Source organism: Alishewanella longhuensis (genome assembly GCF_014653435.1).
Classification (GTDB): Bacteria; Pseudomonadota; Gammaproteobacteria; order Enterobacterales; family Alteromonadaceae; genus Alishewanella; species Alishewanella longhuensis.
The window spans coordinates 46,629-161,971 of record NZ_BNAO01000003.1 but is presented as its reverse complement, the minus strand read 5'-3'; the positions used below and the strand labels follow the sequence as shown (position 1 = coordinate 161,971).

The following is a 115,343-nucleotide window of genomic DNA, read 5'->3' as shown; positions in this document are numbered from 1 at the left end:
GCGGTATTAACGGCGATAATGGCAAGCTATGGCCCTGAGGCCGTCGCAGCCTTTGGGGTTGGCGCGCGTATTGAAAGTATTGCCTGTTTAGTGGTGTTGGCGTTATCTATGACCTTACCCCCAGTGATCAGCCAGAATTTTGGGGCAGCGCAATTTAGCCGGGTAAAGCAAGCTTATGAACTATGTTGCCGCTTTGTTTTAGGGTGGCAAGCGGTAATTTATTTAATACTAGCGCTGCTTGCTTATCCTATTTCTGCTTTATTTACCGACCATCCACAAGTAGCCGAGTATTTACGTTGGTTTATTTGGATTATGCCCGTGGCCTATGGCCTGCAAGGGATTATTATCCTAACAAACTCATCTTTTAACGCCTTACATTTACCGGCTAAAGCGGTGGTGTTAAGCGTATTTAGATTGTTTATTTGCTATGTGCCATTAGCCTGGGTGGGTGGTGTGCTTTTTGGTGTGGTCGGTGTGTTTATCGGTTGTATTATCGCTAACCTGATTACCGCCTCGGTTGCCTATTATTGGTATCACCGGGTATTGCAACGTTTTGCGTAAGGAGTTTTTATGTCACGCGCCTTTGAACTGGTATCCGATTATCAACCCGCTGGCGATCAGCCCGAAGCGATAAAAAAGCTGGTAGAGGGCTTAAGCAATGGCCTGGCGCACCAAACCTTGCTCGGGGTAACCGGCTCAGGTAAAACCTTTACTATGGCCAATGTGATAGCACAGGTCGAGCGACCAACTCTGATTATGGCGCACAATAAAACGCTGGCTGCCCAGCTGTATGGCGAGATGAAAGCGTTTTTTCCTAATAATGCTGTAGAGTATTTTGTTTCCTACTACGATTATTATCAGCCAGAAGCCTATGTGCCCTCAACCGATACCTTTATTGAAAAAGATGCCTCTATTAATGAGCATATTGAGCAAATGCGCTTATCTGCCACCAAAGCACTGATGGAGCGGCGTGATGTGGTGATTATCGCTTCGGTGTCGGCTATCTATGGTCTGGGCGATCCCCAATCCTATATGCAGATGCTGCTGCATCTAAAACAAGGCGATATTGTGGATCAGCGTTTTATTTTAAGACGCTTGGCCGAGCTGCAATATACCCGCAACGATTTGGCCTTTGAGCGGGCGACCTATCGGGTGCGTGGTGAAGTGATCGATATTTTCCCGGCGGAGTCAGACGATATTGCAGTGCGGGTTGAGCTATTTGATGAAGAAATAGAGCGCATTAGTTTATTTGATCCGCTGACCGGCGCGGTGGAGAAAATCGTTACCCGCTATACTATCTATCCGAAAACGCACTATGTCACACCACGCGAGACGATTTTAGCGGCAGTAGAGCAAATTAAAGTCGATCTGGCTGAGCGCCGTGCCGCGCTTCTGGCAGCGAATAAATTGGTAGAAGAGCAGCGATTAGCGCAGCGTACCCAGTTTGATATTGAAATGATGATAGAGCTGGGTTATTGCTCGGGTATTGAAAACTATTCCCGTTATTTATCGGGTCGTGATCCCGGCTCGCCTCCACCCACCTTGCTGGAATATTTCCCAGATGATGGCCTGATGTTTATTGATGAGTCGCATGTCACCATCTCGCAAATTGGTGCCATGTACAAAGGCGATCGCTCACGCAAAGAAAACTTAGTTAACTACGGTTTTCGTTTACCCTCAGCGCTGGATAACCGGCCACTTAAATTTGACGAATTCGAGATTATTGCACCGCAGCGCATCTATGTGTCAGCCACACCCGCTGCCTACGAGCTGGAACATTCTGCCGGTGAAGTCATAGAGCAAGTAGTGCGGCCAACCGGCTTGGTTGATCCAGAAATAGAAATTAGGCCGGTTGCTACCCAAGTCGATGATTTAATGTCTGAAGCCATGCTGCGAGCGCAGCGTGGTGAGCGGGTATTAGTGACCACCCTAACTAAAAAAATGGCGGAAGATTTAACCGAGTACCTAAATGAGCATCAGATCCGGGTACGCTATTTACACTCGGATATCGATACGGTGGAACGGATGGAGATTATCCGGGATCTGCGGTTAGGGGTATTTGATGTGCTGGTGGGCATTAACCTGTTACGGGAAGGCTTAGATATTCCGGAAGTGTCGCTGGTGGCGATCCTGGATGCGGATAAAGAAGGCTTCTTGCGTTCTGAACGCTCGTTAATTCAAACCATCGGCCGTGCAGCACGTAACTTAGAGGGGCGGGCGATTTTATACGCCGATCGCATAACAAACTCGATGCGCCGTGCTATTGATGAAACCGATCGGCGGCGGGCGAAACAACAGGCTTTTAACCAATTGCATGGTATAGCACCAAAAGCCATTTCGAAAAAGGTGGCTGATGTGATGGATTTAGGGCAGTCACCACAACAAAATCCGGCAATAGCACGGCAAGTTGCAGAGCAGCAGCGCTTAGTTAAAGGTCGTACGCCTTATCAGCTGCAGGCAGAGATAAAACAGCTGGAGCAAAAAATGTTGCAACATGCCCGCGATCTGGAATTTGAACAAGCGGCGGCACTGCGCGATCAAGTGCAAAGCTTGAAAAAACTCTTGTTAGAGCTAAGTTAACTAGTTGCTGGTTTTTTGACCTTAAAGCGTATTTTCATTCAGTTATCGTTAAGTCGTTGCCGCTAAGATGGCGCCAGTTACTTAAACGGACTAATTACCAACGACGTGAGGTCAATATGAAACGTACATTAATTGCAATAGCGTTAACGCTAAGCTCAGCCAGTGTTTTTGCCAATAGCTTTCAGCACGAGACCAACCTGAATTATGGCTGGGGGAAAATCTTAGATGCGGATATCGATGCTTACAATTTATCGCATCAGTTTTACTTAAGCCCGGTACGTACCAACAATAATATGCCGTTGGCAGAAGCTGGCTTTTTAAGTCGCAGCAGCAGCCTGTTATTTGCGTATGACTATGCGAAATTTGATTTTGGCAATTTGGGTAAAGTAAGCGGTAGTAACTGGTCAGTTGGTGGTGAATACCGTGATACCAGCCATAATTTTTATGCCAGCTTGTTATGGACGGAGTTTAATAACAGCAGCGACCGCATGGTTGAATCAAGCTTAGGTTATTATCTGGATCCAAGCTGGTTAGTTAAGTTAGATATTGAACATTTGCGTCCGGACGGTGACGGCAGCGTGACGCAATATGGCGTAAGCACCAAAAAGTTAATGACGCTAGGCAATGGCGATTTTATGAGTGTGGACGCTAGCTATATGGATGTTGCTAAGTCATCTTTTGGCCGCTTTGGGGTAGGTGCTGACTATTATTTTGGTCGCAATGTGTCGCTGGGCCTGGCGTATGACTGGGTAACCAAAGGTGTTTTTGATGCTGATGCCGATGCTTTTACTGTAAGGGGTAGCTGGTATGTCATGCCTAATTTAGCCTTAAAAGCGGGCGTGACCTTTGATAGCCTGGATACCGGTGATGATCTTTATCAAATCGGTGCGAGCTTCCGCTTCTAATCCGCTAAGCTAGTTTAAGTTGTGTCTAGTGTTTAGTTCCTGATATGTTCTTGCTGATTTGGGCCGCTGTTGCGGCCCTTTTTTATTCGCTGCTGCAGTTTCAGTGAACTGAATTAGACTGCTGCCAGTTACACTGTTATGCCCCAATCTTGCCAGGCTTGTTGGCACAAGCTTTCCTGAAATGCCGGTGCCGCTATGGCAATCAGCGCCTTGGCGCGTTCAGCCATGCTTTTCCCTCTAAGCTGCGCAATACCGTACTCGGTGACAATATAATTAACGTGCGCCCGGGTAGTCACTACGCCTGCACCTGGGGCTAGCAAGCTACTAATACGGGATACCCTGCCACCCGCTGCTGTCGCCGGTAGGGCAATAATAGCCCGGCCACCTTCAGATAAACTGGCGCCGCGTACAAAGTCCATCTGACCGCCAACACCAGAATAGATTTTCGTCCCCAGTGAATCGGCACACACCTGACCGCTTAGATCAACCTGCAAGGCGCTATTAATGGCCACGACTTGCGGATTCTGCCGAATGACCGCGGTATCATTGGTGTACTCTACATCTAAAAACACCACTTCCGGATTATCATCCACAAAATCATAGAGTGCCTGCGAGCCCATTGCAAAGGTAGTAACAATTTTACCGCGATGCTTACGTTTATTCTGATTGGTGATAACGCCTTTGGCTAAAAGCGGTAACACTCCATCGGAGAACATTTCCGTATGAATACCTAAATGCTGTCGATCGCCTAAACAAGCCAGTGTTGCATCAGGAATAGCGCCTATCCCCATTTGCAGGCAGTCGCCATCGCCGATCAAGCTGGCAACATGCTGGCCAATTTGGCGGGTGGTTGCATCCAGCTCTGCCGGTAAATGTAGTGGGATAGGCGCGCTATGCTCGACATAGCGGTCAAAACGGCTGAGATGAATAAACGAATCGCCATGGGTTCTTGGCATCTGTGGATTGACCCAGGCAATCACCCTTTTGGCAACTTGTAAGGCTGCCCGGGTGGCTTCCACCGAAATACCTAAACTGCAATAACCATGTTTATCCGGTGGCGATACCTGGATTAAGGCCACATCTAAAGCTTGTTCGCCGCGTCGGAATAGCTTGGGAATTTCTGATAAAAAAATGGGCACATAATCTGCCTGGCCATTCTGTATTGCCTGACGCGTGCTGCTGCCTACAAAAAAGCAGCGCTGACGCAGATGGCCTGCCAGCGCGGGATCACACAGCAGCTCACTGTGCTCGGTATGTAATTGCAATAAGGTCAGATGTCGCTTTTGTAGCGCAACTTTCGCCAGGGCCTGTAATAAAAAATAGGGGGTAGCAGCCATAGACTGGCACCAGATGTTATCGTGATCTTGTAAAATACTCAGTGCCTGTTCGGCGGTTGCAACGCGCATTGTTATCTCCTGTTCTATGTGCGCGCATTCTAGCGTTTTTCGTGTTGCGGACACTGATGCGGATCAATAAGCCATTAATCACCTTATGGCGCCTTTACCTGCGCCTTTTAGGCACTTTGCACAACATCTACCGCCACTTTTAGCTGATGGTTGCCACTGCCTTGCACTACGCCTTTTAACGGTACCACATCGGCATAATCGCGGCCAAAGGCTACGGTTAAATGTTGTTGGCAGGGCAATAGATTATTCGTGGGATCAAAATCTACCCAACCAAGCTCTGGGTCAAACACCGAAAACCAGGCGTGAGAGGCATCAGCGCCTTGTAAGCGCGGTTGGCCTGGTAATGGCTGTGTTTCCAAATAGCCGCTGACATAGCGTGCCGGTATCCCATTGGCCCTTAAGCAACTTATAGCCAGTAAGGCAAAGTCCTGACAGACGCCACGTCGATATTTAATAACATCGGACAAGGGCGTAACCACGGTGGTAAAGCCAGGGGTATAAATAAAGTTAGCATAAATATACTGGTTTAATTGTTCGGCCAGTTCTAACACCGTTTGGTTTTGCCGCCGTAACGGCGCGAGTAACGCACCTGCTTCAGCGCTGATGGGTGCCATACTGCTGGGCTGACAGAGCATTTTGGCATAAACCGCAGCAGCCGTTTTGCTATGTTGTAAATAGGACTGCAATTGCGTTGCGCTGCAGCCACTTTGCAAACGCTCGTTATTGCGGCGTGGCAATACCTCCAGCGAAGCATGACTTACTACGCTTAGCTGCTGGTGTGGTGCTTGCAGGTGAATAAAATGTCGGATATTACCAAAGTAATCCTGATATTGGCTAACTTCAGCGCCCGTGGGGTAAATGTGCAATGCCGTGGTTTTGACCTCTTGGTAGCTTAGATCTCTGGGGGTTAAGCATGCCAGGTTATAGCTGTTTGCTACGGGATGCTGGTACAGATACTCAGTCAGGTGTTGTAATTGATATTTCATGTTGTGGCCCAGGGGCGACTTAGATGCGCATGGGTAAAATAACTGAGCGACATTTCGTCAGATAGTCGCCGCAATAACTGTTGAATATGCTGCAAATGCTCTCCCAGCTGCAGTGAGGGCTGATGTTGCACAACAAGCTGCTGAGCCTCAAGCTCTGCGATTAACGCCGCGAGGGCGTCTGCCAGCGCGGGTAAGCGTTGACGATCTGCTGTCGTCAGCTCTGGCAGTGCTGCGGTTTGCCGCTGCAGCCGATGGATTTGATAGCCTACTGAGCGTGGGGTGCTGGTATCCAGTAGCAATAAATCAATAATGGCCACAGGATTTAGCTCTGAGCGGTAGCGGCGGCGATAGGTCATCAAGGTATCTGCCATACGCAATAGCGCTTCCAGCATACTGGCATCGGGCGTGCTGTTGACAAAAACGCGCTCTAGTAAAGAACTGGTTTGCCAGGCGCGCTCTAAATGTTGTCCAATATCCATAAAACGTAAGGCCTGGGTGCGGCTCATGGTTTCATTATTCATCCCATAAAGCGCAGTTTGCAGGATCACAATATCATCAAGTAAGCGGATAATCTCCATCGGTTGCTGCAAATCAGGCTCGGCCGGCCAATGATAAATAGCCTCTTGTAGTTTATCTAACAAGTACCAGGTGTCGTCACTAAAGTATTCACGCACCGATTGCGCGTTATAGACGACGTTTTTTAGTAACGCGAATACACTAAGCTGATGCTCTGGGGCAAACAATTGGCGTAGCGCGGTATTTACTGTTTGCTGCTCGCTGATGGGGTGTCCGCCATTAGCCGCCAAGCAAAAATCGACAAAACAATGTAATTGTTGCTGCTGTTGTGGCTGCAATGGCAGGGGCAAACTGAGCAGCGGTAGCGCAACTCTTAGTGCCCGTGTTAGTAAATTCAGCCGCTCATTATAGCGGCCTAGCCAAAATAAGTGGTTAGCTACGCGACTGGGCAGTAAACCGGATTCCCGGGACAAGGTAACGGGTGCTGAGCTGCTTTGTAATAGCGACTCTAGCGGTTTATCATCGCCTAACACCCAGACATCTTTACTTAGCTCTGCCGGATTATCTTGTGCGGTTAAGGGTAATTGAATACTACTTTGTTCTCCCAGGCGACTAAAGGCGCCCGGCAGCAATATGGGGGCGGCACCGGCTTGATATAAACTAAAGGTTCTGAAAATACCACTTAAAAGCGTCTGGCCTTGTGCAGGGTGATAGCAGGGCTGTGTTTGTAGTGATAATCGCTGGCGAACAATAAAAGCCGCAGGTTGTTTTAATACCCGGTCAAGATCAACTGCGCTTTGTTGGCCATGCTGTAAGTTATGCATGATAAAGGCATCAGGAGCTGCCTTTACTTTGCTTAACAACGCAGAGTCTTGCCCCCAAAAGGCTGGTACTGAGGGCAAAGCAAGCGGCTCTTTTAGTAAAAAGGTGGCGGCATCTTCCAGATAAGGGAGCAAAATTCCGCAATTCAGTAAGGCGGCACCGGGTGGGTTAGCACAGAATACCTGTTGCTGGCGAATACTATGAATTAAACCCGCTACCCCAGCGGGATGATGCTCCAGTGCCAGCGGATCGGTTTGCAGATCCTCCAGATAGCGCAATAGGGCAGCCACTGGCTTTAACCCACTAAGTGTTTTCAGCCAGATCTTACCCTCGCGATACATCAGATCAGCGCCATGCACCAATGCAACATCCAGATAGTTGGCGAGGTAAGCATGTTCAAAATAAGCGGTATCGCGATTGCCGTGGGTGAGAATCGCCGTCAGGCCATCCCCCCGGTTTTGTAAATAATGCCTTAGCTGCCGGAAAAAATCGGCCAGTTGTCGTTTCGGTAATAACTGTGCTAACTCTGGCATATGTTGCTTTAGAGCAAGTCGATGCTCTAAGGCGAAGCCAAGTCCTGCTGGTGTTTGGCAGCTATCGGCAAAGGCGCAAAAGCGACCATCAGTGAGCGGCGCAATATCGGTCGCCAGCATGGGTAACCATTGTGCCGGGCTGGGTACGATATTATGACATTCCGGCAGGTAGTAAGGGCAGTTAAATAACACCTCTGCTGGCATAATGCCTGCAACCAATAGCTGTTGCGGACCATAAAGATCGGCCAACATCATCGCCAACAAGCGATGGCGCTGCTTAATACCGCGACTAATAACTTGCCATTGCTCCGCAGTAAACAGCCAGGGTGAGAGATCGAGCTGCCTGCTGGGCCTGTGCCAGCGCTCGAAGCTAGCGCCATTTTCACGTAACTGGTGCTGTAGATCAGTATGCCAACGAGCCAAAAGTGCTGGAGGTTGACGCTCAAACCAATCAGTCAGATAGGTTGTTGCTGGCGCACTTGTAGGGCTAGCCCCTAAGTTGATTGACACTGCTACTCCTGCCTACACTGCGTTGCTAGGCGGTTAATTGTTGTGGTTCAGTGACATTCGCGCCAAGCAGAACTTGATGCAAATTGATAATGCCCGCCTGGATTTGATCAATTAACTCATGTAATTGTACTGTGCTTAAATCTGTTAGTGGCTGTCGGCTTAGTAGATGTTGCAGTTGATGCACATGCTGCAAGATAACCGGGCTATCCGGTAGCCCTTTGGCAGAAGCCGCCACCCGGTTGAAACAATAACTGACTGAGCGCGGAAAGTCTGCATAGCTTAGCAGATAATCAATGGCATCGGCATCTGCCCCGGTAGCGTTATTGGCCAAATAATAGTGATAAGATTCAACACCCCCTAGCGCGTTTAAAATTGAGATCCAGCGAAAGCGTGGCCGTTTTAGCTGAGTGGGTTGTAAAGTTTGCAATACCATCACGTCCATAATGCGGGTAACCATGTCGGCACGCTCCAAATGACGGCCTAAGGTAAATAAGTCAAACGCATCACCGCGAAGCATCACGCTATCAACAGTGCCTATTACCATCTGACAACGGCGGCTGATTTCGGTCATTAACTGATAACGCTGCTGACGGCTGGCTGGTTTTAAGCAATGTTGCTGGACAAAGCTATCCAGTTTATTGAGTTCTTCCCACATATCTCGTGGCAATAATTGCCGGATGGTCCGCGCATTATATTTTAGTTGGCTGCAGGCGGTACGGATTGACACCGGGCTGTCGCTACTGCTGGTAAGATAACTCATTACCGCTTGTTCTATCTGTGCCAACTGCGCAGGGTTTTGTGGTTGCAGGCCATAGCCTGCTAATACTTGTGCACTGTCCAGCCCCATGACATCCAGCAGCACCGGCCAACCGAATTCGGTGTCTTTATGACTGTCAATTAACAAGTGACTGGTGGCGTTAACCAGGCGCGCTGTATCATCAAGTCGTTCCAGGTAACGACCTAACCAGAAAATATTTTCTACCGATCTTGCCAGCATGATTTAGCCCTCATCGTTAATGATCCAGGTGTCTTTACTGCCACCACCCTGTGAAGAGTTGACTACCAGGGAGCCTTTGGTTAACGCCACACGGCTTAAGCCCCCTGTTGAGCAGTAGAGTTCAGCGCCCTGTAAAATAAAAGGCCGCAGATCTAAATGCCGTGGCTCCAATGTGCCGTCACAAAGGGTAGGTGCAGTAGAGAGGTTTAAAGTCGGTTGGGCAATAAAGTTTCGGGGATTGTCCTTGATGGCGTTTGCCATCTGCGTGCGCTCGGCCTGAGTAGAACGCGGACCGATTAAAATGCCATAACCACCTGATTCATTTGCCGGTTTAACCACCAGTTTATCTAAATTCGCCAATACATAGCTGCGTTCCAGCGGATCCTGACATAAAAAGGTTTCGACATTCTGAATCAACGGTCGCTCACTTAAGTAGTACTCGATAATTTTCGGGACAAAGGCATAGATAACTTTATCATCCGCTACCCCTGAGCCGGGCGCATTGGCTATGGCAACATTGCCTTTGCGCCAGACCGCGATTAAACCGGGTATGCCAAGTACCGAGTCGGCGCGAAAAGCCAGTGGATCGATAAATATATCGTCGATACGCCGGTAAATCACATCTACCTGGCGTTTACCTCGCAGAGACTTTAACCAGACCTTGTCATCCTCAACCAGCAAATCATGATTTTCAGCCAGCTCCACGCCCATTTGTTGGGCCAAATAGCTATGCTCAAAATAGGCCGAGTTATAGATGCCAGGTGTTAACACGACGATACAAGGGGGGACATGCTCACCACGCGGAGATAAGGATGCCAGCATTTGCCAGAGCTGCGCCGGATAATCATCCACCGGTACTATAGTCGAATCGGCAAAAAGCTCTGGAAAAACCCGTTTCATTACAGTGCGGTTTTCTAACATATAAGAAACCCCGGATGGGACTCGCAGGTTATCTTCTAATACCAGAAAAGTACCCTGTTCATCGCGCACCAGATCGGTACCACAGATATTGGCCCACACCCCATAACGGGGCGACATGCCCTGACATGGTGCAAGATAATTTTTCGAATCTAATACCAGTTCGGCCGGTACTACGCCGTCTTTAAGTATTCTCTGGCCGTTGTAAAGATCGTCAATAAACAGGTTTAACGCCGTTAACCGTTGTTTTAGTCCGGCACTGGTACGTTGCCATTCTGAACTTGGTATAGTTCGTGGGATCACATCTAGCGGCCAGGCTCTGTCAATATTACTGCCTTCTGCATAGAGGGTGAAGCATACTCCCATGTCGCTAATCGTTTGATTTAGTTGCAGTTGCCGGGTACAGAGTTCAGCGGCACCATGCTTATCAATAAAACGTGCTATTGCGGTTGCCGGGGCTCTGGCGTTACCATCGGCCGCCACCAGCTCATCAAAGCAGTTAGCATGCAGTGGGTATCGGCCGCCGGTAAAATTTTCCAAACTCATAGACAACTCCTTGCGCAACCTTAAAAACAGCAACGAGCTCTTGGCGTTGCATCTGTTTTAGTTCAGCAAAGGTTGTGCCATTACATTAAGTGAGCAAGGGCTATAAAAAAAGCCCCGGTAGATCACTCTACCGGGGCTTATGCGAAGCAATTACAGCTTAGTTTTTAGCTGCAGCAGCTTTCTTTTCTTTCTCTTTCGCGATTACTGCATCTGCTACGTTAGTCGGGCACGGTGAGTAGTGCGAGAACTCCATAGAGAACTGACCACGGCCTGATGTCATAGTACGCAGGGTAGAGATGTAACCGAACATCTCAGATAACGGTACGTCAGCTTTGATACGAACGCCAGTTACGCCAGCTTCCTGACCAGAGATCATGCCGCGACGACGGTTTAAGTCACCGATAACATCACCTACGTGATCTTCTGGGGTGAACACATCAACTTTCATGATTGGCTCAAGCAGTTGTGCGCCAGCTTTTGGCATTGACTGACGGAAAGCGCCTTTGGCAGCGATTTCGAACGCGATTGCTGATGAGTCAACGGCGTGGAAGCCACCGTCGAATACTTCAACTTCAACGTCTAATACCGGGAAGCCAGCCAAAGTACCGGTTGACATCATTGACTCGAAGCCTTTCTCGATAGCAGGCATAAACTCTTTTGGTACGCTACCGCCCACGACAGTGGATTTGAACGTGAAGCCTGAGTTTTGCTCGCCTGGACGGATGCGGTAGTCGATTTTACCGTACTGACCTGAACCACCAGATTGCTTCTTGTGCGTGTAGCTGTCTTCGATTTCACGAGTAATGGTTTCGCGGTAAGCAACCTGTGGCTGACCTACAACTAATTCAACACCGTAAGTACGTTTTAAGATATCTACTTTGATATCTAAGTGTAATTCACCCATACCTTTAAGGATGGTTTCACCTGAATCGATATCAGTTTCAACACGGAACGTTGGATCTTCAGCAACCATCTTACCGATAGCGATACCCATTTTCTCAACAGAGCCTTTATCTTTTGGTGTAACAGAGATAGAGATTACTGGCTCTGGGAATACCATTGGTTCCAGAGTACAAACATGCTTAGGATCACACAGGGTATGACCAGTCTGGGTGTTGTTCTTCATGCCTACTAAAGCGATGATGTCACCAGCCTGCGCAGTGGTCAGGTCAGTACGGTCGTTCGCTTGCATCTCAACCATACGGCCGATACGCTCTGTTTTGCCAGTGAAAGAGTTAAGGATGGTATCACCCTTGTTCAGTACACCAGAGTAGATACGCACGAAAGTCAGGGCGCCAAAACGGTCATCCATGATTTTGAACGCTAAAGCACGGAAAGGCTCGTCGGCAGAAACGATGGCGAATTGACCTGTCTCGTTACCTTCTTCATCCGTTAATGGCTGTGGGTTAACTTCAGTAGGAGACGGTAAGTAATCAACAACAGCGTCTAATACTAACTGCATACCTTTGTTTTTAAAGGCTGAACCACAGTAAGTTGGGAAGAATGCCAGATCACGGGTACCTTTACGGATACAACGCTTGATGTCTTCAATAGACGGCTCTTCGCCTTCCATATAAGCCATCAATAATTCGTCATCCTGTTCTACCGCGGTTTCAATCATCTGTTGACGGTACATTTCAACGTCATCAGCCATGTCAGCAGGTACGTCAGTTATTGTGTAGTTTTCTGGCTGGCCAGACTCATCCCAGATGTAGGCTTTTTGCGTTAACAGATCAACCACACCTTTGAAGGTATCTTCACGGCCAATGGGTAATACCATGATCAGTGGGTTTGCACCTAAAACTTTCTTAACCTGTTCAGTTACGCGGATAAAATCAGCACCGATACGGTCTAACTTGTTTACGAAGATTAAACGCGATACTTCTGCATCGTTAGCATAACGCCAGTTGGTTTCTGATTGTGGTTCAACACCACCAGAACCACAGAATACACCGATACCACCGTCTAATACTTTTAATGAACGGTATACTTCAACGGTAAAGTCAACGTGACCCGGGGTATCGATGACGTTGAAACGGTGGCCTTTCCAGAAACAGCTTACCGCTGCTGACTGGATAGTAATACCGCGCTCGGCTTCTTGTTCCATGAAGTCAGTCGTTGATTCACCTTCGTGAACTTCACCTAACCTATGGATTTTACCGGTCAGTTTCAGGATACGCTCGGTAGTGGTGGTTTTGCCGGCATCAACGTGCGCGAAGATACCAATGTTTCTATATAAGGATAAATCTGCTGACATAGTAGTCTCTATAAGCTAGGGTTTGAAAATAGTGCGACAATATACAGGATTTTAAATCGATTTGCCCGAAAAAAAAAACGGTAGTTAGCGAATTTTTTGTTGCTGCTGTCAAAGCGGGCTGACAATGTTTATCATAGTTATTATTCAGCCTGACTTAGCGCAACGCAGGGGCGAGTTTGACACAGGTTAGCTTTTTATGCGCACTAATATAAATTGTGCTAATGGCGCTATTGGTGTTTTTGATTCAGGAATTGGCGGTTTGTCGGTGGCATTGGCGATACGCCAGTATTTACCGGCAGAATCTCTTATCTATGTGGCAGATACTGGCCATGCGCCCTATGGTGAAAAAAGTGACAACTATATTTATCAGCGAATGCACTATATTACCCGGCATCTGGTCAATGTTGGGGCCAAAGCCATTGTGGTGGCATGTAATACCGCTACGACAGCGGCTATTGCCAGGCTCAGGGCTGATTATCCATTGCCTATTGTCGGGGTGGAGCCTGGCATAAAACCTGCGGTACTTGCCAGCCGGAGTAGGGTAGTCGGCGTCTTAGCTACGCCACGCACCTTATTAACCCCGGCATTTGCCACCTTAGCAGAACGTTTTGCAGCCCAAGCCAAAGTGTTATTGCAACCCTGTCCTGAGCTGGTGCCATTAATAGAAAATTTGGCTTTTAATAGCGATAAGATGAAGTTACAGCTTAAACGCTATATTCAACCTTTGCTGGATCAGGGCGCAGATGCCTTGGTATTAGGCTGTACGCACTATAATTTTGTGGCAGAGCTTATCGCTGAGATTGTTGGACCAGATGTCACACTTATTCGCACCGAAATCGCGGTTGCCAAACAGTTAAAGCAACGTTTATTGCAAACACAGCTGCTGGCTGATGCGAGCAGTGTGGCGACAGACACCTTTTACACCAGTGGTGATGTAGCATTATTTTACCGGCAATTGCAGCAACTATGGCCAAGTGTACAGCAGATATTACCGATTTAACGTTTTAAAACTCTGCGGCTGCAAAAGACTGAGTGTTATCAGAATTAAGGCTCTGGCACTATTCTCATAATTACTGGCGGATGGTCGCCAGGATATCCCTGGTTAGTCGTACTTTATCTGTAATAAAAGCCGTTTTAGTGAATGGCAGCGAGTAAGCACTAGCAAGAAGTCGAAGGAAAGAATCGCTTATCTATCAGTTCGCTATCTATAAGGCTGCTGCGCTTGCATGCAAAGCACTCTGCTTGCTAAAAATCTGAGCATAAGACTATACTAAGGAAGTTGACAAATCCTATCTGCTCTAGGCTTCGCCAATTACTCAACTAAGGCTGTGTTCAAAAGTATAGCGTTAGTCATGACCGGCGCATCATGCGCACAACGAGGCCTCACCATGAAAAATCCCCCCCTTAATTTGGTTGGTACAAGTAAAATGTCAGCTTCTGTTAGTCAACAGAAAGCCTGTAGTGCATTTCCTGTTCCCAAAATCACTCTGCTTAGCGCAGCGCTTTTTAGTTTTACTGTGGCTTCCGGTGCCCAGGCTGCTGACTGTGCAGCGGCATTAAATGATGTTAATAGCCATATTCCGAAGCTGCAATCATCGGTATCGAATGAAGCAAAAGGAGGGCAGCAGGATTTTTCTGCCACGACCTCTAGTAATTATTCAAAAAAAATCTACGATGCTTTTGAAGCGCTAAACAAGAATGCCAGTCAGGCTTCAGCGTTAACTAATCAGGCCTACGATCTGTCAAAGAACAGCGGCGTGATGAGCGAGGGGCAAGTGCAGACCAAGATGCCGCCTCAAGTAACCATTAGCATGGCTAATGCTGTACAGTTAGCAGAGGCTGCTGCTAAAGAAAGCAACACTAAATTAGATTTAGCCCAGCTACGGTGTGATCAGAATACGGAAGATGCTGCGTTAGGCGCTTATTTAAATCAAGCAAGCAGCGCTACCCAAACAACCTATCGTGACACTAAGCGTGAAGCCTGTAAGGTTGTGCACGTGTTGGCAGAACTGCAAGATGCCAGGCAGAAACTTAATGATATTCGCCAAAATGGCTATCCTATTTTTCATCTACATGTACAGGATAAAAAGACTTTTGCTAACCAGTATAAACGTACCGTGCAAATGAAAGTAGATTTGCGGATGTACCCAACTTATCCAAGTACAGTGGATGTTAAAGGATCAGATCAAACCATTCTATTAGGTCAGGTTAATGGCATTAACCTCTCTTATAACAGCTATTTTAAATGGTCGGATGATAATTGGACCAAGCTCAATTTGTTTCAAAAGATAATGGGAGATACCAAACGGGATGATTATCAATGTTTACCTCCAGCAATCAGTTTGGGCAGCGCCAGCGTAGAGCTTTGTATCAAGTTAGATAATTTTACTGATAACAGTTTGACGGTTCACGCCCAAGGTAAATTTCGTTACCACAGTGATACCCACTCTATTGCATTGGGCTCCAAAGATGTTCCTGCACCCTTTGGCTATCTTGCCAAGGTATCAGATATGAAAGAAAAGAAAATGCAAGATTTGCAGTCAAAACTGGCTAAACGGCTGCTAAGTTTGCTTGGTGTTCATTCTGAATTACTTGATAAAGCATCGCATTGGAAGAATAGTTGTTCATGATTATAAAAGCCTCTTTTCGGCGGCGCTTTGCGCCGCTTTTCTCGTTATTTACAACTGAATCTGCATCTTCTAGTCGCTTGTTTTTAGCGCTTTGTACTAGCTTTATACTGGCAGGTTGCGGTGGCACACCGGCACGAGATCAAGCAGTGTCGCTGCAGCAGAATTTAGGGCACGATTGGCGTAAGCATTATTATTATGGCATGCAGTTTTTGCAGGAGAGTACGCTGGCAGCTAATAGCGATACTTTCGCCAGAGCGGCCTTTTCCAGCGCGGCTCGCTTTTCACGTGACTATGCGCCGGCTTTTATTGGGCTTGGCGTTGCATCTATGCGCCTTGGAAATTTCCCCGATGCGCAGGTCGCTTTTCTTAACGCGGCGTTGATTGATGATCGAAGTCGCTATTGGGCTTATAGTGCTATCGCTGCGCTGCAACATGGCGATGAGAGGGTTGCGCGAGCGCTGCACGATGCCATGCAAGCAGCCTTAATTCAAGACGATGACGAGGCTTCTCGCTTTGTTAGGCAACTTTATAATGTGCAGGATTATAACGGACCAATGGAGCGTATTGCTAATTATACGGCGGACGCCGGGGTTTCTTCCTCGTTACTGTGCCAAGGTAATAGTAGTGACAGCGGTAATAATACAGATAGTAATGAATCTGCATCCTCGCTCTCTGATCTAGCAACACAGCAAGAAATTTGCCGCAATCTAAATATTGTTACTAACGTTTATTTTGTAAGGCGTTTTAGTACCGATGATACTAGTCGCGGTACCGACTTTTTTGAAAACCTTACGTTTCAACTTAGTGCTGGCACCAATAAAGAGTTTCGCCGCGACAATGGTGATAGATCTGACAGTTTGTTAAACCAAGTTGAACTGTCGATACCCGCTATCCAGTATGCCCTGCGCGTAACCCCCCAACTTACTAAAAGTAGCATACAGGTGAGTGCAGCCCCCTCTATTATGACGTCGATTGGTAATGAGTCACAAATTACTGAAGGGGCCAATTTGACAATTCTTTATAACGCGACGGGTTATGCCCAGCAGTTTACCGCTGAAACAGGCACTACTTTAAATTTAATACCAGAGCTGGCTACACCTAATTACGTTAAGTTGGCACTAAAATTCGAGTACAGTAATGTTAGAGGGTTGTCTCCTTCGGGCAATGCGCAGGTACTTGATGTTGCAAAAGATACTTATGCTATCACCGGTACCTTTCCGTATGGTCAACCGGTGGTACTTGGCACTATTGCTTCAGGCACCCATAGCTTTAGTGAAAGTGGCCAGAGTGGACTGCGCAGAACGCCGCTGTTAGGAGGCGCTTTTGGGCGCTCGGATAACAATCAGATTATGTCTGAAACCATTATTCTCGGTGTATTATCTGAGCCTGAAGTTTTTCGACGCAATAGAGAAGAACGCATTATATCTGTGATGCAAGATAAAGGCGTTTCAGTAACGTTAAACGAGGCATTTCAGCGACGCAAAGCCATTCACTCTGCGCCTGATATTGCGGTTGATGCCATTAGCTTCTTAAAGCGCTTATCACCCTAAGCGCTTATTACCGCCCATAAGTCATATTCATCGGCTTCCTCGATCACCGCGTTGATAATATCACCAGGCTTAACATCGGTTAAGCCGTTTAAGTAGACAGCGCCATCAATTTCCGGTGCATCGGCAAAGCTGCGGCCAATAGCGCCTTCGTCGTCTACTTCGTCAATTAGCACTTTGATGGTTTTGCCAATTTTTGCCTGCAACCGCGCGGTACTGATGGCTTGCTGGGTTTGCATAAAGCGATGATAGCGCTCTTCCATAACCTCTGCAGGTACTGGATCCGCTAATTCATTGGCTTTAGCGCCTTCCACCGGGCTGTATTTAAAGCAACCAACGCGATCAAGCTGGGCTTCTTGTAGCCAATCCAATAACATTTGGAAATCTTCTTCGGTTTCACCGGGGAAGCCAACAATAAAGGTTGAGCGAATGGTTAATTCTGGGCAAATCTCCCGCCATTTTTTAATCCGCTCTAGCACGCGATCGGCCTGACCTGGCCGTTTCATCAGCTTTAAAATACGTGGGCTGGCATGTTGAAAGGGGATATCTAAATACGGCAGTATCTTACCTTCAGCCATCAAGGGAATAATGTCATCGACGTGCGGGTAGGGGTACACGTAATGCAGTCTTACCCAAATGCCCATTTCCCCTAAGGCTTCACATAACGACTGCATCGAGGTTTTCACAGGCTGACCATTCCAAAAGCCGGTGCGGTGTTTTACATCTACACCATAGGCGCTAGTGTCTTGAGAAATAATCAATAGCTCTTTCACGCCAGCATTTTTTAAGCGCTGAGCTTCGTCAAGGACCTCACCTACTGGACGGCTGACTAAATCGCCACGCATCGACGGGATAATACAGAAGGTGCAGCGGTGATTGCAGCCTTCGGAGATTTTCAAATAGGCATAATGTTTTGGTGTTAACTTCACACCATGATCGGGCACCAGCATGGTGAAGGGATCGTACTTAGGTTTTGGCACAAACTCATGCACTTGCTTCAGCACATTCTCGTAGCTATGTGGGCCGGTGATGCCCAGCACATTCGGATGTACTTCACGAATTTCATCTTCGCGGGCACCTAAGCAACCAGTGACAATGACCTTGCCATTTTCAGCCAGGGCTTCGCCAATAGTCTCCAGCGATTCTTGCACCGCCGAATCGATAAAGCCACAGGTATTGACAATGACCAGCTCGGCATCATCGTAGCTTGGTACGATATTATAACCTTCGGCTTTAAGCTGCGTTAGGATCCGCTCAGAGTCTACCAGGTTTTTCGGGCAGCCCAAGGACACAAAGCCGATAGTATTGCCTTTGCTGGCAACAGTGGCTCGCTCAGCTAGTGTTTTAGCGGCGGTATCCAGAGTCGTAGTCTGGCTTGGATCAAAGGTTTGTGCAGTCATAGTGTCTCTTAAAATGGGTGCAGCCTGAAAAAAGTCGGCGGATTATACCTGAAAGCGCCGGAAGAAACAGGTGTTGTTGGTCGAAAAACAAGCAATGACAAATATTTCACTACACACTGACGGATCTGGTCAATACTGTTAGTGGTATAGCGTATACAAATACAAAACAACAGGAGTGACTATGATAAAGGCTTATGCTGCCATGGACGCCGGGGGCAAACTGGTCCCCTGGCAATATGACGCAGGGGCACTTGGCCCTGATGAAGTTGAGATAGCAGTGGATTATTGTGGTATTTGCCACTCAGATGTGTCGATGTTGGATAACGAATGGGGTATGTCGGCCTATCCGCTGGTGGCTGGTCATGAAGTGGTGGGACGGATTGCAGCTGTGGGTTCGGCCGTCAGCCATCTTAAAACCGGGCAGGTGGTGGGGCTGGGCTGGCATTCAGGCTATTGTCAGGTGTGTAGTACCTGTGGCAGTGGCGATCAAAATTTATGCGCCAGTGCCCAGGGTACCATAGTCGGGCATCATGGTGGTTTTGCCGACAAAGTGCGGGCCAACGCCAGTGCCGTTGTGCCGCTGCCAGAGGGTATGGATGCAAAAACCGCCGGGCCACTGTTTTGTGGTGGTATTACCGTATTTAACCCTATGGTGCAATTTGATGTTAAACCGACCGATAAAGTGGCAGTGATTGGCATTGGTGGTTTGGGACATCTGGGTTTACAGTTTTTACGGGCCTGGGGCTGTGAGGTGACGGCCTTTACCTCCAGCGACAGTAAAGCCGCCGAAGCTAAAGCGCTGGGTGCGCATCATTGTATCAATTCCCGCAATGCGGCACAGATTGAGCAGGCCGTTGGCCGTTTTGATTTTATTATCTCTACCGTTAATGTGACGCTCGATTGGAATTTATATCTGTCGACCCTAAAGCCGAAGGGTAGGCTGCATTTTGTCGGTGCCACTTTGGAGCCATTAAATATTGGTGTGTTTGGCCTGATTATGGCGCAGCGCAGTGTGTCGGGCTCGCCGGTGGGTAGCCCGGCGACGATAGCAAAAATGCTGGAATTTGCGTTACAGCATAATATTAAGCCGGTGGTCGAAACCTTTAAGTTTTCCCAGATCAATGAAGCCTTGGCGCATTTAAAAAGCGGCAAAGCCCGTTATCGGATTGTATTGGAGCACTAAGCCGCAGCAATACAAAATGCCGGGCAATGCCCGGCGTTTTGCTTTGGCGGTCAGACTTTGTAAGGCATGGCACCTAAGTAATCTTTTTTACCGACATCGACGCCGTTGTGGCGCAAAATGGCGTAGCTTGTGGTGATGTGGAAATAAAGATTCGGTAAAACGTGCTGAATTAAAAACTCTTCACCGGTTAAATACTTACCGTCCCAGCGTGGCTGGCTGACTTTCTGGCTGGCGGCGTTGGCAAAATCCGCTTCGCTAAAACTGGCTAGGTAAGCCAAGGTGTCGTTAATGCGCTGGGTTAACTGCTCTAGCGTGGTTTCATCATCAGCATGCTTAGGGGCACTGTCCGTTTTGCCCGTTAGGCGGGCCACGCCCAATTTTGCCGTGTCGCAGGCAATTTGTACCTGACGGATCAGCGGAAATTGATCGGGGGCTAAACGGGCGTTGAGTAACACCGCAACATCAATTTTTTTACTCTCAGCAAAGGTGGCACCTTTATTCAGGATGGCACTGAGATTTTGTAGCATTTTGCTAAATTGCACTACGGTAAGATCGTAAAACATGGAGTAACCCTCTAGGTTAGTTAATGACTTATTGCAACATAGTTGGGGCAGCCACGCTGGTTTCACAATAGCAGTACTAAAATATAACTGCCGTAACCAGCTTACGCTGCATCTAACTTAGCGGTACTTTCTTTGAGCTTTGCGCTTACGTTCCAGTTCTCGTGCTGCTTTATCTGCCGATTTTGCGGCTTCTTCCGCTTTGGCATCAATCAGCTCCTGACTGACCATTTCGGGGGTTTCCAGAGTAATAGGGCCTAAATTGCCAGCGCGTAACTCAGTAATCAAGATAGTACCGGCTTTTTCTAAGTCAACTACGCCACCTTTCCGCATACAACCGCGCCTTACCCCAATGGCATCCAACAAGGCGACGTCGTTTTCGGGGAGTTCTTCCAGATTAAAACGTGTTTGCAGGGCGTGCGGGTATGCTTGCAGTAAATAGTCGGCGGCAAACATCGCAATATCTGCATATTCAAACACGGTATCTTTAATCGCGCCGGTAACGGCTAATCGGTAAGCACAGGACGCAGGGCTTAGCTTGGGCCATAAGAACCCGGGGGTGTCAGTTAAAATAACATTGTTATCCAGTTTAATCCGCTGCTGCGCTTTAGTCACGCCGGCTTCGTTTCCTGTTTTAGCGATAGTACGTCCCGCTAAGGTATTAATTAGCGTAGATTTGCCAACGTTCGGGATCCCCATAATCATGGCACGCGCTGCGCGGATCTCTAAATTGCGCTCTGGTAGCATCTCATTACACAGTTGCAATAACGCACGGATTTGTTCTGGATTTTGCTGGCTAATCGGGATAGCTTTTACCCCAGCTTGTTGTTCAAAATGTGCCACCCAGCGTGCTGTTAGCTCGGGATCAGCTAAGTCGGCTTTATTTAGTACCTTAATGCAAGGGGTATCTTTGCGCAGTTGCGGTACCAGTGGGTTTTCACTGGAAAAGGGGATGCGGGCATCCAGCATTTCGATAATAATATCAACCTGCGGCATGACTTCGGCGATTTCTTTGCGGGCTTTGTGCATATGGCCCGGAAACCAGTTAATTGACATGGATTTTCCTTGGAAATAAATAGGCTTTAAAAGCGCGCCAATAAGTCGCGCTCATAGTCTGTCGCGTCTAGGGTTAACCCGGCAGCTGCAATCTGTTGTTGTAATTTATTGTCAGCAATCGTCAGTTCTGACATCATCAAAGTGTTATCGTCTAACTGCCACACCAGCTTAGAGGCTTTAAAACTGAATGCCTGAATGATTAGCGCGTTAATATCATTTTGTGCTGCTGCAGCATCAATGGCTTTTCGCTTACGTTGAATTAAATTTAATTCATGCTTTAGATCCCAAATATAGGCCACCTCACTAAAGTAGGGATGCTGTTTTAAGCGCTTTAGCGTATAGCCTACGATCAAACAACCCATAGCCACACCGCTAAAATTTAGCCAAAAATTTGAGCCAGTACCATCAGACAGCAGCGCTATCAGCAGGGTTGAGCTGCTGAGGCTTACAATAATTAGGGCGAGTATACTGGCCACAGTGATGCGATTTAGCCGTTGCCGGTAAAGAGTTTTGTCTATCATTTTTAGTTGCATACTGCGTTATTAAATCCGGTTTAAAAGTATTTATCGCTACAAAGTTCAGGTAGTTATTCAGCCGTGTCAGTTATAGGCTCTGCTGTTGGGCTAAAACGACGAATTTGCAGCACTATGCCAAGCTTAGGATGGTCCAAATAGTGCACTTCACCGCTGATCACTCGGCGGCTTTGTTTAACATTAATACTCTGTAATTTATCACCGACTAACCGGCGTAAGTTAAAATCAGTATTCACAAACAGATAGTGATCCAGATGTAGTTTAAACAAGCCATCAAGTTGCCACACTTCGGTGGGCAAATTTGCCTGATTCTGGCTGAGACTGTTTTCATTAGCCGCGGTACTGGGCTGATCCAGCGTAACACCTGCAGCCAGTTGTTGACGGCGACTCTCTATTTGCTCCAGTAAATCCGTTATGCTTTCGGTTGGTAAAGCAGCACTGCTAAGCGCCAAAGGTGCTGGCGTTACTGTTGCCGCAAGCTTAGGCTGACCCCAATAGTCAAAGCGTTGGCTAAAATTTTCACCAGCAAACCAGCGACTTGGAATCGCTCTGCGCTCGGTTACCGGTGCCTGGCGCCAAACGGTATGTAACAAGATCTGATTTTGTCGTTGCCGTCGCAGTCGATCCGCCACCTCACTAAGCATAAAGGCTTCATTTTCGGCTAAATAAGGCCCGGCCTGATAGACACCGCTGCCGTTTAAACGGGCAGCGATTCGGGTTGGCCAAGGTCCTTGCGTATTCAACAAAAACTCCGGGAACAGGTTTTGTCTTTGCCAGGCCAACGGCTGTGTTTCCTGATGACAAAGCAGCTGTGTCGGCGCGCGCCAATTTTCGATAAAGGAGCTGGTTGCTGCGGTGTTAACCGCTGGCGGATGGCAGCTATCCAAACTCAGTACCAATGGTGAGATGGTTGGGTTAATCCGAGGTGTCACTAAATCGATATTTCTACCTAGTCGAATAGGGGTGACTTGCTCTGGAAACTGCTCTTGCAATTGGCCCTCTGGAGTGCGTTCAAAAATAATCATTTCAATTTCAAACCAGCGTTCGTTGGCTTGTAACAGCAAAGAATTAAATAACAGGCAGCCGGTGAGCAAGAGCCGAGCTTTCATCAATTTCCTACCTTATGTTTGGCAAAGTCGGCCAGCATCTGCGTAATCAAGCTTAGCCGCTCTTTGTGATCGACCGCTGCGATGGTAAAACGCAGTTTTTGGCCGCCTTCAAGTTTAAATACCCGAGATTGCGTTTGGATCAGCGTAATAATATAGCTTGGGTTAACTTTTGTTCTTTCGGCAAATTCTACCACACCACCTTTGCTATTGGCTTCTATCCGTTTAATACCCAGTTGCTGCGCGTGCAATTTTAACTGTGCCACAGCCACCAAATTTTTCGCTGCATCGGGTAATAATCCGAAACGATCAATTAACTCGACCTGAACTTCATCCAGCTCCAGTTCGTTTTTAGCACTGGCCAGTTTCTTATAAAAAGATAGCCGCAAATTAACATCAGGAATATAGGTATCCGGAAATAGTGCCGGTAGTTTTAAATCCACTTCGGTTTGCTGGCTTAGCATAGCATCCAAGCTTGGCTCCCGCCCGGCTTTTAAGGCCTGTACCGCTTCTTCCAGCATCTCCATATAGAGGCTAAAACCTACCGATTCAATCTGACCGCTTTGCTCATCGCCCAATAGCTCGCCGGCACCACGAATTTCCAAATCGTGCGTGGCTAGGGCAAAACCGGCGCCTAAATCTTCTAAGCTGGCGATGGCTTCCAGTCGTTTTTCTGCATCTTTCGTCAGGCGTTTCGGCGGCGGCGTCAGTAAATAGGCATAGGCCTGATGATGTGAGCGACCCACCCGGCCTCGTAACTGGTGTAGCTGGGCTAAACCAAATTTGTCGGCGCGGTTAATAATAATGGTATTGGCGGTAGGGACATCGATACCCGTTTCAATAATGGTGGAACAAAGCAGCAGGTTATACCGCTGGTGATAAAACTCAGCCATAATTTGTTCCAGCTCACGCTCGCGCAGCTGGCCATGCGCAATCGCAATATTAGCTTCCGGGATAAGCTCTAGCAAGTCAGCGGCCATTTTCTCAATACTGGCAACATCATTGTGTAAAAAGTAGACCTGACCACCGCGCAAAATTTCCCGCATTATGGCTTCGCGTAACAAGCCATTTTCATATTCGCGCACAAAGGTTTTTACCGCCAGACGGCGCGCTGGAGGCGTGGCAATGATAGAGAGATCGCGCATGCCCGACATAGACATATTCAAGGTGCGGGGGATCGGGGTAGCTGTAAGGGTCAGAATATCAATATTGGCGCGCAGCGCTTTGATCTTTTCTTTTTGCCGCACGCCAAAGCGGTGTTCTTCATCGACAATAAGTAAGCCTAAATCATGCAGCTTAATATCGTCTTGTAACAGTTTATGGGTGCCAATCAGAATATCGACTTTACCATTGGTCACATCTTCTAAAATGGCTTTTTGCTCTTTGGCATTCACAAAACGCGATAGCACTTCAACCCGCACCGGCCAGTTGGCAAAGCGATCTTTAAAGTTCTCAAAATGTTGTTGCGCCAACAGCGTAGTAGGGACCAGCAGCGCCACTTGTTTACCATCATTCACCGCAACAAAGGCGGCCCGCATCGCCACTTCGGTTTTACCAAATCCTACATCACCACAAACCAAACGATCCATCGGTTGAGGCTGCTGCATATCATTTAATACCGCATTAATGGCGTCGAGCTGATCCGGGGTTTCTTCAAACGGAAAGCTATCGGCAAAGGCGGCATATTGTTCTGGGTCGAGCTTAAAAGCATAGCCCTGATGGGCGGCGCGCTGGGCGTAGACATCCAGCAATTCTGCTGCCACATCCCGCACTTTTTCGGCGGCTTTGCGCCTGGCTTTTTCCCAGGTATCATTACCGAGTTTATGCAGTGGTGCATGATCGGCATCACTGCCAGAATAGCGGCTTAACAGGTGTAACGAGGATACCGGCACATAAAGCTTACTGCTACCGGCGTATTCTATGGTAACAAACTCTGCGCTGATGCCTGCAGCATCCAGCACCTGTAAGCCTTGATAGCGGCCTATACCATGTTGTAAATGCACCACTGGCTGGCCAATACTGAGCTCAGCCAGATTACGGATTATGGTATCTGAGGAGATTTGCTGGCTTTGCTTGCGCCGGCGGCGCTGGCTGATCTTTTGGCCAAATAACTCGTTTTCGCTGATTAAGGCCAGCGGGCTGGTGCCGCTGATCAGGGTGCCTTGATCTAAGGCTCCCACCATTACCGCTAAATCTTCGCTACCCGCCAGGAACTGTTGCAGGCTGCCGGTTTGTGGCAGGTGCACCGCAGATTTATGTAATAGCTGCAGTAAACTCTCGCGGCGGCCTTCACTTTCGACAAAAAATAACGCGCGGCCCCGCTGCTTTTTTAGCGAAGTAATAAAATTAAGCAAGGACTCCAGCGGGTTTTTCAGCTGATGATTAATGTTTAAATCGGGCAGATCGCTAACGGGGGCATTCTGCTGGCCGGCTTTTTCCGGCAAGCTGGCGCGGCTTAGTTTTAGTCTGGGGTAGGCTTTTAGCTCTGAGAATAATTCATCGGTGGCTAAATAGAGTTCTTGTGGCGCTAAGATGGGCCGCAGTAAATCAATAGCGCGGTCTTGGTAGCGGCGGCGTAGCTCCAACCAGAATTGGTTAGCACTGTGCTCAATATCGCCACAAATTAATAATTGGCTATCGGCCGGTAAATAGTGGAAAAAACTACTGGTGCTTTGCGCAAACAGCGGCAAATAATACTCAATACCCGCAGGTAAAATACCCTGAGTTACTTGCTGGTATAGCGATTCTTTTTCATTACGGGCAGCAAAGCGCTCACGATAACGCAGCCGAAAGCGTTCTATAGCGTCTTTATCGGTAGGGAATTCATGCGCCGGTAGCAAGGCTATCTGCGGTACTTTTTCCAGACTGCGCTGAGTGTCTGGGTCAAAGGTGCGAATAGCATCAACTTCATCATCAAAAAAATCAATACGATAGGGTTGCTGAGCGCCCATCGGATAAAGATCCAATAAGGAGCCGCGAACCGAAAACTCGCCATGCTCCATTACCTGTTCCACATGGCGATAGCCAACCGCCGTTAGCTGTTGCTTTAGGGCGGTTAAGTCGGTTTTTTGTTGTTGTTCGATAAGAAAGCTATGCTGCTCTAAATGTTCCCGCCCGGCAATTTTTAACAGCAGGGTACTTACAGGCACTATCACCAGCGCTTTTTGTAAGCGGGGTAGTTGATAAAGCGTGGTTAGACGCTGGGAAATAATATCCTGATGGGGCGAAAACACATCGTAGGGTAGGGTCTCCCAATCGGGCAAGGTCAGTAATGGGCAGCTTTTGGTATCCAGAAATACGGCCAGCTCTTGCTCCAAGCGCATGGCGGCTGGCGTATCTTGCACTATTAATACCGCTACGCCTTGATGCTGTGCGACAAAGCTGGCGATAGCCAGAGGCAGGGCGGCGCCGCTTAATTGCCCCCAGGCTTGTTGATCACTAGTACGAGTTAATTGCGGTATTGTTGGGAAAACGCTCATCAAAATGTTTAAACCTGTATCCAAAAGAGCCTGTTACAGCCAAGCATTATTTATGGTTCAGCGCTGTTCGGCTTTTAATTTTAACTGCCGGGCTTGCTGCTGCAAACTGGCGCGTACCAATAATTCGCGATCTTCTTCTCTGATTTGCTGAAATACCACATTAACCAAGTAACCATTGTCGGCGGGCTCACAGCTTAAGATCTGACCATAGCAGTATACGGCGCCGGCATTTTCGGCTAAAAAAAGTTTTACTTCAACTACTTGTAAAGGTGTAAAGGGGCTTTCGCTTGCAAAGCTTAAACCTGCGCCACCATAGCTTTTGGTAAAAAAGCGGTGTGCTACGGTATCTTGCTGCTGCAACACATAATGTAAGAGCAAATCGAGCTTCTTAGCCTGTTGTTGTAAATAATTGGCCAACTCTTCTGCTAATTCGCCCAAACGTTGCAGTGAACGCAAGGCATTTAAATTAAGCTGGCCAATATTACCGGCCAGCAAAAATGGCTCGGGGATAGCAGCCAGAAACGTGGCTTCATCAGGCAAAGGGCCGTCTTTGGGCACGATATTAATGACAATAGCGTGTTCAACTTTAAAATACTGCTGAAAGTCTGTTGTTAATTGGTCCAGTTCAGAGTGCATGGGCGATCTCCCCGGCTGCCGCTTGTTATTGTGCCGAATAATCACTATTATCGGCACCACTTTGACGCTAATTTATCATCTAACCTGGGTAAAGTCCTGAAAATTAACATGCACCTGCCAGTCAGTCTATTCATTGGCTTACGATATAGCCAAAGCCGCAAAGGCAATGCCTTTATCTCTTTTATGACGCTCTTTTCAGTAGCGGGTATCTTATTGGGGGTAATGGCTTTAACCATTGTTAGCTCGGTAATGAATGGCTTTGAGGCTGAATTGAAAAAACGCATACTAGGGGTGATCCCCCATTTAGTGGTGCACACCGAAACCGAAAATGCCGATTGGCAAGCGCAGTTACGCAAACAGGCGGGGGTGCAAGACATCACCCCATTTTTGCAAACCGAGGCATTGGTGCAATCATCGCGGCAACTTACCGCCGTGATGTTACAGGGGTTAGAGCCTGAGCATTTACCGCAATTTTTACAGCAGTCTTTAGTCTTGGGGAACTGGCAAACGCTTAGTGAACAGCGTTATAGCGTCATGTTAGGCCGGGGCTTAGCGCAGCAGCTGGAAGTCTATGTTGGACAACAGATCCGAGTGATGCTAGCACAAGGTGGCAGTTATAGCCCGCTGGGTTGGATGCCACGGCAACGGCTCTTTACCGTGGCCGGTATTATTGATACCGGTTCCGAGGTTGATGAATTAATTGTGGTCACTGCACAACAGGATCTCGCTCGTTTATTACCCGAGCGTGAGCGTAAAACCGCCTGGCGAGTCAGTTTGCAGGAGCCTTTTCAGGCGCCGTTATTGGGTACGCAGGTTGCAAGCATGCCCAATATTAGCCAGGTGCAGGATTGGCGACAAAGCCATGGTAAGCTGTTTGCTGCGGTGGCGATGGAAAAAGCCATGATGTGGTTAATGCTGCTGCTTATTGTCGCTGTTGCGGCCTTTAATATTGTTTCGGCCTTGGTGATGATGGTTACCGAAAAACAAGCGGAAGTCGCGATTTTAAAAACGCAGGGGATGACAGACCGGGCGCTATTTTTGGTGTTTGCTATTCAAGGGTTATTGAATGGTGTCATCGGTGCAGTGTTTGGTGTGATTGCCGGAATATTGGGCAGTTGGCAGCTGAATAATCTATTAGCATTGACCGGTATGCAGGTAGCCGGCGGTATCGAGCTGCCGGTACTGATGAACTTGCCACAAATTTTTAGTATTTTTGTAAGCGCCATAGGTCTTACCTTATTGGCCGTTGTTTATCCGGCGTGGCGAGCCGTTAAAATCAATCCTGCGGAAGTGTTGCGTGATGAATAATGTGTTGGAAGCCCGTCAAATTTGTAAAAGCTATCGAGATGGTCAGCAGGTCACTCAGGTATTGCAAGATGTCAATTTGCAGGTCGCTGCCGGCCAAATGGTAGCGATAGTAGGGAGTTCAGGCTCAGGTAAAAGTACGTTGCTGCATATTTTAGGTACTTTAGATGCACCTGACAGTGGTGAGGTGTTTATCGCCGGTCAGCAGATCGCGCGTTTAACGAATAATGCCAAGGCAGCGCTGAGAAACCGGAAACTGGGATTTATTTATCAGTTTCACCACCTGTTAATGGATTTCACCGCCAGCGAGAACGTTGCCATGCCGTTGTTAATTCAAGGTATTAGTTCGAAGGCTGCCAATCAGCAAGCTGCTGATTTATTAACACGTGTTGGGCTTGCACATCGGCTTAGCCATAAACCCTCTGAGCTAAGTGGTGGTGAGAGGCAACGCGTTGCTATTGCCAGAGCATTGGTGACTAAACCTGCTTTGGTGTTGGCTGATGAGCCCACGGGTAATTTGGATCAGCATACGGCGGAGTCAATATACCAGTTATTGCGCGAACTTAATCGTGAGCTTGCCACTAGCTTTGTGGTGGTGACCCATGATCGGACACTGGCCGCGCGTCTGGATAAGCAGTATGCCATGACAGACGGCCGCTTGGAGCCTACTCTATGAAAGGACTGGCGTGGCAGCTGGCCCGGCGTTATCGTTCAGCCCGGCATACCAGCGGTTTTATTCGCTTTATTTCAGCGTCTTCCACCTTGGGAATTGGTTTAGGGGTGGCTATTTTGATTTTAGCCTTATCCGTGATGAATGGGTTTGAACTAGCATTAAAACAGCGGTTGTTGTCGGTGATCCCGCATGTGGAGTTGGATGCCGTTGAGAACAAACTCGCAGATTGGCAATCCAAAATAACGACCTTGACCAGCGTAGAGGGCGTTACCGCTGGTGCCCCCTATATCAAAGCCAATGGTATGCTGCGCCGCGGCAGTAATGTCAAAGCGATCCAACTACGTGGCATTGCGCTGGATTATGAACGCCAGATCAGTGATTTTGAACGCTATCTGCAAAGCGGCAGCGTGACAAAACTGGCAGCCGATCAGCTGGTATTGGGGAGTGGCGTCGCCACCGCGTTAGCGTTAGAGGTGGGTGATAGCGTGCAGTTAATGTTGCCACGTTTTACTGACGATGGCCGCTTAGCCAGTTATTCTAATCGGGTGCTTACTGTGACCGGTATTGTTAATCTAGGGGGACAATTAGACTACAGTCAGGCCTGGATGGATATTGATGCGCTGGCAAGCTATCTGGATATGTCACCAGGTACGGTGCAGGGGTTAGCCTTTCGGCTGGACGATATTTTTGCGGCACCAGCTATGGCCAGAATCCTTGGCCCCTTGTTGGATGATTATGTCTATATGCGCGATTGGTTTGGCAGCCAGGGCCATGTTTATCAAGATATCCAAATGGTACGAGCCATTTTATATCTGGTCTTGGCGCTGGTTATAGCGGTAGCCTGTTTTAATATTGTCGCAACCTTAGTGATGGCGGTGCGCGAGAAAGAGTCAGACATCGCGATTTTGTTAACCATGGGTATGCAGCCTGCCGCGCTGGTTAAAACCTTTATGCTGCTGGGTTGGTTAAATGGTTTAGTTGGAACTGTGGTTGGCGCTACTGTTGGTGTGCTGCTGGCAACCTTTATCGAACCGATTTTTGCATTTTCGACCAGGCTGTTGGGTAAGTCTTTGCTTGATCCCAGCATTTATTTTATTGACTTCTTACCGTCTTTATTAGTGTGGCAGGATGTTATCGTTACTGTAGCGTTAGCGCTTAGTCTGAGTTTGGTATCAACTCTGTATCCAGCATTGCGGGCCAGCAGAGTCGATCCCGCGCGGGTATTGGGTCAGCGCTGATCGTCGCGGCGCTGTTTATACTTCAGAAAGCGCGCCAGCTTTTCTTTTCTGACGGAAAAACGCCAGAGCCAATCTATGGCAAAATAACCAATAATGCTGGCAGTAATTCCCATCAATAAACAACCGGTAATAAGGGGTTTACCGATGGTTTGCATGCTGTGGATCAACCAGGCAAAGCTTGCTTCAAATGCAAATGGTTCTGGTGGCGCTTTTAGCACCACGGTGCCAATTAAATAGCTTAAGTACAACATAACGGGCATGGTTAACGGGTTAGAGATCCAGACCAGTGCGACCGACAACGGTAAATTTACTCTTAATGGGATGGCCATCACCGCAGAAAATACCATCTGAAAAGGTAAAGGCATCCAAGCCCAAAAAAGTCCGACAGCAAAGGCGCCGCGTGCAGAGCGGCGATTTAAGTGCCATAAATTACCATCGTGTAGCATAGTGCCAAACAGATTGAGTATACGCATCTGCTTGATTTTTTCTGGAGATGGTAAATATTTCTTAATAGTCTTCTTTGGCATTACAACCTATTAACGAAATAGTAATATGCAAAGGTTTTGCACAGGTGTCTTAGCTGGTTGCCTATTGTCTTTATTTTTGCCGGCGCTGCCAGTCTTTTTTAAAATTATTTTTCTAAGTGCTTTTTTGCTTAGCTTGCTTTGTCGTCAGTCTTTGCTGGCGGGCGTCTTCGCCTTGCTTTGCTGCTGGCACTGGCAATTACAAGCTTACCTTATAGCACAGAGCAGTGTGCTGGGGCTTAATCCAAATCCAAGCTTGCTCGCTAGCCCAAATACTCTGCCTGACGCGATGCAAGTAAGGATAGCCAACTGGCGTGCACTGGAAGCCGGTGACATTGAAGTTACTGCCATCATACAGCAAGGTGTCGCCAAGGGCTATCAACTCAAGCTACGTTGGCGTAATGCACCTGAGATTGCCGTGGGACAGCAATGGCGTCTGTATATTCAGTTACGGCCGATCAGAAGCCACAGTAACCCCGGAGGCAGACAACAAGACATTCAGGCGTTACTGCAATCGATTATCGCCGAGGGTTATGTTAGACCACAGCAGCCGGCTATTTTGCTTAAAGCAGCACCATCAACAAGGCATCAGCTGATTGCGCGATTAACGCTGTGGACTGCTGAGCTGCAAACAGCGCCTTTGTTATTAGCGTTAACGGTTGGAGAGCGACAGTTTAGCAGCGATCTTTGGCGCGGTGTGCAATACAGTGGGCTTGGGCATATTCTAACCATCTCAGGTTTACACATCGGTTTGGTGTTTGGCTGGGGATATTTTTTAGCGGGCTTAGGGTTAAAAAGTCGTTTTTTTAAGTCGCCGCAAAATCTAACAGGTTCAGCAGCGCAACTATTAATCGCTTTGAGCGCCGCGATTTGTTATGCCTGGCTGGCTGGGTTTGCTATTCCAACACTTAGAGCTGCCGCGGCTTTATTGCTGGTAGTTGCTAGTCGTCTTTTGTTAAAACCCCTGAGCGGACGTTATGCGTGGCAATTGTTAGTTGCATCGCTTTTATTGTTAAACCCCTTTTGGATGCTGAGTTTTAGCTTTTGGCTATCGGTATTAGCCGTGGCCGTCATTTTCTTTTTAGTGTGGTGGTTGCCCGCCGTTGCCAAAGAAGGTAGTGCCAAGTTGGTTTATTTTGTCGTCTTTCATTGTATCCTGACGATGGTTATGTCGCTAATTGGTTTGGCATTTTTTGGTGGCATCAGTGCTCTGGCTGTACTGTCTAATCTGCTTTTTGTTAGCTGGTGTAGTTTGTTGGCGATACCGCTGTTACTTTTTACACTATGTTGGAGTTTACTCGCCTTGCCTTACGCGCAACTGTTATGGCAGTTGACTGATTGGGCATTTTTACCACTTTGGTACTGGTTAGAGTGGTGTGCTGAACAAGCTGTTTGGTGGAGTGTGCCAAGCTTAGGCAGCGCTGCGGCTTTGTTACTTGCTGGCGCTTTACTTATATTTTTGGTACTGCGTTTACCTTGGTCGCCGAAAATTTTGCTGTTGGCTACGATAGTGCTGGCATTAATGGCGCCACGACCCACTTCACCACAACTTATCTTATTAGACACAGGGCAAAGTACGGTATTGCTGGCGCGGCATAATCAGCTTAATTGGTTATACTTAGACGCCGCAACCTCACAAATGGAAGGTGTTATTCAGCATCGGGTATTACCACAATTACGTTATCAACGTTGGCGACATTTAGATCTGGTGCTGCTCCCTCATTTAGAGCGGGAGATGCAACCTGCGCTAGCGTTGTTGCAGCAGCATTATCCAGAGGTACGCTTTTACAGTGCCACACCAATATTATCAGGGAGTTACCCTTGCCATAAACTCGTTACCGATTATGCGAATGCTGGGTTACAGCACTGGGCACTAACTGTTGCCGATCCTTGTGTAGTCAGTGCAGAGTTTGCAGGATGGCGTTTACTGTTACCCGGACGGCTCACAATCTGGCAAGAGCAGCGATTAATACAGCGATATCCCAGCTTGCAAAGCGATCTTTACCTATTGGCGGATTATGGTCGTCCCAGTGCAAATTCACTGGCCTGGCTACAACAACTATCACCGGGGCTGTTATTACTTTCGGCTAGTGAGCAAGGTGCTTATCGCTACCCTTTAGCTGCGGTGCAACAACGTATCACACTGTTAGGCATACCACTTTACCATTCGGGCAAAAATGGCGCATTAACCCTGCATTTTAGCGAAGATAAGCTGCAAATTATCGCACAAAGGCAACAATGGCGGTTACGCTGGTTAGAAAAGCCAGCAGAATAGCTGAAACCTTGACAACAACACGTTAGAATAGGGCGCATAATTACTAAAAAGGTTGATATTTTGCAGACAGATAACAACACTTCAGTGGCAGTTTACCGCCGCTTACTCTCTTATTTAAAACCTTATCGCTTAGGTTTTGTTGCTGCTATTTTAGGCATGGTGGGCTATTCAGCGATAGATGCTGGTTTTATTGCTTCGGTACAACCTTTTATTGACCGGGGTATTCAGGAAAAAGATACCGACTTTTTGAAACTGGCGCCACTTATCGTCATTATCATGTTCGTTATGCGGGGTATTTTTCATTTTACCGCGACATATTGTATTAGTTGGGTTGGAAATCAGATCGTTAAAGATATGCGTCAGCAGTTATTTGGCCATATGATGCGCTTGCCGGTGAGCTTTCACGATAAACACTCTACTGGCGAACTCATCTCAAAAATTACTTATGATGCCGAGCAAATTAAGCAATCACTGACTAAAGCCTTAATCGTCTTAGTACGTGATGGTGCTTTGGTTGTTGGTCTTATTGTTGTGATGTTTTGGTATAGCTGGCAGCTATCATTAATTTTCTTTTTGATAGCGCCTATTATCGCGCTGATTGTGAGCTTTGTATCGAAACGTTTTCGGCAACTCAGTCATAAAATTCAACACGCGATGGGAGGCGTAACCACCGCTTCGGAACAAATGCTGAACGGGCATAAAGTTATTTTGTCTTTTGGTGGGCAAAAAATTGAAGATGAGCGTTTTGCTGAGGTCAATAATCAAACCCGTTTACAAGGCGTGAAAATGGACTCTACCTCAGCTATCAGCTCTGGTGTAATCCAGTTAATCGCGTCTTTTGCCTTGGCTTTTGTAGTGTATATGGCAAGCCAGCCAGAAATGCTGGATACGTTAACCGCAGGGATCTTTTCTGCCATAGTAACCTCTATGGTAATGCTACTTAAACCGTTAAAGCAGCTAACTACCGTCAACAGTGAGTTTCAGCGTGGTTTAGCGGCGGCCGCTAGTATTTTTAAAGTGTTGGATGAAGCTGCAGAGCAAGAGACAGGTAGGTTGGAGCTTAAAACCGCTAAAGGTAATATCAGCTTTGAACATGTGAGCTTTCACTATCCGGGGCATAGCCAGCGCGTACTGAGTGATATTAGCTTTACGGTGCCAGCAGGCCAAACGGTGGCTTTAGTTGGTCGCTCAGGTAGCGGTAAAACGACGATTTCCAGTTTGTTACCGCGTTTTTACGAGGTTGAGCAGGGGCAAATTTTACTGGATGGCCAAAATATTCAAAGTTATACCCGGTCATCATTACGGCAGCAAATTGCTGTGGTCTCGCAGCATGTGATGTTGTTTAACGATACCATTGCCAATAATATTTGTTACGGTATGGCCGAAAAGGTAAGCCGGGAGCTATTGCTTGACGTAGCGGAGAAAGCGCATGTTATGGAGTTCGCCAATAAAATGCCCGAGGGGCTAGACACGCAAATTGGTGAAAATGGCGTGAGTTTATCTGGTGGGCAGCGACAACGCATTGCCATTGCCCGAGCATTGTTGCGCCAGGCGCCGGTATTAATTTTGGATGAGGCAACATCGGCGCTTGATACCGAGTCTGAGCGTAAAATTCAGGCTGCTTTAGATGTGCTGTTGAAAGGTCGTACTAGTATTGTTATTGCCCATCGGTTATCGACGATTGAAAATGCCGACAGCATTATTGTCATGGATCAGGGTAAGATCTTAGAGCAGGGCACCCATGCTGAGTTACTCGCGCGTGATGGCGCTTACGCTTCGTTACATAAATTACAATTTGGCAGTGACAAATGACCGTGTTGGAACGCGGCTGGTATGAAAAACGCTGGTGGTGTTACTTGTTAGCACCATTTAGCGTGTTGTTTTGGCTGCTTGCTACTGTACGTCTAAGCTTGTTTCGTTTTAAGTTAAAAGCCTCTTATCGTTTACCGGTACCGGTAGTGGTGGTCGGTAACATTAGTGTTGGCGGCACCGGCAAAACACCCTTTACCCTATGGTTTTGTCAATTTTTACGTCAGCAGGGTTTTACCCCGGGGATCATTAGTCGCGGTTATGGCGTTAAGATCGCTGCTCCGGTGCTGGTTAGTGCGCAGCATAGTGCGCTAGAGGTTGGGGATGAGCCTTTGCTTTTAGCCGAGCGCTCTGGCTGTCCGGTGGTGGTGAGTCCAAACCGGGTAGAGGCAGCCCGATATTTGCTACAGCAGTGCCCACAGGTAAATTTGATTATCTCTGATGATGGTTTACAGCATTACGCTTTGCAGCGTGATATAGAAATTGTGTTAATTGATGGCCAGCGTGGTCTGGGGAATGGTTGGTTATTGCCCACAGGGCCTTTACGTGAGCTACCTGCGCGCTTAAAGCACGTGGACTTGGTCATCGCCAATAGTGGTCAGCATGAACTTGCTGATGGCGTTATGACAGTGCAGGCAGAACGACTAGTGCCTTTGACATTGCCCGAGCAACGGCTCCCCGAGGGGGCGACAGTTGACATTATTGCCGGTATTGGCAATCCACAACGTTTTGAACGCTCAGTGCTGGCAGCGGGTTACCAAATTAAGCAACGCCGTTTTTTAGCGGATCATCACCCCTTTAGCCAAGCTGATTTTAACGGTTTAACAACGCCGCTATTAATGACTGAGAAAGATGCGGTAAAATGCCGTAGTTTCGCGCAAGCTGGCTGGTACTATCTGGCGGTACAAGCGCAACCAGAGTCAGCACTAATTAGTAAACTAACCGAAAAACTGAATTTATTACGGAGTCAATATGGCTATTAACGCGGCGCTGACGGATATCTTGGCCTGCCCGGTTTGTAAGGGTAAGTTAAAGTATGACAAACAAGGCGACAGACTGATCTGTACTTTTGATAAGTTTGCCTACCGTTTAAGCAACAATATTCCGGTGTTATTAGCTGATGAGGCGACGCCATTAACGTCTGAAGAGTGTGAGCAATGGCGTTCATAGTTGTTATTCCCGCACGCTATGCCAGTAGCCGCTTACCAGGTAAACCGCTGGCGGATATTGCCGGTTTAACCATGATTGAAAGGGTCTACCGTCAAGCTAGTCAAAGTGGTGCTGCGCGGGTATTAGTGGCTACCGATGATGAAAGAGTTGCTGCAGAGGTTAACCGTTTTGGTGGTGAAGTTTGTATGACCGCTGCGAGCCATAATTCGGGTACCGAACGCTTGGCTGAAGTGGTCACCAAACTTGGGTTAACACCAGAGACAATAGTGGTGAATGTGCAAGGTGATGAGCCCTTTATCCCCCCGGCGATTATAGGGCAGGTAGCAGCAAATTTGGCCGCTCAGCAAAAAGCACGAATGGCTACACTGGCCGTGCCACTTACTGAACTGGCTGAAGTGAATAATCCCAATGTCGTGAAGGTGGTTACCGACAAGCATGGTTATGCCCTGTATTTCAGCCGCTCAGCCATTCCTTTTGACCGCGACAGCAATTTTAGCGGTAATATCGCTGAGCATTATCGGCGGCACATTGGTTTATATGCTTATCGCGCTGGTTTTATTTTGGATTATGTGCGTTGGCCTACGTCAATGCTGGAGCAAATAGAGGCATTGGAGCAGCTACGGGTCTTATGGCAGGGTGAAGCTATTCATGTTGCTACGGCGTTGCAAATCCCGGCAGTGGGCGTTGACACACCTGCAGATCTTGTTAAAGCCATTGCCTTTGCCAAACACTATGTTTAAGCCTCTGCAATTAGTTGCGCAAACACCTGATTTTATAGTGCTTAATAAACCGGCTGGCCTAAGTTTTCACTCTGAAGATGGCCCAGGCTTAGTGGTACTTGCTGAGCAGCAATTTGGTGAAAAGCTTTATGCAGTGCATCGTTTGGATAAAGTCACCTCTGGCTTAATTATGCTGGCGCGCAGCAGTAATGCGGCGGCTGAATTAACTCGGCAATTTAGTCAAAGGCAGATTGAAAAGTTTTATTTGGCGTTAAGCGAACAAAAACCACTGAAAAAGCAGGGCTGGGTAAAAGGTGACATGCAACCCGCCCGGCGGGGTGCCTGGCGCTTGACTACGTTACTACAGCAGCCTGCTATTACTTATTTTGTTAGCCAAGGTTATCAGGATTTGCCTTTTAGAGCTTTTTTGTTGCGACCTTATACGGGCAAAACTCACCAATTGCGGGTGGCATTAAAAAGCCAGGGGGCGTCTATTGCAGGGGATGTGCTGTATGGTGCAACTAGCAGTGATCGCGTTTATTTACATGCCTACGCCTTAGCGCTGGAATACGGCGGCGTACGTTATCAGTTTAGTGTATTACCGGATAGCGGTATTGCGTTCGCGAGTTTAATCGAACATGGTCTACCCGACTCCTGGTTAGCGCCCTGGCAGTACCCTTGGCCAAAACCGCCGTTATTCACCTTATAATAGTATCGCATGCTGTTTAATGTTTATCTTTAGCTTAAAAGTAGTAAGCAGGATTTTTATGTCAGATTATTACACCCGTTTTGCCGGAATTAGCCGTCTTTATGGTGCGGTTGCACTTGAAAAATTTCGGCAATCGCATGTTGTTGTTATTGGTATTGGTGGTGTCGGTAGTTGGGCTGCTGAGGCTTTAGCGCGCTCAGGTATCGGTGAACTCACCTTAATTGATCTGGATGATGTGTGCGTTAGCAATATCAACCGTCAGTTACATGCGTTAACCAATACAGTAGGCGAAGATAAAGTGGCGGTAATGGCAGAGCGTATCCTGCAAATTAATCCAGAATGTAAGATTAATCAGATCGCCGATTTTATTGCGCCTGATAATCTTGTTGAGCTATTAAGCGGTAAAGTAGATTATGTGCTGGATGCGATTGATTCTGTTAAAGCAAAAGTTGCACTGATTGCCTGGTGTAAGAGGAATAAAATTCCGATAATTACTACCGGAGGCGCTGGTGGTCAGCTTGATCCTACCCAAATTCAATTGGCTGATTTAACGCTGGCGTTTAATGATCCTTTATTGGCAAAAGTGCGCAATATGCTGCGGCGGGATCATAATTTCAGCCGTAATCCGAAGCGTCGTTTTGGTATTGATTGTGTCTTTTCGACCGAACAATTGCGTTACCCGCAAGCAGACGGTTCAGTGTGTCAGCAAAAACCCGCAAAAACCGATGAAAACACTGGGGCTATGCGGTTAGATTGCAGTGGTGGCTTCGGTGCAACAACGGTGGTTACGGCCAGCTTTGGGCTGGCAGCCGTATCACGTTTGTTAGTCAAACTGGTCAGCAAGGGCATAAGCCAGGGCCGCGCTGATCAGTAACCATGGTAGCTTGCTGCGCTTGCTACGGCTTTGATATTGTCTTAGTTGCCGCAGCGCCATGACAGCTTGCTTGCCATCTTTTCCCAATAGGTTATGGCTCAGCTCTAATACAGGGTAAATGAGCCACATCTGCTCGACGGTTTTTATGCCCTCGCGCCAGACGCGTTCTGGTGCGAGTCGACGATACTCGTTAATGACTTCCACAATTAATGGATCAGTTGTCGGCAAATAGCGGTATAACCCATGCACAAAAATTAATAAGTCTCGTACCATACATTGGTCGATACTGAGCATTTGATGCGGATCTTCTTCAAAATCAATAAAGCCAATTTGCTTGCCATCCCAGCACAGATCACGCAGAGCAGGGCGACCATGCCAATAGCGATTTTGATGCAATTGGGCAAGTGCCGCAGCAGCCTCTAATAGTATATGGCGCCGTTCATTAACAGAAATAGTCGATTTGGTTAACCAGTATTTTAACGATGGGCCAACATCAGACAATACCAAATAATTTGGTGTAGCTAACAACACTTCTGGCACCCGGAAGCCTTTAACATGCATTAACTTTAAACGCACAGCTTCACGCTCTAGCGGTGCGCCAGACTCTGCACTTGGAAAATACAAAGGGTTGCTACTCAAGGCTGCAATAGCATGGCTGGCTAGTTGCAACCATTTTGGCGCTGCGTGTTCTTGCTGCTTTACCCAAACCTTATTATCCTGCCATAGAATAGAAAAGGAGCGTTCTTGTCGAATGCTCCTAAGGCTATCGATATAGTTTGCTAAAGTCTGATCCGTCATTTTGGCAACCTGTTTGCTCAAGCTCGGGCGAGGACTGAGGAGGTTTGCCATCAGTTCGTGATCTTGAATAAAATATTTTTCGTAAGTATACCAAATTGATAGCTGAATAATGGCTGAATTCGCTTGTTAGCGGGGGCTCGGCTTATTCATTCAGACAGTGGCGGATGTGGTTAAGCATGGCATTTAAACCATTGCTGCGCGATTGACTCAAATAAGGCTTCAGATTTAAGGCGTCAAAGGCGCGCTGTAAGTCCAGCTGTTTGAGTTCTTGTTGACTTAAGCCATTAACAAAAGACAACATGATCGCCAATAAACCCTTGACTATACGTGCCTCACTATCTAAGACAAAATAGTGCTTGCCTACGGTATTATCGTGATAGTGCAATAACCAAGCGCGGCTTTCACAACCTCTGACGAGCCATTCATTCTGCCGCATTTTTTCCGGGATAGCAGGCAGCTTTTTACCTAATTGCATTAACAAACGGTACTTGCTTTGCCAATCGAGTGGTTGTTGTAGTTGTGGCAAATCCTGTTGCCGGATAGCCGCAAGGGCTGTCGCTGTGTCCGATAAGAGTTGTTCCATGGTCATGACGCCAGGATCTCCGCTGCCTGAGTCAACGCCTTGAGGCATTGCTCCACTTCTGAAATTTGATTATAAGGTGCAAAAGCGAATCTGACTGCACCTGCTGTAGCCATTAAGTCAAATAATGGCATTGCGCAATGTCTGCCTGCCCGTACTGCAATACGCTGTTCGTTTAACAGTGTTGCGACATCTGCTGAATGCTCACCTTGCAGATTTAAGGTTACAATGCCGGCATTATCTTGCCATGGCGATAATACTACTATACCGGGAATATGCTGCAGACCATCATGAAAAGTCTTTAATAACAGTCTTTTATAACTCTTTATTTGCGAAACGTCAAATTGGCTAATAAAGCGGATTGCGGCAGCCAAGCCAAGGGCCCCGGCAATATGAGGTGTACCGGCTTCTAAGCGAGCGGGTAAGTGATTAAAGCTGCTATGGCTAAAACTGACTTGTTCAATCATTTCGCCACCGCCTAATAGTGGAGTAAGTCGCTCTAATAAAGCGCGCTTGCCATAAAGCACGCCAATACCGGTGGGGCCATACAGTTTGTGCCCGGAAAAGCAGTAAAAGTCTGCAGCCAGCTGTTGTAGGTCAGGTTTATCCCAGACAATACCCTGAGCACCGTCGACCACTGTGATTGCTCCTGCTGCTTTAGCCGCCTGCAGCATAGATGCAAGAGGTAACACGGTACCCAGAGCATTCGACACCTGGGTTAAGCTTACAACTTTAGGATGCAGTGTTAATAACTGCTCAAAGGCGGACTGGTCAAGCTGCAGTTGACTATCAAGTGGGATCACGTCGAGAATAACGCCAAAGCGTTGGCAGTGTAATTGCCAGGACACGATATTAGCATGGTGCTCTAACGCTGAAATTAAGATGCGATCTCCGGGTTTTAACACTGTGTGCATCAAGCCAAATGCTAGTTGATTCAGTGCTGCCGTAGTGCCACTGGTAAAGATAATTTCTGCCGGCTCAGCCGCATTTACATACTGCTGAATACAACTGCGGGCTTCTTCGTAAAGTATTGTTGCCATTTGGCTAAGTTTATGTGCACCGCGGTGCACATTGCTATTTTGTTGCCGGTAAAAATGGTCCAACGTTTCTAATACTGCAAAAGGTTTATGCGTGGTGGCGGCATTATCCAAATAAATCCAGTCAGGTTGTGCAGCAAAGAAAGGAAAATGCTGACGAAAAGCGGCGGCATTAAAATCTGACATAAAAGCTCAATAGGAGAGAACGGAAAAATAGCTCGCTATTATGCCCAAAATTCGCGTCTTATGCGAGAGCGAGCTTAATGGTGCATTGTACTAAGTATCTTTTTGCAGAAAAGTTGCAGAAAAAAAGCGGCATTTAGCCGCTTCTGTTTTATTGAGTATCTTAGTTCTTACTTTCGTAATCACGTGCCGTATACCCAGTATAAAGCTGGCGTGGACGACCAATCTTATGGCCTTTGTCGGACAGCATCTCATCCCAATGCGAGATCCAACCTACAGTGCGCGACAAGGCGAAGATCACAGTAAACATGCTGGTTGGAATACCAATGGCTTTTAAGATAATCCCAGAGTAGAAATCGACATTTGGATAGAGTTTTTTCTCGATGAAGTATGGGTCTGATAGAGCAATACGCTCTAACTCCATAGCCACATCTAACAATGGATCTTTAATGTTTAGCTCTTTCAACACTTCATGACAGGTTTCACGCATTACCTTGGCGCGAGGGTCAAAATTCTTATAAACACGGTGACCAAAGCCCATCAAACGGAAGCTATCGTTTTTATCTTTAGCACGGGCAACGAATTCAGGAATGCGGTCAACTGAGCCAATCTGTTGCAACATCTTCAGACAGGCTTCGTTGGCGCCGCCATGAGCAGGACCCCAAAGTGAAGCGATACCTGCAGCGATACAAGCGTATGGATTAGCGCCAGAAGAGCCTGCTAAACGTACCGTAGAAGTCGAAGCGTTCTGTTCGTGGTCTGCGTGTAGCATAAAGATCCGGTCCATGGCTTTGGCCAGCACCGGGCTCACTTTATAGTCTTCTGCTGGTACAGAAAACATCATATTTAAAAAGTTTTCTGAGTAGCTAAGCTCATTACGTGGGTAAACAAAAGGCTGACCAACAGTATATTTGTAAGCCATAGCCGCAATGGTTGGGAGCTTGGCAATTAAACGGTGGGCGCTGCGAGTGCGTTGTTGTGGGTCATTAATATCAAGATCAGAGTGGTAAAAGGATGACATGGCACCAACAACACCACAGAGCATTGCCATTGGGTGGGCATCAACCCGGAAGCCCTGGAAAAACGCGGCAATTTTCTCATGCACCATAGTGTGGCGCGTGATGGTGTTAACGAAATCTTTATATTGCTCTTGGGTCGGTAACTCACCTTCTAATAACAAATAGCAAGTTTCCAGATAATTAGATTTTTCAGCAAGTTGCTCTATAGGATAGCCACGGTGCAGAAGTACACCGTTGTCACCATCAATGTAAGTAATCTTGGATTCACAGGAGCCCGTGGACATAAAACCCGGGTCAAAGGTGAAGTAGCCCTGTTGCCCGAGAGTACGAACATCGATTACGTCAGTGCCTGCCGAGCCAGAGTAGATTGGTAACTCAAACGTTTTACCATCAATCTGCACGACGGCCTTTTTATCTGCCATTGGATTTCTCCTATTGTTGTAGTATCGGATATTAGGGTTTGGGCTATTCTACTCGCAAACCACACCTGAAAGTCAATTCTAAAGACTAATCGATTAATAAGTATTCGACTCTAGTCGTATTGCCGCGGCGGAGAAATGCTGTAAATTTCCACCTGCGGAATTTTCCGTTTAAAACCAAACAAAAATTGTAATAGCGATTCATGAAATATATACTATTGACGGCGTAAAAACAGTTCACCGAACAATAGCTTTTTTGCTGAACCAGCTTTAGCGAATTAGAGTATACTGTTTTGGGTTGTAGCTGTTTCTACAGCAACAATAATGACAACTACGCTCTACACGGGCATCGATAGGCAAGACACTGTGAAAAAGCAAAGACCAATAAATCTCGATTTATCGACAATCTCTCTACCTGCGACTGCCAAAGCCTCTATCCTACACCGGGTGACTGGTGTTGCAATGTTCTTCGCACTGCTGTTTGTTATTTGGGCATGGGCGACGTCATTGCAAAGCGCTGAAGGTTTTGACTACGTGAAGTCCTTGTTAAATTCACATTTAGCGAAATTTATCGCTTGGGGCACTATCACGGTACTTATTTACCACCTGATTGGCGGCATCCGTCATTTGATTATGGATATGGGACATTGGGAAGAGCTGGATTCCGGCAACCTAAGCGCCAATATCACTATCGGATTATGGATTGTGTTAGCCGTTTTAGCAGGAGTATGGTTATGGTTCTAAATCAAGCAAGCCTGAAACGCGATGGTGTTCAGGATTATGTTTCGCTACGTGCCTCAGCTATCGTGCTGGCGCTTTACAGCTTATTTATTTTGGGTTTCTTCTTGTTTACACCAGAAGTGACCTTCGAAATCTGGCAAGGTTTGTTTTCAAACCTACTCATGAAAGTGTTTACTTTACTCGCCCTGATCTCTATTGCCATTCACACCCGTATTGGTTTATGGCAAGTACTAACGGATTACATCAAGTGCGCTAAATTGCGCGGTGTTTTACAGTTTGTACTGTACGTAATTGCCTTTGGTTATGTGGCAGTGGGCTTATTTGTGTTGTGGGGTGCTTAAGTGAATATTCCAGTAAGAGAATTTGATGCCATCGTCATTGGTGCCGGTGGTGCAGGTATGCGCGCAGCGCTGCAAATTACGCAGTCGGGTTTAACTTGTGCGTTGTTGTCAAAGGTGTTTCCTACCCGCTCACATACCGTATCTGCTCAAGGCGGTATTACGGTTGCATTAGGTAATAGCCACCCGGATAACTGGGAATGGCACATGTTCGATACCGTTAAAGGGTCAGACTATATCGGTGACCAGGACGCGATCGAGTACATGTGTAAAACTGGTCCGGAAGCCATTACTGAACTGGAAAATATGGGCTTACCGTTTTCACGCTTTGAAAATGGTCGGGTTTATCAGCGTCCTTTCGGTGGTCAGTCTAAAAACTTCGGTGGTGAGCAAGCGGCGCGTACTGCAGCGGCAGCTGACCGTACCGGTCATGCTTTATTACACCTGTTGTATCAGCAAAACGTGAAAAACCGTACTCAGGTATTTTCTGAGTGGTATGCCTTAGATCTGGTTAAAAACCAGGATGGCGCTGTAGTAGGTTGTACTGCTATTGATATTGAAACAGGCGAAATCGTTTACTTCAAATCAAAAGCTACTGTTTTAGCAACAGGTGGCGCAGGTCGTATTTATGCCTCTACCACCAATGCGCATATCAATACTGGTGACGGTGTAGGTATGGCGCTGCGTGCTGGTGTACCGCTGCAAGACATGGAAATGTGGCAGTTCCACCCAACCGGTATTGCCGGTGCGGGTACGCTGGTAACCGAAGGTTGTCGCGGTGAAGGCGGTTATCTGCTGAACAAAGACGGTGAGCGTTTTATGGAACGCTATGCACCAAACGCCAAAGACTTAGCGGGTCGTGATGTTGTTGCCCGCTCAATGATGACAGAGATTCGTGAAGGCCGTGGCTGTGATGGTCCTTGGGGTCCACACATTAAGTTAAAACTGGACCACTTAGGTGCAGAGGTTTTAGAAAGCCGTTTACCAGGTATTTGTGAGTTGTCACGCACTTTCGCGCATGTTGACCCGGTTAAAGAACCTATCCCGGTAATTCCCACCTGCCACTATATGATGGGTGGTATTCCAACTAACGTTAATGGTCAGGTTATTCATCCAAAAGCGGATGGTTCTGAGCAAGTGGTTGCTGGTTTATTTGCTTGTGGTGAAATTGCTTGTGTATCTGTGCATGGCGCGAATCGTCTTGGCGGTAACTCGCTGCTGGACTTAGTGGTATTTGGTCGGGCTACAGGCTTACATTTAGGTGAAGCTTTAGCCGCTACTGCCGAAGCCCGTCCTGCTTCACAGTCTGATTTAGATGCGTCGCTGGCACGCGTACAGCGCTGGGAAGCTTCTAAGCCTGGTCAGGGTGAGGACCCGGTACAGATCAAGAAAGACTTACAGCAGTGTATGCAACTGAACTTCTCGGTATTCCGTGAAGGTGCTGCGATGGCGGAAGGTTTACAAGAGTTAAAAGAAATCCGTGAACGCTTAAAGTTTGCCCGTTTAGACGACAAGAGCTCAGATTTTAATACTCAGCGTATTGAGTGTTTAGAACTGGATAACCTGATGGAAACCGCTTTCTCTACAGCTGTTGCCGCTAACTTCCGGACTGAAAGCCGTGGTGCTCATGCTCGCTTTGACTTCCCGGACCGTGATGATGAAAACTGGTTGTGTCACAGTGTTTACACGCCGGACTCAGAGTCTATGTTTAAGCGTAAAGTAAACTTGGAACCTAAGTTCCGTGACGCTTTCCCACCGAAAGCACGTACTTACTAAGAGGGCTGACAGCGATGAAGAAGTTAGTATTTTCAATCTATCGTTATAACCCTGATGTCGACCAAGCGCCGCGCATGCAGGATTACACACTGGATAACCCGGAAGGTCGGGATATGATGGTGTTAGACGCACTGATTAAGCTTAAAGAGCAAGATCCGACGTTATCTTTCCGTCGCAGCTGCCGGGAAGGTGTTTGTGGTTCAGACGGTTTAAACATGAATGGCAAAAATGGCCTGGCTTGTATTACGCCGTTGTCTGCTGCAGGTTTAAAAGGTGGCAAGATTGTATTACGTCCATTACCAGGGTTACCGGTAATCCGTGATCTGGTGGTTGATATGAGCCAGTTCTACACGCAATATGAAAAAGTTAAGCCTTACCTAATTAACGACAATAAATTGCCGCCTGCAGGCGAGTATCTGCAAAGCCCGGAAGAGCGTGCTAAGCTTGATGGTCTTTACGAGTGTATTTTGTGTGCTTGTTGCTCAACTTCGTGCCCATCGTTCTGGTGGAATCCGGACAAGTTTATTGGCCCAGCAGGTTTATTGCACGCTTATCGCTTCCTGGCTGACAGTCGTGACACCGCGACAGAACAACGTTTAAACGACTTAGATGACGCTTTTAGCGTATTTCGTTGCCATGGTATTATGAATTGCGTTAATGTTTGCCCGAAAGGTTTAAACCCAACTAAGGCAATTGGTCAGATAAAATCAATGCTGTTAAATCGGGCGCTATAATGCGCCCTTTTTTAGTATTTAATTGAAAACTGTCCATACCCAGGGGGTATGGCAGTTTTTTTGCTAATTTTTCCAGGTGCTCAAAAATAAGGGAAACTAAATGCACGAAGGTGTAATGAAGGCGTGGTTGGAGTCTTCACATCTTGGCGGTGGTAACATGGCCTATGTGGATGAACTCTATGAATCCTACTTAGCAGAGCCCACCAGTGTTGGTGACGAGTGGCGCGAATTCTTCGCGAAGTTACCAAAAATCGATGGGGTCGATCTTGAAACCCGACACAGTGATGTGCGCCAACAGTTCGCTGATTTGGCCCGTAATAAGCATCGCGAAGTCGTTGTTGTAAATTCCGGTTCTGGTGCTGATAGCCGTCAGGTTAAAGTATTGCAACTGATTAACTCCTATCGTTTCCGTGGTCATCAGCACGCTAACCTCGATCCGTTAAACTTGTGGAAACAACCACGGGTTCGCGATTTAGAGCTGTCATACCACGAGCTTTCTGAAGCTGATTACGATACCGAGTTCAATGTTGGATCACTGGCTTGTGGCCAGGAAACCATGAAACTGGGTGAATTGCATAAGGCACTGGAGCGCACTTATTGCGGCTCTATTGGCGCTGAGTATATGCATATCGTTTCCACAGACGAAAAACGTTGGATCCAACAGCGTTTGGAAAGTGTGCAATCACAGCCGCGTTACGACAAAGAAACCAAATTACAAATCCTTAAAGGTTTGGTGGCTGCAGACGGCCTGGAAAAATACTTAAGTTCAAAATTCCCGGGAGCCAAGCGTTTTGGTCTGGAAGGTGGCGATGCCATGATTCCGATGCTCAAAGCGATGATTCACCGTGCCGGTGAACAGGGAGCTAAAGACTCTGTTATCGGTATGGCACACCGGGGCCGTTTAAACACCTTAATTAACGTCTTGGGTAAAAACCCTTCAAAGCTATTTGACGAATTTGCCGGTAAATATGAAGTTGTAGGAGCTGGTGATGTTAAATATCATATGGGTTTCTCATCTGATTTTGAAACTAAAGGCGGCAATGTTCACCTGGCGTTAGCGTTTAACCCATCACATTTAGAAATCGTTAACCCTGTGGTGTTAGGCTCAGTGCGGGCGCGTTTAGATCGTCGAGGTTGCAGTGACGGCTCATTAGCACTTCCTATTACTATTCACGGCGATTCAGCTTTTGCTGGTCAAGGTGTCGTTGCGGAAACCTTTAATATTTCACAAACTCGCGCCTTTAAAGTAGGTGGCACAGTTCGGGTGGTGATTAATAACCAGGTTGGTTTTACTACCTCTAACCCGGAAGATACCCGGTCTACGCCATATTGTACTGATATAGCCAAAATGGTGCAGGCACCGATTTTCCATGTGAATGGTGATGATCCTGAAGCAGTGGTATTTGTCGCTCAGTTAGCAGTTGATTATCGCAATACCTTTAAGCGTGACGTGGTTATTGACTTGTTCTGTTATCGCCGTAATGGTCATAACGAAGCAGATGAGCCAAATGCGACACAGCCATTAATGTATCAAAAGATTAAAAAGCATCCAACACCGCGTGAAATCTACGCTGAGAAGCTAATTCTTGAGGGTGTAGTAACGGCTGACCAGGTTAAGGCCTTAGTTGACGGCTACCGTGATGCGCTGGATCAGGGTGACTGTGTAGTGGATGAATGGCGCCCTATGGCACCAAGCTCAGTCGACTGGACACCTTATATCGGTAAAGACTGGGATGCCAGTTACGATGCTAGCCTTCCGTTAGACAAGCTAATTGCACTTGGTGAGAAAGCCACCCAAATACCTGCAACGCATATTTTACAGCGTCAGGTTGGTAAGGTTTATGAAGACCGGGCGTTGATGCTCAAAGGCGAGAAAAAAATCGACTGGGGTTTTGCTGAGATTTTAGCCTATGCTTCTATCGCAGGTGAAGGTTCGCGGATCCGTATCGTCGGTCAGGATTCAGGTCGTGGTACTTTCTTCCATCGTCATGCTGTATTACATAATCAAACAGATGCCAGCACCTACATACCGCTAGAGCATATCAGTGATGATCAAGGTCCATTCCAGGTATACGATTCTGCTTTGTCAGAAGAAGCGGTGTTAGCTTTTGAGTACGGTTACGCCACAGCTGAACCGCGTGCTATGGTCATTTGGGAAGGTCAGTTTGGTGACTTTGCTAACGGCGCCCAGGTGGTTATTGACCAGTTCTTAAGCTCGGGTGAACAAAAGTGGGGCCGGTTATGTGGTCTGACGATGTTATTACCTCATGGTTATGAAGGTCAGGGCCCAGAGCACTCATCAGCGCGTTTAGAGCGTTTCTTGCAATTATGTGCTGATCACAATATGCAAATTTGTGTGCCCACTACACCTGCGCAAGTATTCAATATGCTGCGTCGGCAGATGGTGCGCCCAATGCGCCGGCCATTAATTGTGATGTCGCCTAAATCTTTATTGCGTCACCCGTTAGCGACTTCTACCTTGGAAGAGCTGGCATCAGGTGTTTATCATAATGTGATTGGCGAGATTGATGAGCTGAATCCAGCTGACGTGAAGCGCGTAGTGTTCTGTAGCGGTAAAGTTTACTACGAACTGCTGGAAGAGCGTCGTAAGCGCGATCAGAAAGACGTAGCGATAGTGCGGGTAGAGCAGTTGTATCCCTTCCCACACACTGAGATGGCTGCAGCGCTTGCTAACTATCAGCATGTTACTGACTTTGTTTGGTGTCAGGAAGAACCACAGAACCAGGGTGCCTGGTATTGCAGCCAACACCATTTCTGGGCTGCTATCCCTAAAGGTGCCCAGTTAACTTATGCCGGTCGTGATGCGTCATCGTCGCCAGCGGTAGGCTATTTGTCTGTGCACAACAAGCAGCAACAAGCGTTAGTCAATGATGCGCTAACTCTTAAATAACTATTTGCCTGCCTGCAGTTGCAGGCGGTGTTAACTGATATAGACCAACCGTTATAGGTGAAAAAGTGGAAATTAAAGTACCCGTACTTCCAGAATCTGTTGCAGATGCAACCATCGCCACCTGGCACGTAAAAACCGGTGAAGCCGTAAGCCGTGATCAGGTATTAGTAGATATTGAAACTGATAAAGTGGTGCTTGAAGTTGTAGCACAAGCTGACGGTGTAATGGGCGAGATCATCCATGACACGGGCGCCACTGTTACCGCTGAAGAAGTTATCGGTAAGATGGAAGCTGGTGGCACGCCAACAGCGAAAGCTGAAGCACCAAAAGGCGAGCCAGCTGCCGCTGCTCCTGCTGCTACGGAAGAAAGTGATGACGTTTTAAGTCCGTCAGTGCGCCGGTTAATTGCCGAAAAAGGTTTAGATGCCAGCAAGATTAAAGGTAGCGGTAAAAATGGCCGTGTGACCAAAGAAGACGTAGAGAAATTCTTAGCAGCTGCGCCTGCTAAAGCTGCAACGCCAGTTGCTGCTGCCCCAGCGGCAGTGGCCGGTGATCGTAGTCAGAAACGTGTGCCTATGACGCGTCTGCGTAAAACCATCGCGAACCGTTTGTTAGAAGCGAAAAATTCAACGGCCATGTTAACGACCTTTAACGAAGTTAACATGAAGCCAATTATGGACTTGCGCAAGCAGTATCAGGACGTGTTTGAGAAGCGTCATGGTATCCGTTTAGGCTTTATGTCGTTCTACGTGAAAGCGGTAACTGAAGCCTTAAAGCGCTTCCCAGAAGTGAATGCGGCTATTGATGGCGATGATATTGTTTATCATAACTATTTTGACGTGAGCATTGCGGTATCTACGCCACGTGGTTTGGTAACACCAGTACTGCGTGATTGCGATAAGATGAATCTGGCTGAAATTGAAAAAGCCATCAAAGATTTAGCGCTGAAAGGCCGTGACGGTAAATTGTCAATGGACGATTTAACTGGCGGTAACTTCACTATCACTAACGGTGGCGTTTTTGGTTCACTGATGTCTACGCCTATTATCAATCCACCACAATCAGCAATTTTGGGTATGCACAAAATCCAGGACCGCGTCATGGTTGTGGATGGCAAGATGGAAATTCTGCCGATGATGTACTTAGCACTGTCTTATGATCACCGTATCATTGATGGTAAAGAGTCTGTAGGCTTCCTGGTAACCATTAAAGAGTTACTGGAAGATCCAACACGTATTCTGCTGGACATCTAAGCGTTAGCAAACTAGAAACGTAGCGTTAAAGCGCCACGTTTCTAAATATCACTGGTTGGTAAAGTTATATCCAAGCCAGTTAGGGCGCAGTTTGGCTGTCGCGTTAACTGGAAAGGGTATACCAGTAGCAATCAAAACTGTGGCTGTACACTGTTGCAGCCTTTAATTTCAAATGAACGGAAAATAGCCATGAATTTGCACGAGTATCAGGGTAAACAACTGTTTGCCCAATATGGTTTGCCTGTATCCAAAGGCATCGCTGCAGCCACTGTAGAAGAAGCAGTAGCCGCAGCCGATCAGATCGGCGGCGACATGTTTGTTGTTAAAGCTCAGGTTCACGCTGGTGGCCGCGGTAAAGCGGGCGGTGTGAAACTGGTTAAGAGCAAAGAAGACATTCGCGCTTTCGCAGAAAAATGGCTGGGTAAAAACCTGGTAACTTACCAAACAGACGAAAAAGGTCAGCCAGTAAGTCGTATTCTGGTTGAGCCTTGCACTGATATTGCTAAAGAGCTGTATTTAGGTGCGGTAGTAGACCGTTCTTCACGTCGTATCGTGTTTATGGCCTCTACTGAAGGTGGTGTGGAAATTGAAACCGTAGCCCACGAAACACCAGAGAAAATTTTAAAAGCCGCTATCGATCCCTTGGTTGGCGCTCAGCCATTCCAAGGCCGTGAGTTAGCATTCAAGCTGGGCTTAGAAGGCAAGCAAGTTAACCAGTTCGTAAAAATCTTTATGGGCTTGGCAAAACTGTTCCAGGAAAAAGATTTAGCCTTATTGGAAGTTAACCCACTGGTTATCACCCCAGCTGGCGATCTGCACTGTTTAGATGCCAAGTTAGTGATCGATGGTAATGCGTTATACCGTCACCCAGATTTAAAAGCCATGCAAGATCCATCACAAGAAGATCCGCGTGAAGCGCATGCCGCGTCATGGGAACTGAACTATGTTGCTTTAGGTGGCGACATCGGTTGTATGGTTAACGGTGCGGGTTTAGCTATGGGTACTATGGACATCGTCAAATTACACGGTGGCCAACCTGCTAACTTCCTGGACGTTGGCGGCGGCGCAACGAAAGAGCGCGTGGTTGAAGCGTTTAAAATTATCCTGTCTGACACTGCGGTTAAGGCTGTATTTATCAATATTTTCGGCGGTATCGTACGTTGCGATATGATCGCAGAAGGCGTAATTGGTGCGGTGAAAGAAGTTGGCGTTAAAGTACCTGTCGTTGTACGTTTACAAGGTAACAACGCTGAACTGGGCGCAAAAGTATTGCAAGAGAGCGGCCTGAACATTATTGCTGATACCGATCTGACTGGCGCAGCCAAGCAAGTCGTTGCAGCAGCGGCCAAGGCATAAGGGGTAAGCAATGAGCGTTTTAATTAACAAAGATACCAAAGTAATTTGTCAGGGTTTCACTGGTGCCCAGGGTACTTTCCACTCTGAGCAAGCTATTGCTTACGGTACTAAGATGGTTGGCGGTGTCACGCCAGGTAAAGGCGGCCAAACGCATTTAGGTCTGCCAGTATTCAACACGGTAAAAGAAGCTGTAGAAGCGACTGGTGCTGAAGCGTCAGTAATCTACGTACCAGCTGCCTTTTGTAAAGATTCTATCTTAGAAGCGGCTAACGGTGGTATTAAACTGATCGTATGTATCACTGAAGGTATCCCAACCTTAGATATGTTAGATGCCAAAGTTAAATGTGACGAATTAGGCGTACGCTTAATTGGCCCTAACTGCCCAGGCGTGATCACACCAGGCGAATGTAAAATTGGTATTATGCCAGGTCACATTCACAAACCAGGTAAAGTCGGTATCGTATCTCGTTCAGGCACCCTGACTTATGAAGCTGTTAAGCAGACTACTGACTACGGTTTTGGGCAGTCTACTTGTGTTGGTATCGGTGGCGACCCAATCCCAGGTTCTAACTTTATCGATATCCTGAAGTTATTCCAGGACGATCCACAAACTGAAGCGATCGTCATGATCGGTGAAATCGGTGGTTCTGCAGAAGAAGAAGCGGCTGCTTATATCAAGCAACACGTAACTAAGCCTGTAGTATCTTACATCGCTGGTGTCACTGCACCTGCTGGTAAGCGTATGGGCCATGCCGGCGCTATTATCTCTGGTGGTAAAGGTACTGCCGATGAGAAATTCGCTGCGCTAGAAGATGCTGGCGTGAAAACTGTGAAAAGTTTAGCTGATATCGGTAAAGCACTGAAGGAAATTACCGGTTGGTAATTTTTCTGAAGCTAAGAAACCGCCTTCTGGCGGTTTTTTTTTGCCTATTATTAACGAATCTTGTGTTTAGGGGTTGATTTTTACACTCATCTCTCTAACATGAAAATAGGCAATTAAGGCTATATTCAGTTTTAAAAATGCCAATCAAATAATAATTACCAGGGAAATCTCTATGAAAACCACTTTTCCACTATCGAGGAAGAACCCGCTGGCACTTGCTGTCAGTTGTGTGCTTGCAGGCTCACTATTTAATGTCAGTGCTCAAGAAGTTGACGAAACAGAAAAAGTTGAAGAAAAAGCTGAAAGAATTCAAGTAATTGGTAGTCGTATTCGGACTGACGGTTTAGATCAAGCCACACCAGTAGAAATTATTAATGCCAGCGTTGCGGCCAGCCAAGGTATTAATAATTTAGGTGAACTATTACGTAACTCTACCGTAGCGGCGGGTTCTAACCAAATTACTGCTGCGGCCTCAACAGCCTTTGTTACAGAAGGTGGTGTGGGTTCTGAGAGCATTTCATTGCGTGGTTTGGGTGCCAATCGTACCTTAGTTCTGTTGAATGGCCGTCGCGCAGGTCCAGCAGGTACGCGGGGACAAGTTGCCTCTTTCGATCCGAACGTCTTACCCTTGTCAGCTATTGATCGAATAGAAATTCTGAAAGACGGTGCTTCTTCACTTTATGGTTCTGACGCAGTTGCAGGTGTTATTAACATCATTACTAAGAAAGGTGATGAAAGTACCTTAAACTTTAATACGTCTCAACCTACCGAAAATGGTGGTGAAAATTACCAGTTAAACGGTACCTATGGTCAAACCTTTGGTCGGGGTTCTTTCCGGTTAGTGGGTGACTATAAGGTTCAAAAAGAACTTGCTCAGGGACAACGTAGTTTTTTCAATTGTGCTGAGCGTTATATTTTCAATCCAACTACGGGCGAACGTGCAGATCCTATCGATCCTCGTACTGGCAAATATCATTGTAACGATTTGTTGTGGGGTCATGTTTGGCTCTACGATTATCAAGGTGCTGGTGGTAACGTACCTGTAGGTTCTAAAGCGCAATTTGATTATGATGGCAACTTAGGCCAGTTTATCCCGGGTTTTGCTGTAGATCCTAATGATCCAGACTTTATGGTAACCCCACCAGGCTGGTTCCCTGTTGCTTACGATCGGTTGTCTGATTCTGTAACTAACGCAGATCACCCTTTCCAAGATTTAGAAACACTGATTCCAAAAAATGAATTAGTTACCTTATATGCCCAAGGTGACTACGAGTTAACAGACAATACTAGCGTTTACGGCGAAGTTTTATTAAACCGTCGTACTACGACGTCTAATGGCTATCGTCAGTTCTGGAGCTACAAATATAACGAAGACTTTTTTGGTGGTGATCCATTAAGCGCAGGTTGGACCGGTGCTCAATGGTTAAGTCCTACTGCTATTACTGATCATTCTGGTGATAAAATTACCGTTGATTATCGTCGCTTTGTTGTTGGTTTGACAGGTGACATTGGCGATTGGTACTGGGATTTAGCTTATCAGAATAGTTATAGTAGTGGTGATTATAAAACTAAGCTAATCTACGATGATGCTATATCTCCATATAACTTCGCATCTGGTTCTTGCGTTGGGACCAACACCCCTGTGCGCGGTGTTCCTTGTATCGATGTGCCTTGGTTAGATCCTCAGTTCTTAGCCGGTAATATCTCTCCTCAAGTTAGAGCATTCTTATTTGGTGAGCAGACAGGTAATACCGTTTATAAACAGAACTCAATCGAAGGCTTTATTTCTGGTGATTTATTTGAGTTACCTGCCGGGAATGTCGGTTCTGCATTTGGTTTCCAGATGCAAGAAGATTCAATCAATGATGTTCCTGGTCCGGAAACTTTAAATGGTAACGCTTGGGGTCAAACCTCGGCCGGTATCACTGCAGGTAAGCATAATAGCAAGGCTGTTTTCTCTGAGTTACAAATCCCACTTATTCGCAGTATGCCGCTGATTGAGTCACTTGATTTAACAGTGTCTGGTCGCTGGACAGATGTTTCATCTTACGGCAGCGACAGTACTTACAAAGCGGGTTTAAACTGGAACATTGCCAATGGTTTCCGTGTTAGAGCTTCGCGTGGTACGTCTTTCCGTTCACCGGCACTGTTCGAGTTATATCTGAATAACCAAACCAGTTTTGTGGCACAACGTAACATCGATCCTTGTATAAACTGGGGCCCAGGTTTGGCCGCTGGCACGACGAGTGAGAAAGTTGCTAATAACTGTGCCGCAGATGGTATCCCAGCTAACTTTGGCGGTGGTGCTATTACTGCAACAGTCACAACGGGTGGTGGCGCAGGTCAGTTAGGTGCAGAAACTTCGGTATCGGAAACGGTTGGTTTAGTCTGGTTACCAGATTTTACTGATCACCGTTTTAGTGCCTCTGTTGATTACTTTGATATTCAAATCACCGGTGAAGTAACTAGCTTAACTGCCGGTCAGATTGTTGGTAACTGTTATAATTCTGAGACCTTTGCAACTGAACCTTTATGTAGTCAGTTCGAGCGCGACCCAACAGACTTACGGATTACGGATGTTCGCGGTGGTTATCTGAATATCGCAACTCAGGTTAACCGTGGTTTAGATTTTACTGTTAACTATGGCACAGATACGCCAATTGGTCGTTTCTCAGCCACTTATCAGCATACAAGACAGCTAGAGGCGTCACGTCAGTTGTTTGCTACCAGTGATCCAATTGATCGTACAGGTGAATTTGGTAGTCCAAAAGACGTTGGTAATCTGATGGTTGGCTTAACGTACGAAGATTGGACATTTAACTGGAATGCGCGTTATGTTGGTTCAGTGTCTAACTATGAGCGTTATGGCCAGGGCACCTATCGTGATACAGGTTCTTACCGTGGCGACCCAGTAAAACTCGTTTTACATTCTGATGCGGTTATCTACCATGCGTTTTCAGTTACCAAGGAGTTTACTACAACAGGTCTGGATGTAACCTTTGGTGTTGCCAACGCCTTTGATAAAGAACCACCAAAGGTGAGTGCTATCGGTGGCGTTACACGTTTAGGAACTTCAGCGTTTTACAGTCAGTATGATTGGTTAGGACGTCGTATGTTTATGAACGTTTCTTACAGTTTCTAAATGCTAGGTTTTTGTAGTTGAATGTAAATGCCGACTGTCGTCGGCATTTTTTTGTTGAGTTAATTTGTGGAGCCGTCAGTCTACTGTTGGTTGTCTGGTTCCTACTATCTGGAAGTGGCACTCATGCCTACCGTTTTTGCTAAACCTGATACATTGAATGAGATAAATCACCAGTTTGAGCAATCTCCGCTGCAGCAGCCTGTATTCTTGAATTCAGTTCCAAAATGCGGAACTCATTTGCTTCGAAATATTTTCAGAATGTTTGTACCAGTCGCGCAACAGTATCATCAAGCTTTTGTGCAAATCCCAAATTTAAGGCATTGTTTGCCTGCTTTTAATCCAAAGCAACCGATGCTGAGTTGGGGACACCTATTATTTTCTGACGATTCAGCGTTGGCCACTCAATCGGCAGTTCATTATGTTATTGTTCGTGATCCCTATGATTGGGTGTTAGCGCGAGCTCGTTTTTTCTTATCTGACACTTTCCAGGGACAAATGGATCATCTTAAAGGTGGTAGGGTGAGCATAGAGGAGATGCTGAATATGATGATATTTGGCATTTATCAAAAAGCGCCCACGCTAAACGAAATATATACACATAACTCAATCGCTTGGTTAGGTACGGGTATTAAATTAGTGCGTTTTGAAGATGTTATTAAGCATTTAAAAATACTAAATACGCCAGCCGCTGAACGCTATTTTACCGATTTATTGCAGCCGGTTCTCAAAGATGGTGTGTTACCTGATGATTGGCGCAAACGTCTTGAAGTAGGTTCTGATCGCAAGCAAAGCGGCACTTATCGAGAAAACTTGGTAGGGCTAACTAGCGAGTTACCCGACGAACTGCCTGATATACAAAAGCGTTTGGTGGAGTATGCAGCTCCTGGTTTAAGACATATGCTGGGTTATTACTAGGGGTATAAAGATGAACATGCCTAAAGTGTTGATAGTGGGTGGTGGATCAGCTGGTTGGATGACCGCAGCCTATCTTAACGGTGCTTTGAACAAAGGCGGTATATCGCCGCGGGTGCAGATCCAGTTAATTGAATCGCCAGATATTCCAAGGATTTCAGTAGGAGAGGCGACAATTCCCTCAATGCGGCATTTACTGGCGGTCATTGGTGTTGACGAGTTAGAATTTATGCGTGCTACGGATGCGACTTTCAAACAATCGATCAAATATACCAATTGGGTACACAATAACAACTCTTTTTATCATCACCCGTTTAGCAGTATGCGTACCCAACCTTTAGATCACTTGGCGGATGAATGGTTACGCAGTGATCGTAGTATTCCATTTATGGAAACTTGCTCGGCGCAACCTTTGATTTGTGAAATGGGCTTAGCACCTAAAATGCTTGGTGCTTGGGATATGGGGCCACCGTTAAACTATGCCTATCACATGAATGCGCAGAAGTTTGCTGATTACCTGCGCGATTTTTCAGTGGCGCGAGGCGTTACACATACCTTAGCCAATATGACTGATGTGGAGATGGACTCAGCAGAGCATATTGCTGCTGTTTTAACTTCACAAGGTGAGCGCATTACGGCAGATCTTTTTGTTGATTGTACTGGTTTTAGTGCGAAACTAATAGAACAGAAGATGGGGGTAGGTTTTGAGGATTGCTCGCAGTGGTTGTTATGCGATAGAGCTATTACCATGCACATTCCCTACGATCACTTCTATCCGGGCATGATAAGGCCCTACACTACAGCGACAGCATTATCCAACGGTTGGATTTGGGATATTCCAATGCAAAATCAGCGTTCTGTCGGTTATGTTCATAGTAGTGCTTTTATCGATATTGATGCTGCTGAACGTGAGATGAGAGCGTATCAAGGTGCTGGCTGCGAGCACCTACCACATCGTATCGTTAACTTTAAAGTAGGACGTCGTAAGCAGAATTGGCAAGGTAACTGTGTTGCCATTGGTTTATCTGGTGGTTTTATTGAACCATTGGAGTCAACCGGTCTTTATTTAAGCGATCTAGGTGCTGTAGTGTTAGCAGAGCATTTTCCGTTTAATAAGGCTGATATGCCGGTTTTAGCTAGCCGCTATAATCGAATCTTGTCTAACCGATTTTATGAAATTCTCGACTTTATTAATATGCATTATTGCATGACAAAGCGCACTGATACTGCGTTTTGGCGTGAAGTACAGAAGCCGGAGCGTATTACCGATAGATTGCAGGCCAAATTGGCTTTTTGGAAAATTAAGCCGCCTAGTGCGCATGATTTCCAAGATCAGTGGTTTGCAGGGATGAATGCGCTCGGGACCAGTGAAGGTTTTAGCGATATGCGTGCAGCGGTTGATACCGGAGGATTATGGAATCACGAGAGCTATCAATGTATCCTTTATGGTATGGATTACTTGAAAGACGAGATGCTTGATCGATACGGCCCGTCACTGCCACCAACACAAATACACCGCGCTATTCTGCAACGTGTACAAATGGCAAAAAACAAGTTGCCCCCTCATGCGATTTGGTTAGAAAAAGTGCTTGGTAAACAGCAATATGTGACAGCATCTAAACCTGCAGGATGGGTTTGAATCACCAGTCAGACTGGAACAGCTGAAAACACCTTAGGTAGCAGGTTGCTCTTTGCCTGCTATCTAATAAAAGATAGACGATTTTAAAAACTTAGCGTTCGATGCTCACAGACGCTGGTCAGCGTTGCTTCTGCTGTTATAATGCCGCTAATTGTTCGTTTCCCGTTATTAAAAAAGGACACTCATTACTATGTCGGACGTTACGCCACGCCCAACAAATTTTATTCGGCAAATTATCGATGCCGATTTAGCCAGTGCTAAGCACAACACCGTGCAAACCCGTTTTCCGCCGGAACCTAATGGCTATTTGCACATTGGCCATGCTAAATCGATTTGTTTAAATTTTGGCATAGCGCAGGATTACCAGGGCCAGTGTAACTTACGGTTTGATGATACCAACCCGGAAAAAGAAAACGTTGAGTTTGTTGAGTCTATTCAGCGAGACGTAAAATGGCTAGGTTTTCAGTGGTCAGGTGCAGTCCGTTATTCATCGGATTACTTTGAGCAGTTGTATGGTTATGCGGTTGAGCTAATTAACAAGGGTTTAGCCTATGTCTGTTTCTTAAATGCCGAACAAATGCGCGAGTACCGTGGCAATTTAACGCAGCCAGGTAAGCCTAGCCCATACCGTGATACTAGCCCAGCAGAGAATTTAGCGCTGTTTGAAAAGATGCGAGCAGGCGGTTTTAAAGAAGGCGAGTGTTCGCTGCGCGCCAAGATTGATATGGCGTCCAGCTTTATGTGTATGCGCGATCCGGTGATTTACCGGGTGAAGTTTGCCCACCATCATCAAACCGGTGATAGCTGGTGCATTTACCCGATGTACGACTTTACCCATTGTATTTCCGACGCGCTGGAAGGTATTACTCATTCGCTTTGTACGCTGGAGTTCCAGGATAACCGCCGTTTATACGATTGGATTTTAGACAATATCACTATTGCCTGTCATCCGCAGCAAATTGAATTCTCGCGTCTTAATTTAGAATATGCGGTGATGAGTAAGCGTAAATTGCAAACCTTAGTCGAGCAGCAAGTCGTCAGTGGCTGGGACGATCCGCGGATGCCAACCATTGCTGGTTTACGTCGTCGTGGTTACACGCCTGCCGCTATTCGTGAGTTTGCGAAGCGCATTGGTGTAACCAAGCAAGACAACGTGATCGAAATGAGCGCACTGGAAGCCTGTATTCGCGAAGATTTAGATGCCGCAGCTCCTCGCGCTATGGCCGTGCTGGATCCGATAAAAGTCACCATTACCAATTATCCGGAAGATAAATTGGAATGGTTAAGTGCTCCTAATCATCCAAAAGAAGATATGGGTGAGCGACAATTGCCTTTTGGCCGCACTGTGTATATTGATCGTGCCGATTTCCGTGAAGAGGCCAATAAAAAATATAAGCGCTTAGTGCTTGGTGGTGATGTGCGTTTGCGTAATGCTTATGTTATTCATGCTGACGAAGTGATTAAAGACGAGCAGGGCCAGGTGCTGGAACTTAAATGCTCTTACTTGCCTGAAACACTGGGTGAAAACCCGGCAGACGGCCGCAAGGTCCGCGGCGTTATTCATTGGGTAGAGCAAACTCAGGCGTTGCCAGCAGAGTTTCGGGTATACGACAGGCTATTTAGTGTGGCTAATCCGGCAGCAGAAGATGACTTTATGACAACGATTAATCCGCAGTCATTAGTTGTTAAGCACGGTTTTGCCGAGCCATCTTTACAGCAGGCAGTGGCAGAAAAAGCTTATCAGTTTGAACGTGAAGGCTACTATTGCGCTGACAATAAAGACTCAACTGCGGCGGCCTTGGTGTTTAATCGCACGGTAGGGCTGCGTGATGTTTGGGGCAAGGAAGAAGAGTAATTTTGCGGTACCTTTAGGTTTGGCAAAGGTTCTTTGTTGCAGTTAGAAAAAAGCCGGGTGTGATAAGCCCGGTTTTTTACTTTTATGCGGCTACTATTTTTTTAGTAACATACCAACACCGACGATAGCGGCGATGGCACCACCCACTAAAAACCAGATGGCGTTGTCAGTGGGGTTACCAGTAACCATTTCGGTAACCTGAGAAGCGGTAGAGTTGTACTCGGTATAACCGAAATACAGCAAAATTGCGCCCGCTACCAGTAGTGCTAATCCAATTATTTTATTCATGTTATTCTCCTGTGGTGTGAACCGCTGTAGCATAGCGTTAACTATTGCCGTCGTGGTTAGGTATAGCACAGATTAGCCTGCGGAACTGAATCTGTGTTGAATAACAGCAAAGTATTGAGGTGAGTGAAATGGAGATTTTTTGGGCGGTACTGTTTTTTGCGTTTTCAACCACCATCACGCCAGGCCCTAATAATGTGATGATTATGTCTTCCGGGGTTAACTATGGCATTAAAGCCAGCCTGCCGCATTGGTTGGGGATTTGTTTAGGTTTTCCATTAATGGTGTTGGTGGTTGGGCTGGGTTTTGGTGTGGTTTTCGATCGTTATCCGCATCTGCATCAACTGATTAAAGTACTGGGTACCGCTTATTTGTTGTATTTGGCGTATAAAATCGCCAGTGCTAAACCCGAACATATCGCAACCGGTAAAAGTAAAGCCTTAACTTTTTGGCAAGCAGCATTATTTCAGTGGGTTAATGGCAAGGCCTGGGTAATGGCCTCCGGTGCCATGGCAGCCTTTACTACAGTAGCGGGTGTATACTGGTTAGAAGTGTCTGCTATTACCCTGGCGTTTTTACTGGTTGCTTTTCCCTGTGTTGGTATTTGGTTGTTGTTCGGTGCCGTATTGAAAAAGGTATTAAATAACGCCGTAGCACAGCGCATTTTTAATCTGCTGATGGGGCTTATTTTGTTGTTATCGGTAGTTCCGGTACTCCTAGAACTGTGGCACTATTATTTTAGTGCGGTATAGATGATAAGCTCGTTATATGGTTAACAGCAAAAGGCTATGTACTTATCTAAATGAATGGCAGCGAAGAAAAAATTTTATTAGAGCATGAAGCCGCCAGAGTTTTTATGCGGCTTTATGAGCAGCGCTATCAAGTGAAGATGCGGCATATCTGGCACAATGAACCTGCCAGGCCAGATGTTTCTTGCTATTACGCCGATCAAAAGCTTGATTTAGAAATTGCCCACCTGTACGGCAGCGAAGTGGAGGCGATGCATATTTTAGGGCGCGAGCTAAGTGCACAAACCCACAAAGAATTACTGTCTCTGTTGCGGGTGCCGGTTGAACAAAGAATGCTAGCCGCGCTTAATCGCATTATTTGTAATAAAGCAGAAAAAAGCTATGACAGTGAGCGGGTTTGGTTAGTGATCCGCAATGCCAACCCGCTGTGGCGGCGCCATGATATGTTAACTCATTGCAATAAACTTCATATGCCGAAACAGCATCCTTTTGAGCAAATCTGGGTGATAGGTGATATGCAGGGCTTATCGGGTATTTTACCCTTATATCCGCTTAATTTACTGCAACGAGAAACCTCAGAATGTTGAAGTTATATCGTAAGCTGGCGCAGCGGCTTAATCCTTTTCGTCGGCTGTTTGCGTTGCTGGCCTTTGGTGTAACGGCAAGTTTTGCTATCGTATTACTCTGGGGGAGCCAAGTAACGAGTGAGCAATGGTTGCTGCCTTTACTGGTCACCTTAATTTTCCTACTTTGTCTGCTCTTAATGGTGTCCTTATTTTCAGCAGAGGTAAAACAGCAAACCGGGCGGATAAAACGTTTTTTTTATTGGCTTTGGCAGTGGATCCTTTGCCTGTTGCTGACCGCATTGCTGTTGCTTTGGTTTTTCCTGTTTCTCCGCGCGTTCTCCGCTATAATTCGCCAACTTTGGTAAGATTAAACGACTTTTATGCAGCATAAGCCGCAACATTGGGATATTTTTTGTGCCGTGGTGGATAATTTCGGCGATATAGGCATTTGCTGGCGGTTAAGCCGGCAACTGGTGGCTGAGCACGGTATCGCAGTGCGGTTATGGGTGGACGATTTACACAGTTTCCAGCGCTTATGCGATGAGGTAGAGCCATTATCAGCAACACAACAAATTTGCGGTGTTGAGGTGCGACATTGGCACGGAGCTATCGACTGGTCATGCATTGTGCCAGCCACAGTGGTGATAGAGGCCTTGGCTTGTCATATTCCGCTGGCGTATCAGCAGCAGATGGCGGCAATGCAAATAAAGCCGTTGTGGCTCAATGTCGAATATTTATCGGCTGAAGATTGGGTAGAGGAGTGCCACGGTATGGCCTCACCACAGCCTCAGCTCGCGTTAACGAAATACTTTTTTTTCCCGGGCTTTACTGAAAAAACCGGCGGCCTGTTACGTGAGCAACACTTATTGCCTGCTTTAGCCGCCTTTGCACAAGATAGACAAGCCCAGCAACAGTTTTGGCAGCAACTCGATCTGGCTAATGCTTTATCTTTTGACCGGCGGGTTTCGTTATTTGCCTATTCACACCAATACTTAGAAACACTGCTAGCCTGTTGGCAACAGGCGGCAGAAAGCACGCTTTGCATTGTTCCCAGCGGCAACTTAGCAGAGCAAGTGCAGCAACTACTACCAGGATTAGCCTTAGGTCAGTGTGCGACCTTTGGTGCCCTTACTATAAAGATTGTGCCGTTTTTAGCGCAACCCGACTACGATTTGCTATTAACAGCCTGTGATATTAATTTTGTGCGTGGTGAAGACTCGATAATAAGAGCGCACTGGGCAGGTAAGCCTTTTATCTGGCAAATCTACCGGCAGGACGAGCAGGCGCACTTATTAAAATTACAGGCTTTCCTGAAACGCTACACCAGCGATTGCTCCGAAGTGCTTGTTGCGGCCATAACGGATTTTCACGCTGCCTGGAATTCAGAACAGCCTTTGACGGCCAGTTGGTTACAATTAGAGGCGTTGCTAACAGAACTACAGGCTAAAAACCTGTTATGGCGCAATAAGTTAGAAAGCCATGGAGATCTTGCTAGCAACCTCGTGCGTTTTGTTGAAAAAAAAATTATAATATAGCGCAATTTTTCCTAACAAGAAGATATTCTCAAATGATGAAGACAGCTCAAGAAGTCCGCGCCGGCCAAGTAATTATGGTTGGTACTGAAGCAATGGTAGTGTTAAAAGCCGAATTTAACAAATCTGGCCGTAACTCTGCAGTAGTAAAAATGAAAATGAAAAACCTGCTTAACGGTCAGGGCATGGAAACGGTATACCGTGCTGATGACAAATTTGAGCAAGTTATGCTGGAAACTAAAGAAGTAACTTATTCTTACTTTGCCGATCCTATGTATGTTTTTATGGATAGCGAATATAACCAGTTCGAAATTGAAGCCGAGTCAATGGGCGAAGCACTGAAGTATTTAGTTGATGGTATGGAGTGTTCAGTTGTGTTCTATAACGACCGTCCAATCTCTGTTGATCTGCCAACTATCGTAGTGCGCACTGTAACTTACACTGAACCTGCTGCACGTGGTGATACCTCAGGTAAAGTGATGAAGCCAGCGAAAATTGAAACAGGTTATGAGTTGATGGTACCTGCCTTCGTTGAAGAGGGTGACCGTATCGAAATCGACACCCGCACCGATGAGTACCGTAGCCGCGCTAAATAAGCGCAAGCTAATCGAAAAAGGCGCGCTAGCGCCTTTTTTACTGACCTCGTTTTTCTTACCGCTTTTTGGAAACCTTCATGACAAATAACGATATTTTACGCCGCATTCGCTACATTCTGGATTTTAATAACAGTAATATGGCAGCAACCTTTGCGTTAGGCGGATTAGTGGCAAGTCGTGAGCAATTAATTGGTTGGCTGAGCAAAGAAGAAGAGGCTGATTTTTTAGCGTTAACCGATAGCGAACTTGCGCAATTTCTTAACGGTTTAATCATTAGCAAACGTGGCCAGAAAGAGGGTGAGCAACCCGTGGTTGAAAGCCGTCTAAATAATAATATTATTTTGCGTAAACTTAAAATTGCCTTTACCCTGCGCGATGAAGACTTTATTGAGTTATTGCAGTTGGCTGGATTTCGTCTTGGTAAAGCCGAGCTAAGTGCCTTCTTTCGCAAGCCAGATCATCCGCACTACCGGCAGTGCCAGGCGCAGGTGTTGCGTAATGTATTAAAAGGGCTGCAACTTAAGCTAAAACCTTAGGTTGGTATATAAGCTGGGCGCTTAGCGGCTTTGTTGCAACATATCGTCAATAGTGATCTCAGCATGGCTTTTCTTCAGCTGGGCCAAATAGAGCAGGGCACAGCCGTAGGCGTCTTCCAATGCATGGTGTTGGGCGCTCACCGGCAGTTTATAGCGTGCTAAACAGTTAGGTAAGCGCAGCGCATCTTTTTTCATCACTATGCCTTGTTTTTGCATTCTGTACCATTCAATGTTTAGGGTGTCGATAAAGTACATTTTCGGCACCTTGCCAAAGTAACGTTGAAAAGCCAGCTCTAAAAAGGCCCGGTCAAGGCGACAATGATGGGCAATAAAATAGTAGCCGCTAAATTCCTGTAGTAATAGTTGCAGCACGTCACTTAACTCACTGGCATCTTTTAAGTCTTTGTCGTGTACACCATGATAAATAGCACTTTGGCCAACACTTACTGGCGGTTTAATTAAAAAATGCCGCGCTTGCTTTAATTGAATTTGCTGCTCAATAATAGGCACCCAACCTATACTGACAATATGATCTTGCCTGGCGTGCAAACCCGTTGTTTCAAGATCAAGGGCTAGATAGCGGCAGCTGCGCGCTGCTGTTGTCGACGCCGGTAACTCAGCAGCGTTAAAGCGTTTGACATCATCATATAAAGCAGGTTTTTTTCTAAGCCAAGCTAGCATGCTGTTTACTCTTTATACTTCTTTACAGAAACGGTGTTTGATAGAGGACTGTGCATTATTAATCACCGCAAAGCTATCTTTTAGCTGATGCCGCTGTAAGCCCGACAGAATCGCAGGGTCCAGTAGGTTACTGGCATCATGCCCTTGATTAAGATCATGTAGATGCTTATCCCAACGTAAATGCGCCAGGACATCAAAGGCATCAGACAGATTCTGGGCTTCTTTGCTATCTAGGGCACCCAACAGCGCTAACTGCTGTAAGCGTTGCCGGGTATTAACTTCATGCACACCATTGGCTAGCGCATAGATACGAACAATATCGGTGATTAAGCTAATACCGCGTTTTTTTAAATCTATACCTTTTTTCTGTTTGCCATCGTGCTCCAGAATAAAGTTACGTAAGAAACTCAATGGGGCAGTGCGTTGCAACGCACTTTGCGCTAAATGAAACAGAAATAGCGCATTATTGGTACGAGCCAAAATATCTTGTTGCAGTGCATTAAATAAGCCTTTTGAGCCTTCAACAGCCCGCATATCAAAAAAAATACTGGCCTTTAAAATCGCTTCTGGCGTTGGTGAGGCGATCCATTTAGCAAATTTACCTGACCAGCCTTTTAGGCTTAATCGCAGCTCTGGGTTAGAGGCCATAATATTACCGGGGCAAAGGGTGATACCGCAGCGGGCTAACCCTTGGCAAACAAAGTCTGCAAGCTTTTCAAAGTAGTCGGCGATGTCGGCAGTCGGCTCTCGCTCCAGCAACAAGGCATTATCCTGATCGGCATTAATGCTTTGGTCCATTCTGGCTTGCGAGCCAAAACAAAGCCACGTAAAGACGCAGGGCGCAGGGCCAAGCTCTTGTTGTGCCAGTTTAATCAGCCGTTGAGTTAGTGCATCAGTAATAGTGGTAATAATGTGGCCTGCTTCATGCGCCGGCACCTGCTGTTTACCCAGGACCTGAGCTAAATTATTAATTTGCAGGCTACATTGCTCTAAGCCATCAATACTGGTTTGGCGATGGATCTCACCAATTAAATATACCGGATGATCTTGCTGTGACCGAATGATATCTGTTGCCGTAATCATACTAAAGCTGATGTCTTTATCTAGTACCGGTAAATGATGGATATTAAACCGGCTCATCAACTGTACAGCTTCAAACAAATAAGCATGCTTATCAATAGTATGTGGTTTGGGAGTCATTACCTGATGTACGGGGGTGGCGGCAGGTAAATCGGCCGCTAGCACGCGGGTGCGTAAATCGCGGTCGGTTAGGATGCCAATCAAACGGTCATTTTTTTCTACTAATAATGAAGACACACGTTTGTCAGTCATTAACTGGGCAGCCTGTTGCACTGTGTGTTCACCACTTATGGCTATTTTGCGTGCTTGCACAATATCCGACACCTTTAGCGTGAAGCGGGAGCCTTGCTGTTCTTTGTATTGATGTAAACGGCGGCCGAACAGCCGCTGAAAAAAAATATCAATATTTTTGTACTGATAGCGTAGTTGATGAAACTCAGCGGCCGGTAACCAATAAATTAAACCGTCTTCTTCGCAAACCAGTTTATCTGCGTCGGCTAAGCCGGTAAGTAATAACTGATAACCGTAAAAATCACCTTCTTCTAGTTTGGTCAGTAGTTGTTGTTTATCACTGTAGAGTGCATAAATGCCCGTACGAACAATGAGCAAGCGCTCTTTTGTAATGTCTAACGCTTCACCTTCCTGGCAATAATAAACGCTAAATTGTAGCGCCGTCTCCGCCAACTGTGCTGAACTCAATTGATCGAAGGGGATGGTCTGCGCTAAAAATTTACTGACTTCGCTGACTTCCATAATTAATCCTTGCTCTTACTCAATCCTGTTCTGGCAAAGTAACTGCAATAGCTGATCATCTGCTGCCAGTTTATGCCAACCCGAAGTAATGGTCGCACCAGGTGGCGGTATGACGAGCTCCGCCGTAAAGTCAGCTCGGGCTTGTTGCTGACAATGGATCACTTGAGGGACCCGTCTGGCACTCATTCTGCGCTCAAAAAAATACAGATCGACTAATACCAGCGCAGAGTTCTGCTGATTGGCAGCCGCATTTCTAACATCTGCTGCAATAAAACGCATCGTTTGTGGATACAGATAACTCCAGGGACGCCAGCCAGAACTTTCTTTGGCGGTGCGAACAACTTCAACACCCTGTGGTAGTAAACTGCGCTGGTGATTAAACCAATTGTATTCAGAGTAAATTTGGAAGCCGAGCATACCTGCCCCGGCAAAGACCGGAATGATCCAGTTGGGAAGCTTTTTCAGTGTTAAGGCGCGCAGCAGCAACGCAATACCAGCAGCACCTAAACCAGCAGACAGAGTAGCAATTAATTCCCAAAACATAATGTCTTCCTAAAAATTCGGGCTTTCAGTTGAAAGCCCGAGTGTACTTCAGTTCAATAACCTTACCTAGAGTTCAGTCGCTAGCGGTTGATTAGTGATCAACAGCTGCACCTGCACCTTTCGGGTAACGAACACTTTCCACCAGCTCCTGGATAGCTTTTGGCGGTGGTGCTGTTACAGAAGAGACTGCAAAGGCAACAATAAAGTTAATCATGGCACCCACAGCACCGAACGATAGTGGTGAAATGCCAAGTATCCAGTTGTCCGCAGTGTTCGGTAACATATTAGTACCAGGGATAAAGAACCAGCCCAGGTACGTAAAGATATACAGCAAGGTAACCACTAAGCCTGTTAACATACCGGCAATAGCGCCGTAGCTGTTAACTCGCTTAGAGAAAATGCCCATCATCAACGCCGGGAACAGGGTAGCTGCTGCAATACCAAAGGCTAGCGCGACCACTTGTGCGGCGAACCCGGGCGGGTTAAGCCCCAGATAGGTCGCTAACAAGATTGCACCTGCCATTGAGATCCTGGCGGCTAACATTTCACCTTTCTCACTGATTTGTGGGTTGATAATGTTTTTAATTAAGTCATGGCTGATAGCAGAAGATATGGCCAACAATAAGCCTGCGGCGGTAGATAACGCGGCGGCAATACCACCAGCGGCAATTAAACCAACCACCCAACCTGGTAAGTTAGCAATCTCAGGGTTTGCCAGTACCAGAATATCATTATTAACGGTTAATTCATTACCGGCCCAGCCGCGTTCTTCTGCTGTAGCAGCGAAAGCAGGGGAGTCGTTATATAGTTGAATACGACCGTCATTGTTTTTATCTGTCCAGGTGATTAAGCCTGTTTGTTCCCAGGTTTTAATCCAGTCTGGACGTTCTGCATAATCCAGTGCTGCTGCCGTAGGGCCATCAGGATAAATGGTGGTTAACAGGTTTAAACGTGCCATAGAAGCTACAGCAGGTGCAGTTAAGTACAGTAAAGCGATAAAAACTAAGGTCCAGCCAGCAGACCAGCGCGCATCTGCAACTTTAGGTACGGTGAAGAAACGAATAATAACGTGTGGTAAACCTGCTGTACCAATCATTAATGATAGGGTAAAGAGTACCATATTTAGTTTGTTGCTCACATCGGCGGTGTAATCTTGGAAGCCTAATTCACGGACGATTTCGTTAAGCTTAACTAACAGCGGCACACCAGATTCCGTATGGGTGCTGAACATCCCAAACATAGGGATAGGGTTGTTAGTCAGTTGTAATGAGATAAACACTGCAGGGATGGTATAAGCGATTATTAACACTACATATTGCGCAACCTGAGTATAGGTAATACCTTTCATACCACCGAATACGGCATAAACAAACACTACGCCAGCGGCAATCCAGATCCCTGTAGAAGAGCTAACTTCCAGGAAGCGGGAGAAAGCCACACCGGCACCCGTCATCTGGCCGATTACATAGGTAACAGACATGATGATTAAGCAGGCTACCGCGGTAATACGGGCACCCTTGCTGTAAAAACGGTCGCCAATAAAATCGGGTACAGTAAATTTACCAAATTTACGCAGGTACGGGGCTAATAGCATGGCCAGCAAAACATAACCGCCGGTCCACCCCATCAGAAAAGAAGAATTAGCATAACCGCCGGCAGCCAATAAGCCTGCCATTGAAATAAATGACGCTGCTGACATCCAGTCAGCAGCGGTAGCCATACCGTTAGTGATAGGGTTTACACCGCCACCAGCAACGTAGAATTCCTTGGTTGAGCCAGCACGGGCCCAAATAGCGATACCGATGTAGAGTGCAAAGGATGCACCAACAAACAGCAAGTTTATTGCAAATTGACTCATGCCAATTACTCCTCTACACCAAATTCTTTATCTAACTTATTCATCTTCCAAGCGTAAATGAAGATGATAGCGATAAAGGTGATTATTGAACCTTGCTGCGCGAACCAAAAACCGAGGTCAGTACCGCCAACTTCAATGCCTGCCAGCATAGGTCGGAGCAAGATTGCGAAGCCATAAGATACCAATGCCCAGACAATCAGGCTTATCGTTATGTAGCGCAGGTTAGCGCTCCAATATGCGGCGGCATTCATGTTATGATCTGCCATAGTTGTGTCTCCTTTAGTTTATTTTATTATCGAGCAATCTTAATCTAGCAGTCGCTAGCCAAGGCGCTAGCCCGACTTTAGTCGAAGGTGATTAGGCGAACATTGACATAAGCGCCCACTAGACCCACAGTTAGCTTAAAAAAGAACATGGAGAACCCTGTGACTGCTTGGACCGTAGCCCTATTGGCGCTTTTATATGTAGGTGGTTTGTTCTGGATCGCGAACTGGGGTGAACGTCATGCCGATGATAGGCTTATACGAAAGTATGGGGGGCTAATATATAGCTTAGCCTTAGCCGTATACTGTACTTCCTGGACTTATTATGGCGCAGTGGGCACGGCAGTGACCCGCGGCTGGGATTATATGGCCATTTATCTTGGGCCTATTTTATTATTTATCTTCGCCCAGCCGTTCTTATTTAAGCTGCTTTATGTCTCAAAAAAGCAAAACGTGACTTCAATAGCCGACTTTATCTCGGCGCGTTACGGTAAGCGACGTAATATTGCGACCTTCGCAGCGATTATTTGTTTAATTGTGGTGGTACCTTATATTTCATTGCAGTTAAAAGCGGTTGCCGGCTCTTATCAGGTGTTATTAGGCGGGGCCTTTGATGACAGTATGGTGCCTTGGTATCAAGACAGCGCCTTGCTAAGTGCGGTTGCTATGGCGTTTTTTGCTATTTTGTTCGGTACCCGTAAGTTGCATCTTACTGAGCAAAATCGCGGTGTAATGGTAGCTATTGCCTTTGAATCTGTTGTGAAATTATTCGCTTTACTTACACTGTCTATTGCTGTTTATGTGTTTATTCTGGACAGTGATCAGTCGGCGATTCGGGCTTTTACCGAACACTCCACTTTGCAGCAAGAAAAACTCAGTACTCCCGGTATCGTTGAGTTTATAACAAAAACCATCTTAGCGATGGTGGCGGTATTTTTGTTACCCCGGCAATTCCATGTTGCCTTTGTCGAGAACGTTTCACACAATCATTTACGTCATGCCAGGCGCTGGTTTTCTGGCTACCTGCTAATTGTCACGCTGGTGGTGATCCCAATTGCGGTAGCGGGGATGCAATTGTTCCCAGCGTTACTTAATCAAGCCGATAGTTTTGTGCTGCTTATTCCTTCCAGCATGAATTGGAATATCCTCAGTATTATTGTCTTTATTGGTGGTTTTTCAGCCGCAACCTCGATGATCATCATCGCTACGCTGGCGCTGGCGACCATGATCAGTAACGACGTAGTCATGCCAGGCTTATTAAAATCGACCAAGCAAAAAGGCATGTCGCATGATTTTAGCTTGCTGATTTTACTCGTGCGCCGCACCATGATAGTAGTGGTTATGGCATTGTCTTATTTGTACTACAGCATTTTTGCCCGTAATTACGAGCTGGCCGAAACCGGGCTGTTGGCGTTTGCGCTGACTATTCAATTGGTGCCGGCGGTTATTGGTGGTCTATACTGGCGTCGTGGTAATGCTTATGGCGTTTATGCTGGTTTAACGGTGGGGCTGGTTTTATGGTTCTACACCTTAATGCTACCGCAATTGGTCAACGCAGGGGTGCTCAATAGCGATATTATGCAAGGTGGCCCATTTGGGATTAGTTGGCTATTACCCACGGCGATGTTTGGGCTCCAGCTAGACTCGTTAAGCCATGGTGTCCTGCTATCGTTAGGATTTAACATCGTTTGTTATATCGTTTTTTCGTTATTCACTAACGTTAACCTTTCCGACAGATTGCAAGCAGTAGCCTTTGTTAAACCTAATTTACCCATAAGCCACAAAGATACTCCAGCTCGGCGTATTCGTATTCATAATAGCGATTTGAAAACCTTACTAGAGCGTTTTGTCGGCGCACCGCGTGCGACAGAATGTTTAGCGGAATTTGGCCGTAAACAACAACAAAGCATCCAGCTAGATGATTTACCCAGTGTCGGCTTAGTTGAACACGTAGAGCGGGAACTCGCCGGTGTGATTGGTGCCTCTTCTGCCTCGGCGATGGTCAATGCGGTCTTAGAGGGCAGGCAGCTGGCCTTTGAAGATGTGGTAACGCTATTTGATGATACCACTCAGGCTATCCAGTTTTCGCGTAAGATCCTGTTCTCAACGCTGGAGCATCTTAGTCAGGGCGTAAGTGTAGTAGATCGTGAGTTAAATTTAGTCGCCTGGAATAAAGCTTATCTGGAGATGTTTAATTATCCCGAGGGGATGATTAGAGTCGGTCGGCCGGTGGCAGATATCGTGCGCTTAAATGCAGAACGGGGTTTATGTGGTCCGGGCGATCCAGATGAACATGTGGATAAGCGTACCTCACACATGAAAAATGGCACTGCCCATGTGTTTCAGCGAGTAAGGCCAGATGGCAGAGTGATTGAAATGCGTGGCAACCCAATCCCAGGTGGTGGCTTTGTGACCAGCTTTACCGATATTTCTGATCACGTTAAAGCGGTACAGGGTTTGGCAGAAGCAAAACAGCATTTGGAAGATCGGGTGCAAGAGCGCACGCAAACGATTTCGGAGATGAATCAGGAACTGCTGGCAGAAGTGGGGCGGCGCAGAGCTACTGAGCAACAACTGTTGCAAGCCAAAGCGGAAGCAGAGGCTGCCAATGCCTCCAAAACCCGCTTTTTGGCCCTGGCTAGCCATGATATTTTACAACCGCTTAATGCTGCCCGCTTATTTACCGCCGCGCTGGCAGGGATTGACGATAAGCAACAACAGCATGCCATTATTAATCAGTTAGATAATTCTTTAAAGGCGTCGGAAGAGCTAATCTCGACGCTGCTGGAAATTGCTAAGCTAGATGATGGCAAGTTGCAACCGAATATCCAAACGGTAGCGTTAAAAGAACTCTTACTGCAATTATCTGACGAGTACAGCTTGGTTGCTGGGCAAAAAGGCCTGGAATTGACGGTGAAAAGCAGTAGCTATCAAGTGCAAACCGACAGTACTTATTTGAGACGTATTCTGCAAAATATGCTTTCTAATGCCATTAAATACACCAATAAAGGTCGTATTTTATTAGGCTGTCGCAAGCGCGGGAATCAGTTATTACTGCAGGTTTGGGATACTGGTCCCGGTATCGCAGAGCCGGATTTACAGCGGATCTTCGAAGATTTTTATCGGATAGACGCCACTGCTAAAGGCCAACAAGGAGTAGGGCTTGGGCTTGGCGTGGTACATCGGATGGCAAAACTATTGGCGCATCCGTTAACGGTTAAGTCTTGGCCGGGTAAAGGCACCATGTTTAGCATCGGCTTACCCTTAGTCAGTGGCCGTCGCCGTCAGGAAGTCCCCCTTACTGCTCCGTTACAACAGCGCCCTTTACCAGGCCTGTCGGTGATCTGTGTTGATGATGATGCCGCCAATTTAGCTGCGTTAAAAGTTTTGCTAGAGCAGTGGCAAATTAGCGAGGTAGAATGCTTTTACGATGATCAGGAGTTATTAAATTATGTGCCTAATCATCCGGCACCCGATGTTATCTTACTGGATTATCAGCTTGGGCAGCAGATTAATGGTTTAGAGTTGTATCGGCAGATTAAGCCGTATTGGGGAGAGGTTAAGGGCATATTAGTATCCGCTTCACCGCAAGCCGATCTAGCTGCACTGGCCAAAGCCGAGGGCTTAATGTTTTTAGCAAAACCTATTAAGCCAGGCGCCCTGCGAGCAACCTTAAATCACTTCAAAATGTTAAAACGGGCAGGTCATTAAACAAAAGCAGTGTAAAACAACAAAACCTGGAACGGGGAACACACCGTGCCAGGTAGCGCGCTTGCCAGATGCTAGATATTGGTTAGTGTTGCTGTGCCAGAGCTCTATCTACCGGTGGCTCCAGCGTTAAACGTTGTGCCTGGATCACAACCTGAGTGCGGTTAGTACACCCAAGCTTGCGGAAAATAGCCGTGATATGAGCCTTTACGGTTGCCTCTGAGATATGTAAATCATAAGCGATTTGTTTGTTTAACCAGCCCTCAGTTAAGTAATATAACACTTTATATTGCTGCTGGGTGAGCTGGGCAACTTTGGCAGCTAAATCTAAATCTTGTTCACTGTCGTTTTGGTTTAGCACTTGCTTCTTAATATGTTGCGGTACCCATAGCTCGCCATCCAAAACAGCATTTAACGCCGTGCTGATATCGATAGGATTGGCGGACTTTGGCACATAAGCCGAAGCACCAAAAGCCATCACCCGGCGAATCACATCTAAGTCTTCACTGGCTGAAATAACCACTATCGGCAGGCTGGGATAGTTCTTGCGAAGCTGAATTAACCCTAAGAAACCACAGTTGCCAGGCATATGTAAGTCGAGTAACAGTAAATCGGTGTCCGGGTGCTGCTCTAATGCCTGGCAAGTGCTGTCGAAACTATCCGTCTCAACCGTTGCTTTGGTGGCAAAAGTGCTACTTATGGCATTAATTAGTGCATTTCGAAACAGCGGATGATCGTCCGCAACGATTAATTTTGCCATTCTACCCTCCAGCGGTGTTCGCCTGTATTTGTAATTATAAAAAAGGCCGCTATGTTGCGGCCTTATTAGCTGCGACTGGAGACACGCAAGCTCAGATCAAGCGGTTAGGTGTCTTACTTACGATTTAACCGGTTATTCACCAGCATTTCAACTACTGATGGATCGGCAAGCGTAGAAATATCACCTAACTGATCATGCTCGTTTGCGGCTATTTTCCGCAAAATACGGCGCATAATCTTACCTGAGCGGGTCTTCGGCAGGCCTGCTGGAGCCCACTGTACCAGATCTGGCGTAGCGATGGGGGAAATTTCTTCACGTACCCAGGCTCTAATTGCTTTAGTCAGATCCTCGCTAGGTTCTACACCCACGCGAGGTGTTACATAAACATAAATACCCTGACCTTTAATATCGTGCGGATAGCCTACTACCGCCGCTTCGGCAATGGCTTCGTGTGCTACTAAACAGCTTTCAATTTCTGCCGTGCCTAAGCGATGCCCAGAGATATTTAATACATCATCTACCCGACCAGTTAACCAATAATAGCCATCTTCATCACGGCGGGCACCATCACCGGTAAAATAGACGCCGGCATAGGTACTAAAGTAGGTTTGTTCAAAACGATCATGATCGCCATAAAGGGTGCGCATTTGACCAGGCCAACTGTCGGTAATCACCAGATTGCCTTCGCCTTGCCCCTCAACGATATTGCCTTCGTTATCGACTAAGGCGGGCTTAACGCCAAAGAAAGGGCGGGTGGCTGAGCCAGGTTTCAGGGCTGTGGCGCCAGGAAGAGGCGTAATTAAAATACCGCCGGTTTCTGTTTGCCACCAGGTATCAACAATAGGGCAATTACCCTTACCAATTTTATCATGGTACCAATGCCAGGCTTCCGGGTTAATGGGTTCGCCAACACTGCCCAAAATGCGTAAAGAACTTAAATCAGCACCTTCTACCGGCGCCTCACCATGCGCCATCAGAGCACGGATGGCAGTAGGGGCGGTATAAAGAATATTAACCTGATATTTATCGACGATTTGTGCGATACGTTTTACGCTAGGGTAAGTCGGCACCCCTTCAAACATGACACTGCTGGCGCCGTTGGCCAGCGGGCCATAAACAATATAGCTGTGACCAGTAACCCAACCAACGTCGGCTGCACACCAGTAAATATCACCGTCTTGATAATCAAACACATACTGATGTGTCATCGAAGCATAAACGAGGTAGCCACCGGTAGTGTGCAATACACCTTTAGGTTTGCCGGTAGAGCCTGACGTATAAAGAATAAACAATGGGTCTTCAGCATTCATTGGCTCTGGTGTGCAAGCTTTTGGTTGCTGTGCCAAGAGCTCGTGATACCACACATCACGCCCTTGATGGAAATCGATACTCTTACCAACGTGTTTAATGACAATAACATTTTTTACCGGATTGGTGTCGCCAAGGTGCGCCAGGGCAATATCGGTATTATCTTTTAAATTAGTCGCGCGGCTACCACGTAACGCTTGGTCAGTGGTGACTACCAGTTTGGAGTCACAGTCAATAATACGGCTACCGAGCGCATCTGGCGAGAAACCAGCAAATACCACTGAGTGCACTGCACCAATTCGGGCGCAAGCTAACAGCGCGACAGCAGCTTGTGGGATCATCGGTAAATAGATAGTGACTCTGTCACCCTTGCCTACGCCCAGGGCTTTCATACCATTTGCCAGTTGGCAGACTTCATCATAAAGCGCTTGGTAGGTCACTTCTTTTTGGACACCAGGCTCATCGCCTTCCCAATAAAATGCAACTTGATCGGCGCGCTCGGGTAGATGACGGTCTAAACAATTGACACTAGCATTCAGCTCACCATCGGCAAACCAGTTAATTTTTACCTTGCCTAATTCATAGCTGGTGTCTTTTACTTGTGTGAAGGGTTTGCTCCAACTCAACCGCTGAGCTTGTTTGCTCCAGAATTGCTCAGGTTGCTCAATAGATTCTTGATAAAGTGCTAAATATTGCTCGTTAGTAACATGGCAACGATTTTTCACATTGTCTGGAACTGGATAAAGTGTTGCTTGTGTCATAACATCCCCTGCGAACCTTATTAAAATAGTTAGTGTATTTCTAAAGGACTGAGCCTTTAAAAGGAATTAGACCATAGTCTAGACGACAGCCGGCTAGCACGCGAATTGCGACTAAAGGCTAATTGCGAATATGCAGACTGTCGCCCACAGTTTCCGGTAGAATAACCGCGATGTCAGTACTTAAACAAAAACTAGTATTACTATAAAAACATGGAGAACTCCAGATGAGACAAAGTAAGACACTCAATACCCTGGCAGTGGCTGTTGCCCTTGCGTTAACAACAGGCGCAGCACACGCTAATAACGGTTTTAAAGTGGGTGACACCGAAGTTACCTACGGCGGTTTTATAAAACTGGATATGATGTACACCGACACTTCGGACGGTGAAATTGGTAATTTCGTTGGCCGTGATTTTTATGTACCGGCGTTAACACCCGTCTCAGCTACCGGCAAAAGTGCTGCCCGCTTTGATGCTCATGCCAGACAATCCCGCTTTTTCTTCGGCACCGCTACCGATTTAGGTAATGGTGAAAAGATGGTTGGCCGCTTGGAATTCGATATGATGACCAGCAGCAATGGTAATGATGAGCGTACGACCAACGGTTACAGTCCGGTGATTCGCCATGCTTTTGTCACCTATAAAAACTGGACGGTAGGTCAGACCTGGTCAAACTTTATGGATCTGCAGTCTTTACCCGATACCTTAGACTTCGTTGGTAATGCCGATGCTGCCGTGTTTATCCGGCAAGCGCAGGTACGTTATACCTCGGGTAATTTTTCTATCGCTGTTGAGAACCCAGAGAGCACTGTAGGTCAGTTTGGTACTGGTGCCCGTATTACGACTGATGATAATGCTACGCCAGATTTAACGGTGGGTTACAACTTTAAAACTGAGAGCGCGTCTTTCCGTTTAGGCGGCTTATTACGGCAAATCGCTATTGATGATGCGACCTTTGATGATACGGTAACCTCTTACGGTGTGTCTTTTAGTGGTAAATTTAATTTTGCCAATAAAAACGACATTCGCTTTACCTTAAACCATGGTAAAGGTTTAGGCCGTTACGTGGGGTTAAATACCATTAATGGTGCTATATTAACGGGCACCACTAATGCTGCCAAGTTAGAAGCAATCGATGTAACCACCTTCTCTGTAGCTTACCGTCACCTGTGGAATGATAAGTGGCGTTCTACTTTCCTGTACTCGATGCTAAGCGCCGATAACGACATTAATCTAACGGGTGGTGGTGTTACTAAATCTACGCACAGCTATAGTGCCAATGCTTTGTATCAATTCAATCCCAAATTTATGATGGGTATCGAATATAAATTTGCTAATCGCGAAATTGAAAATGGTTTAGATGGCGATATGCATCGCATTCAGTTTAGTGCGAAATACGATTTCTAATGTCGCGCAGCTGATTTAGCAAAGACAAAAAACGCCCGCTAGTTAGGGCGTTTTTTTAAACAAACTTCAAGAAAAATGCCGACATTGTGTCGGCATTTTTATCAGCAGGCGATAATTAGTCTGCTTTCTCTGGTTTAGTCATAGGTGCTGACACTGCCTGGCGGGCAAAGGCTGAACCTGCAGGGCGGCTAGAGGTGGCTACCACCGGGCGCTGCTCAGCAGTCGCGGCACTGATTACCACTGGTGCTGAATCTTCAACAAGTGTCTCAGGCTTCGTCATTTGTGCTACCACCATATTGCCAAAGCGGCTCCGTGCAGGCGGTTTAACCGGTGTTGCAACATCAGTTTCTGCCGCCACTTTCGGGGTCTCCGGTGCCGCAGCAGGCGTAGCTACGATGCTTTCAGCCTGTTCTGGCATTGTTACCACTGGCGCGGTTAACTCCAGACTTTGCTGTACCGGGCTTTCAGATGCTTTAACGGCGTCTTGCGGCTCGTTTGTTGCCACTTTGGCTACCAGCTCAACATCTTTGTTTTTATCAGCAGGGCTGCTAACTGGGATAGCAGCAGTTTCAGTCACTTCAGTTGCTGTTACTACAACGTCGGCTGCTGCAGTATCAGTGGCAGAAGTTTCTACAACTGACTGTGTGGCTGCGGTGTCAACCGCAACATCGGCTTTCGCCGGGCGACGGCGGCTTCTGCTGCGAGCTGGCTTTTCTGCGCTAACATCGGCAACCGCCTCTGTTGCATTGGCAGCCGGATCTGTTACAGCAGCGTCATTGTCGTTGATGCTAATAACCTCAGCCTGGTGCTCGACAGTATCGGCATTTGCACTGCTATCTACTGTGGCATCCGCTTCTGTCCCAATCGCAGCAACTGCAATTTGAGTCTCTGCTTTAGGTGCATCAACGCTCTCCGTGATGGTCTCTGCCTGCACTGTTGCACCATTATCAGTTTCTACCGCGCCGTCTGCTTGCTCGGTTAGCTCAGTTTGCTCTTTACGACGCTTTTGACCTGCCGCGCGCAGATGGCGTGGTGAACGCCGGCTACGGCTGCGTGGTTCAATGCTTTCTTGCTCAGTAACATTTTCTGCTGTTACCTCGATCTGGGTTGCTACACCGTCATCCGCAGCAGCTACCGTGGCAACCGCGTCAGCGTTGTCAGCCAATGTCACTACCACTGGCGTTGTTTCTGGTTGCGTTGCTGCTACATCAGGTGCAACTGTTGCTGGTATTAACACAGGCTCTGCCGAAGTAACCGTAGCGTTAACTGCAGCAGGTGATTGCACCGTCGTCGGGTTTTGCTCAATAACAGGCGCTGTAGCCAAAACAGTCGGGCTGCTAACTTCGCCAGTATCCGTTTTCGCAATACGCACAGAGCGCTGTAAGTTACGACGCTGTCTGCGCTCAGCGGCTGCTGTGCGGCTGTTCGGCTCATCGGCCATTTCTTGAACTGGCTTTTCAGCACGAGGCTCTTGCGCTGGCTTGCGATTTTCTTGTGGCCGGTTGGCTTTATCGGCCGCCGGTTTTGGTCGCTCTTGTCTTTCTTGACGCTCTGGGCGTTCTTGGCGAGGCGCCTTTTCTTCTACAAGGGCCTTTTCTGGTGCTTTATCCAGAGGCTTATCACCTTGTTCAGGGCGACGACGGCGATTATTGTTGCGGCGACGGTTATTATCACCCCGATCATTACGCGCATCTTTACCATTTGCTGCAGGCTTTTTCGTTTGTTCAGCATTGGCCACGCTTGTTTCGGTGGTAGCGGTGCCGGTAAATAAACCACTTAACCAACTAAGCGCTTTAGCAATAATACCTGGCTCTGCCGCTACAGCAGGCGCCGCGGCTTTAGCTTGAACCGGTGCAGCCGCAGGCGCAGGTGCTGCGGCGGCATTTTGTGTCATGCTAATAGCAGAGATAGCTGGCTTTTCTTTCACTGTCTCGCTGGCTGGGTGATAAAGCTTATCAGTATGCTCAGGTGCCTTGGGTAGGGTGTAGCTGGCATCTTCAATTTCTTCATCAATACGAATACGCGTTACTTCATAGTTCGGTGTTTCTAAATGCTCGTTAGGAATAATAAACACCCGGATGCCATTGCGCTGTTCGATACGGCGCACACCTTCACGCTTTTCATTCATCAGGTAAGTGGCTACAGAAACCGGTACCTGGGCATGGATTTGGCTGGTGTTATCTTTAATGGCTTCTTCTTCGATTAAGCGCAAAATAGATAAGGCAGAGGATTCAATGCTACGGATAGTGCCACGGCCATGACAGCGTGGACACACATGACCAGCTGATTCACCTAAAGACGGGCGTAAGCGCTGGCGCGACATCTCTAATAAACCAAAGCGCGAAATCCGGCCAATTTGCACCCGGGCACGATCTTGCTTAACGGCATCTTTTAAGCGGTTTTCTACTTCACGTTGATGGCGCACTGGCGTCATATCGATAAAGTCGATAACAATTAAGCCACCTAAATCGCGTAAGCGTAATTGGCGGGCAATTTCATCGGCGGCTTCTAAGTTAGTATTAAAAGCGGTTTCTTCGATATCGCCGCCTTTGGTGGCTTTTGACGAGTTGATATCAATAGCGGTTAAGGCTTCAGTACTGTCGATAACAATAGAGCCGCCAGACGGGAGACGCACTTCACGGCGGAAGGCGGTTTCAATCTGGTTTTCAATTTGGTAATGCATAAACAGCGGTACTTCACCCTGATACATTTTTACCCGGTGGGCAAAGTCAGGACGGAACTGCTGGATATAAATTTTGGCTTCTTCAAAAATCTTTTGGCTATCGATAAGAATTTCGCCCACATCACGGCGTAAATAATCACGAATAGCGCGGAACACCACATTACTTTCCTGATGGATAAGGAAAGGCGCAGGGCGCTTCTGTGCTTCGTCGGTAATCGCAGACCAGTGCTTTAACAGGGCCTTTAAGTCGTAATCCAGCTCTTCGTAAGATTTACCGACACCGGCAGTACGCACAATTAAGCCCATGCCATCAGGCATTTCTAACTGGCCTAGCGAGTCTTTTAATTCCTGACGCTCATCGCCTTCGATACGGCGCGAGATCCCGCCAGCACGCGGATTATTTGGCATTAACACCAGGTAAGAACCAGCTAAACTGATAAAAGTAGTTAAGGCTGCGCCTTTTTGGCCGCGCTCTTCTTTATCAATTTGAATAATGACTTCCTGACCTTCTTTAACCACTTCCTTAATATTAGGACGGCCATCGAAGCTATAACCAGAGGGGAAATATTCGCGGGAGATTTCTTTTAAGGGTAAAAAACCGTGCCGTTCTGCACCGTAGTCAACGAAGGCAGCTTCGAGACTGGGTTCAACCCGGGTAATTTTACCTTTGTAAATGTTGGCTTTCTTTTGTTCGTGACCTGGGCTTTCAATATCCAAATCGTATAGTTTTTGGCCATCGACCAAGGCTACGCGGATTTCTTCTTCCTGCGTGGCGTTTATTAACATTCTTTTCATTGTTGGGTGACTCTTTTATGCAGCCACAACACAACTACTGGGCACCTGGGTGTTCAGACGTTATCAAACACGATCGGGTGCAGTCTCACGACTGGGTGCTTGAGGGAACCTAATTTTTACTCTTTACGGCAACATCTAGCCTGCGCTATTGGGCAGGGACAAGTTGCTGCTGTCTTCGTTGTTAAATCTGACACACATCGCCATCGAGCGCTGCGTTCTGGCTAATCTTCATTTCTTGCCCGGTAACCGGACTTTGTGTTTTGCCGCTATTGGTAACAGATTACGCAACATTACCTCAGGCAAATGGCAGTGAGTAAACGCCGGGGCTATAAAAAACATTGGTTTTCACCACGATTTCGGTATGATCACATCCCCTGACGGTGCCGCACAAATTCTCTTATGTTACTTTGGGCGCCCTAATTGCCTTATTTTGGCAGAATTAGCGGGCTGATTATCCCACTATTGTGCACCGGATAGCAACTTAATTGTAATTTTAGCAGAGTATTTTAACGCCATGACTGATGAGATAAAATTGCCAATACAAATGATTGAAATCGAAAGCGATTTTATAGGTCAGCGTATAGATAACTTTTTAATTGCCCGCTTGCGAGGCGTACCAAAAAGTGTGATTTATCGGGTTTTACGAAAAGGTGAGGTGCGGGTTAATAAAAAACGCATTAAACCTGAGTATAAATTGCAGGCTGATGATGTCGTAAGGGTGCCGCCCATTACCGTCTCAGCCGCGCCTGAGGCGATCTCAGTAAAATTAAGTCTGGTAAAAGATCTCGAGCAACATATTTTGTTTGAAGATAACGATCTTATTGTCCTAAACAAACCCTCTGGAATGGCGGTGCACGGTGGTAGCGGTTTACAGTTTGGGGTGATTGAAGCCCTCAGAGCCTTAAGGCCACAGGCGAAGCATTTAGAACTGGTACACCGACTGGACCGCGACACGTCTGGTTGTTTAATGATCGCCAAAAAACGCTCAGTGCTAACGCATTTACATGCCCAGCTGCGCGATAAAGTGGTAGAGAAAAAATACTGGGCGTTGGTGGCCGGTGATTGGGACAATAGAATTCGTAAAGTTACCGAACCGTTGAAAAAAAATACTCTGCAATCGGGTGAGCGGGTCGTGAAGGTGGATGCTACAGAAGGTAAACCGTCGGAAACCCGTTTTCGTATTCTGCAACGTTATCAGGAAGGCACCTTAGTTGAAGCTTTCCCGGTAACCGGCCGTACCCATCAAATTCGGGTGCATACCGCCTGCAAGGGGCATCCTATTGCTTGTGATGATAAATACGGCGATAACGCCTTTAGCAGCCAAATGAATAAGCTGGGACTTAATCGCTTATTTTTGCATGCCTTTAGCTTAAGTTTCTTACACCCTGGTACCGAGACCACCATGCGCTTTGAGGCGCCTTTAGATGGACAATTAAGCCAGGCTATGAGCAAATTAACGAGAAAATAAGATGTCAGCAGTAAAGCTAGTGATTTTTGATTGGGATGGCACTGTGATGGATTCGGTGGGACGTATTGTGTCGTCGATGCAAATTGCCGCCGAGAAAACCGGTCTTGCTGTGCCGCAAGCCGCTGCGGTACAACATATTATTGGGTTAAGCCTGGATCCTGCCTTTGACATTTTGTTTCCAGATACCAGCAAAGCACAACGGCAAACCTTATTTGAACATTATCGCGATGAATATGTGTTGCATAACAATACCCCTACGCCGATGTTCGAGGGCGCCGAAGCGTTATTTGAGCAATTAGCCAATCAGAATATTCTATTAGCTGTTGCCACCGGTAAAGCGCGCAAGGGACTGGATCGTATTTTTGCTGAAACCGGTTTAGCCCGTTATTTTGCCACCACACGCTGTGCTGATGAAGCGCAGTCCAAACCGCATCCTGATATGTTACAACAAATTATTGCTGAGCTTGGCCTTGCTGCCCCGGAGGCGGTGATGGTAGGGGACACCAGCCATGATTTAAAAATGGCGCAGGCCATTGCTATGCCAAGGGTGGGGGTGAGCCATGGTGCCCACGATGCTACCTTGTTACGCCAGTATCAACCCTTGGCTGTTATCGACAGGCTAGCTGATTTACCTGCCGTACTATTTTGATGTATTTGTATGATTTATTTGTTTAACCTGCTTGTTTAGGGGGTAAGCAATAAATTAACGCCTTCATTACGCAGTAACTGTAATAGCTTAATTAGTGGTAAACCGATTAAGCTGTTCGGATCTTCACCTTCGAGCTTATCAAATAAACTAATACCCAACCCCTCGCTTTTAAAGCTGCCGGCGCAATCCAGCGGTTGTTCACGGGCAATATAGGCGCTTATTTCTGCCTGAGTTAATTCCCGAAAATGGACGGTAAAGGGCTCTACCAGCGTTTGCGTGTTACCAGTAGCGGCATTGAGCAGCGATAAACCGGTTAAAAAAGTAACCGCCTGACCACTAAAGGCGCTAAGTTGCGCTTGTGCTTTGGCTACGGTGTGCGGTTTGCCAATAATATCGTGGTTAAACACGGCAACCTGATCGGAGCCTATCACTAAACCGCTGGATAATCTGGCGGCGACAGCGCGGGCTTTGGCTTCCGCCAGGCGCAGTACCAGCTCGTATGCGGTCTCGCCAGATAACGGTGTTTCGTCAGTATCTGGCCGGATAGCAGTAAATTCATTCGTCAGTTTTTTAAGCAGACTTTGCCGGTAAACCGAGGTTGACGCTAAATAGAGCGCTGGCTTATTGCTGTGAGGCACAAAATACTCCTTTTATAACGGTATGCGGCCGCATTATAATAGCGCGCCTTACGTTGAAATACTGCGCCTTGCGTTAACTGCGAGAAAAATGTTAAAAACCCTGCAGATCCCTTTGACAGCAAAGGGCTGCTTCTATATGATGCGCGCCTTATGCAAAAATTGAAAATACCTGTTACGCTTGATCCGGTTAAAGCGGCACAAAAACGGTCTAACTATGCCGGCATAGTGCCTCTGAACACCTTAACCCGTTTAACCGAAGGGTTGATGTGTTACGAAGATGATGTAATAGTCAGAATTGAATGCGGAACTGACCAGCAAGGGTTAACAGTGCTTAGCGGCACAGCAACCTGCGCGGTAAGTGTAAAGTGTGAACGTTGTGGCGAACCCATGCCGCTAACACTAGACTGCAGTTTTGCATACACTCCTGTTAAAGGAGATGATGACGCGGCTTTGGAGTTGATTCCTGAGCGCTACGACGTGATCGAGCGAGACGAACACGGCGAAATTAATTTACGGCAGTTGATTGAGGACGAACTTATTCTGACCTTACCACTGTTTCCGATGCACGATGTAGCCGACTGCAAAGTTGATCCTACAGACATGAGTTTCGGTGATATTGGGCCAGAACCAGAAAAGCCAAACCCTTTTGCCATACTGCAAGAATTGAAAAAAAAGTGATTTAGGAGAAATACAATGGCTGTTCAGCAAAACAAAAAATCTCGTGCACGTCGTGACATGCGCCGTTCACACGATGCGTTAACTGGCCCTACGCTGTCAGTTGACTCAACTACTGGTGAAACGCACCGTCGTCACCACATTACTGCCGATGGTTTCTACAAAGGCCGTAAAGTTAAGTAAGTCCGGCTGCACTTATCTTAACCGGTAAGCCAGTGCAACCACTAAAGCTAACACTAGCTTTAGATATGATGGGGGGCGACCATGGCCCCCAATCTACTATCCCTGCTGCCGTTGCAGCACTGCAAGAATTCCCCAATCTTTATCTTACGCTTTGCGGCGACCAACCTCTATTAGAACACGCTCTGCAACTAGCCGGTGCTTTGTCACATCCCCGAATTCGCTTTTTACATAGCGACGACCAAGTATCAATGGCAGATAAACCCGCGGTAGCGCTGCGCAATAAGCGTAATTCCTCGATGCGGCATGCGTTGGATCTGGTGGAACAAGGTCAGGTGCAAGCTTGTGTGTCAGCCGGCAATACCGGTGCCTTAATTGCCATGGCGCACTATGTGTTGAAAATGTTAAACGGCGTAGAGCGCCCAGCGCTGGTTAGTGCCTTACCCAGCTGTCATGGTAAACCGGTTTATATGCTGGACTTAGGTGCTACGGTAAATTGTGATGCCGATACTTTATTTCAGTTTGCTATGATGGGCGCGGTAATGGCCGAAGAGGTGATGGGGTTAAATTCGCCGAAAGTGGCTTTGCTGAATATGGGCGAAGAAGAGATAAAAGGCTCAGATCAAATTAAGCGCGCAGCACAGTTACTTAGCCAGTGTAATGAACTTAATTATATTGGTTATATCGAAGGCAATGATATCTTCTCGGGTAAAGCCGATGTCATTGTCTGCGATGGCTTTGTCGGCAATGTGGCGCTAAAAACCTGTGAAGGGGTGGCCAAGCTGATTTTAAAGCGAGCCCAACAAAGCATAAAACAGCGTCCACTTGCTGCATTATTAGGCTGGTTATTTAAACCTGCGATAAAAAGTCTTTATCAGGGAATGAACCCCGACCACTATAATGGTGCAAGTCTGATAGGATTGCGCGGTATTGTAGTGAAAAGTCATGGAAATGCGACAAAAGACGCATTTTTAAGTGCCATCCGACAAGCAGTGCGTGAGGTTGAACGCCAGGTGCCTGCCAAAATAAAAGATCGGTTGGAACAGGTTCTTATTGATAAAGCATAGGGTAGCATGTACTCAAGAATTATTGGCACCGGGAGCTATTTCCCGGCAACGGTTCGCACCAATGCGGACCTGGAGTCTATGGTTGAGACCACAGACGAGTGGATTATCGAACGCACTGGCATTAAAGAACGGCGGATAATCGGTAAGGATGAATCTGTCGCCACCATGGGGGCGGCTGCCGCCCGTAATGCTATTGATGCTGCCGGTATCGATAAAAACAGCATCGATTTAATTATTTGCGCGACCACCAGTGCCGCACGGGCGTTGCCCAGTGCCGCCTGTGAAATTCAGCGCGAGCTAGAAATCCCTTCCATTCCTGCTTTTGATATTGCCGCAGCTTGCGCCGGCTTTTGCTACGGTTTAAGCGTGGCCGATCAATATATTAAAAGCGGCATGGCCAAACGTATTTTGGTCATTGGCTCTGATTGCTTATCGCAATTGATTAGCCCAGAAGATCGCTCTATGGTTATTTTGTTTGGTGACGCGGCTGGTGCGGTATTGCTTGAAGCCTCGGAAGAGCCAGGTATTTTATCCACCCATATTCACGCCGACGGTAAATACTCCGAATTACTCTATGTTGATAATCCCATTCGCGGTGATGAAGCCTCAGTACATAACTCCTGGGGCAGCATGAAAGGCAATGATGTCTTTAAGGTTGCCGTAACTAAACTTTCTGAAGTGGTAGAGCAAACCTTAGCCGCCAATAACATGGATAAATCGCAAATTGATTGGTTAGTGCCACATCAGGCCAATTTACGCATTATTTCTGCGGTAGCGCGTAAGCTGGATATGTCGATGGATCAGGTGGTAATTAACTTAGATCGTTACGGCAATACCTCGGCTGCCACAGTACCAACCGCGCTGGATGAAGCTGTGCGTGATGGCCGTATTAAACGCGGCCAAACCTTATTGTTAGAAGCCTTTGGCGGTGGTTTTGCCTGGGCATCAGCGTTAATTCGTTATTAATCTTGCAGGACAATTATGAATAACAAACTTGCAATCGTTTTTCCCGGTCAGGGTTCACAAAGTGTTGGCATGCTCTCTGAGCTGTATCAACAGTATCCAATAGTTCAAGCCACCTTTAGCGAAGCTTCTGCGGCGCTGGGCTACGATTTATGGGCTTTAGTGGCCAATGGCCCGGAAGCAGATTTAAATGAAACCCATCGCACGCAACCTGCGCTGCTAACCGCCTCTGTAGCTGTATGGCGTTTATGGCAGCAGCAAAATGGTGCAGTGCCTGCCTACTTTGCAGGCCATTCTTTGGGTGAATATTCCGCTTTGGTTTGTGCTGGCGTATTAACGCTGGCTGATGCCGTTAAATTGGTAGAAAAACGTGGTCAGTATATGCAACAGGCCGTTCCTGCTGGTGTTGGCGCTATGTCAGCCATTATTGGTCTGGATGATGCGGCCATTGCTAAAGCCTGTGCAGAAGCTGCGCAAGGTGAAGTGGTAGCACCGGTTAATTACAATTCACCAGGTCAGGTGGTCATTGCCGGCCATAAAGCCGCGGTAGAACGTGCGGGTGAAGCCTGTAAAGCGGCGGGTGCCAAACGTGCGCTACCGCTACCAGTAAGCGTGCCTTCGCACTGTGCGTTAATGCTTCCTGCCGCCGAACAGCTTGCTGTTGATTTAGCCGCGCTTCAGTTTAATGCCCCAGCTATTCCAGTGATTAACAACGTTGATGTACAAAGTGCTGCTGATGCCGCCGCCATTAAAGATGCGCTGATACGGCAATTATATAGCCCGGTGCGTTGGACTGAGACCATTGAGTTTTTAGCCGCCCAAGGTGTGACCGAAGTGCTGGAGCTTGGTGCCGGTAAGGTACTTAGTGGCTTAATAAAACGTATTAATAAAGAGCTTGCTACTGGTTCCATTAACGATGCCGCATCGCTAAGCGCCGCGCTGGCAACAGAATAAGGTTTTGAAATGAATAATTTTATTAGTTTAGAGGGTAAAGTCGCGCTAGTCACAGGCGCCAGTCGTGGTATCGGCCGTGCTATTGCTGAGCAATTGGCTGCCTTAGGTGCCAAAGTGGTTGGTACAGCAACCAGCGAAAAAGGCGCGCAAGCGATTAGTGATTACCTGGGCGAGCAGGGTGCTGGTATGGTTCTGAACGTGACGGATACTGCTTCAGTTGAACAATGTTTAGAGCAAATTAAAAATCAGTTTGGTGATATTGATATTTTGGTTAATAATGCCGGCATTACCCGCGATAACTTATTAATGCGGATGAAAGATGAAGAATGGTTTGATATTATGCAAACCAATTTAACGTCGGTCTTTCGGTTAAGTAAAGCTGTGCTGCGCAGCATGATGAAAAAGCGTTTCGGTCGTATTATCACCATAGGCTCCGTTGTCGGTTCTATGGGCAATGCTGGCCAAACTAACTATGCTGCAGCCAAAGCGGGCGTGCTGGGCTTTACCAAGTCATTAGCAAAAGAAGTGGCATCACGTGGTATTACCGTAAACGCGGTAGCACCAGGTTTTATTGATACCGATATGACGAAAGAGTTGTCTGACGAGCAAAAAACCGCTATTTTCTCGCAAGTGCCTGCCAATCGTTTAGGGCAACCAGAAGAAATCGCGGCTACGGTAGCCTTTTTGGCTTCGACGCAGGCAGCCTATATTACCGGCGAAACAGTTCACGTTAACGGCGGAATGTATATGGTGTAAGCAAATCAGGTTAGACCAGCAAAAAATGCTTAGTGCATTGCTTGCAACAACCTGTGCTTACGCATAAACTAGCGCCACACCAAATTGCACGAATTGTTGCGATTTATATGAGAAAAAGGAAGAAAAGATGAGCAACATCGAAGAACGCGTTAAAAAAATTATCATTGAACAGCTGGGCGTTAAAGAAGACGAAGTGAAAAACGAAGCGTCTTTCGTTGACGATCTGGGTGCAGACTCGCTGGACACTGTTGAGTTAGTAATGGCGTTAGAAGAAGAATTCGATACCGAAATTCCTGACGAAGAAGCTGAAAAAATCACAACGGTGCAGTCAGCCATCGATTACATCAAAGCCCACGCTGAATAAGCTGAAAGCTTGCAAAACGGGTAGCGCGGCTACCCGTTTTCGTTTTAAGAATCAGAAAAACAGGTATTAACGGAGGGCACGGTGGCAAAACGTCGTGTAGTAGTAACAGGTTTAGGTATGCTGACGCCATTAGGCAATGATGTCGCAAGCAGCTGGCAGGGGTTGCAGCAGGCAAAAAGCGGCATCAGCTTAATTGAGCATTTTGATACCAGTGCTTATACAACTAAATTTGCCGGCTTAGTCAAAGATTTTGATGTTGAGCCTTATTTCCCGGCAAAAGACGCCAAAAAAATGGATTTATTTATCCAGTATGGTGTTGCCGCTGCTATTCAGGCATTTCGTGACTCCGGCCTGGAAGTAACAGAACAAAATGCCCACCGCATTGGTGCAGCTATTGGCTCTGGCATTGGTGGCCTGGGGCTGATTGAGGAAAATCATACTAAGCTTATCAATAGCGGTCCAAAGCGGTTATCTCCGTTCTTTGTACCTTCAACCATTATCAATATGATTGCCGGTCAGCTGTCCATTATGCTTGGCTTACAAGGCCCTAATATCAGTATTGTTACCGCCTGTACTACTGGCGTACACAATATTGGTCAGGCGGCGCGGATGATTGTTTACGGCGATGCTGATGTGATGGTTGCCGGTGGTGCTGAAAAAGCGTCTACTGAGCTTGGTATGGGTGGCTTTGGCGCTGCCCGCGCATTATCAACCCGTAATGATGCACCGCAGCAAGCTAGCCGCCCCTGGGATAGAGACCGCGATGGGTTTGTGCTGGGCGACGGTGCTGGTGTGATGGTACTGGAAGAGTACGAACATGCTAAAGCTCGTGGTGCGAAGATTTATGCCGAGCTTGTTGGCTTTGGTATGAGTGGTGATGCTTATCATATGACTTCGCCACCAGAAAATGGTGCCGGTGCGGCGCGTGCGATGCAAAATGCGTTAAATGATGCGGCAGTTAATGCCGATCAGGTGCAGTACATTAATGCCCATGGTACTTCTACGCCAGCAGGTGATATTGCTGAGACGATGGCCATTAAGTCGGTCTTTGCCGGTAATCTGGATAACCTGATGGTGAGTTCATCGAAGTCGATGATCGGCCATTTGTTAGGTGCAGCAGGTTCGGTTGAGTCGATTATTACGGTGCTATCGCTGCAAGATCAGTTGGTTACCCCGACTATTAACTTAGAAAACCCGAGTGAAGGCTGTGATTTAGACTATGTGCCGCATGAGGCGCGTGTGGCTAAGTTAGAGTATGCGCTGTGTAATTCTTTCGGTTTTGGTGGTACTAACGGCTCGATTTTATTTAAGAAAGTTTAACGTTAGCTTGTTTTGAAAAACCGCGCCTTTGAGCGCGGTTTTTTATTAGCTGATGAGATGGTTTCGTTTCTGTTAGCGTGTTTTAACCGAACCGCCAGGCTGCTTGCAGCCGATAATGCACACCAGGCCGCCGTGAACCCTTCCATGGGGGCTTATCCTTTCGCATCCTTGCGAAAGACGCCTGGTTTAGCATTATCGGCTCGCTGCCTGGCTGTATAGGTGTTTTTGCCTAACTCGTTAAATATTGTAATAGCGAGATCATGTTTTGAATCATAAAGCATTTAAAGGTATACCCATAATCTTGAGTGTTGCTTTTCTCGGATATACAAAAACATAACGAGGTGGTAAACGCATAGTACACTTTGCTCGGGGACCTGTTTGGCATGGATGCCAAACACAAATTCGTCGGGAACGAATTTGAACAGCGCTTGTGCTGGCCCGCAGGGTAAACTTCAGGATGAAGTTTATAACAGCCCGCGGAGGTATCCACAGCGTGCCCCGACAAAGTTGTAGGGCGCGTTTAGCCGCCGGATGCACCGGACTTGAATTTCCTTAATCTAAATCCTAACTTGGCGCTATGGAACCTGAGATAACAACTATTTTAGCTTAGGGCAGCGCTTTGTTTTAACGGCAGATTAAGGCATACTTGCCGATATTTTTGAATACAGGCGCGCTATGTCGGCTGAAATTATTATTATTAATGACGCTGCACAACCCCAGATAGCGGCGGGGTGTCGAGCCTTGCAATATGGCGATGGTGTTTTTACTACCATTGCCATAAAGCATGGGCAACCAGAACTGTGGCCATTACACATGGCCCGTTTGCAACTGGCTGTATCGCGTCTTGCGATAACGGCGCCAGATTGGCAAGCGATTAGCGATGCCGTATATCAACAAGCCGCCGCTCATCCTAAACCCATAGTGCTTAAATTGCTGCTATCGCGTGGTATAGGCGGTCGCGGTTATGCACCGGCAAATTGCACTCGTCCCTTAGTGTATTTATATACCGCTGCTATGCCCGATTACCGGCAATGGCAACAGCAGGGGCTAAACGTCGGTGTGGCAAAATTACAATTATCGATTCAACCTGCGTTAGCAGGGCTAAAGCATACGAATCGGTTGGAACAGGTGTTATTGAAGCAAGAGCTGGCGCAAAGCGGTTATGATGATTTGTTGGTTGCGGATCAGCAGCAGCAGCTAACGGAAGCGACGGCGGCGAATATTTTTTACCAGTTAAACGATGCCTGGTACACACCACCATTGCATTTAGCCGGCGTTGCTGGGGTGATGCGGCAACAGATCTTGATGTCAAAGCCAGAGATCATAGAGCGGACTTTACCCTTGGCGGAGCTTGAACAGATACAAGCCTTATTTTTAACCAATGCGTTGCTGGGTATTGCTCCGGTGCGACAGCTTGCTGAGCGCACCTTATCGATCAATGCCGTAAAACAGCTACAGCAAGAGATATTATGCTAAAACGTTTATTAAATTGGTTACCTTTTCTGTTGGTGCTGATCATTGTGTTACTTTGGTCTGGTTGGCAGCAGCTAAGCTCACATACCTTAAATAAAACCGTGCAGTTTACTGATAACTTGTATGAGCTAAAAGCCGGTACTTCAGTACGTAGTTTGTGTCGTTCATGGCAACAAGCGCAACACTTAACGGCACTGGATTGCCAGGTTCTTAAACTTTATCTCAAGCAACATCCTGTTATGGGGCAATTGCAGCAGGGTGTGTATCGAGTACCGCAAACGTTGGCCCTTAACGAGGCACTCAGTTTGTTTCAAAGCGGCAAAGTGGCGCAGTTTAGTGTCACCTTGATTGAGGGGGAAACCCTGGCGCAAAGCTGGCAACGCGTGGCGGAGCTTCCTTACCTACAGCAAGATGTAAGCGATGTTAACGCCCTTGCAGTGCTGATCAGTTGGCCAGAAGAGTGGGGGAAGCTGGCAGTAACCGGGCGGGTTGAGCAGGAGCTGGAAGGCTTATTTTATCCCGACACCTACTTTTATACCGCCAATAGCAAAGCCAGCGATATATGGCGGCGGGCCCATGTGGTATTAAAAACCGAATTGGAACGTTATTGGCAGCAACGCCAGCCTACCTTACCGCTGCAAAGCCCTTACGAGCTGTTAATTATGGCCTCTATAATTGAAAAAGAAAGTGGTTTGCAAAGCGAGCGGGCGCTGGTGAGCTCAGTGTTTATCAATCGCATTCATAAAAATATGCGCTTACAAACCGATCCTACCGTTATCTATGGTTTAACTGACTACAGTGGCCGCATTACCCGCGCGAATTTGCGCGATCCGCACGCTTATAATACCTATCGTCATCATGGCTTACCGCCTGGGCCGATTTCACTGGTAAGCCGCAGTGCCTTAATTGCTGCGGCACAACCTGATGTTAGCGATTACTATTATTTTGTTAGCCGCGGCGATGGCTCTCATGTGTTTTCACAATCGCTGGAACAACATAATGCGGCAGTGCGTAAATACATTCTTGGACAGAATAATGACAACTAAAGATAAGACGTTAAAAGGCAAGTTTATTGTTATCGAGGGGCTGGAAGGGGCAGGTAAAAGTACCGCTATTGCTACGGTCAAAGCCTGGTTAGAAGCCAAAGGGCTGCAGGTTGTTTGTACCCGTGAACCAGGTGGTACGCCTTTGGCTGAGCAATTACGCACGCTAGTTAAGCAAGCTGCGCCACAGGAGCAAATTGCCCCGGAAACAGAATTGTTATTGATGTATGCCTCTCGCGTGCAATTATTGCGTAATGTAATTGAGCCTGCGCTGAGTGTCGGTCAATGGGTGCTGGCTGATCGGCATGATCTGTCTTCCCGGGCTTATCAGGGCGGCGGGCGGCAATTAGGCGATACCTTGATCAATACGTTACGTCAGGCCGTACTGGGTGATACCAGACCTGATTTAACCTTATATCTCGATATCGATCCGGCGCTTGGCTTAGCACGCGCTGCACATCGGGGTGAGCTTGATCGCATTGAACAGGAACAATTGGCCTTTTTCGAGCGTACCCGGGATAAGTACTTGCAAATCGCTGCTACTGAACCCGGTATCGTGGTTATTGATGCCAGTCAGACGTTAGCGCAAGTGCAAACTGCGCTGCAACAGGCATTGGATAGCTCCGGTTTATGAGCGGCTTAGCGGCCAGCAAGATGCCATGGTTAGTGCCCGTAATGGCACAGCTAACCACTCTGGCAACACAGCAGCGTTTGGCGCATGCGCTGTTGCTAAGTGGCATGAATGGCTTAGGCAAGGCGCAGTTGGCTAACGCCTTAACCGCTTTTCTGTTATGCCGCGCGCCAGAACAAGATAGTGCCTGTGGCCAATGTAAAAGCTGTTTGCTGCTGGCTGCGGGTAACCATCCCGATTGGTTACAACTTACTACAGAAAACAGCAGTATTGGCGTAGACGAAATTCGCCGGATCATTGATTTTACTCAAGGATCAGCACAGCAACATGGCAACCGGGTCATTACCTTGCCAAGAGCAGAGCGGATGACCGAGTCCGCTGCAAATGCTTTACTTAAAACGTTGGAAGAGCCGCCGCAAGGTTGCTATTTACTGCTGCAAAGCAGTCAGCCACAAAGGTTGAAAGCCACCTTATTAAGCCGTTGTCAGCGCTGGGATTTGGCGCCGCTATCTGAAGAGGCGCTATATCAATGGCTGGCGACACAATATCAAGGCGCCATTCCTGCTTTTGTATACCGTTACACGGGAGGCGCGCCATTAACGGCTTTGGCGTTATTAAATGATGCTCAGGCACCGCAGATTGAAAGCGTGCTACTGCAATTAAACGACTTTCTCCAGGGCAAAGCGGAGTTAACGGCACTGGTAAAGCTGCTGGAAGGCCGCGCCGATACATCGGTTATTCTGGGCTATTTTTTTAATACGTTACTACACAAGCAGCTTGGCTTGTCTGCTGAACGGCTGCAACGTTTGCAGCAAAGCTATTATCGCTGGTGTCGTGACGAGCAGCAGATTTTAGGGCAGAATAAGGTCTTAGCATTAAGCGCGCTGCTACTCGAGGCGAAAACCTTACTGGCGCAGCGTTAATGTTCGCATTGGCAGGAGGATAAATGGAAGAGCTAGCATTAGGGTTTAGTGATACCAAAGAGCTTTATCGCTGTTATATGCCGTTTTTAAAAAATGGTGGCCTCTTTGTCCGCTCCGCCCGTCATTATCGGCTGGGGCAATCGCTGGCATTAAGTGTAACCTTACCTGATGCACTGGAACCTATAGTTGTATCGGGTAAGGTCGCCTGGGTGTCACCACTGGGCGCGCAAAGTGCCAACCCAGCGGGTATTGGGGTGGCCTTTATTGATGATAAACACGGTTTAAGTAATCGTATTGAAAAATTACTCAGTAGTATGCAAGGCAGTATTGAGCCAACCTATACTATGTAGCGTTTGATAAGAGGTTGTTTTGTTTGTAGATTCGCATTGCCATTTAGATCGGTTAGAACTAGATAAACTAGGGCTGAGTTTGCCACAGGTACTGGAGGCTGCTAAACAGCGGCAAATTGAGCACTTGCTGTGCGTCAGTGTATCCTTAACTGAATTTCCAGCCATGTTGGAACTGGTAAAACCTTACCCTGAGGTGTCGATATCCTGTGGTGAACACCCGCTGCATCAGAGCGACAGTGTGGATGCTGAGCTATTGGCAAAACAGGCCGCTATCGCTGAGGTGGTGGCGGTTGGCGAGACAGGGCTGGATTATTTCTACAATCCTGAGACGAAACTCAGCCAGCAGGATGGTTTTGTAAAGCATATTAGTGTGGCGCGTACTCTGGCTAAACCGCTGATTATCCACACCCGCGATGCACGCGCCGATACGATTGCGTTGATGAAGTCGCATAACGCCGAGCAAGCGGGAGGCGTACTACACTGTTTTACCGAAAATTATGAGATGGCTAAAGCAGCGTTAGATTTGGGTTTTTACATTTCAATCTCTGGCATTATGACCTTTCGCAATGCCACTGAGTTGCGCGATGTAGTACGCAAATTACCGCTTGATCGCTTGTTAATAGAAACCGATGCGCCTTATCTGGCGCCGGTACCGCACCGTGGTAAAACCAATCAACCTGCGTATGTGACTGATGTGGCTGCTGCCATGGCTGAGGTTAAAGGCGTAGCCATAGCAGAGCTTGCCCGGCAAACCACGGCAAATTTCTATCAGTTATTTAAGCTTGCCGCAGCAAAAAGGATCGCAGCTTAAGCAGATAAAAGAAGCCCAGAACCAATCCAAATTGTTCTGGGCTTAGGGGAATGGCTCATAGGGAATGAGCCGTGCGCTATCGAGAAGAGGTTACGTTAAGAACTTTTAGTTTAGCTAAACTTTATTATTTTTCATGTTCCTGTTTTCACTCGCCATGGATTTTGCCGCCACAGCGGTTTCTAATTTATACCCAAGTTATCCCCAGCTTATGCCAGCAATTATGCACAGCTACTGTGTTTGACCTGTAATAGGGGCAAATTTTTTAGTGTTATCTGAACTAATAGAATCGGTTTTTAGTTAAAAAGAGTCTAAAAAATAGCCATATTAACAGTCGCTAACCTGTAAAGTGTTACGTTTAGCGATTACTGCTGTTTTAGTATTTTCGCTTTGTTAAAGATCCTTAGGGCAGGTAACGCTAAGTGCCTTGACTTGTGCTTTCAGATTGCACTGCTTTGCAATAGGCGGCCATGACAGACTGAACTTTAGTCTGATTGTCGACAATCCTGCATTTTGTAACTTGACTAATTAGTAAATAAAGCTTAAAACTTAGCTATTGATATTTTATGTCGACAATCTGCCATGTCTTTGCCGTTATTAAAACCTGTTGTTACCGCTGCCGACCGCGTATTGCAAGAGTTGCTGCGTGCTATTGTCGCGGGTGAAATCGCGCCAGGAACAAAGATCAGCGAGCCAGAGCTGGCAAAACGCTTTGATTTAAGCCGGGCGCCACTGCGTGAAGCCCTAGCCAGGCTGGAACGTTGCCACTTATTGGAGCGTACCCCTAATGCCGGTTCACGGGTGGTGAAATTGTCGACAGAAAACTTGTTATCGCTGTATCAATTACGCGAAGAACTAGAAGGTTTGGCTTGCCGCTTAGCCGCCACGCAAATGAGCGATACGGAAATTCGCGAGATGCAGGATCTGTTAGATCAGCATTTAGCCTCTCAGCGGGTGCGTGAAGGCGAAAGTTATTACCAGGAAGCGGGCGACCTGGACTTTCATTACCGCATTATTCTGGGCAGTAAAAACCCTTACCTTATCAATATCCTTACCGACGAGCTGTACCATCTAATGCGGATGTATCGGGTGCAGTTGGGGATGAACGGCCCACGCGTCTCGCGGGCATTTGACGAACATAAGGCTATTATTAATGCCATTGCTAATCGCGATGGTGAATTAGCCGATTTATTAATGCGCCGGCATATCGCGGCTTCCAGACGTAATATCGAACATAAACTTACCGAACTTGAGCAAAAGGGGAACTAAGATGAGCAATTTAACCGCCGGCCAGAAATTTCGTGCCGCCATTACTGCCAACCAGCCACTACAAATTGTGGGCACCATCAACGCCTACACGGCAATGATGGCCGAGCGTACCGGGCATCAGGCGTTATATTTATCCGGTGCCGGTGTGGCCAATGCTTCTTTTGGTTTGCCTGATTTAGGCATGACCTCCTTAAATGATGTGTGTGAAGATATTCGCCGTATTACCGCAGCGACCTCAGTACCGCTTCTGGTTGATGCTGATACCGGCTGGGGTGGGGCCTTTAATATTGCCCGTACGGTAAAAGAAATGACTCGTGCTGGCGCAGCAGGTTTTCATATTGAAGATCAGGTGGCGCAAAAGCGTTGCGGCCATCGCCCCAATAAAGAAATTGTTAGCCTGGATGAAATGGTTGACCGGGTGAAAGCCAGTGTCGATGCCCGTACTGACGAGAGCTTCTTTATTATGGCGCGTACTGATGCGTTAGCACAGCAAGGTTTAGACGCCGCCATTGAACGGGCTATTGCCTGTCAGGACGCCGGTGCTGATGCCATTTTCGCTGAAGCGGTGCATACGCTGGAGCAATATAAAGCTTTTACCTCGGCCTTAAAGGTACCAGTGCTGGCGAATATCACTGAATTTGGCCAAACGCCACTGTATAACAAAGCTGAGCTGGCCAGTGTGGGGGTAGCGATGGTGCTGTATCCGTTAAGTGCGTTTCGCGCCATGAACAAAGCTGCACTTAATGTCTATCAGTCGATTTTAGAAAATGGCGATCAGAAAGCGGTGGTGGATAGCATGCAAACCCGTGCTGAGTTGTACGACTTTTTAAATTACCACAGCTTTGAGCAAAAACTGGATCAGCTGTTTACCAGCAAAAAATCTTAATATAACTATTTTACATTTTTAATTATTACTTTTAGCCAAAATCATTGCCGCTGCAGCAAGGCAGCAAGTGAGTGAACGGGAGCGCCCGTGCGACCCCAGGAGCATAGTCTACTATGTGACCGGGGTTCGCGAACGCAGCTAACACCGCTGCAGTGGTAAGGATGAAGGCTAAATAGAACAGGAGCAACAACCATGTCAACAGGTAAAGTACTCTCAGGCGCGGGTCTGCGCGGCCAAGTCGCGGGTAAAACCGCCTTATCCACCGTGGGTAAAACCGGTTCAGGCTTAACCTATCGGGGTTATGATGTTAAAGATTTAGCCGCTAACTGCACCTTTGAAGAAGTGGCGCATTTAATTTTAAAAGGCGAGCTGCCAAATGCTGCTGAACTGGCGGCTTATAAAGCGAAACTCAAAAGCCTGCGGGCACTGCCACAGGCACTAAAAGACGTATTAGAGCGTATTCCGGCCAATGCCCATCCGATGGATGTGATGCGTACCGGCTGCTCGATGCTGGGTAACCTGGAAATGGAAGATAGCTTCGCTCAGCAGCAGGACGTGACCGATCGCATGCTGGCGATTTTCCCAGGCTTGGTAAATTACTGGTACAACTATAGCCACCATGGCAAGCGCGTAAACGTAGAAACCGACGCCGATACGCTGGCTGAGCAATTCCTTTGGACTTTGCACGACAAAAAGCCTGAAGCGCTGCATATTGATGTCATGCAAGCCTCCTTAATTTTGTACGCAGAGCATGAGTTTAACGCGTCGACCTTTACTGCCCGCGTTTGCGCGTCAACCTTAAGTGATATGCACTCGTGCATTACCGGCGCTATTGGCTCACTGCGTGGCCCACTGCATGGCGGTGCGAACGAAGCGGCGATGGAACTGATTGAGAAAATGGATAACGCTGACGATGCCGAGCAAAAATTGCTGGGCATGTTAGAGCGCAAAGAAAAGATTATGGGTTTTGGCCATGCCATTTACTCTGAGTCGGATCCGCGTAATGCTGTGATTAAAGAGTGGTCAGAAAAGTTGGCAAACGCCAATGGTGATACCAAGCTGTATGATGTATCTGTACGCTGTGAAGCCGTGATGTGGCGTGAGAAGAAACTGTTCTGTAACGCCGACTTCTTCCATGCGTCGGCCTATAACTATATGGGTATTCCAACCAAGCTGTTTACACCGATTTTCGTGTGTAGCCGCTTAACGGGCTGGGCTGCGCATGTAATGGAGCAGCGTGCGGATAACCGGATTATCCGGCCAAGTGCGGATTATGTGGGTGTTGAGCCGCGTACTGTGAAACCGATTGAATCAAGATAGAGTTTAGGTATCCGAGAATCGGATTGCTCTAAGCCAAGTCTTGAAGGCATGGATGCCTGACAAATGCGTCTGGAGCGCATTTGGACAGGCACTGGCCCGCAAGGGTGAATGTCAGGATGACATTCACAATGAAGCCTACAGGGATGTATTCACGGCGGCTTGGCGTGAGCAATCCGGTTCGACGGTGCACGCCTGACTCTAAATCCAAAGTGCTATGCAGACAGAGACCAACCATGAATAGCCAATACCGCAAAAATTTACCAGGTACCCAGCTCGACTACTTTGACGCCCGCGAAGCGGTAGACGCCATTGAGCCGGGTGCTTATGCCAAATTACCTTACACCTCACGCGTGCATGCGGAAAACTTAGTGCGCCGCTGCGATCCGGCGTTGTTGCCAGATGCGCTAAAACAGCTGATTTACCGCAAGCGCGATATCGATTTCCCGTGGTTTCCGGCCCGGGTGGTGTGCCACGATATTTTAGGCCAAACCGCACTGGTTGATTTAGCCGGCCTGCGTGATGCTATCGCTGAAAAGGGCGGTGATCCGGCCAAAGTGAACCCAGTGGTGCCAACCCAGCTGATTGTCGATCACTCATTGGCAGTAGAGCATGCCGGTTTTGAAAAAGATGCTTTTGCCAAGAACCGCGCTATTGAAGACAGACGTAACGACGATCGCTTCCACTTTATCAACTGGACCAAAAAAGCCTTTAAAAACGTGGATGTGATCCCGCCGGGTAACGGCATTATGCACCAGATTAACTTAGAGCGGATGTCGCCGGTGATCCATGCTAAAGACGGCGTGGCCTTTCCGGATACCTTAGTGGGTACCGACAGCCATACGCCGCATGTTGATGCATTAGGTGTTATTGCCATTGGCGTGGGTGGCTTAGAAGCGGAAAGCGTAATGCTCGGCCGTGCCAGTTGGATGCGCCTGCCCGATATTATCGGCGTAGAGCTAACCGGTAAAGCGCAGCCTGGTATTATGGCGACCGATATTGTGCTGGCGTTAACGGAGTTTTTGCGTAAAGAAAAAGTGGTATCAAGCTACTTGGAATTCTTTGGTGAAGGTGCCGACAGCCTGAGTTTAGGTGACCGGGCAACGATATCCAATATGACCCCTGAATACGGTGCCACTGCGGCGATGTTCTCGATTGATCAGCAAACGCTAGATTACTTAACGCTGACAGGGCGCGAGAGTGCGCAGGTTAAACTGGTTGAAACCTATGCCAAAGCCGCTGGCCTGTGGAGCGAGAGCTTAAAAACCGCCGAATACGAGCGGGTTCTGCACTTTGATTTATCCAGTGTTGGCCGCACTATGGCTGGCCCATCTAACCCGCATGCTCGCTTATCGACCAGCGATTTAACCGCTAAAGGTATTGCCGGTAAGTATGAGATTGAAGAGGGCAAGATGCCAGATGGTGCGGTGATTATCGCCGCTATTACCAGCTGTACCAATACCTCGAACCCGCGCAACGTGATTGCCGCAGGTTTGCTGGCGCGTAATGCCAATAAACTAGGTTTAAGCCGCAAGCCCTGGGTTAAAACCTCACTGGCACCTGGCTCCAAAGCGGTGCAGCTGTATTTAGAAGAAGGCCAATTACTGTCTGAACTTGAACAGCTTGGCTTTGGGATTGTCGGTTTTGCCTGTACTACTTGTAATGGTATGAGTGGTGCGCTGGATCCGGTGATTCAGCAAGAAATTATTGACCGCGATCTATACGCCACAGCAGTATTATCGGGTAACCGTAACTTTGATGGTCGTATTCACCCTTATGCCAAGCAGGCGTTTTTAGCCTCGCCGGCGCTGGTTGTCGCTTATGCGATTGCGGGTACCATTCGGTTTGATATCGAAAAAGATGTACTGGGTTACCACGACGGTAAAGCCATTACCTTAAAAGATATCTGGCCAAGTGATGCGGAAATTGATGCAGTAGTGGCACAAAGCGTTAAACCCGAGCAGTTCCGTAAAGTGTATGAGCCAATGTTTGCCTTAGAAGTCGACTATGGTGACAAAGTGACGCCACTGTACGATTGGCGGCCACAAAGTACCTATATCCGCCGCCCGCCGTATTGGGAAGGGGCATTGGCTGGCGAGCGTTCGTTAAAAGGTATGCGGCCACTGGCAATTCTGCCGGATAATATTACCACCGACCATTTATCACCGTCGAACGCCATTATGCTTGATAGCGCCGCCGGTGAATACTTGCATAAAATGGGCTTGCCAGAAGAAGACTTTAACTCTTATGCCACGCACCGTGGCGATCACCTGACTGCACAGCGCGCCACCTTTGCTAACCCAAAACTGTTTAACGAAATGGTGCTGGAAAACGGCAAAGTCAAGCAAGGCTCGCTGGCACGGGTAGAGCCAGAAGGCAAGGTAATGCGGATGTGGGAAGCGATTGAAACCTATATGGAACGCAAACAGCCGCTGATTATTGTGGCTGGCGCTGACTATGGCCAGGGCTCGTCACGCGATTGGGCCGCCAAAGGCGTGCGCTTAGCCGGTGTGGAAGCCATTGCCGCCGAAGGTTTTGAGCGTATTCACCGTACCAACTTAATTGGTATGGGGGTATTACCGCTCGAGTTTAAGCCGGGCACCAACCGCAAAACCCTGCAGTTAGATGGTACCGAAACCTATGATGTAAAAGGCGCCCGCACGCCGCGCACTGATCTGACGCTGGTAATTAACCGCGCGAATGGTGAAGTGGTAGAAGTGCCGGTAACCTGCCGCTTAGATACTGCTGAAGAAGTGTCGATTTATGAAGCCGGTGGCGTACTGCAGCGCTTTGCGCAGGACTTTTTGCAAGGAGCGGTGTAATGAGCGTCGGTCAGATCAAAATTCCTGCTACCTATATGCGCGGGGGCACGTCGAAAGGCGTGTTCTTTAAGCTGACCGACTTACCCGCTACTGCCCAGCAGCCGGGTAAGGCACGGGATAACCTGCTGCTGCGGGTAATCGGCAGCCCGGATCCTTACGGTAAACATACGGATGGCATGGGCGGCGCGACCTCGAGCACCAGTAAAACGGTGATCTTAAGTAAAAGCAGCAAGCCAGAGCATGATGTTGATTATTTGTTTGGTCAGGTCGCCATCGACAAAGCATTCATCGACTGGAGTGGCAACTGCGGTAACTTAACCGCTGCGGTAGGCGCTTTTGCGATTAGTAATGGTTTGGTGAATGCTGCGAGGATCCCGCAAAACGGCCTATGCACAGTGCGAATTTGGCAAGCCAATATTGGCAAAACCATTATTGCCCATGTGCCGATGACGGGCGGCGAAGTACAAGAAACCGGTGACTTTGAGCTTGATGGGGTAACCTTTCCTGCCGCTGAAGTGCAAATTGAGTTTCTGGATCCGGCCGCCGATGAAGGCGAGGGCGGTGGTGCCATGTTCCCAACCGGCAATTTAGTCGATGACGTAGACGTGCCAGGTATTGGCACCTTTAAAGCCACGCTGATTAATGCCGGTATTCCGACGATCTTTGTCAATGCCGCGGATATTGGCTACACCGGCACCGAGCTGCAAGACGCCATTAACAGTGATGCAGCAGCGTTAACGCGCTTTGAAACCATTCGTGCTTACGGTGCAGTTAAAATGGGCCTGATTAACGATATCAGCGAAGCGGCCGCCCGCGCCCATACACCGAAAATTGCTTTTGTCGCGCCGCCACAAAGCTATGTGGCCTCCAGCGGTAAAACGGTGAATGCCAGCGAGATTGATTTACTGGTACGGGCATTATCAATGGGTAAATTACACCATGCGATGATGGGCACGGCTGCGGTTGCCATTGGCACTGCCGCCGCAATACCGGGTACGCTGGTGAATTTAGCTGCTGGCGGTGAGGCAAGGGAAGCCGTACGCTTTGGTCATCCGTCTGGCACTTTACGGGTTGGCGCCGCTGCCGTTGAAGTAGCTGGCCAATGGACGGTAACCAAAGCCATTATGAGCCGCAGCGCGCGGGTACTGATGGAGGGCTTGGTAAGGGTGCCAGGCGATTGTTTTTAAAAGCTGCTATACCCTTCGTCTTTCAAGATGCACGGGTGTTGGCTGCGTCTGTCCACTGGAGCGCCAGCCCGGACCAATCACTTAGAAAAGCTAAGCTCATGGGGTCGGACTGGCGGACCAGTGAACGGTCTTGCCGCCTACGTGCATCTTGAAATCTATTGGGTATATTACGGTTAATGATTTAACAGGGCGCTATCGGCGCTCTGTTTTTTTCACAAAACGGTAATTTAGCGGAAAACTAGTAATGATAGCGGCAGGAAATAATGGTTAATGCCTGATCAGCCACGGCATAAACTAAACGATTAGTGTCATCGATACGGCGCGACCAAAAGCCAGCCAGGTTTTCTTTTAACGGCTCAGGCTTACCGATACCAGCAAAAGGTGAGCGTTTGGTATCGTTGATTAGCAGGTTAATACGTTTTAAGGTCTTTTTATCCTGAGTTTGCCAGTACAGATAATCTTGCCCGGCTTCGTCGGTCCATACTAGTAAACGACTACTCATCCAGCAAATCCCGCTGGCTGGTTTTTGCGGCTTTAAACTGCGCAATTGAGCGCTGTAAATGTTCAGCGTTGGCTGGCGAGCGCAATAAATACACCGTTTCCATTAAATTATTGTAATAATCCAGCGACATCACTACCGCATCTTCGGCATCGCGGCGGGTAATAACCGCCGTATCGGCATCATTCACTACGGAATCTAATACCGATTTTAAATTATTGCGCGCCTCAGTAAATGACACTATTCGCATAACCTTTCTCCATCTGTACAACTTGTTGAACAAGTATAGGGCTAAAGCAGAACCTGTACAACTTAAAGAACATGTTGTTTGCGCTTCTAACTTACTATAGATTGCTAAAACACCTTACTTAGCGAGTCTGTTACAAGCATTAGGTTGGCTTACAGTAGTTGCGAGAGTGGGCTTTTCACCCCTCCAGCGCCGCGATTAATGACATGAGTATAAATTTGGGTAGTACGCACATCGGCGTGACCTAGTTGCTCCTGTACAGTGCGGATATCAGCACCTGATTCTAATAAATGAGTGGCAAAGGAATGACGCAGCGTGTGGCAGGTTACATTTTTAGAGATAGTGGCTTTGCGAGAGGCTATCTTAATTTCCCGCCTTACGCAGCTCTCATCCATATGGTGACGGCGTAACAATTTTGAATCAGGATCAATACTCAGTTGCGTGGAGGGAAACAAATACTGCCAACCAAATTGCCTGGGAGCCGAAGGATTTTTGCGAGCTAACGCGTAAGGCAGCCAAACACCTGAATAGTCCGGATTGGCCAGATCAGCCTGAAAATATTGTAAGACAAACTGACTTTGCTGTTTAAGCGTTGGAACCAACTCTGGTGCCAAGGTTACTCGACGATTCTTATTGCCTTTCCCTTGCCATACCATGACCGACAAGTAATCGTAATCAATATCCTGCACCCGTAACCGTACCGCCTCCATTAAACGTAAACCGCTACCATACATCAACTGTGCTAATAGCTTATAACGCGGTTCAATAACCCTTAATAACGCTGTTACTTCAGGTCGAGTGAGTACCACCGGTAATTTAGGGGAAATTTGTGAGCGATTAAAATTCAGGTTTAATGACAGCGGCTGCTGCAATACCTTGTTATATAAAAAACTTAGTGCATTAAGTGCTGTTGCTTGTGTCCTAGGCGCGACATTACGCTGATTACTTAAATACGACAGAAAATTTTCAACATCCTGATCGCCAAGCCTAGACGGATGCTGCTTTTTGTTATGAAGGATATACATCTTAATCCAGTACTGATAAGCCTCAACCGTTCTTTTGGCGTAGCGGTGGGTATACATAAACTCAGCGATATATTGCAAAAAGGGAGAAGACATTTCCCGCTCCTTAAAATAAGTTTAAGTGTATATAAATACAGTAGTAGGTAAATTTATTGTTAGCAAGTAAATCGCAAGGTTAAACCCTGCTTTTTTAATTACAATTTAATAAGTACCAAAAAAATCTGTTGATTCACGGTATGTTATTAGATAGTGTTATTTCTTTTACAAAAGATAGAAGGGCGTTTACATGGCTGGAAAGCGTGGGCGTTCCAAACTACAAAGCTGTTATAGGCCACTATGATAGATCGAGTTGCCCGAGATAAAGCTGCTGAAATTGTTCGCCACTTTGTGACCGGACAAATCTACAATTATGACTTTGATGATGCTAAGCCTGAAACAAAGGATCCGATAATAGACGCTATGTGGGATTCTCTTTGGCCATTCTACTGCGACATACGCAAGCATAAATTAAAAGATGAATGGCAGTTGCCTGCAGAAGGGAAGCGTAAAATCGCAATTTGGATACTTTTCTTACACAGTGATGAGGAGTATCGTTGGCCGAAAATTTCATATCCTGGCAGTAGGCCAATGGTCTATAACCTATTTGAGAGATTACTTGGCTGCCATAGAAAACAGGAAAGATTTTTTAAAGCAGGTAATTTCGAGGTATGGCCTTTTATTGATGATGCATCGTTTTTGCTTGCTAAAAGCAATCCAAGGCTGCTTAATCGTGGCCTATAACAAACCGCGTCATTCGGGGCCTGCAGCCCCTGCGACGCTCACAAGTTCGCGCGCATGCGCGGGGCGTTATGACGGACGAAGAAATTTATGAGTAAGTCTGAAAAAGTTTACAGTAGAAAGTTTGGCTTAATTATTAATATATTAACAGTTACTGTTCTTCCTTTGATCTGGTGGTTATTCTTCGATTTTACCTTTACAGAAATTTCTCAAGAGCAAGCCAGAAAGCTCTCGCAAATTGGCGCTTCAATCAACCTTCTTGCTGCGTTATTTTTGATTATTCGGTTTTTATGGAATGGACGTTATAGTCGAAGACGAGTTCAGATTGAGAAGTTGAGCATTGAACTAGAAAGGCATACTGAATTCATGATGCATCAGATGTTTTCCGAAGAACAAAAGAAAAAGTTGGAGCATGAAATTAGTTCTGAAAGGGAAAAGCATGAAAACGAAATGAATAATATTCTTTCTCTTGATAAGGTTGAACGAGATCATGTTTACCTAGGCATTTTTTGTCTGTTTTGCGGCACAGTCATGCAAATTATAGGTTCTGGTTTTGTTCCGTCATAACAAAGCCAGCCACGGCGACGTCTTTTCCGTTGCGGCTTCGCCTTCACTTCAAAGCCGCGCGTGCTGGCGGCGTTAAGCGTAAGGAAGCATATGACCTCAGACGAATTCGCCGAACTCTGGAAAATGGAAAAGGACAGCTTTTTAAAATGTTGCGTCGAAGCAGACGATGAATCTGAATTAGCTTCTTACGTCCGAGCAATGAATCTCTCTCCAGACCAGAAGGAGCGCTTCGACAAAGCAATCGACCAGCTTTTGACGGATGTGTTCTATACGCTATTACTAGGCTTGGATGGTTCTGCGTCCATAGGTGGTGTACAGCAGCCGTACAAAATACTCGACGAAAATGATTCATTGATATCTGAATGTGGCGACCTAGAAGCAGCAGCGTATGAAAAGTTTCATGGGGCCTAGAGTGGCACGCTTAACAAGGCCAGGCACGGCGACGTCTTTTGCGTTGCGGCTTCGCCTCCACTACAAAGCCGCGCGTGCTAGCGGCGTTATGTGCTTAGGTTGTCATGAGCGTAGAGAATAGAGTTTATAAATGAACACACGCGAGTACTTGCTAGCTTTATTTGACATTCATTCGGGCTCACTTCCAATAAGAATTGCCTCTGATGAATTTATTTCTCGCGAATTACTCTCGGAGCTAATTCTAAAAGGTTACGTAAGTACTACAATGCAGGCTCCTGACAAATCCGTGTTTATGAATCTTTCGCTTACAGAGAGTGGTAAAAGTATGCTCTCTGAATTAAAGCAAATGAACCCTGATTTATCTAAAACATTACCGTTCAGAAAATACAGAGCAATAATAATGAATATTATATATTTTTTTATTACATTGTTTGTTATGGAGTTTTTTTTCAGAGTGCTTCGTGGTGGCCAGTAGTATCAAACTCGCACATAACAAACCGCAGCACTCGCTCCCGCTGGTCGCTGGGACGCCAACCCGCTGCGCGGCTCGTCGCCCGTGTGCGGAGCGTTAGGCCGTTACAGATGCAGAATCTAAACCGAGGCATATTAAAAAGAGCTCTGATGGTAATACTTTTAGTCGCTGCTTATCTATTTATTCTTCGCGGCGCAATAAGTTTCTTTCATCCAAAACTGGGTGAGTTACTTGTATTGGTAAACTACGTAGGCGGTGAGGATGCAATGTTTTGGGTGCTTGAGCATGTATCTGCACCAAGCTACGATTTCCTCATCAATTCAATCTGGGGAAGCGCTATCACATTTTTTACTTTGCTTATAGGCGTTTTCTTATTGGCTGTGGTGTTAACAAAACCCAAAGCACAGGATGGTTCAAATGCCTAACAAGTTACTAAATTTCGTTCCGGCCACAAACGGCGTGGCCTCCACGGGACTGCCTACGCTGCGCTGCGGCAGCCCATTAGTAATGCGTTAGCTTTAATTGAGGTAAAAATGAAGTCTCAAAAGGAAACAATCGTATACTCAGCTGTTTTATCGGCAACTGCGCTTTTTTTCATATTGTTGCCAGTTTTAAAAGGTAATCTGGCTATTGGTGCTATAAGCATATTGATTACTATAGCAATTTATTTCTTGATAGGATTTGTTGGGTTCTGGCTTGGTCAAATAATTTCAGGTCAAAAACTTGTATTAAAGCCGGTATATTGGGCTGCGCCTTTATGCTTTGTAGTGCCTTTTCAAATTTCAAAATTTACTGGTTTAAACGAAGCGTTTCCTGGTGCTCATTTTCTTTTAGTTGCAGCCTTTGCATTTCTAGTCGGCTTTCGCATGAATCAGGCAACTATTGATAAAGATAAGAAGTCACAGAGCTAACAAGCAAATTTTATCGCCAGCAAAAAGCGCTGGCTGCGACGTCAACCCGCTGCGCGGCTTTCCGCGCTAAATTTGGGCGTTAGCCGGCTGTCGGGAAAGTGTAGTTTCAAAATCTGTTTTACTTTTCGGCTCTGCTTGCGTTAAGTTGTATCTCAGTTGTTAATTTATTCCATCAGGTTCACTCGTTTGTTGGTTAGGTGCAATCTCTGATGGTGCGGTAGCGTTGTTCCTTTTGGCACTTTTGCTCCGTTTGAAACAGGTTTTTTAAGTTCCAGCTATTTCGTTGTATCGCACTTGGCTGGTTACGTTTTTAATTTTGCACAAGGTTGCCGTTGTTCGGCATCGCTTGGCGGCAGTGCCGCGAGGGTAGTGTGGTTGTCGCCGCTAACAAGGCGCACCATTCGCTCCCTTCGGTCGCTGGGACGCCAACCGCTGCGCGGCCGTCGCCCATGTGCTTTGCGTTAGCTTCGCACAGTAAGGAAGGTTTTCTTGAAACTGAATTTTTCAGAAAAAAGCGTCTTAATTTTTGCAGGAGTAGTATTCGGAGTTACATCTATCGTATTAACCTGTAATTTCGATGACTTTAAAAGCACGCTAAGAGGGGTTGCATATGAAGGGTTAGTATTTGCTTCTTTTCTGGCGCTAATCTTAAGGTTTGTGAATGTGCAAAAAGAAGCCAGGCGAAAAGAGCTATTGCTTAAGGAAAAAAGACAGGCAAAAGACAGCCTCATTAAAATAATATCAATTCTTTGTGAAGCTTATCATGAGGGTGGCACATTTCATTGGACCAAACTAATTAAGAATGCTGACACTTTTGAAGTAAATTTTGAAGCTTTTAAATCATCAAAGAAAAAGTCTAAAAAAGAGTTAGAGAAAATGTTAAGTGAAAAAGACTTCAGAAATTCATGCGAGCAGAATTTGCCTATTGTATTGGCGCATATCCCTATCGCTGAAAAAATATCGCCAGAACATTTAAATATTTGGGTTGGAATCTGTTCAGTAGTTTCACTAACAGCTTCAGAGGCCGTTTTTTCTGATTTTTTGCTTGATGAGTTTGAGGAGCACGTTACTGCTTTTGCAAAACTACCTGCTGTAGTCATAGAGTAAGCTAACAAATCGCTCAAGCATCGCGCACTACGTGCGCTGGACAGTTTTTAAGTCGCAGTTTTGTGGTTTTGCTGCGCAAAAGTATTCCACAAAACTACAACTTAAAAACTGCCGCTTAGCTCGGCGTTACGTGGGGCTAGTTTTTTTGTTTGTGCAATACTGAAATTCAGCAAAAGCAAAAGCATAAAATCGTGAAGTTCGTGCGGTAAAAGCTTAAAACCGGCAAGAATCAAAGAATCCGAAGTGAAGGTTTTTGAATTTTTTAGCTGTATTTTTGGCGCCTTCGGTAGAAAGGGTTTCGCAGGTATTTTTAAAGCTCCACATCTGGTTTTTTCTTGCTTTCGTTTCGGCCGGTTTTTGTGTAAAGTTTCATCGTTTTTAGGCGTGTTGGTTTGCACTGGAAGGCAAAGCAAAAGCTCACCTCCCTCTTCGGCAAAATCTTCACAAAAGCATTATCACGTAACAAGCCGTTGCAGCACCGTGCGCTTCGCGCACTCGACAGTTTGTAAGCAGCGCATTTAGCGAATCGCTGCGCGAAGTTTATCGCAAATGCGCCGCTTACAATCTGCGGCTGAACTGAACGTTATGGGGGCAGAAAGTTTTTTGTTTGTGCGGCATGAAAGTTCGCAAAAGCAAAACCGGTAATTCTCTGGGTCGGTTCGTTTTTGGTTTTCTAAGGCTGAAGCTTTATCGCTTTTAGCCGCAAAGCGTTAAAATCCGAAGTGAACGTTTTTGGTTTTTTTAGTTATATTTTGGTGCCTTCGGTAGAAATGTTTTCGCGCTTTAAAACCACTATTCTGCTGGTTTTTTTAAAGCGTTTTTCTGCTTCTGGTTTTACGCGCTCAAGGTTTTCTTGGGCTTTTTAAAAACGGGAAAAGCTTTTTTGCTCTGTTCAAGCAATGTGCAAAAAAGCTAATCCCATAACAAGTCGTTCCAGCACCGCGCACTTCGTGCGCTCGACAGTTAGTAAGTCGCCTTTTTGTGGTTTTGCTTCGCAAAAGTATTCCACAAAAAACCAACTTACTAACTGCGGCTGAACTCGGCGTTATGGGACAAAAGGTTTTTGGCTTTGGCGGCCTGAAAGTCTGCAAAAGCAAAACCGGTAATTTTCTGAGTTGGTTCGTTTTGGGTTTTCCCAGGCTGAAGCTTTAGCGCCTTTAGCGGCAAAGCGTTAAAAGCCGAAGTGAACATTTTTGGTTTTTTTAGTTATATTTTGGTGCCTTCGGTAGAAACGTTTTCGCACTTTAAAACCACTATTCTGCTGGTTTTGCAAAAGCGTTTTTCTGCTTCTGGTTTTAAGCGCTCAAGGTTTTCTTGGGCTTTTTAAAAGCGGGAAAAGCTTTTTTGCTCTGTTCAAGCAACGTGCAAAACATCTATTCCCATAACAAGTCGTTCCAGCACCGCGCACTTCGTGCGCTCGACAGTTAGTAAGTCGCCTTTTTGTGGTTTTGCTGCGCAAAAGTATTCCACAAAAAACCAACTTACTAACTGCGGCTGAACTCAGCGTTAGGCAAAGCAATGCTGAAAAATCTAAGTATCCTGATAGTTCTATTCGCTTTTCTAATCGGTTGCTCTCAGGATCACACCAACTCATCAGGCGTAGTAACTACAATGGACGATATTCAGTTAGAAAATGACGGCCCAATGAGCGAAGCTCAGTTAGTAATAGTTGGTAGATTAACTGCTAGCGAATTAGAGAAAATAGACAAGGCAATTTTGGAGAACTCCAGCCATCAATGGAGAAAGGTTGCCAGAGTGGTAGGCCAAACACTTTTAGAATTTCAAAGTGAGTTTCCCGGAGTGCCAGATATATTTTATTCAGAACGCATTGAGCTTTTAGTTAATTCTGGCGCTTTGCAATCCCAAGGAAATTTGAAAAAAATGCGTTATAGTGAAATTAAACTACCATAAAATATGCCTAACAAGCGGTTGCAACGCCGCTACAGCGCTGCGCGCTTACGCTCGACAGTTTATAAGCAGCGCATATAGCGAATCGCTGTGCGAAGTTTATCGTAAATGCGCCGCTTACAAACTGCGGTTGAACCGAACGTTACGTGGGGCTAAGTGTTTTGGTTTGTGCAAAGCTGAAAGTATAGAAAAGCAAAAGCACAAACCCTGAATGGTCGTGCGCAAAAAGCGTAAAACCACAATCATTTAAAAATCCGAAGCAATCGTTATTGTTTTTTTAGCTCCATTTTGGTGCCTTCGGTAGAAGCGTTTCGCAAGCACATTTTTACTTTTAGTTTCGGTTTATTTCGGCTTTCGCTTCAGCCGGTTTTTGTGTAAAGTCTCAAGTCTTTAGGCGTGTTGGTTTGCACTGGAAGGCAAAGCAAAAAGCTTCCTTCCTGCTTCGGCAACATCTTCACAAAAAGCATTATCACGTAACAAGGCGCTCCAGCATCGCACACTTCGTGTGCTCGACAGTTTGTAAGTTGATTGTTTGTGGTTTTGCTGCGCAAAAGTTTTCCACAAACAATCAACTTACAAACTGCGGCTGAGCTTAGCGTTATGCGAAAAGGTAATTCATGATTAGCGAACCTGAAAAACCAGAAAATTATCACAGGGACTACGCAGTAATATGCGTATTGGCAGTACTTATTGCCGTTGTTCTGATTTACTTTCAAGTCCAAAACGTAACCGTCATAATTCCTGTTGCCTTTGTAACCATTGCTCCGTTGTTTTGGTTCCGTGATTACCATAAGGCACAGAAAGCATACTTAGACAAAAAAACCGCAGCTAAAAATCAGGAACAATACCAGAGCAAAAGCGATATCAACCAAAATATTGCAAATTACGTGGCGGCTCAGCATCTAAAAAGGGCCAACAAAAAGTGGTGGCAGTTTTGGGTTTAGCTGCGCATAACAAGCGCCATCAAAAACGCGCCCGTTGGGCGCTCGACTCGCAACAAGTTGCTCGCGTTTGTGGCGAGCGTTAGCCGGCTGTCGGGAAGGTGTAGTTTCAAAATCTGTTTTACTTTTCGGCTCTGCTTGCGTTAAGTTGTATCTCAGTTGTTAATTTATTCTATCGGGCTCACCAGTTTGTTGGTTAGGTGCAATCTCTGATGGTGCGGTAGCGTTGTTCCTTTTGGCTCATTGGCTCCGCTGGCTTTAAAGTTTTTAGGGCTCCAGCTATTTCGCTGTATCGCACCTGGCTGGTTTATTTATTAATTTGCACACGGGTGCTGTTGGTTGGCATCGCTTAGCGGCAGTGCCGCGAGGGTAGTGTGGTAGTCGCCGCTAACAATGCGCACCATTCGCTCCCGTTGGTCGCTGGGACGCCAAACCCGCTGGCGCGCTTTTGTCGCCCATGTGCGCGGCGTTATGCACATCAATAATGGAGTGAGGATGAGAATTTTAATCACAATTTTTATTTGCTTACTTTCGAATCATGTATTGGCTCAAATAGATGCTTATAAATGTACTGTGAATCATTCAAGTCAGTTAAAGGAAAATGGCGAGACCACTCCAAGTGACTTTTCAAAGATGCAGGTTGGAAAAGAGTTTGTCGTAGATAAAGGAAGTGGTCGAATGACCGGAGAGCTTGCAAATCATAATTCCTTCGGAGAACCACGAGTATTGGATTACGGTTCAACTCAACAAGGTTTTAAAGTACTGACAATTTATAAACCAATGATATCGGTTGAATACCTTTATATCGAGGAGTTCAGTAAAAACGATAAAAAGCCTTTTATGTTAATTGATGGCAATATTATCTATTCAGGGTTATGCGCTCCATACTAGTGCATAACAAGGCGCTATTGTCGCCGCTAGCGCGGCTGGGACGGCTTACGCTGCGCTCCAGCCGCCCCAAAGCTTTGCGTTAAGTGTCTATGAGAACTGAGCACGATATAAAATTGATGCTATATGCCCAAAGCGCGCTTTTGGGTGAGGTTGCACCATCCTTTAGGGCAGTTTCGTTCAGCTTGTCTGAAGACGGTGAAGACTTTGTTGGACGTTTTATATTCGATGGTGAGCCAAGCGAAGAAGCCAAAGAGGTTGCGAGCGTTGTGCTGACCAATATCCTTGCAAATTATACAGGAAACCATCGCAGCTATACCGAGGAGATGTTATCGGTTCCATATCCAAATAAGATGGAGCACCTTCCGCTGTTGGTTTATCTGCGTAACGAAGACGATTGGAACTCATGGTCAAAACTATACAAAAACACTTAACAAGGCGCATCACTCGCGGCCTACAGCCGCTGGGATGCCAACCGCGATGCGGTCGTCACCCATGTGCTTTGCGTTAGGGCTCCAAAGGAGATTGCGAATTGGAAGTAATAGTAAGTTTTTGGAATGACAACTACTCGAGCATAATGGTATCTCTTGGGGTTGGTTTTGTGTTCTTTGTTTTAGGGCCGATTGGCGTTTGGTTTTCAGGTAGAAAAATTCGAAATGAAAGAGTTCGTAAAGCCAAAGAGATGCTTATTGATCTAATCGAGGGAATGCTAGTAACACAAGAAAAAATTACTACAGCGAAGCTTAAACAATTATTTAACGCTGTAGAGAGGGAGGTTGAAACTACTATTGATTCTGCATACGATCTCGAGAGGCTGTTTGAAGATGTTTCGTTAAGGTTTCAAAGAAGTAAACATTTAGACTCTACCCAAAAAGATTCTTACTCTAATACTTTGCTAGGTCTGGCAGACTCTCTTAATCAGTCACAAGAGTCTGGAAAACGAGTGATCCCTAGAAGCTACGAAACTTTAATAGCTGAGTTACGTGATTCTGCACTTAGCCAAGACAACGATAAACTAAATAAAACTATAGAGGAACTTGAGGAGAAAATTTCTAAAATACCTGAAGAGGCCTTTCCATTCTTTCGGATTATAGAAGTACAACGTAAAATGATTCGAAAGCACCCAATTATATTTGGCTTAGTTATTGTGGGGTATATTGTTTTCGTAATTTTGGCCATTAGTGGTTCTATCAAGTAGCCCTAACAAGGCAATCAATTTGACCGCTTTACGCTACGCTTCAATCGGCAAATTATTGCGGCGTTAGCCGGCTGTCGAGAGGGTGTGGTTTCAAAATCTGTTTTACTTTTCGGCTCTGCTTGCGTTAAGTTGTATCTCAGTTGTTAATTTATTCCGTCAGGTTCGCAAGTTTGTTAGTCAGGTGCAATCTCTGATGGGGCGGTAGCGTTGTTCCTTTTGGCTCATTGGCTTCGCTAGCTTTAAAGTTTTTAAGTTCCAGTCATTTCGCTGTATCGCACTTGGCTGGTTATGTTTTAATTTTGCACAAGGTTGCCGTTCTTCGGCATCGCTTGGCGGCAGCGCCGCGTGGGTTGTTTGTTTGTCGCCGCTAACAATGCGCACCATTCGCTCCCTTCGGTCGCTGGGATGCCAACCGCGATGCGGTCGTCACCCATGTGCTTTGCGTTAGCCGGCTGTCGAGAAGGTTTAGGTACAAAATCTGTTTTACTTTTCGGCTCTGCTTGCGTTAAGTTGTATCTCAAGTGTTAATTTATTCCATCAGGTTCGCCAGTTTGTTGGTCAGGTGCAATCTCTGATGGTGCGGTAGCGTTGTTCCTTTGGGCTCATTGGCTCCGCTTGCAACAGGTTTTTAAGTTCCAGTCATTTCGTTGTATCGCACTTGGCTGGTTAAGTTTTTAAATTTGCACATGAGTGCTGTTGTTCAGCATCGCTTGGCGGCAGTGCCGCGAGGGTAGTGTGGTTGTCGCCGCTAACAATGCGCATCATTCGCTCCCTTCGGTCGCTGGGACGCCAAACCCGCTGGCGCGTTTTTGTCGCCCATGTGCGCGGCGTTATAAGCCCAAGGAGCTACGTTGATCTCTGAACCAGCAAACAGCATTTTAGTAATTTTTATTTGCATAGTCGGTGCGTTGCACTTTGGCGGTGTACTTGGTACTTCTAAAAAATCACCGGCTCTAGCGTGGATGAAGACAAAACATCCGCATTTTCCAAATGTAATTGTCGTATTGTTGGTATTTGTAGCACTAATCAAAATAGTTGGGTTATTTTAGTGCATTATTTAAACATCCAGCATTGGGCTTATAACAAGGCCAGGCACGGCGACGTCTTTTTCGCTACGGCTTTGCCTTCGCTACAAAGCCGCGCGTGCTGGCGGCGTTAGCCGGCTGTCGGGAAGATTTAGCTAAAAAATCTGTTTTACTTTTCGGCTCTGCTTGCGTTAAGTTGTATCTCAGTTGTTAATTTATTCCGTCAGGTTCGCTAGTTTGTTGGTCAGGTGCAATCTCTGATGGTGCGGTAGCGTTGTTCTTTTGGTTCATTGGCTCCGCTGGCTTAAAAGTTTTTAGGCTCCAGCTATTTCTCTGTATCGCACTTGGCTGGTTAAGTTTTTAATTATGCACAGGGTTGCCATTGTTCGGCATCGCTTGGCGGCAGTGCCGCGTGGGTAGTGTGTTTGTTGCCGCTAACAAGGCGCACCATTCGCTCCCTTCGGTCGCTGGGATGCCAACCGCGATGCGGTCGTCACCCATGTGCGCGGCGTTAGCAGTTTTCGGGGTGTTTAGGGCTGTTAAGGTTTTTTATTCTGGCATTGCTCGCGTCTGGTTTTTATAGCGGCAAAGCCAAAACATCAAGTCCGCCAGTTTGTGGGTTAGTCGCTGGCGGCGAGGGCGGTAGCGTTGTTCCTTTTGGTTCATTGGCTCCGTTTGCAGCAAGTTTTAAGGTTCCAGCTATTTCGTTGTATCGCAGTTGGCTGGTTAAGTTTTTAATTTATGGGTGCAGTGGCTTCGGTCAACATCGCGTGGCGGCAACGCCGC

General features: G+C 46.8%; 102 protein-coding genes and 1 pseudogene (1 of these 103 only partly in view). 71 read left to right on the top strand and 32 right to left on the bottom strand.

Annotation, left to right across the window (positions count from 1 at the left end):
• The 3 genes from IE163_RS07850 to IE163_RS07840 all read left to right on the top strand — a co-directional run.
• Positions 1 to 561, top strand: the 3' end of a protein-coding gene (locus tag IE163_RS07850) for an MATE family efflux transporter (protein ID WP_189431978.1). Its footprint begins 774 nt before the window's first position; only the last 561 of its 1,335 coding nucleotides appear in the window; its start codon lies beyond the left edge, outside the window; the stop codon is at positions 559 to 561.
• 9 nt (positions 562 to 570) lie between these two features.
• Positions 571 to 2,580, top strand: a complete 2,010-nt coding sequence (uvrB, locus tag IE163_RS07845; RefSeq protein ID WP_189431976.1) for an excinuclease ABC subunit UvrB — start codon at positions 571 to 573, stop codon at positions 2,578 to 2,580.
• Positions 2,581 to 2,696: 116 nt separating this feature from the next.
• Positions 2,697 to 3,485, top strand: coding sequence for a putative porin (locus IE163_RS07840; protein ID WP_189431974.1), 789 nt, complete (start codon positions 2,697 to 2,699; stop codon positions 3,483 to 3,485).
• 128 nt (positions 3,486 to 3,613) lie between these two features.
• Here IE163_RS07840 and IE163_RS07835 read toward each other — a convergent pair whose 3' ends face one another.
• The 6 genes from IE163_RS07835 to fusA all read right to left on the bottom strand — a co-directional run bounded on the left by IE163_RS07835 (position 3,614) and on the right by fusA (position 12,976).
• On the bottom strand, positions 3,614 to 4,897 hold the full coding sequence (locus IE163_RS07835; protein ID WP_505602212.1) for an acetyl-CoA hydrolase/transferase family protein: 1,284 nt from the start codon (positions 4,895 to 4,897) through the stop codon (positions 3,614 to 3,616).
• 101 nt (positions 4,898 to 4,998) lie between these two features.
• The gene (locus tag IE163_RS07830) at positions 4,999 to 5,877 is read right to left on the bottom strand and encodes a transglutaminase family protein (RefSeq protein ID WP_189431969.1); all 879 of its coding nucleotides are present in this window, start codon (positions 5,875 to 5,877) and stop codon (positions 4,999 to 5,001) included.
• A complete protein-coding gene (locus IE163_RS07825; protein WP_189431966.1) occupies positions 5,874 to 8,258 on the bottom strand; it encodes a circularly permuted type 2 ATP-grasp protein in 2,385 nt (794 codons plus the stop codon). Before IE163_RS07825 ends, IE163_RS07830 begins: the two co-directional genes overlap by 4 nt.
• Positions 8,259 to 8,283: 25 nt before the next feature.
• Complete coding sequence (locus IE163_RS07820; RefSeq protein WP_189431965.1) at positions 8,284 to 9,255, bottom strand: alpha-E domain-containing protein; 972 nt, start codon at positions 9,253 to 9,255, stop codon at positions 8,284 to 8,286.
• 3 nt (positions 9,256 to 9,258) lie between these two features.
• Positions 9,259 to 10,719, bottom strand: coding sequence for a circularly permuted type 2 ATP-grasp protein (locus IE163_RS07815; RefSeq protein WP_189431963.1), 1,461 nt, complete (start codon positions 10,717 to 10,719; stop codon positions 9,259 to 9,261).
• Between the two features lie 157 nt (positions 10,720 to 10,876).
• Positions 10,877 to 12,976 (bottom strand): elongation factor G, encoded by a 2,100-nt coding sequence (gene fusA, locus IE163_RS07810; RefSeq protein ID WP_189431962.1) that lies wholly within the window; start codon positions 12,974 to 12,976, stop codon positions 10,877 to 10,879.
• 196 nt (positions 12,977 to 13,172) lie between these two features.
• On the opposite strand from fusA, the gene murI reads away from it, so the two are divergent.
• From murI to IE163_RS07795, 3 genes are all read left to right on the top strand, one after another.
• Positions 13,173 to 13,976, top strand: a complete 804-nt coding sequence (gene murI, locus IE163_RS07805) for a glutamate racemase (protein WP_189431960.1) — start codon at positions 13,173 to 13,175, stop codon at positions 13,974 to 13,976.
• A gap of 427 nt (positions 13,977 to 14,403) precedes the next feature.
• Entirely contained in the window at positions 14,404 to 15,606 is a 1,203-nt protein-coding gene (locus tag IE163_RS07800; RefSeq protein ID WP_229833486.1) for a hypothetical protein, read from the top strand.
• On the top strand, positions 15,603 to 17,156 hold the full coding sequence (locus tag IE163_RS07795; protein ID WP_189431956.1) for a secretin GspD/PilQ domain-containing protein: 1,554 nt from the start codon (positions 15,603 to 15,605) through the stop codon (positions 17,154 to 17,156). Before IE163_RS07800 ends, IE163_RS07795 begins: the two co-directional genes overlap by 4 nt.
• Here the strand turns inward: IE163_RS07795 and rimO are convergent.
• Positions 17,153 to 18,553 carry a 30S ribosomal protein S12 methylthiotransferase RimO gene (gene rimO / locus IE163_RS07790; protein ID WP_189431954.1) on the bottom strand — a complete coding sequence of 467 codons (1,401 nt, stop codon included), beginning with the start codon at positions 18,551 to 18,553 and terminating at the stop codon, positions 17,153 to 17,155. The genes IE163_RS07795 and rimO overlap by 4 nt on opposite strands.
• 181 nt (positions 18,554 to 18,734) lie before the next feature.
• Between rimO and ahr the strand changes: the two genes are divergently transcribed.
• Positions 18,735 to 19,736: an NADPH-dependent aldehyde reductase Ahr gene (ahr, locus tag IE163_RS07785; RefSeq protein ID WP_229833485.1), complete on the top strand. Its 1,002-nt coding sequence runs from the start codon at positions 18,735 to 18,737 to the stop codon at positions 19,734 to 19,736.
• Between the two features lie 50 nt (positions 19,737 to 19,786).
• On the opposite strand, the gene IE163_RS07780 is transcribed toward ahr, so the two are convergent.
• The 6 genes from IE163_RS07780 to IE163_RS07755 all read right to left on the bottom strand — a co-directional run bounded on the left by IE163_RS07780 (position 19,787) and on the right by IE163_RS07755 (position 27,106).
• Positions 19,787 to 20,299 carry a DUF1993 domain-containing protein gene (locus tag IE163_RS07780; RefSeq protein ID WP_189431950.1) on the bottom strand — a complete coding sequence of 171 codons (513 nt, stop codon included), beginning with the start codon at positions 20,297 to 20,299 and terminating at the stop codon, positions 19,787 to 19,789.
• Positions 20,300 to 20,416: 117 nt separating this feature from the next.
• Positions 20,417 to 21,352 carry a ribosome biogenesis GTPase YlqF gene (ylqF, locus tag IE163_RS07775; RefSeq protein WP_189431948.1) on the bottom strand — a complete coding sequence of 312 codons (936 nt, stop codon included), beginning with the start codon at positions 21,350 to 21,352 and terminating at the stop codon, positions 20,417 to 20,419.
• Positions 21,353 to 21,378: 26 nt separating this feature from the next.
• Positions 21,379 to 21,873 carry a DUF3087 family protein gene (locus tag IE163_RS07770; protein WP_229833484.1) on the bottom strand — a complete coding sequence of 165 codons (495 nt, stop codon included), beginning with the start codon at positions 21,871 to 21,873 and terminating at the stop codon, positions 21,379 to 21,381.
• 65 nt (positions 21,874 to 21,938) lie between these two features.
• Entirely contained in the window at positions 21,939 to 22,994 is a 1,056-nt protein-coding gene (locus tag IE163_RS07765) for a CsiV family protein (protein WP_189431945.1), read from the bottom strand.
• Positions 22,994 to 26,470, bottom strand: coding sequence for a transcription-repair coupling factor (mfd, locus tag IE163_RS07760; protein WP_189431942.1), 3,477 nt, complete (start codon positions 26,468 to 26,470; stop codon positions 22,994 to 22,996). The genes IE163_RS07765 and mfd overlap by 1 nt, the downstream gene beginning before the upstream one ends.
• A 57-nt stretch (positions 26,471 to 26,527) precedes the next feature.
• The gene (locus IE163_RS07755) at positions 26,528 to 27,106 is read right to left on the bottom strand and encodes a PilZ domain-containing protein (RefSeq protein WP_189431941.1); all 579 of its coding nucleotides are present in this window, start codon (positions 27,104 to 27,106) and stop codon (positions 26,528 to 26,530) included.
• A gap of 30 nt (positions 27,107 to 27,136) precedes the next feature.
• On the opposite strand from IE163_RS07755, the gene IE163_RS07750 reads away from it, so the two are divergent.
• From IE163_RS07750 to IE163_RS07740, 3 genes are read left to right on the top strand one after another with little or no spacing between them, the layout of a single operon-like run.
• Positions 27,137 to 28,414 carry a lipoprotein-releasing ABC transporter permease subunit gene (locus IE163_RS07750; protein ID WP_229833483.1) on the top strand — a complete coding sequence of 426 codons (1,278 nt, stop codon included), beginning with the start codon at positions 27,137 to 27,139 and terminating at the stop codon, positions 28,412 to 28,414.
• On the top strand, positions 28,407 to 29,087 hold the full coding sequence (gene lolD, locus IE163_RS07745; protein ID WP_189431939.1) for a lipoprotein-releasing ABC transporter ATP-binding protein LolD: 681 nt from the start codon (positions 28,407 to 28,409) through the stop codon (positions 29,085 to 29,087). The genes IE163_RS07750 and lolD overlap by 8 nt, the downstream gene beginning before the upstream one ends.
• Positions 29,084 to 30,322 carry a lipoprotein-releasing ABC transporter permease subunit gene (locus tag IE163_RS07740; RefSeq protein WP_189431937.1) on the top strand — a complete coding sequence of 413 codons (1,239 nt, stop codon included), beginning with the start codon at positions 29,084 to 29,086 and terminating at the stop codon, positions 30,320 to 30,322. The genes lolD and IE163_RS07740 overlap by 4 nt, the downstream gene beginning before the upstream one ends.
• On the opposite strand, the gene IE163_RS07735 is transcribed toward IE163_RS07740, so the two are convergent.
• Positions 30,313 to 30,849, bottom strand: a complete 537-nt coding sequence (locus IE163_RS07735) for a DUF2062 domain-containing protein (protein WP_189431935.1) — start codon at positions 30,847 to 30,849, stop codon at positions 30,313 to 30,315. The genes IE163_RS07740 and IE163_RS07735 overlap by 10 nt on opposite strands.
• Before the next feature lie 64 nt (positions 30,850 to 30,913).
• Here IE163_RS07735 and IE163_RS07730 point away from each other — a divergent pair, with 64 nt between their 5' ends.
• The 7 genes from IE163_RS07730 to tcdA are packed head-to-tail and all read left to right on the top strand — an operon-like array spanning position 30,914 to position 38,402.
• Positions 30,914 to 33,121 (top strand): ComEC/Rec2 family competence protein, encoded by a 2,208-nt coding sequence (locus IE163_RS07730; RefSeq protein WP_189431933.1) that lies wholly within the window; start codon positions 30,914 to 30,916, stop codon positions 33,119 to 33,121.
• A 60-nt stretch (positions 33,122 to 33,181) separates the two neighbouring features.
• Positions 33,182 to 34,933, top strand: coding sequence for a lipid A export permease/ATP-binding protein MsbA (gene msbA / locus IE163_RS07725; RefSeq protein ID WP_189431931.1), 1,752 nt, complete (start codon positions 33,182 to 33,184; stop codon positions 34,931 to 34,933).
• Positions 34,930 to 35,913 carry a tetraacyldisaccharide 4'-kinase gene (gene lpxK / locus IE163_RS07720; RefSeq protein WP_189431929.1) on the top strand — a complete coding sequence of 328 codons (984 nt, stop codon included), beginning with the start codon at positions 34,930 to 34,932 and terminating at the stop codon, positions 35,911 to 35,913. Before msbA ends, lpxK begins: the two co-directional genes overlap by 4 nt.
• Complete coding sequence (locus tag IE163_RS07715; RefSeq protein WP_189431927.1) at positions 35,903 to 36,100, top strand: Trm112 family protein; 198 nt, start codon at positions 35,903 to 35,905, stop codon at positions 36,098 to 36,100. Before lpxK ends, IE163_RS07715 begins: the two co-directional genes overlap by 11 nt.
• Entirely contained in the window at positions 36,088 to 36,840 is a 753-nt protein-coding gene (kdsB, locus tag IE163_RS07710) for a 3-deoxy-manno-octulosonate cytidylyltransferase (protein ID WP_189431925.1), read from the top strand. The genes IE163_RS07715 and kdsB overlap by 13 nt, the downstream gene beginning before the upstream one ends.
• Positions 36,833 to 37,528, top strand: a complete 696-nt coding sequence (locus tag IE163_RS07705; RefSeq protein WP_189431922.1) for a pseudouridine synthase — start codon at positions 36,833 to 36,835, stop codon at positions 37,526 to 37,528. The genes kdsB and IE163_RS07705 overlap by 8 nt, the downstream gene beginning before the upstream one ends.
• A 58-nt stretch (positions 37,529 to 37,586) precedes the next feature.
• Positions 37,587 to 38,402: a tRNA cyclic N6-threonylcarbamoyladenosine(37) synthase TcdA gene (gene tcdA, locus IE163_RS07700; RefSeq protein ID WP_189431920.1), complete on the top strand. Its 816-nt coding sequence runs from the start codon at positions 37,587 to 37,589 to the stop codon at positions 38,400 to 38,402.
• Here the strand turns inward: tcdA and IE163_RS07695 are convergent.
• The 4 genes from IE163_RS07695 to gltA all read right to left on the bottom strand — a co-directional run bounded on the left by IE163_RS07695 (position 38,352) and on the right by gltA (position 42,441).
• Entirely contained in the window at positions 38,352 to 39,200 is an 849-nt protein-coding gene (locus tag IE163_RS07695) for a BUD32 family EKC/KEOPS complex subunit (RefSeq protein ID WP_189431918.1), read from the bottom strand. The genes tcdA and IE163_RS07695 overlap by 51 nt on opposite strands.
• A gap of 142 nt (positions 39,201 to 39,342) precedes the next feature.
• On the bottom strand, positions 39,343 to 39,783 hold the full coding sequence (locus tag IE163_RS07690) for a SufE family protein (RefSeq protein ID WP_229833482.1): 441 nt from the start codon (positions 39,781 to 39,783) through the stop codon (positions 39,343 to 39,345).
• 2 nt (positions 39,784 to 39,785) lie between these two features.
• Positions 39,786 to 41,003: an aminotransferase class V-fold PLP-dependent enzyme gene (locus tag IE163_RS07685; protein WP_189431915.1), complete on the bottom strand. Its 1,218-nt coding sequence runs from the start codon at positions 41,001 to 41,003 to the stop codon at positions 39,786 to 39,788.
• Positions 41,004 to 41,163: 160 nt separating this feature from the next.
• Entirely contained in the window at positions 41,164 to 42,441 is a 1,278-nt protein-coding gene (gene gltA, locus IE163_RS07680; protein ID WP_189431913.1) for a citrate synthase, read from the bottom strand.
• A 363-nt stretch (positions 42,442 to 42,804) separates the two neighbouring features.
• Here gltA and sdhC point away from each other — a divergent pair, with 363 nt between their 5' ends.
• The 12 genes and pseudogenes from sdhC to glnS all read left to right on the top strand — a co-directional run bounded on the left by sdhC (position 42,805) and on the right by glnS (position 59,978).
• On the top strand, positions 42,805 to 43,182 hold the full coding sequence (gene sdhC / locus IE163_RS07675) for a succinate dehydrogenase, cytochrome b556 subunit (protein WP_189432390.1): 378 nt from the start codon (positions 42,805 to 42,807) through the stop codon (positions 43,180 to 43,182).
• Complete coding sequence (gene sdhD, locus IE163_RS07670; protein WP_189431912.1) at positions 43,173 to 43,520, top strand: succinate dehydrogenase, hydrophobic membrane anchor protein; 348 nt, start codon at positions 43,173 to 43,175, stop codon at positions 43,518 to 43,520. Before sdhC ends, sdhD begins: the two co-directional genes overlap by 10 nt.
• Positions 43,521 to 45,293, top strand: a complete 1,773-nt coding sequence (gene sdhA / locus IE163_RS07665; RefSeq protein ID WP_189431910.1) for a succinate dehydrogenase flavoprotein subunit — start codon at positions 43,521 to 43,523, stop codon at positions 45,291 to 45,293.
• Positions 45,294 to 45,307: 14 nt separating this feature from the next.
• Entirely contained in the window at positions 45,308 to 46,027 is a 720-nt protein-coding gene (locus IE163_RS07660; RefSeq protein WP_189431908.1) for a succinate dehydrogenase iron-sulfur subunit, read from the top strand.
• Between the two features lie 100 nt (positions 46,028 to 46,127).
• Entirely contained in the window at positions 46,128 to 48,938 is a 2,811-nt protein-coding gene (locus tag IE163_RS07655; protein ID WP_189431906.1) for a 2-oxoglutarate dehydrogenase E1 component, read from the top strand.
• 62 nt (positions 48,939 to 49,000) lie between these two features.
• Positions 49,001 to 50,191 (top strand): annotated as a pseudogene (gene odhB, locus IE163_RS07650) (2-oxoglutarate dehydrogenase complex dihydrolipoyllysine-residue succinyltransferase); the annotation flags it as partial.
• A 189-nt stretch (positions 50,192 to 50,380) separates the two neighbouring features.
• The gene (sucC, locus tag IE163_RS07645) at positions 50,381 to 51,547 is read left to right on the top strand and encodes an ADP-forming succinate--CoA ligase subunit beta (RefSeq protein ID WP_189431903.1); all 1,167 of its coding nucleotides are present in this window, start codon (positions 50,381 to 50,383) and stop codon (positions 51,545 to 51,547) included.
• Positions 51,548 to 51,557: 10 nt separating this feature from the next.
• Positions 51,558 to 52,430 carry a succinate--CoA ligase subunit alpha gene (gene sucD, locus IE163_RS07640; protein WP_189431901.1) on the top strand — a complete coding sequence of 291 codons (873 nt, stop codon included), beginning with the start codon at positions 51,558 to 51,560 and terminating at the stop codon, positions 52,428 to 52,430.
• Between the two features lie 172 nt (positions 52,431 to 52,602).
• The gene (locus IE163_RS07635; protein WP_189431899.1) at positions 52,603 to 55,572 is read left to right on the top strand and encodes a TonB-dependent receptor domain-containing protein; all 2,970 of its coding nucleotides are present in this window, start codon (positions 52,603 to 52,605) and stop codon (positions 55,570 to 55,572) included.
• A 123-nt stretch (positions 55,573 to 55,695) separates the two neighbouring features.
• Complete coding sequence (locus tag IE163_RS07630) at positions 55,696 to 56,487, top strand: hypothetical protein (RefSeq protein ID WP_189431897.1); 792 nt, start codon at positions 55,696 to 55,698, stop codon at positions 56,485 to 56,487.
• A 10-nt stretch (positions 56,488 to 56,497) separates the two neighbouring features.
• Positions 56,498 to 58,123 (top strand): tryptophan halogenase family protein, encoded by a 1,626-nt coding sequence (locus IE163_RS07625; protein ID WP_189431896.1) that lies wholly within the window; start codon positions 56,498 to 56,500, stop codon positions 58,121 to 58,123.
• A gap of 190 nt (positions 58,124 to 58,313) precedes the next feature.
• Entirely contained in the window at positions 58,314 to 59,978 is a 1,665-nt protein-coding gene (gene glnS, locus IE163_RS07620; protein ID WP_189431893.1) for a glutamine--tRNA ligase, read from the top strand.
• A gap of 93 nt (positions 59,979 to 60,071) precedes the next feature.
• On the opposite strand, the gene IE163_RS07615 is transcribed toward glnS, so the two are convergent.
• A complete protein-coding gene (locus IE163_RS07615; RefSeq protein WP_189431891.1) occupies positions 60,072 to 60,266 on the bottom strand; it encodes a DUF3185 family protein in 195 nt (64 codons plus the stop codon).
• Positions 60,267 to 60,394: 128 nt separating this feature from the next.
• Between IE163_RS07615 and IE163_RS07610 the strand changes: the two genes are divergently transcribed.
• The 6 genes from IE163_RS07610 to IE163_RS07585 all read left to right on the top strand — a co-directional run bounded on the left by IE163_RS07610 (position 60,395) and on the right by IE163_RS07585 (position 64,242).
• Positions 60,395 to 61,015, top strand: a complete 621-nt coding sequence (locus IE163_RS07610; protein ID WP_189431889.1) for a LysE family translocator — start codon at positions 60,395 to 60,397, stop codon at positions 61,013 to 61,015.
• 50 nt (positions 61,016 to 61,065) lie between these two features.
• Positions 61,066 to 61,599, top strand: a complete 534-nt coding sequence (locus tag IE163_RS07605; RefSeq protein WP_189431887.1) for a hypothetical protein — start codon at positions 61,066 to 61,068, stop codon at positions 61,597 to 61,599.
• Positions 61,593 to 61,943 (top strand): hypothetical protein, encoded by a 351-nt coding sequence (locus tag IE163_RS07600; RefSeq protein WP_189431885.1) that lies wholly within the window; start codon positions 61,593 to 61,595, stop codon positions 61,941 to 61,943. The genes IE163_RS07605 and IE163_RS07600 overlap by 7 nt, the downstream gene beginning before the upstream one ends.
• Positions 61,944 to 61,958: 15 nt before the next feature.
• Entirely contained in the window at positions 61,959 to 63,113 is a 1,155-nt protein-coding gene (gene earP / locus IE163_RS07595; protein WP_189431884.1) for an elongation factor P maturation arginine rhamnosyltransferase EarP, read from the top strand.
• Positions 63,114 to 63,148: 35 nt separating this feature from the next.
• Complete coding sequence (gene efp, locus IE163_RS07590) at positions 63,149 to 63,706, top strand: elongation factor P (protein ID WP_189432388.1); 558 nt, start codon at positions 63,149 to 63,151, stop codon at positions 63,704 to 63,706.
• A 77-nt stretch (positions 63,707 to 63,783) separates the two neighbouring features.
• The gene (locus IE163_RS07585) at positions 63,784 to 64,242 is read left to right on the top strand and encodes a YehS family protein (protein WP_189431882.1); all 459 of its coding nucleotides are present in this window, start codon (positions 63,784 to 63,786) and stop codon (positions 64,240 to 64,242) included.
• 21 nt (positions 64,243 to 64,263) lie between these two features.
• Here IE163_RS07585 and IE163_RS07580 read toward each other — a convergent pair whose 3' ends face one another.
• From IE163_RS07580 to IE163_RS07560, 5 genes are all read right to left on the bottom strand, one after another.
• Positions 64,264 to 64,923 (bottom strand): exonuclease domain-containing protein, encoded by a 660-nt coding sequence (locus tag IE163_RS07580; protein ID WP_189431880.1) that lies wholly within the window; start codon positions 64,921 to 64,923, stop codon positions 64,264 to 64,266.
• A 12-nt stretch (positions 64,924 to 64,935) separates the two neighbouring features.
• Positions 64,936 to 66,756, bottom strand: coding sequence for a DUF294 nucleotidyltransferase-like domain-containing protein (locus IE163_RS07575; RefSeq protein ID WP_189431878.1), 1,821 nt, complete (start codon positions 66,754 to 66,756; stop codon positions 64,936 to 64,938).
• 15 nt (positions 66,757 to 66,771) lie between these two features.
• Positions 66,772 to 67,299: a hypothetical protein gene (locus tag IE163_RS07570; RefSeq protein WP_189431877.1), complete on the bottom strand. Its 528-nt coding sequence runs from the start codon at positions 67,297 to 67,299 to the stop codon at positions 66,772 to 66,774.
• 91 nt (positions 67,300 to 67,390) lie between these two features.
• The gene (locus IE163_RS07565) at positions 67,391 to 69,157 is read right to left on the bottom strand and encodes a sodium:solute symporter family protein (protein ID WP_189431874.1); all 1,767 of its coding nucleotides are present in this window, start codon (positions 69,155 to 69,157) and stop codon (positions 67,391 to 67,393) included.
• Between the two features lie 5 nt (positions 69,158 to 69,162).
• Positions 69,163 to 69,423 carry a DUF4212 domain-containing protein gene (locus IE163_RS07560; protein WP_189431872.1) on the bottom strand — a complete coding sequence of 87 codons (261 nt, stop codon included), beginning with the start codon at positions 69,421 to 69,423 and terminating at the stop codon, positions 69,163 to 69,165.
• A gap of 159 nt (positions 69,424 to 69,582) precedes the next feature.
• On the opposite strand from IE163_RS07560, the gene IE163_RS07555 reads away from it, so the two are divergent.
• The gene (locus IE163_RS07555; RefSeq protein ID WP_189431871.1) at positions 69,583 to 73,131 is read left to right on the top strand and encodes a PAS domain-containing hybrid sensor histidine kinase/response regulator; all 3,549 of its coding nucleotides are present in this window, start codon (positions 69,583 to 69,585) and stop codon (positions 73,129 to 73,131) included.
• 82 nt (positions 73,132 to 73,213) lie between these two features.
• Here IE163_RS07555 and IE163_RS07550 read toward each other — a convergent pair whose 3' ends face one another.
• Together IE163_RS07550 and acs are read right to left on the bottom strand one after the other, a co-directional pair.
• The gene (locus tag IE163_RS07550) at positions 73,214 to 73,888 is read right to left on the bottom strand and encodes a LuxR C-terminal-related transcriptional regulator (protein WP_189431870.1); all 675 of its coding nucleotides are present in this window, start codon (positions 73,886 to 73,888) and stop codon (positions 73,214 to 73,216) included.
• Between the two features lie 113 nt (positions 73,889 to 74,001).
• Positions 74,002 to 75,957 carry an acetate--CoA ligase gene (acs, locus tag IE163_RS07545; protein ID WP_189431869.1) on the bottom strand — a complete coding sequence of 652 codons (1,956 nt, stop codon included), beginning with the start codon at positions 75,955 to 75,957 and terminating at the stop codon, positions 74,002 to 74,004.
• Positions 75,958 to 76,181: 224 nt separating this feature from the next.
• Here acs and IE163_RS07540 point away from each other — a divergent pair, with 224 nt between their 5' ends.
• Complete coding sequence (locus IE163_RS07540; RefSeq protein ID WP_189431868.1) at positions 76,182 to 77,363, top strand: DcaP family trimeric outer membrane transporter; 1,182 nt, start codon at positions 76,182 to 76,184, stop codon at positions 77,361 to 77,363.
• A 115-nt stretch (positions 77,364 to 77,478) separates the two neighbouring features.
• Here IE163_RS07540 and rne read toward each other — a convergent pair whose 3' ends face one another.
• Complete coding sequence (gene rne / locus IE163_RS07535; protein WP_229833481.1) at positions 77,479 to 80,841, bottom strand: ribonuclease E; 3,363 nt, start codon at positions 80,839 to 80,841, stop codon at positions 77,479 to 77,481.
• A gap of 514 nt (positions 80,842 to 81,355) precedes the next feature.
• Here rne and rluC point away from each other — a divergent pair.
• Both rluC and IE163_RS07525 read left to right on the top strand, forming a co-directional pair.
• Positions 81,356 to 82,309 (top strand): 23S rRNA pseudouridine(955/2504/2580) synthase RluC, encoded by a 954-nt coding sequence (rluC, locus tag IE163_RS07530; protein WP_189431867.1) that lies wholly within the window; start codon positions 81,356 to 81,358, stop codon positions 82,307 to 82,309.
• 1 nt (position 82,310) lies between these two features.
• The gene (locus IE163_RS07525) at positions 82,311 to 82,958 is read left to right on the top strand and encodes an HAD-IA family hydrolase (RefSeq protein ID WP_189431866.1); all 648 of its coding nucleotides are present in this window, start codon (positions 82,311 to 82,313) and stop codon (positions 82,956 to 82,958) included.
• A gap of 35 nt (positions 82,959 to 82,993) precedes the next feature.
• Here the strand turns inward: IE163_RS07525 and IE163_RS07520 are convergent, their stop codons facing one another.
• Positions 82,994 to 83,596 (bottom strand): Maf family protein, encoded by a 603-nt coding sequence (locus IE163_RS07520; RefSeq protein ID WP_189431865.1) that lies wholly within the window; start codon positions 83,594 to 83,596, stop codon positions 82,994 to 82,996.
• Between the two features lie 150 nt (positions 83,597 to 83,746).
• On the opposite strand from IE163_RS07520, the gene yceD reads away from it, so the two are divergent.
• The 19 genes from yceD to prpF all read left to right on the top strand — a co-directional run bounded on the left by yceD (position 83,747) and on the right by prpF (position 102,584).
• Positions 83,747 to 84,274, top strand: coding sequence for a 23S rRNA accumulation protein YceD (yceD, locus tag IE163_RS07515; RefSeq protein ID WP_189431864.1), 528 nt, complete (start codon positions 83,747 to 83,749; stop codon positions 84,272 to 84,274).
• Between the two features lie 15 nt (positions 84,275 to 84,289).
• The gene (gene rpmF, locus IE163_RS07510; RefSeq protein ID WP_019675618.1) at positions 84,290 to 84,454 is read left to right on the top strand and encodes a 50S ribosomal protein L32; all 165 of its coding nucleotides are present in this window, start codon (positions 84,290 to 84,292) and stop codon (positions 84,452 to 84,454) included.
• 32 nt (positions 84,455 to 84,486) lie between these two features.
• The gene (gene plsX, locus IE163_RS07505; RefSeq protein ID WP_189431863.1) at positions 84,487 to 85,518 is read left to right on the top strand and encodes a phosphate acyltransferase PlsX; all 1,032 of its coding nucleotides are present in this window, start codon (positions 84,487 to 84,489) and stop codon (positions 85,516 to 85,518) included.
• A 6-nt stretch (positions 85,519 to 85,524) separates the two neighbouring features.
• Positions 85,525 to 86,484 (top strand): beta-ketoacyl-ACP synthase III, encoded by a 960-nt coding sequence (locus IE163_RS07500; RefSeq protein WP_189431862.1) that lies wholly within the window; start codon positions 85,525 to 85,527, stop codon positions 86,482 to 86,484.
• Between the two features lie 15 nt (positions 86,485 to 86,499).
• Positions 86,500 to 87,435: an ACP S-malonyltransferase gene (gene fabD / locus IE163_RS07495; protein WP_189431861.1), complete on the top strand. Its 936-nt coding sequence runs from the start codon at positions 86,500 to 86,502 to the stop codon at positions 87,433 to 87,435.
• A gap of 9 nt (positions 87,436 to 87,444) precedes the next feature.
• On the top strand, positions 87,445 to 88,191 hold the full coding sequence (gene fabG, locus IE163_RS07490) for a 3-oxoacyl-ACP reductase FabG (protein WP_229833480.1): 747 nt from the start codon (positions 87,445 to 87,447) through the stop codon (positions 88,189 to 88,191).
• 127 nt (positions 88,192 to 88,318) lie between these two features.
• Positions 88,319 to 88,555, top strand: coding sequence for an acyl carrier protein (gene acpP, locus IE163_RS07485; protein ID WP_008223041.1), 237 nt, complete (start codon positions 88,319 to 88,321; stop codon positions 88,553 to 88,555).
• Positions 88,556 to 88,636: 81 nt separating this feature from the next.
• The gene (fabF, locus tag IE163_RS07480) at positions 88,637 to 89,875 is read left to right on the top strand and encodes a beta-ketoacyl-ACP synthase II (protein WP_189431859.1); all 1,239 of its coding nucleotides are present in this window, start codon (positions 88,637 to 88,639) and stop codon (positions 89,873 to 89,875) included.
• Between the two features lie 675 nt (positions 89,876 to 90,550).
• Positions 90,551 to 91,351, top strand: a complete 801-nt coding sequence (gene pabC, locus IE163_RS07475; protein ID WP_189431857.1) for an aminodeoxychorismate lyase — start codon at positions 90,551 to 90,553, stop codon at positions 91,349 to 91,351.
• Positions 91,345 to 92,394, top strand: coding sequence for an endolytic transglycosylase MltG (mltG, locus tag IE163_RS07470; protein WP_189431855.1), 1,050 nt, complete (start codon positions 91,345 to 91,347; stop codon positions 92,392 to 92,394). The genes pabC and mltG overlap by 7 nt, the downstream gene beginning before the upstream one ends.
• Complete coding sequence (gene tmk / locus IE163_RS07465; protein ID WP_189431853.1) at positions 92,384 to 93,025, top strand: dTMP kinase; 642 nt, start codon at positions 92,384 to 92,386, stop codon at positions 93,023 to 93,025. Before mltG ends, tmk begins: the two co-directional genes overlap by 11 nt.
• Positions 93,022 to 93,945 carry a DNA polymerase III subunit delta' gene (holB, locus tag IE163_RS07460; RefSeq protein WP_189431851.1) on the top strand — a complete coding sequence of 308 codons (924 nt, stop codon included), beginning with the start codon at positions 93,022 to 93,024 and terminating at the stop codon, positions 93,943 to 93,945. The genes tmk and holB overlap by 4 nt, the downstream gene beginning before the upstream one ends.
• Positions 93,946 to 93,968: 23 nt before the next feature.
• A complete protein-coding gene (locus IE163_RS07455) occupies positions 93,969 to 94,295 on the top strand; it encodes a PilZ domain-containing protein (protein ID WP_189431849.1) in 327 nt (108 codons plus the stop codon).
• 19 nt (positions 94,296 to 94,314) lie between these two features.
• The gene (locus IE163_RS07450; protein WP_189431847.1) at positions 94,315 to 95,106 is read left to right on the top strand and encodes a TatD family hydrolase; all 792 of its coding nucleotides are present in this window, start codon (positions 94,315 to 94,317) and stop codon (positions 95,104 to 95,106) included.
• Between the two features lie 579 nt (positions 95,107 to 95,685).
• Positions 95,686 to 96,372, top strand: a complete 687-nt coding sequence (locus IE163_RS07445) for a GntR family transcriptional regulator (RefSeq protein ID WP_189431845.1) — start codon at positions 95,686 to 95,688, stop codon at positions 96,370 to 96,372.
• Position 96,373: 1 nt separating this feature from the next.
• Entirely contained in the window at positions 96,374 to 97,258 is an 885-nt protein-coding gene (prpB, locus tag IE163_RS07440) for a methylisocitrate lyase (RefSeq protein WP_189431843.1), read from the top strand.
• Between the two features lie 192 nt (positions 97,259 to 97,450).
• Positions 97,451 to 98,578 carry a bifunctional 2-methylcitrate synthase/citrate synthase gene (prpC, locus tag IE163_RS07435; RefSeq protein ID WP_189431840.1) on the top strand — a complete coding sequence of 376 codons (1,128 nt, stop codon included), beginning with the start codon at positions 97,451 to 97,453 and terminating at the stop codon, positions 98,576 to 98,578.
• Positions 98,579 to 98,811: 233 nt separating this feature from the next.
• Positions 98,812 to 101,397: a Fe/S-dependent 2-methylisocitrate dehydratase AcnD gene (gene acnD / locus IE163_RS07430; RefSeq protein ID WP_189431838.1), complete on the top strand. Its 2,586-nt coding sequence runs from the start codon at positions 98,812 to 98,814 to the stop codon at positions 101,395 to 101,397.
• Positions 101,397 to 102,584 (top strand): 2-methylaconitate cis-trans isomerase PrpF, encoded by a 1,188-nt coding sequence (gene prpF, locus IE163_RS07425; RefSeq protein WP_189431836.1) that lies wholly within the window; start codon positions 101,397 to 101,399, stop codon positions 102,582 to 102,584. The genes acnD and prpF overlap by 1 nt, the downstream gene beginning before the upstream one ends.
• A 238-nt stretch (positions 102,585 to 102,822) precedes the next feature.
• Here the strand turns inward: prpF and IE163_RS07420 are convergent, their stop codons facing one another.
• From IE163_RS07420 to IE163_RS07410, 3 genes are all read right to left on the bottom strand, one after another.
• Positions 102,823 to 103,086: a Txe/YoeB family addiction module toxin gene (locus IE163_RS07420; RefSeq protein WP_189431834.1), complete on the bottom strand. Its 264-nt coding sequence runs from the start codon at positions 103,084 to 103,086 to the stop codon at positions 102,823 to 102,825.
• Positions 103,079 to 103,333, bottom strand: a complete 255-nt coding sequence (locus IE163_RS07415; RefSeq protein WP_189431832.1) for a type II toxin-antitoxin system Phd/YefM family antitoxin — start codon at positions 103,331 to 103,333, stop codon at positions 103,079 to 103,081. The genes IE163_RS07420 and IE163_RS07415 overlap by 8 nt, the downstream gene beginning before the upstream one ends.
• A gap of 149 nt (positions 103,334 to 103,482) precedes the next feature.
• Positions 103,483 to 104,448 (bottom strand): integron integrase, encoded by a 966-nt coding sequence (locus IE163_RS07410; protein ID WP_189431829.1) that lies wholly within the window; start codon positions 104,446 to 104,448, stop codon positions 103,483 to 103,485.
• A 240-nt stretch (positions 104,449 to 104,688) separates the two neighbouring features.
• Between IE163_RS07410 and IE163_RS07405 the strand changes: the two genes are divergently transcribed.
• The 7 genes from IE163_RS07405 (at position 104,689) to IE163_RS07375 (ending at position 108,597) form a co-directional block, all read left to right on the top strand.
• Positions 104,689 to 105,132, top strand: a complete 444-nt coding sequence (locus tag IE163_RS07405; RefSeq protein ID WP_189431827.1) for a hypothetical protein — start codon at positions 104,689 to 104,691, stop codon at positions 105,130 to 105,132.
• Between the two features lie 87 nt (positions 105,133 to 105,219).
• Positions 105,220 to 105,696, top strand: a complete 477-nt coding sequence (locus IE163_RS07400; protein ID WP_189431824.1) for a hypothetical protein — start codon at positions 105,220 to 105,222, stop codon at positions 105,694 to 105,696.
• A 90-nt stretch (positions 105,697 to 105,786) separates the two neighbouring features.
• On the top strand, positions 105,787 to 106,107 hold the full coding sequence (locus IE163_RS07395; protein WP_189431822.1) for a hypothetical protein: 321 nt from the start codon (positions 105,787 to 105,789) through the stop codon (positions 106,105 to 106,107).
• Between the two features lie 130 nt (positions 106,108 to 106,237).
• Complete coding sequence (locus IE163_RS07390) at positions 106,238 to 106,582, top strand: hypothetical protein (protein ID WP_189431820.1); 345 nt, start codon at positions 106,238 to 106,240, stop codon at positions 106,580 to 106,582.
• Between the two features lie 146 nt (positions 106,583 to 106,728).
• Positions 106,729 to 107,004 (top strand): hypothetical protein, encoded by a 276-nt coding sequence (locus tag IE163_RS07385; protein WP_189431818.1) that lies wholly within the window; start codon positions 106,729 to 106,731, stop codon positions 107,002 to 107,004.
• Between the two features lie 108 nt (positions 107,005 to 107,112).
• Positions 107,113 to 107,490, top strand: coding sequence for a hypothetical protein (locus IE163_RS07380; RefSeq protein WP_189431816.1), 378 nt, complete (start codon positions 107,113 to 107,115; stop codon positions 107,488 to 107,490).
• Positions 107,491 to 107,979: 489 nt separating this feature from the next.
• A complete protein-coding gene (locus tag IE163_RS07375) occupies positions 107,980 to 108,597 on the top strand; it encodes a hypothetical protein (protein ID WP_189431814.1) in 618 nt (205 codons plus the stop codon).
• A gap of 101 nt (positions 108,598 to 108,698) precedes the next feature.
• Here the strand turns inward: IE163_RS07375 and IE163_RS07370 are convergent, their stop codons facing one another.
• On the bottom strand, positions 108,699 to 109,010 hold the full coding sequence (locus IE163_RS07370) for a hypothetical protein (protein WP_189431812.1): 312 nt from the start codon (positions 109,008 to 109,010) through the stop codon (positions 108,699 to 108,701).
• A 1,198-nt stretch (positions 109,011 to 110,208) separates the two neighbouring features.
• Between IE163_RS07370 and IE163_RS07365 the strand changes: the two genes are divergently transcribed.
• The 6 genes from IE163_RS07365 (at position 110,209) to IE163_RS07340 (ending at position 114,581) form a co-directional block, all read left to right on the top strand.
• Positions 110,209 to 110,508 (top strand): DUF3658 domain-containing protein, encoded by a 300-nt coding sequence (locus IE163_RS07365; protein WP_189431810.1) that lies wholly within the window; start codon positions 110,209 to 110,211, stop codon positions 110,506 to 110,508.
• A gap of 614 nt (positions 110,509 to 111,122) precedes the next feature.
• A complete protein-coding gene (locus IE163_RS07360) occupies positions 111,123 to 111,449 on the top strand; it encodes a hypothetical protein (RefSeq protein ID WP_189431808.1) in 327 nt (108 codons plus the stop codon).
• Between the two features lie 390 nt (positions 111,450 to 111,839).
• Entirely contained in the window at positions 111,840 to 112,337 is a 498-nt protein-coding gene (locus IE163_RS07355) for a hypothetical protein (protein ID WP_189431806.1), read from the top strand.
• Positions 112,338 to 112,426: 89 nt separating this feature from the next.
• Complete coding sequence (locus tag IE163_RS07350; protein ID WP_189431804.1) at positions 112,427 to 112,768, top strand: MafI2 family immunity protein; 342 nt, start codon at positions 112,427 to 112,429, stop codon at positions 112,766 to 112,768.
• 98 nt (positions 112,769 to 112,866) lie between these two features.
• Positions 112,867 to 113,532: a hypothetical protein gene (locus tag IE163_RS07345; RefSeq protein ID WP_189431802.1), complete on the top strand. Its 666-nt coding sequence runs from the start codon at positions 112,867 to 112,869 to the stop codon at positions 113,530 to 113,532.
• Between the two features lie 851 nt (positions 113,533 to 114,383).
• On the top strand, positions 114,384 to 114,581 hold the full coding sequence (locus tag IE163_RS07340; protein ID WP_143039960.1) for a hypothetical protein: 198 nt from the start codon (positions 114,384 to 114,386) through the stop codon (positions 114,579 to 114,581).
• Positions 114,582 to 115,343 lie beyond the last annotated feature (762 nt).

Bases quoted from the DNA above. Each gene is read 5' to 3' on its own strand.
- uvrB (WP_189431976.1), top strand. From the start codon at position 571: ATGTCACGCGCCTTTGAACTGGTATCCGATTATCAACCCGCTGGCGAT.
- IE163_RS07840 (WP_189431974.1), top strand. From the start codon at position 2,697: ATGAAACGTACATTAATTGCAATAGCGTTAACGCTAAGCTCAGCCAGT.
- IE163_RS07830 (WP_189431969.1), bottom strand. From the start codon at position 5,877: ATGAAATATCAATTACAACACCTGACTGAGTATCTGTACCAGCATCCC.
- IE163_RS07820 (WP_189431965.1), bottom strand. From the start codon at position 9,255: ATGCTGGCAAGATCGGTAGAAAATATTTTCTGGTTAGGTCGTTACCTG.
- IE163_RS07815 (WP_189431963.1), bottom strand. From the start codon at position 10,719: ATGAGTTTGGAAAATTTTACCGGCGGCCGATACCCACTGCATGCTAAC.
- fusA (WP_189431962.1), bottom strand. From the start codon at position 12,976: ATGTCAGCAGATTTATCCTTATATAGAAACATTGGTATCTTCGCGCAC.
- murI (WP_189431960.1), top strand. From the start codon at position 13,173: ATGCGCACTAATATAAATTGTGCTAATGGCGCTATTGGTGTTTTTGAT.
- IE163_RS07800 (WP_229833486.1), top strand. From the start codon at position 14,404: ATGTCAGCTTCTGTTAGTCAACAGAAAGCCTGTAGTGCATTTCCTGTT.
- IE163_RS07795 (WP_189431956.1), top strand. From the start codon at position 15,603: ATGATTATAAAAGCCTCTTTTCGGCGGCGCTTTGCGCCGCTTTTCTCG.
- rimO (WP_189431954.1), bottom strand. From the start codon at position 18,553: ATGACTGCACAAACCTTTGATCCAAGCCAGACTACGACTCTGGATACC.
- ahr (WP_229833485.1), top strand. From the start codon at position 18,735: ATGATAAAGGCTTATGCTGCCATGGACGCCGGGGGCAAACTGGTCCCC.
- IE163_RS07780 (WP_189431950.1), bottom strand. From the start codon at position 20,299: ATGTTTTACGATCTTACCGTAGTGCAATTTAGCAAAATGCTACAAAAT.
- ylqF (WP_189431948.1), bottom strand. From the start codon at position 21,352: ATGTCAATTAACTGGTTTCCGGGCCATATGCACAAAGCCCGCAAAGAA.
- IE163_RS07770 (WP_229833484.1), bottom strand. From the start codon at position 21,873: ATGATAGACAAAACTCTTTACCGGCAACGGCTAAATCGCATCACTGTG.
- IE163_RS07765 (WP_189431945.1), bottom strand. From the start codon at position 22,994: ATGAAAGCTCGGCTCTTGCTCACCGGCTGCCTGTTATTTAATTCTTTG.
- mfd (WP_189431942.1), bottom strand. From the start codon at position 26,470: ATGAGCGTTTTCCCAACAATACCGCAATTAACTCGTACTAGTGATCAA.
- IE163_RS07755 (WP_189431941.1), bottom strand. From the start codon at position 27,106: ATGCACTCTGAACTGGACCAATTAACAACAGACTTTCAGCAGTATTTT.
- lolD (WP_189431939.1), top strand. From the start codon at position 28,407: ATGAATAATGTGTTGGAAGCCCGTCAAATTTGTAAAAGCTATCGAGAT.
- IE163_RS07740 (WP_189431937.1), top strand. From the start codon at position 29,084: ATGAAAGGACTGGCGTGGCAGCTGGCCCGGCGTTATCGTTCAGCCCGG.
- IE163_RS07735 (WP_189431935.1), bottom strand. From the start codon at position 30,849: ATGCCAAAGAAGACTATTAAGAAATATTTACCATCTCCAGAAAAAATC.
- lpxK (WP_189431929.1), top strand. From the start codon at position 34,930: ATGACCGTGTTGGAACGCGGCTGGTATGAAAAACGCTGGTGGTGTTAC.
- IE163_RS07715 (WP_189431927.1), top strand. From the start codon at position 35,903: ATGGCTATTAACGCGGCGCTGACGGATATCTTGGCCTGCCCGGTTTGT.
- kdsB (WP_189431925.1), top strand. From the start codon at position 36,088: ATGGCGTTCATAGTTGTTATTCCCGCACGCTATGCCAGTAGCCGCTTA.
- IE163_RS07705 (WP_189431922.1), top strand. From the start codon at position 36,833: ATGTTTAAGCCTCTGCAATTAGTTGCGCAAACACCTGATTTTATAGTG.
- tcdA (WP_189431920.1), top strand. From the start codon at position 37,587: ATGTCAGATTATTACACCCGTTTTGCCGGAATTAGCCGTCTTTATGGT.
- IE163_RS07695 (WP_189431918.1), bottom strand. From the start codon at position 39,200: ATGACGGATCAGACTTTAGCAAACTATATCGATAGCCTTAGGAGCATT.
- IE163_RS07690 (WP_229833482.1), bottom strand. From the start codon at position 39,783: ATGGAACAACTCTTATCGGACACAGCGACAGCCCTTGCGGCTATCCGG.
- IE163_RS07685 (WP_189431915.1), bottom strand. From the start codon at position 41,003: ATGTCAGATTTTAATGCCGCCGCTTTTCGTCAGCATTTTCCTTTCTTT.
- gltA (WP_189431913.1), bottom strand. From the start codon at position 42,441: ATGGCAGATAAAAAGGCCGTCGTGCAGATTGATGGTAAAACGTTTGAG.
- sdhD (WP_189431912.1), top strand. From the start codon at position 43,173: ATGGTTCTAAATCAAGCAAGCCTGAAACGCGATGGTGTTCAGGATTAT.
- IE163_RS07660 (WP_189431908.1), top strand. From the start codon at position 45,308: ATGAAGAAGTTAGTATTTTCAATCTATCGTTATAACCCTGATGTCGAC.
- IE163_RS07655 (WP_189431906.1), top strand. From the start codon at position 46,128: ATGCACGAAGGTGTAATGAAGGCGTGGTTGGAGTCTTCACATCTTGGC.
- sucC (WP_189431903.1), top strand. From the start codon at position 50,381: ATGAATTTGCACGAGTATCAGGGTAAACAACTGTTTGCCCAATATGGT.
- sucD (WP_189431901.1), top strand. From the start codon at position 51,558: ATGAGCGTTTTAATTAACAAAGATACCAAAGTAATTTGTCAGGGTTTC.
- IE163_RS07635 (WP_189431899.1), top strand. From the start codon at position 52,603: ATGAAAACCACTTTTCCACTATCGAGGAAGAACCCGCTGGCACTTGCT.
- IE163_RS07630 (WP_189431897.1), top strand. From the start codon at position 55,696: ATGCCTACCGTTTTTGCTAAACCTGATACATTGAATGAGATAAATCAC.
- IE163_RS07625 (WP_189431896.1), top strand. From the start codon at position 56,498: ATGAACATGCCTAAAGTGTTGATAGTGGGTGGTGGATCAGCTGGTTGG.
- glnS (WP_189431893.1), top strand. From the start codon at position 58,314: ATGTCGGACGTTACGCCACGCCCAACAAATTTTATTCGGCAAATTATC.
- IE163_RS07615 (WP_189431891.1), bottom strand. From the start codon at position 60,266: ATGAATAAAATAATTGGATTAGCACTACTGGTAGCGGGCGCAATTTTG.
- IE163_RS07610 (WP_189431889.1), top strand. From the start codon at position 60,395: ATGGAGATTTTTTGGGCGGTACTGTTTTTTGCGTTTTCAACCACCATC.
- IE163_RS07605 (WP_189431887.1), top strand. From the start codon at position 61,066: ATGAATGGCAGCGAAGAAAAAATTTTATTAGAGCATGAAGCCGCCAGA.
- IE163_RS07600 (WP_189431885.1), top strand. From the start codon at position 61,593: ATGTTGAAGTTATATCGTAAGCTGGCGCAGCGGCTTAATCCTTTTCGT.
- earP (WP_189431884.1), top strand. From the start codon at position 61,959: ATGCAGCATAAGCCGCAACATTGGGATATTTTTTGTGCCGTGGTGGAT.
- efp (WP_189432388.1), top strand. From the start codon at position 63,149: ATGAAGACAGCTCAAGAAGTCCGCGCCGGCCAAGTAATTATGGTTGGT.
- IE163_RS07585 (WP_189431882.1), top strand. From the start codon at position 63,784: ATGACAAATAACGATATTTTACGCCGCATTCGCTACATTCTGGATTTT.
- IE163_RS07580 (WP_189431880.1), bottom strand. From the start codon at position 64,923: ATGCTAGCTTGGCTTAGAAAAAAACCTGCTTTATATGATGATGTCAAA.
- IE163_RS07575 (WP_189431878.1), bottom strand. From the start codon at position 66,756: ATGGAAGTCAGCGAAGTCAGTAAATTTTTAGCGCAGACCATCCCCTTC.
- IE163_RS07570 (WP_189431877.1), bottom strand. From the start codon at position 67,299: ATGTTTTGGGAATTAATTGCTACTCTGTCTGCTGGTTTAGGTGCTGCT.
- IE163_RS07565 (WP_189431874.1), bottom strand. From the start codon at position 69,157: ATGAGTCAATTTGCAATAAACTTGCTGTTTGTTGGTGCATCCTTTGCA.
- IE163_RS07560 (WP_189431872.1), bottom strand. From the start codon at position 69,423: ATGGCAGATCATAACATGAATGCCGCCGCATATTGGAGCGCTAACCTG.
- IE163_RS07550 (WP_189431870.1), bottom strand. From the start codon at position 73,888: ATGGCAAAATTAATCGTTGCGGACGATCATCCGCTGTTTCGAAATGCA.
- acs (WP_189431869.1), bottom strand. From the start codon at position 75,957: ATGACACAAGCAACACTTTATCCAGTTCCAGACAATGTGAAAAATCGT.
- IE163_RS07540 (WP_189431868.1), top strand. From the start codon at position 76,182: ATGAGACAAAGTAAGACACTCAATACCCTGGCAGTGGCTGTTGCCCTT.
- rne (WP_229833481.1), bottom strand. From the start codon at position 80,841: ATGAAAAGAATGTTAATAAACGCCACGCAGGAAGAAGAAATCCGCGTA.
- rluC (WP_189431867.1), top strand. From the start codon at position 81,356: ATGACTGATGAGATAAAATTGCCAATACAAATGATTGAAATCGAAAGC.
- IE163_RS07525 (WP_189431866.1), top strand. From the start codon at position 82,311: ATGTCAGCAGTAAAGCTAGTGATTTTTGATTGGGATGGCACTGTGATG.
- yceD (WP_189431864.1), top strand. From the start codon at position 83,747: ATGCAAAAATTGAAAATACCTGTTACGCTTGATCCGGTTAAAGCGGCA.
- rpmF (WP_019675618.1), top strand. From the start codon at position 84,290: ATGGCTGTTCAGCAAAACAAAAAATCTCGTGCACGTCGTGACATGCGC.
- IE163_RS07500 (WP_189431862.1), top strand. From the start codon at position 85,525: ATGTACTCAAGAATTATTGGCACCGGGAGCTATTTCCCGGCAACGGTT.
- fabD (WP_189431861.1), top strand. From the start codon at position 86,500: ATGAATAACAAACTTGCAATCGTTTTTCCCGGTCAGGGTTCACAAAGT.
- fabG (WP_229833480.1), top strand. From the start codon at position 87,445: ATGAATAATTTTATTAGTTTAGAGGGTAAAGTCGCGCTAGTCACAGGC.
- acpP (WP_008223041.1), top strand. From the start codon at position 88,319: ATGAGCAACATCGAAGAACGCGTTAAAAAAATTATCATTGAACAGCTG.
- pabC (WP_189431857.1), top strand. From the start codon at position 90,551: ATGTCGGCTGAAATTATTATTATTAATGACGCTGCACAACCCCAGATA.
- mltG (WP_189431855.1), top strand. From the start codon at position 91,345: ATGCTAAAACGTTTATTAAATTGGTTACCTTTTCTGTTGGTGCTGATC.
- tmk (WP_189431853.1), top strand. From the start codon at position 92,384: ATGACAACTAAAGATAAGACGTTAAAAGGCAAGTTTATTGTTATCGAG.
- holB (WP_189431851.1), top strand. From the start codon at position 93,022: ATGAGCGGCTTAGCGGCCAGCAAGATGCCATGGTTAGTGCCCGTAATG.
- IE163_RS07455 (WP_189431849.1), top strand. From the start codon at position 93,969: ATGGAAGAGCTAGCATTAGGGTTTAGTGATACCAAAGAGCTTTATCGC.
- IE163_RS07445 (WP_189431845.1), top strand. From the start codon at position 95,686: ATGTCTTTGCCGTTATTAAAACCTGTTGTTACCGCTGCCGACCGCGTA.
- prpB (WP_189431843.1), top strand. From the start codon at position 96,374: ATGAGCAATTTAACCGCCGGCCAGAAATTTCGTGCCGCCATTACTGCC.
- prpC (WP_189431840.1), top strand. From the start codon at position 97,451: ATGTCAACAGGTAAAGTACTCTCAGGCGCGGGTCTGCGCGGCCAAGTC.
- acnD (WP_189431838.1), top strand. From the start codon at position 98,812: ATGAATAGCCAATACCGCAAAAATTTACCAGGTACCCAGCTCGACTAC.
- prpF (WP_189431836.1), top strand. From the start codon at position 101,397: ATGAGCGTCGGTCAGATCAAAATTCCTGCTACCTATATGCGCGGGGGC.
- IE163_RS07420 (WP_189431834.1), bottom strand. From the start codon at position 103,086: ATGAGTAGTCGTTTACTAGTATGGACCGACGAAGCCGGGCAAGATTAT.
- IE163_RS07415 (WP_189431832.1), bottom strand. From the start codon at position 103,333: ATGCGAATAGTGTCATTTACTGAGGCGCGCAATAATTTAAAATCGGTA.
- IE163_RS07410 (WP_189431829.1), bottom strand. From the start codon at position 104,448: ATGTCTTCTCCCTTTTTGCAATATATCGCTGAGTTTATGTATACCCAC.
- IE163_RS07405 (WP_189431827.1), top strand. From the start codon at position 104,689: ATGATAGATCGAGTTGCCCGAGATAAAGCTGCTGAAATTGTTCGCCAC.
- IE163_RS07400 (WP_189431824.1), top strand. From the start codon at position 105,220: ATGAGTAAGTCTGAAAAAGTTTACAGTAGAAAGTTTGGCTTAATTATT.
- IE163_RS07395 (WP_189431822.1), top strand. From the start codon at position 105,787: ATGACCTCAGACGAATTCGCCGAACTCTGGAAAATGGAAAAGGACAGC.
- IE163_RS07390 (WP_189431820.1), top strand. From the start codon at position 106,238: ATGAACACACGCGAGTACTTGCTAGCTTTATTTGACATTCATTCGGGC.
- IE163_RS07385 (WP_189431818.1), top strand. From the start codon at position 106,729: ATGGTAATACTTTTAGTCGCTGCTTATCTATTTATTCTTCGCGGCGCA.
- IE163_RS07380 (WP_189431816.1), top strand. From the start codon at position 107,113: ATGAAGTCTCAAAAGGAAACAATCGTATACTCAGCTGTTTTATCGGCA.
- IE163_RS07365 (WP_189431810.1), top strand. From the start codon at position 110,209: ATGGACGATATTCAGTTAGAAAATGACGGCCCAATGAGCGAAGCTCAG.
- IE163_RS07360 (WP_189431808.1), top strand. From the start codon at position 111,123: ATGATTAGCGAACCTGAAAAACCAGAAAATTATCACAGGGACTACGCA.
- IE163_RS07355 (WP_189431806.1), top strand. From the start codon at position 111,840: ATGCGCACCATTCGCTCCCGTTGGTCGCTGGGACGCCAAACCCGCTGG.
- IE163_RS07350 (WP_189431804.1), top strand. From the start codon at position 112,427: ATGAGAACTGAGCACGATATAAAATTGATGCTATATGCCCAAAGCGCG.